Source organism: Brevibacterium ihuae (assembly GCF_900184225.1).
Classification (GTDB): Bacteria; Actinomycetota; Actinomycetes; order Actinomycetales; family Brevibacteriaceae; genus Brevibacterium; species Brevibacterium ihuae.
In genome coordinates this window covers 115,343-229,149 of sequence record NZ_FXWZ01000003.1, presented here as the reverse complement: position 1 = coordinate 229,149, position 113,807 = coordinate 115,343, and the positions used below count along the sequence as shown (strand labels likewise).

104 protein-coding genes, 2 tRNA genes and 1 pseudogene (2 of these 107 running past the window's edge) are annotated in these 113,807 nt (G+C 71.4%); 85 read left to right on the top strand and 22 right to left on the bottom strand.

From position 1 onward, the window contains the following. Positions 1-1,049, top strand: the 3' portion of a protein-coding gene (gatB, locus tag C1A17_RS06395) for an Asp-tRNA(Asn)/Glu-tRNA(Gln) amidotransferase subunit GatB (RefSeq protein WP_101651966.1). 433 nt of this gene lie to the left of the window's left edge; the window shows 1,049 of its 1,482 coding nt (coding positions 434-1,482); its start codon lies beyond the left edge, outside the window; its stop codon occupies positions 1,047-1,049. 240 nt (positions 1,050-1,289) lie between these two features. After that, positions 1,290-2,465, top strand: coding sequence for a hypothetical protein (locus tag C1A17_RS06390; RefSeq protein ID WP_180953237.1), 1,176 nt, complete (start codon positions 1,290-1,292; stop codon positions 2,463-2,465). A 68-nt stretch (positions 2,466-2,533) separates the two neighbouring features. Here C1A17_RS06390 and def read toward each other — a convergent pair whose 3' ends face one another. Next, entirely contained in the window at positions 2,534-3,109 is a 576-nt protein-coding gene (gene def / locus C1A17_RS06385; RefSeq protein ID WP_101651964.1) for a peptide deformylase, read from the bottom strand. A gap of 329 nt (positions 3,110-3,438) precedes the next feature. On the opposite strand from def, the gene cysK reads away from it, so the two are divergent. The 7 genes from cysK to C1A17_RS06350 all read left to right on the top strand — a co-directional run bounded on the left by cysK (position 3,439) and on the right by C1A17_RS06350 (position 9,476). Further along, positions 3,439-4,368: a cysteine synthase A gene (cysK, locus tag C1A17_RS06380; RefSeq protein ID WP_101651962.1), complete on the top strand. Its 930-nt coding sequence runs from the start codon at positions 3,439-3,441 to the stop codon at positions 4,366-4,368. Between the two features lie 5 nt (positions 4,369-4,373). Beyond that, positions 4,374-5,030, top strand: coding sequence for a serine O-acetyltransferase EpsC (gene epsC, locus C1A17_RS06375; protein WP_101651959.1), 657 nt, complete (start codon positions 4,374-4,376; stop codon positions 5,028-5,030). Positions 5,031-5,067: 37 nt separating this feature from the next. Next, positions 5,068-5,841 (top strand): class I SAM-dependent methyltransferase, encoded by a 774-nt coding sequence (locus tag C1A17_RS06370; protein WP_101651957.1) that lies wholly within the window; start codon positions 5,068-5,070, stop codon positions 5,839-5,841. 355 nt (positions 5,842-6,196) lie between these two features. Continuing rightward, positions 6,197-7,381 (top strand): CE1758 family FMN-dependent luciferase-like monooxygenase, encoded by a 1,185-nt coding sequence (locus C1A17_RS06365; RefSeq protein WP_101651955.1) that lies wholly within the window; start codon positions 6,197-6,199, stop codon positions 7,379-7,381. Then, positions 7,378-7,998, top strand: a complete 621-nt coding sequence (locus tag C1A17_RS06360) for a CE1759 family FMN reductase (RefSeq protein WP_101651953.1) — start codon at positions 7,378-7,380, stop codon at positions 7,996-7,998. Before C1A17_RS06365 ends, C1A17_RS06360 begins: the two co-directional genes overlap by 4 nt. Next, entirely contained in the window at positions 7,976-8,455 is a 480-nt protein-coding gene (locus C1A17_RS06355; RefSeq protein WP_101651950.1) for a MarR family winged helix-turn-helix transcriptional regulator, read from the top strand. The genes C1A17_RS06360 and C1A17_RS06355 overlap by 23 nt, the downstream gene beginning before the upstream one ends. Positions 8,456-8,522: 67 nt before the next feature. Continuing rightward, a complete protein-coding gene (locus C1A17_RS06350; protein ID WP_101651948.1) occupies positions 8,523-9,476 on the top strand; it encodes a 2-hydroxyacid dehydrogenase in 954 nt (317 codons plus the stop codon). 83 nt (positions 9,477-9,559) lie between these two features. On the opposite strand, the gene C1A17_RS06345 is transcribed toward C1A17_RS06350, so the two are convergent. Continuing rightward, positions 9,560-10,609, bottom strand: coding sequence for a hemolysin family protein (locus C1A17_RS06345; protein WP_101651946.1), 1,050 nt, complete (start codon positions 10,607-10,609; stop codon positions 9,560-9,562). Continuing rightward, a complete protein-coding gene (locus tag C1A17_RS06340; RefSeq protein ID WP_101651944.1) occupies positions 10,606-12,093 on the bottom strand; it encodes a hemolysin family protein in 1,488 nt (495 codons plus the stop codon). Before C1A17_RS06340 ends, C1A17_RS06345 begins: the two co-directional genes overlap by 4 nt. A 161-nt stretch (positions 12,094-12,254) precedes the next feature. On the opposite strand from C1A17_RS06340, the gene ilvD reads away from it, so the two are divergent. Together ilvD and C1A17_RS06330 are read left to right on the top strand one after the other, a co-directional pair. Continuing rightward, on the top strand, positions 12,255-13,973 hold the full coding sequence (gene ilvD / locus C1A17_RS06335; RefSeq protein ID WP_101651942.1) for a dihydroxy-acid dehydratase: 1,719 nt from the start codon (positions 12,255-12,257) through the stop codon (positions 13,971-13,973). Positions 13,974-14,066: 93 nt separating this feature from the next. After that, the gene (locus C1A17_RS06330) at positions 14,067-15,458 is read left to right on the top strand and encodes a C39 family peptidase (RefSeq protein ID WP_101651941.1); all 1,392 of its coding nucleotides are present in this window, start codon (positions 14,067-14,069) and stop codon (positions 15,456-15,458) included. An 81-nt stretch (positions 15,459-15,539) separates the two neighbouring features. On the opposite strand, the gene C1A17_RS06325 is transcribed toward C1A17_RS06330, so the two are convergent. Together C1A17_RS06325 and C1A17_RS06320 are read right to left on the bottom strand one after the other, a co-directional pair. Then, entirely contained in the window at positions 15,540-16,088 is a 549-nt protein-coding gene (locus tag C1A17_RS06325) for a hypothetical protein (RefSeq protein ID WP_101651939.1), read from the bottom strand. A gap of 246 nt (positions 16,089-16,334) precedes the next feature. Beyond that, the gene (locus tag C1A17_RS06320) at positions 16,335-16,544 is read right to left on the bottom strand and encodes a helix-turn-helix transcriptional regulator (RefSeq protein WP_101651937.1); all 210 of its coding nucleotides are present in this window, start codon (positions 16,542-16,544) and stop codon (positions 16,335-16,337) included. Positions 16,545-16,967: 423 nt separating this feature from the next. Between C1A17_RS06320 and C1A17_RS14815 the strand changes: the two are divergent. Beyond that, a pseudogene (locus tag C1A17_RS14815) lies at positions 16,968-17,204 on the top strand (alpha/beta hydrolase family protein); the annotation flags it as partial. Between the two features lie 55 nt (positions 17,205-17,259). Then, the gene (locus tag C1A17_RS06315) at positions 17,260-18,165 is read left to right on the top strand and encodes a bifunctional alpha/beta hydrolase/OsmC family protein (RefSeq protein ID WP_219618255.1); all 906 of its coding nucleotides are present in this window, start codon (positions 17,260-17,262) and stop codon (positions 18,163-18,165) included. A gap of 19 nt (positions 18,166-18,184) precedes the next feature. On the opposite strand, the gene C1A17_RS06310 is transcribed toward C1A17_RS06315, so the two are convergent. Continuing rightward, positions 18,185-20,059, bottom strand: a complete 1,875-nt coding sequence (locus C1A17_RS06310; RefSeq protein WP_101651935.1) for an ABC transporter ATP-binding protein — start codon at positions 20,057-20,059, stop codon at positions 18,185-18,187. Continuing rightward, positions 20,056-21,804 carry an ABC transporter ATP-binding protein gene (locus tag C1A17_RS06305; protein ID WP_245873530.1) on the bottom strand — a complete coding sequence of 583 codons (1,749 nt, stop codon included), beginning with the start codon at positions 21,802-21,804 and terminating at the stop codon, positions 20,056-20,058. Before C1A17_RS06305 ends, C1A17_RS06310 begins: the two co-directional genes overlap by 4 nt. A gap of 315 nt (positions 21,805-22,119) precedes the next feature. Here C1A17_RS06305 and C1A17_RS06300 point away from each other — a divergent pair, with 315 nt between their 5' ends. The 7 genes from C1A17_RS06300 to serA all read left to right on the top strand — a co-directional run bounded on the left by C1A17_RS06300 (position 22,120) and on the right by serA (position 30,348). After that, positions 22,120-24,045, top strand: coding sequence for an acetolactate synthase large subunit (locus C1A17_RS06300; RefSeq protein ID WP_101651931.1), 1,926 nt, complete (start codon positions 22,120-22,122; stop codon positions 24,043-24,045). Beyond that, positions 24,045-24,557, top strand: coding sequence for an acetolactate synthase small subunit (ilvN, locus tag C1A17_RS06295; protein WP_101651929.1), 513 nt, complete (start codon positions 24,045-24,047; stop codon positions 24,555-24,557). Before C1A17_RS06300 ends, ilvN begins: the two co-directional genes overlap by 1 nt. 134 nt (positions 24,558-24,691) lie before the next feature. Next, positions 24,692-25,720, top strand: coding sequence for a ketol-acid reductoisomerase (gene ilvC / locus C1A17_RS06290; RefSeq protein ID WP_101651927.1), 1,029 nt, complete (start codon positions 24,692-24,694; stop codon positions 25,718-25,720). Between the two features lie 184 nt (positions 25,721-25,904). Beyond that, entirely contained in the window at positions 25,905-26,885 is a 981-nt protein-coding gene (locus tag C1A17_RS06285; RefSeq protein WP_101651925.1) for a hypothetical protein, read from the top strand. After that, positions 26,878-28,164: a GNAT family N-acetyltransferase gene (locus tag C1A17_RS06280; protein WP_101651923.1), complete on the top strand. Its 1,287-nt coding sequence runs from the start codon at positions 26,878-26,880 to the stop codon at positions 28,162-28,164. The genes C1A17_RS06285 and C1A17_RS06280 overlap by 8 nt, the downstream gene beginning before the upstream one ends. 20 nt (positions 28,165-28,184) lie before the next feature. Further along, on the top strand, positions 28,185-28,505 hold the full coding sequence (locus tag C1A17_RS14055) for a hypothetical protein (protein WP_146000588.1): 321 nt from the start codon (positions 28,185-28,187) through the stop codon (positions 28,503-28,505). Between the two features lie 250 nt (positions 28,506-28,755). Beyond that, positions 28,756-30,348, top strand: coding sequence for a phosphoglycerate dehydrogenase (serA, locus tag C1A17_RS06270; RefSeq protein ID WP_180953236.1), 1,593 nt, complete (start codon positions 28,756-28,758; stop codon positions 30,346-30,348). 166 nt (positions 30,349-30,514) lie between these two features. Here the strand turns inward: serA and C1A17_RS14050 are convergent, their stop codons facing one another. Together C1A17_RS14050 and C1A17_RS06260 are read right to left on the bottom strand one after the other, a co-directional pair. After that, positions 30,515-31,372, bottom strand: coding sequence for a hypothetical protein (locus tag C1A17_RS14050; RefSeq protein WP_146000587.1), 858 nt, complete (start codon positions 31,370-31,372; stop codon positions 30,515-30,517). A 1,387-nt stretch (positions 31,373-32,759) separates the two neighbouring features. Further along, positions 32,760-33,674 (bottom strand): HpcH/HpaI aldolase/citrate lyase family protein, encoded by a 915-nt coding sequence (locus C1A17_RS06260; RefSeq protein WP_101651914.1) that lies wholly within the window; start codon positions 33,672-33,674, stop codon positions 32,760-32,762. A gap of 288 nt (positions 33,675-33,962) precedes the next feature. Between C1A17_RS06260 and C1A17_RS06255 the strand changes: the two genes are divergently transcribed. The 6 genes from C1A17_RS06255 to C1A17_RS06230 all read left to right on the top strand — a co-directional run bounded on the left by C1A17_RS06255 (position 33,963) and on the right by C1A17_RS06230 (position 41,353). Then, positions 33,963-35,003: a 3-isopropylmalate dehydrogenase gene (locus C1A17_RS06255; protein WP_101651911.1), complete on the top strand. Its 1,041-nt coding sequence runs from the start codon at positions 33,963-33,965 to the stop codon at positions 35,001-35,003. Between the two features lie 708 nt (positions 35,004-35,711). Further along, complete coding sequence (locus C1A17_RS06250) at positions 35,712-36,803, top strand: branched-chain amino acid aminotransferase (protein ID WP_101651909.1); 1,092 nt, start codon at positions 35,712-35,714, stop codon at positions 36,801-36,803. A gap of 179 nt (positions 36,804-36,982) precedes the next feature. After that, entirely contained in the window at positions 36,983-38,455 is a 1,473-nt protein-coding gene (locus tag C1A17_RS06245) for an MFS transporter (RefSeq protein WP_101651907.1), read from the top strand. Between the two features lie 50 nt (positions 38,456-38,505). Continuing rightward, the gene (gene lplB, locus C1A17_RS06240; RefSeq protein WP_101651905.1) at positions 38,506-39,579 is read left to right on the top strand and encodes a lipoate-protein ligase small subunit; all 1,074 of its coding nucleotides are present in this window, start codon (positions 38,506-38,508) and stop codon (positions 39,577-39,579) included. A gap of 209 nt (positions 39,580-39,788) precedes the next feature. Beyond that, a complete protein-coding gene (gene thyX / locus C1A17_RS06235; RefSeq protein WP_101651904.1) occupies positions 39,789-40,574 on the top strand; it encodes an FAD-dependent thymidylate synthase in 786 nt (261 codons plus the stop codon). An 86-nt stretch (positions 40,575-40,660) separates the two neighbouring features. Next, complete coding sequence (locus C1A17_RS06230) at positions 40,661-41,353, top strand: maltokinase N-terminal cap-like domain-containing protein (RefSeq protein WP_101651903.1); 693 nt, start codon at positions 40,661-40,663, stop codon at positions 41,351-41,353. 93 nt (positions 41,354-41,446) lie between these two features. Here C1A17_RS06230 and C1A17_RS14150 read toward each other — a convergent pair whose 3' ends face one another. The 4 genes from C1A17_RS14150 to C1A17_RS06210 all read right to left on the bottom strand — a co-directional run bounded on the left by C1A17_RS14150 (position 41,447) and on the right by C1A17_RS06210 (position 45,466). Continuing rightward, positions 41,447-42,523 (bottom strand): hypothetical protein, encoded by a 1,077-nt coding sequence (locus C1A17_RS14150; protein WP_180953235.1) that lies wholly within the window; start codon positions 42,521-42,523, stop codon positions 41,447-41,449. Between the two features lie 212 nt (positions 42,524-42,735). Further along, complete coding sequence (locus C1A17_RS06220) at positions 42,736-43,710, bottom strand: zinc-binding dehydrogenase (protein WP_101651902.1); 975 nt, start codon at positions 43,708-43,710, stop codon at positions 42,736-42,738. Between the two features lie 42 nt (positions 43,711-43,752). Further along, positions 43,753-44,769, bottom strand: coding sequence for a 3-methyladenine DNA glycosylase (locus tag C1A17_RS06215; protein ID WP_245873528.1), 1,017 nt, complete (start codon positions 44,767-44,769; stop codon positions 43,753-43,755). A 127-nt stretch (positions 44,770-44,896) separates the two neighbouring features. Then, positions 44,897-45,466 (bottom strand): dihydrofolate reductase family protein, encoded by a 570-nt coding sequence (locus C1A17_RS06210; protein WP_101651900.1) that lies wholly within the window; start codon positions 45,464-45,466, stop codon positions 44,897-44,899. Between the two features lie 74 nt (positions 45,467-45,540). Between C1A17_RS06210 and C1A17_RS06205 the strand changes: the two genes are divergently transcribed. Then, positions 45,541-46,107 carry a TetR/AcrR family transcriptional regulator gene (locus C1A17_RS06205; RefSeq protein ID WP_101651899.1) on the top strand — a complete coding sequence of 189 codons (567 nt, stop codon included), beginning with the start codon at positions 45,541-45,543 and terminating at the stop codon, positions 46,105-46,107. Positions 46,108-46,120: 13 nt separating this feature from the next. On the opposite strand, the gene hrpB is transcribed toward C1A17_RS06205, so the two are convergent. Then, complete coding sequence (gene hrpB / locus C1A17_RS06200; RefSeq protein WP_245873526.1) at positions 46,121-48,766, bottom strand: ATP-dependent helicase HrpB; 2,646 nt, start codon at positions 48,764-48,766, stop codon at positions 46,121-46,123. Between the two features lie 73 nt (positions 48,767-48,839). Here hrpB and C1A17_RS06195 point away from each other — a divergent pair, with 73 nt between their 5' ends. From C1A17_RS06195 to C1A17_RS06180, 4 genes are all read left to right on the top strand, one after another. After that, entirely contained in the window at positions 48,840-49,649 is an 810-nt protein-coding gene (locus tag C1A17_RS06195) for a fumarylacetoacetate hydrolase family protein (RefSeq protein WP_101651897.1), read from the top strand. Positions 49,650-49,733: 84 nt separating this feature from the next. Beyond that, a complete protein-coding gene (gene gltX / locus C1A17_RS06190) occupies positions 49,734-51,206 on the top strand; it encodes a glutamate--tRNA ligase (RefSeq protein ID WP_101651895.1) in 1,473 nt (490 codons plus the stop codon). Further along, positions 51,203-52,531, top strand: coding sequence for an alpha/beta fold hydrolase (locus C1A17_RS06185; RefSeq protein WP_101651893.1), 1,329 nt, complete (start codon positions 51,203-51,205; stop codon positions 52,529-52,531). The genes gltX and C1A17_RS06185 overlap by 4 nt, the downstream gene beginning before the upstream one ends. Positions 52,532-52,695: 164 nt before the next feature. Continuing rightward, complete coding sequence (locus tag C1A17_RS06180; protein ID WP_101651892.1) at positions 52,696-54,072, top strand: NAD-dependent succinate-semialdehyde dehydrogenase; 1,377 nt, start codon at positions 52,696-52,698, stop codon at positions 54,070-54,072. 198 nt (positions 54,073-54,270) lie between these two features. Here the strand turns inward: C1A17_RS06180 and C1A17_RS06175 are convergent, their stop codons facing one another. Then, positions 54,271-54,999, bottom strand: coding sequence for an SDR family NAD(P)-dependent oxidoreductase (locus C1A17_RS06175; protein ID WP_101651890.1), 729 nt, complete (start codon positions 54,997-54,999; stop codon positions 54,271-54,273). 82 nt (positions 55,000-55,081) lie between these two features. Between C1A17_RS06175 and C1A17_RS06170 the strand changes: the two genes are divergently transcribed. Both C1A17_RS06170 and C1A17_RS06165 read left to right on the top strand, forming a co-directional pair. Next, positions 55,082-55,153, top strand: a tRNA-Gln gene (locus C1A17_RS06170). Between the two features lie 22 nt (positions 55,154-55,175). Continuing rightward, a tRNA-Glu gene (locus C1A17_RS06165) sits at positions 55,176-55,248 on the top strand. 599 nt (positions 55,249-55,847) lie between these two features. On the opposite strand, the gene C1A17_RS06160 is transcribed toward C1A17_RS06165, so the two are convergent. Continuing rightward, positions 55,848-56,567, bottom strand: a complete 720-nt coding sequence (locus tag C1A17_RS06160; protein ID WP_101651888.1) for an IclR family transcriptional regulator — start codon at positions 56,565-56,567, stop codon at positions 55,848-55,850. 94 nt (positions 56,568-56,661) lie between these two features. Between C1A17_RS06160 and leuC the strand changes: the two genes are divergently transcribed. From leuC to C1A17_RS06125, 7 genes are all read left to right on the top strand, one after another. Continuing rightward, positions 56,662-58,065, top strand: a complete 1,404-nt coding sequence (leuC, locus tag C1A17_RS06155; RefSeq protein WP_101651886.1) for a 3-isopropylmalate dehydratase large subunit — start codon at positions 56,662-56,664, stop codon at positions 58,063-58,065. Between the two features lie 30 nt (positions 58,066-58,095). Then, on the top strand, positions 58,096-58,695 hold the full coding sequence (gene leuD, locus C1A17_RS06150; protein ID WP_101651884.1) for a 3-isopropylmalate dehydratase small subunit: 600 nt from the start codon (positions 58,096-58,098) through the stop codon (positions 58,693-58,695). A 75-nt stretch (positions 58,696-58,770) separates the two neighbouring features. Further along, entirely contained in the window at positions 58,771-60,090 is a 1,320-nt protein-coding gene (murA, locus tag C1A17_RS06145; protein WP_101651882.1) for a UDP-N-acetylglucosamine 1-carboxyvinyltransferase, read from the top strand. Beyond that, positions 60,087-60,875 carry a lysophospholipid acyltransferase family protein gene (locus C1A17_RS06140; RefSeq protein ID WP_101651881.1) on the top strand — a complete coding sequence of 263 codons (789 nt, stop codon included), beginning with the start codon at positions 60,087-60,089 and terminating at the stop codon, positions 60,873-60,875. The genes murA and C1A17_RS06140 overlap by 4 nt, the downstream gene beginning before the upstream one ends. Continuing rightward, positions 60,872-61,879, top strand: coding sequence for an NAD(P)H-dependent glycerol-3-phosphate dehydrogenase (locus C1A17_RS06135; protein WP_101651863.1), 1,008 nt, complete (start codon positions 60,872-60,874; stop codon positions 61,877-61,879). The genes C1A17_RS06140 and C1A17_RS06135 overlap by 4 nt, the downstream gene beginning before the upstream one ends. A gap of 24 nt (positions 61,880-61,903) precedes the next feature. Further along, positions 61,904-62,443, top strand: coding sequence for a YbhB/YbcL family Raf kinase inhibitor-like protein (locus C1A17_RS06130; protein ID WP_101651861.1), 540 nt, complete (start codon positions 61,904-61,906; stop codon positions 62,441-62,443). A 9-nt stretch (positions 62,444-62,452) separates the two neighbouring features. After that, entirely contained in the window at positions 62,453-63,574 is a 1,122-nt protein-coding gene (locus tag C1A17_RS06125) for a D-alanine--D-alanine ligase family protein (protein WP_101651859.1), read from the top strand. Between the two features lie 33 nt (positions 63,575-63,607). Here C1A17_RS06125 and C1A17_RS06120 read toward each other — a convergent pair whose 3' ends face one another. After that, entirely contained in the window at positions 63,608-64,114 is a 507-nt protein-coding gene (locus tag C1A17_RS06120) for a DUF3515 family protein (RefSeq protein WP_101651857.1), read from the bottom strand. Positions 64,115-64,151: 37 nt separating this feature from the next. Here C1A17_RS06120 and thiL point away from each other — a divergent pair, with 37 nt between their 5' ends. From thiL to C1A17_RS14700, 30 genes are all read left to right on the top strand, one after another. Continuing rightward, positions 64,152-65,147 carry a thiamine-phosphate kinase gene (gene thiL / locus C1A17_RS06115; RefSeq protein WP_101651855.1) on the top strand — a complete coding sequence of 332 codons (996 nt, stop codon included), beginning with the start codon at positions 64,152-64,154 and terminating at the stop codon, positions 65,145-65,147. Continuing rightward, positions 65,144-66,730, top strand: a complete 1,587-nt coding sequence (locus C1A17_RS06110; RefSeq protein ID WP_180953234.1) for a DAK2 domain-containing protein — start codon at positions 65,144-65,146, stop codon at positions 66,728-66,730. The genes thiL and C1A17_RS06110 overlap by 4 nt, the downstream gene beginning before the upstream one ends. Before the next feature lie 23 nt (positions 66,731-66,753). Then, a complete protein-coding gene (locus C1A17_RS06105; RefSeq protein WP_245873524.1) occupies positions 66,754-68,973 on the top strand; it encodes an ATP-dependent DNA helicase RecG in 2,220 nt (739 codons plus the stop codon). Then, positions 68,973-69,533 carry a 16S rRNA (guanine(966)-N(2))-methyltransferase RsmD gene (gene rsmD / locus C1A17_RS06100; protein WP_101651851.1) on the top strand — a complete coding sequence of 187 codons (561 nt, stop codon included), beginning with the start codon at positions 68,973-68,975 and terminating at the stop codon, positions 69,531-69,533. The genes C1A17_RS06105 and rsmD overlap by 1 nt, the downstream gene beginning before the upstream one ends. 9 nt (positions 69,534-69,542) lie before the next feature. After that, on the top strand, positions 69,543-70,034 hold the full coding sequence (coaD, locus tag C1A17_RS06095) for a pantetheine-phosphate adenylyltransferase (protein ID WP_101651849.1): 492 nt from the start codon (positions 69,543-69,545) through the stop codon (positions 70,032-70,034). Continuing rightward, entirely contained in the window at positions 70,031-71,260 is a 1,230-nt protein-coding gene (locus C1A17_RS06090) for an MFS transporter (RefSeq protein ID WP_101651846.1), read from the top strand. Before coaD ends, C1A17_RS06090 begins: the two co-directional genes overlap by 4 nt. Before the next feature lie 64 nt (positions 71,261-71,324). After that, positions 71,325-71,846 carry a YceD family protein gene (locus tag C1A17_RS06085; RefSeq protein WP_101651843.1) on the top strand — a complete coding sequence of 174 codons (522 nt, stop codon included), beginning with the start codon at positions 71,325-71,327 and terminating at the stop codon, positions 71,844-71,846. A 2-nt stretch (positions 71,847-71,848) separates the two neighbouring features. Beyond that, complete coding sequence (gene rpmF, locus C1A17_RS06080; protein ID WP_101651830.1) at positions 71,849-72,052, top strand: 50S ribosomal protein L32; 204 nt, start codon at positions 71,849-71,851, stop codon at positions 72,050-72,052. Between the two features lie 31 nt (positions 72,053-72,083). Continuing rightward, positions 72,084-72,791 (top strand): ribonuclease III, encoded by a 708-nt coding sequence (gene rnc, locus C1A17_RS06075; RefSeq protein WP_101651828.1) that lies wholly within the window; start codon positions 72,084-72,086, stop codon positions 72,789-72,791. 51 nt (positions 72,792-72,842) lie between these two features. Then, complete coding sequence (gene mutM, locus C1A17_RS06070; protein ID WP_101651826.1) at positions 72,843-73,847, top strand: bifunctional DNA-formamidopyrimidine glycosylase/DNA-(apurinic or apyrimidinic site) lyase; 1,005 nt, start codon at positions 72,843-72,845, stop codon at positions 73,845-73,847. Between the two features lie 7 nt (positions 73,848-73,854). Further along, positions 73,855-77,394, top strand: coding sequence for a chromosome segregation protein SMC (gene smc / locus C1A17_RS06065; protein ID WP_101651824.1), 3,540 nt, complete (start codon positions 73,855-73,857; stop codon positions 77,392-77,394). Between the two features lie 127 nt (positions 77,395-77,521). Then, positions 77,522-77,914, top strand: a complete 393-nt coding sequence (locus C1A17_RS06060) for a hypothetical protein (protein WP_101651822.1) — start codon at positions 77,522-77,524, stop codon at positions 77,912-77,914. Positions 77,915-77,981: 67 nt separating this feature from the next. Beyond that, a complete protein-coding gene (gene ftsY, locus C1A17_RS06055) occupies positions 77,982-79,163 on the top strand; it encodes a signal recognition particle-docking protein FtsY (protein ID WP_101651820.1) in 1,182 nt (393 codons plus the stop codon). 42 nt (positions 79,164-79,205) lie between these two features. Continuing rightward, a complete protein-coding gene (locus tag C1A17_RS06050; protein ID WP_101651817.1) occupies positions 79,206-79,643 on the top strand; it encodes a protein-tyrosine phosphatase family protein in 438 nt (145 codons plus the stop codon). 182 nt (positions 79,644-79,825) lie between these two features. Then, on the top strand, positions 79,826-81,142 hold the full coding sequence (locus C1A17_RS06045; RefSeq protein WP_101651815.1) for an ammonium transporter: 1,317 nt from the start codon (positions 79,826-79,828) through the stop codon (positions 81,140-81,142). Beyond that, positions 81,139-81,477 carry a P-II family nitrogen regulator gene (locus C1A17_RS06040; RefSeq protein WP_101651813.1) on the top strand — a complete coding sequence of 113 codons (339 nt, stop codon included), beginning with the start codon at positions 81,139-81,141 and terminating at the stop codon, positions 81,475-81,477. The genes C1A17_RS06045 and C1A17_RS06040 overlap by 4 nt, the downstream gene beginning before the upstream one ends. Before the next feature lie 138 nt (positions 81,478-81,615). Next, positions 81,616-83,229, top strand: a complete 1,614-nt coding sequence (gene ffh / locus C1A17_RS06035) for a signal recognition particle protein (protein WP_101651811.1) — start codon at positions 81,616-81,618, stop codon at positions 83,227-83,229. A gap of 154 nt (positions 83,230-83,383) precedes the next feature. After that, complete coding sequence (gene rpsP, locus C1A17_RS06030; RefSeq protein ID WP_101651809.1) at positions 83,384-83,842, top strand: 30S ribosomal protein S16; 459 nt, start codon at positions 83,384-83,386, stop codon at positions 83,840-83,842. A gap of 2 nt (positions 83,843-83,844) precedes the next feature. Beyond that, a complete protein-coding gene (locus C1A17_RS06025) occupies positions 83,845-84,075 on the top strand; it encodes an RNA-binding protein (RefSeq protein WP_101651807.1) in 231 nt (76 codons plus the stop codon). Between the two features lie 166 nt (positions 84,076-84,241). Next, complete coding sequence (rimM, locus tag C1A17_RS06020; RefSeq protein ID WP_101651805.1) at positions 84,242-84,736, top strand: ribosome maturation factor RimM; 495 nt, start codon at positions 84,242-84,244, stop codon at positions 84,734-84,736. Continuing rightward, a complete protein-coding gene (gene trmD, locus C1A17_RS06015) occupies positions 84,736-85,635 on the top strand; it encodes a tRNA (guanosine(37)-N1)-methyltransferase TrmD (protein ID WP_101651803.1) in 900 nt (299 codons plus the stop codon). Before rimM ends, trmD begins: the two co-directional genes overlap by 1 nt. Before the next feature lie 177 nt (positions 85,636-85,812). Beyond that, on the top strand, positions 85,813-86,154 hold the full coding sequence (rplS, locus tag C1A17_RS06010) for a 50S ribosomal protein L19 (protein ID WP_101651801.1): 342 nt from the start codon (positions 85,813-85,815) through the stop codon (positions 86,152-86,154). Between the two features lie 130 nt (positions 86,155-86,284). Continuing rightward, positions 86,285-86,869: a signal peptidase I gene (lepB, locus tag C1A17_RS06005; protein WP_245873522.1), complete on the top strand. Its 585-nt coding sequence runs from the start codon at positions 86,285-86,287 to the stop codon at positions 86,867-86,869. A 24-nt stretch (positions 86,870-86,893) separates the two neighbouring features. Then, positions 86,894-87,574, top strand: a complete 681-nt coding sequence (lepB, locus tag C1A17_RS06000) for a signal peptidase I (RefSeq protein WP_101651797.1) — start codon at positions 86,894-86,896, stop codon at positions 87,572-87,574. Next, positions 87,571-88,254 carry a ribonuclease HII gene (locus tag C1A17_RS05995; protein ID WP_101651795.1) on the top strand — a complete coding sequence of 228 codons (684 nt, stop codon included), beginning with the start codon at positions 87,571-87,573 and terminating at the stop codon, positions 88,252-88,254. Before lepB (C1A17_RS06000) ends, C1A17_RS05995 begins: the two co-directional genes overlap by 4 nt. Before the next feature lie 25 nt (positions 88,255-88,279). Next, positions 88,280-88,597, top strand: a complete 318-nt coding sequence (locus C1A17_RS05990; RefSeq protein ID WP_101651793.1) for a DUF2469 domain-containing protein — start codon at positions 88,280-88,282, stop codon at positions 88,595-88,597. A 204-nt stretch (positions 88,598-88,801) separates the two neighbouring features. Beyond that, the gene (locus C1A17_RS05985; protein ID WP_101651791.1) at positions 88,802-89,152 is read left to right on the top strand and encodes a YraN family protein; all 351 of its coding nucleotides are present in this window, start codon (positions 88,802-88,804) and stop codon (positions 89,150-89,152) included. Further along, positions 89,149-90,696 carry a YifB family Mg chelatase-like AAA ATPase gene (locus C1A17_RS05980; protein ID WP_101651788.1) on the top strand — a complete coding sequence of 516 codons (1,548 nt, stop codon included), beginning with the start codon at positions 89,149-89,151 and terminating at the stop codon, positions 90,694-90,696. Before C1A17_RS05985 ends, C1A17_RS05980 begins: the two co-directional genes overlap by 4 nt. Further along, positions 90,693-91,955, top strand: coding sequence for a DNA-processing protein DprA (locus tag C1A17_RS05975; RefSeq protein WP_245873520.1), 1,263 nt, complete (start codon positions 90,693-90,695; stop codon positions 91,953-91,955). Before C1A17_RS05980 ends, C1A17_RS05975 begins: the two co-directional genes overlap by 4 nt. A gap of 41 nt (positions 91,956-91,996) precedes the next feature. Beyond that, positions 91,997-93,130, top strand: coding sequence for a tyrosine recombinase XerC (locus tag C1A17_RS14700; RefSeq protein WP_101651786.1), 1,134 nt, complete (start codon positions 91,997-91,999; stop codon positions 93,128-93,130). Positions 93,131-93,208: 78 nt separating this feature from the next. Here the strand turns inward: C1A17_RS14700 and C1A17_RS05965 are convergent, their stop codons facing one another. Next, positions 93,209-94,264, bottom strand: a complete 1,056-nt coding sequence (locus C1A17_RS05965; protein ID WP_245873519.1) for a D-alanyl-D-alanine carboxypeptidase family protein — start codon at positions 94,262-94,264, stop codon at positions 93,209-93,211. 534 nt (positions 94,265-94,798) lie between these two features. Here C1A17_RS05965 and rpsB point away from each other — a divergent pair. From rpsB to C1A17_RS05920, 9 genes are all read left to right on the top strand, one after another. Next, positions 94,799-95,713, top strand: a complete 915-nt coding sequence (rpsB, locus tag C1A17_RS05960; RefSeq protein WP_101651782.1) for a 30S ribosomal protein S2 — start codon at positions 94,799-94,801, stop codon at positions 95,711-95,713. Positions 95,714-95,784: 71 nt separating this feature from the next. After that, a complete protein-coding gene (gene tsf / locus C1A17_RS05955; RefSeq protein WP_101651780.1) occupies positions 95,785-96,612 on the top strand; it encodes a translation elongation factor Ts in 828 nt (275 codons plus the stop codon). A 210-nt stretch (positions 96,613-96,822) separates the two neighbouring features. Further along, positions 96,823-97,581 carry a UMP kinase gene (gene pyrH, locus C1A17_RS05950; RefSeq protein WP_101651777.1) on the top strand — a complete coding sequence of 253 codons (759 nt, stop codon included), beginning with the start codon at positions 96,823-96,825 and terminating at the stop codon, positions 97,579-97,581. 109 nt (positions 97,582-97,690) lie between these two features. Then, on the top strand, positions 97,691-98,248 hold the full coding sequence (gene frr, locus C1A17_RS05945; protein WP_101651775.1) for a ribosome recycling factor: 558 nt from the start codon (positions 97,691-97,693) through the stop codon (positions 98,246-98,248). Between the two features lie 4 nt (positions 98,249-98,252). Continuing rightward, positions 98,253-99,581 (top strand): phosphatidate cytidylyltransferase, encoded by a 1,329-nt coding sequence (locus C1A17_RS05940; RefSeq protein WP_245873516.1) that lies wholly within the window; start codon positions 98,253-98,255, stop codon positions 99,579-99,581. A gap of 17 nt (positions 99,582-99,598) precedes the next feature. Then, the gene (locus tag C1A17_RS05935; protein WP_219618254.1) at positions 99,599-100,984 is read left to right on the top strand and encodes an FAD-binding oxidoreductase; all 1,386 of its coding nucleotides are present in this window, start codon (positions 99,599-99,601) and stop codon (positions 100,982-100,984) included. 64 nt (positions 100,985-101,048) lie between these two features. Next, on the top strand, positions 101,049-102,350 hold the full coding sequence (rlmN, locus tag C1A17_RS05930; RefSeq protein ID WP_101651773.1) for a 23S rRNA (adenine(2503)-C(2))-methyltransferase RlmN: 1,302 nt from the start codon (positions 101,049-101,051) through the stop codon (positions 102,348-102,350). 17 nt (positions 102,351-102,367) lie between these two features. After that, positions 102,368-102,925, top strand: a complete 558-nt coding sequence (locus C1A17_RS05925) for a DivIVA domain-containing protein (protein ID WP_101651771.1) — start codon at positions 102,368-102,370, stop codon at positions 102,923-102,925. After that, positions 102,915-103,550 (top strand): hypothetical protein, encoded by a 636-nt coding sequence (locus C1A17_RS05920; protein ID WP_101651769.1) that lies wholly within the window; start codon positions 102,915-102,917, stop codon positions 103,548-103,550. The genes C1A17_RS05925 and C1A17_RS05920 overlap by 11 nt, the downstream gene beginning before the upstream one ends. 52 nt (positions 103,551-103,602) lie before the next feature. Here C1A17_RS05920 and C1A17_RS05915 read toward each other — a convergent pair whose 3' ends face one another. Together C1A17_RS05915 and C1A17_RS05910 are read right to left on the bottom strand one after the other, a co-directional pair. Then, entirely contained in the window at positions 103,603-104,103 is a 501-nt protein-coding gene (locus C1A17_RS05915) for a mycothiol transferase (RefSeq protein ID WP_101651767.1), read from the bottom strand. Between the two features lie 129 nt (positions 104,104-104,232). After that, positions 104,233-105,429 (bottom strand): acyl-CoA dehydrogenase family protein, encoded by a 1,197-nt coding sequence (locus C1A17_RS05910; RefSeq protein WP_101651765.1) that lies wholly within the window; start codon positions 105,427-105,429, stop codon positions 104,233-104,235. 109 nt (positions 105,430-105,538) lie between these two features. Here C1A17_RS05910 and dxr point away from each other — a divergent pair, with 109 nt between their 5' ends. The 6 genes from dxr to C1A17_RS05880 all read left to right on the top strand — a co-directional run bounded on the left by dxr (position 105,539) and on the right by C1A17_RS05880 (position 112,354). Continuing rightward, positions 105,539-106,777 (top strand): 1-deoxy-D-xylulose-5-phosphate reductoisomerase, encoded by a 1,239-nt coding sequence (gene dxr / locus C1A17_RS05905; protein WP_101651763.1) that lies wholly within the window; start codon positions 105,539-105,541, stop codon positions 106,775-106,777. After that, positions 106,774-108,237, top strand: a complete 1,464-nt coding sequence (locus C1A17_RS05900) for a M50 family metallopeptidase (RefSeq protein ID WP_101651760.1) — start codon at positions 106,774-106,776, stop codon at positions 108,235-108,237. Before dxr ends, C1A17_RS05900 begins: the two co-directional genes overlap by 4 nt. A 64-nt stretch (positions 108,238-108,301) precedes the next feature. After that, positions 108,302-109,363, top strand: a complete 1,062-nt coding sequence (locus C1A17_RS05895) for an ATP-binding cassette domain-containing protein (protein WP_425427278.1) — start codon at positions 108,302-108,304, stop codon at positions 109,361-109,363. After that, on the top strand, positions 109,360-110,181 hold the full coding sequence (locus tag C1A17_RS05890) for an ABC transporter permease (RefSeq protein WP_101651758.1): 822 nt from the start codon (positions 109,360-109,362) through the stop codon (positions 110,179-110,181). Before C1A17_RS05895 ends, C1A17_RS05890 begins: the two co-directional genes overlap by 4 nt. A gap of 149 nt (positions 110,182-110,330) precedes the next feature. Next, the gene (ispG, locus tag C1A17_RS05885) at positions 110,331-111,479 is read left to right on the top strand and encodes a flavodoxin-dependent (E)-4-hydroxy-3-methylbut-2-enyl-diphosphate synthase (RefSeq protein WP_101651756.1); all 1,149 of its coding nucleotides are present in this window, start codon (positions 110,331-110,333) and stop codon (positions 111,477-111,479) included. Continuing rightward, positions 111,479-112,354, top strand: coding sequence for a GNAT family N-acetyltransferase (locus tag C1A17_RS05880; protein ID WP_101651754.1), 876 nt, complete (start codon positions 111,479-111,481; stop codon positions 112,352-112,354). Before ispG ends, C1A17_RS05880 begins: the two co-directional genes overlap by 1 nt. Before the next feature lie 73 nt (positions 112,355-112,427). Here the strand turns inward: C1A17_RS05880 and C1A17_RS05875 are convergent, their stop codons facing one another. Together C1A17_RS05875 and C1A17_RS05870 are read right to left on the bottom strand one after the other, a co-directional pair. Next, the gene (locus C1A17_RS05875; RefSeq protein WP_101651752.1) at positions 112,428-112,865 is read right to left on the bottom strand and encodes an RNA-binding S4 domain-containing protein; all 438 of its coding nucleotides are present in this window, start codon (positions 112,863-112,865) and stop codon (positions 112,428-112,430) included. A gap of 228 nt (positions 112,866-113,093) precedes the next feature. After that, positions 113,094-113,807, bottom strand: the 3' portion of a protein-coding gene (locus C1A17_RS05870; RefSeq protein ID WP_101651750.1) for a carbon-nitrogen hydrolase family protein. Its footprint extends 210 nt past the window's final position; 714 of the gene's 924 nt are visible here — the last part of the coding sequence; its start codon lies off the right edge, out of view; it ends in the stop codon at positions 113,094-113,096.

The window sequence follows — 113,807 nt, the reverse complement described above, 5'->3', positions numbered from 1 at the left end:
CCGGCCGGATCCACGGCGCCCAGCACTCCCTCGTCGACTACAACCGGGCCGGGGTGCCGCTCGTCGAGATCGTCACCCACCCCATCACCGGCACCGGGGAGCGCGCTCCCGAGGTCGCCTCGGCCTACGTCCGCACCCTCCGCGACATCTTCAAGGCGCTCGGCGTGTCCGAGGCGCGGATGGAGCAGGGCAATGTGCGCGCCGACGTCAACGTGTCGCTGCGTCCCTCGCCCGATGCTCCGCTCGGCACCCGGACGGAGACGAAGAACGTCAACTCGTTCCGGTCGATCGAGCGGGCCGTCCGCTTCGAGATCACCCGGCAGGCCGAGATCCTCGAGGCCGGCGGGTCGGTTCTCCAGGAGACCCGGCACTTCCACGAGGACACCGGGGAGACCTCCTCGGGCCGCGTGAAGTCCGACGCCGATGACTACCGGTACTTCCCTGAGCCCGACCTCGTGCCCGTCGAGCCCGCGCGCGACTGGGTCGAGGAGATCCGCAGCACTCTGCCCGAGCTGCCCGCGCAGCGGCGCCGTCGGCTCTTGAGGGAGTGGGGCTTCTCCGAGCTCGAGATGCGCGATGTCATCAACGCCGGCCTGCTCGACCCGATCGAGGAGACGGTGGCCGCCGGCGCCTCCCCGGCCGCCGCGCGCAAGTGGTGGACCGGCGAGATCGCCCGCCTCGCCAAGCAGGACGACGTCGAGCCCACCCGGATCGCCACCCCGGTCCAGGTCGCCGAGCTCACCGGGCTCGTCGACGCCGGGAAGCTCAACGACAAGCTCGCCCGGAAGGTGCTCGGCGGGGTCGCCGCCGGCGAGGGTTCCCCGGCCGAGGTGATGTCCGCCCGCGGACTCGAGATCGTCGAGGACACCGGAGCGCTCGAAGCGGCGGTCGACCAGGCGATCGCGGACAACCCCGACGTCGTCGAGAAGATCAGGGGCGGCAAGATGCAGGCGATCGGCGCCCTCATGGGCCCGATCATGAAGGCCACCCGCGGCCAGGCCGATGCCGGGAAGGCGCGCGAGATGATCATGGCAAAGATCGGCGGCTGACGCGTCGGCCGGCGGCCCGCCCGCGGCCGACGCGTCGACCGGCCCGCGGCCGCGCGACTCCGCACGCGACCGGTCGCCGGCTCGCAGCGGCACGCCACGGCTCCCGAGGAGGGGTGGGGATATCCCCCGACTTCGCCTCGGGAGCCGTGCTGTCGCCCGAATACTCAGAGATGGTCCAGTTCATCGGCCTACACTGGATCCCACGGATCGGACAGTCGCTGCGAGGACGGAAGGTGGACCGTGACGAGAACCTGGAAGTCGCTGTGGCGCGAGGAGTGCGGAACGACCCCGCCGGTGTATCGGATCCTCGTGCCCGACAGCGTGTCCCCGAGCGTCATGGGCACGTGGAAGGCACGCGGCTATCGGACGTCGGCGGGCTCCCCGGCCCCGGTCTTCGTGTCACCGGCGATGAGCCGCAACATCATCCGCTCGAACTTCGTCTACCGCACCACCGCAGGGGCCGGCCTCACCGCGACCGGTCTCGCCGCAGTGCCCACCGCGATCTTCGCGCTCGCCGGTGACATCGTCGCCACCGGCATCGTCGCCACCGGTGTCTTCGGCGCGGTCACCGCGGTGACCGCGGGCTGGACCGGACTCAAGTACCGCCGGGATCCCCGCCGCCTGTCGCGCAAGGACAAGGAGTCGGCGGCCGCCGCGCGCTGGATCACCCCCTCGGACCTCGGCTGGATCCCGGGTCTGACCTCCGGCCAGGACACCGACGAGCAGCGCCTCTTCCACCTCGCGGTCGTCACCGCCCGGCGGATCGCGCAGACCCGGGCCTGGACCCATCCGATCCTGCAGGACCACGTGGCGCGCGTCGACCTCGATCATGCCGTCGCCTCGATCGGCACCCGGCTGCAGGAGCTCGTCGAGCTCCGCAGCGAGCTCGAGTCCGTGCGCGAACCGCAGACGAGCGCGCGGATCGACACCTATCTCTCCAAGCTCGCGACCGCGTTCCGCTCGATGGCCGACCGCGTCGTTGCGATGCACGAGTACTACGAGCACCTCCTCGATCTCGACCGGCAGCTCACCGTTCTCGCCCACACCGAGCAGTCCAAGGTGCTCGGCGACCGGGTGCTCGACGTGCTCTCCCGCACCGCCGACGACGAGTCCGCCGACTGGCGCTTCCGGGAGCTCAACATCGAGGCGGAATCGCACGCGGACGTCATCAAGGGGCTCCTCGCCGAGCTCGAGGAGACGGCGGAGGAGTTCGACGATCTCGACGACCTCGACCGCCGGCTCGCCCAGGCGCAGCGGGACGGCTCCGCTGCGGCCGGTACCCCGGCGGGGGAGTCCGGCGGATCGTCCGCACCGGAGGCGCGCGCCGCGCTCGAACCGGGCGGGGAACCGGTGTTCGATCTCGAAGCGGAGCTCCGCCGGCAGAGCCGCGACCTCCACGCGCACCGCCGCGACTGAGCGTCCGCGGGGCGGTGCGTCCTCGCCCGGAGCGCGCCGTGGGTCTCAGTGCCCGAACGGATCGGGGCTCAGTGGCCGAACGGATCCGGGTCGGTCCCCGGCAGCCAGGAGATCCCTTCCTCGTCGTACCCGTACTCCTTCCGGGCGCGCTTCCACTTCTTCGACCAGCGGGCATCGAGCCGGTCGACGTAGAGCGTTCCCTGGAGATGGTCGAACTCGTGCTGCATGATCCGGGCGAACCAGCCCTCGACGGCGAGGCTGATCGGCTCACCGGCCTCATCCCTTCCCGAGACCGTCACCCGGTGCGCCCGCTTGAGCGGGAAGTCGAGGCCCGGGACCGACAGGCACCCCTCGGAATCGGCGTCGGGGTCCGGACGGGAGTCCTCGATCTTCGAGGCGACGAGGACCGGGTTGACGAACACGCCGCGCCGCCGGATCCCGGCGGCCTCGTCGTCGGCGTCATAGACGAACACCTGTTTCCCGACGCCGATCTGCGGGGCTGCGAGGCCCACCCCCTTCGAGGCGGCGAGGGTCTCGAACATGTCGGCGATGAGCGTCTGCAGCTCCTCGCCGAAGTCGGTGACGGGCTCGGCCCGGCGGTGGAGCACGGGCTCGGTGTAGACGACGATGGGATGAATGGCCATGGTCCCGGATTCTAGCCGAGCCGGGCTCACCTCACCTCTGCGCTCCGCCCGCCCGTCGGCGGTCCGTCTTCGGGTGACCGCCGGGGTGCTGGTCCCGGGTGTCGGACCCGGTGGGCCCCCGGCCTGCGACGATGGAATAATGGCCTCACGACCGTCGTTGACGACGACGAAGATCACCGAGCCCGGCGTGCCCGCAGCGGCGCCGCCGGGATCCAGCAGCTGAAGCCATTGGCTGGTGTGTGGGCGAAGAGCACGGCCCTCCCATACCCAGGTCCGAGCTCCTCGCGCAGCGGTCACCCACCCCCTGTGTGCGAACGGAAGGACACGCCTTGAAGATCTACAACAACGTCTCCGAGCTCGTCGGACGGACCCCGCTGGTCAAGCTCGGCCGCGCGAGCGAGCGGACCGGTGCCGAGATCGTCGGCAAGCTCGAGTTCTACAACCCGGCGAACTCGGTCAAGGACCGGATCGGCGTCGCGATGATCGACGCCGCCGAGGCCTCGGGCGACCTCAAGCCCGGCGGCACCATCGTCGAGGCGACCTCGGGCAACACCGGCATCGCGCTCGCGATGATCGGCGCCTCCCGCGGCTACCGCGTCGTCCTCACCATGCCGGAGTCGATGTCGAAGGAGCGCCGCGCGCTGCTCCGCGCATTCGGCGCCGAGCTCGTCCTCACCCCCAAGGCCGAGGGCATGAAGGGCGCCGTCGCCAAGGCCGAGGAGATCGGCTCCGCCGACGAGGCCGTGCTCGTCCGCCAGTTCTCCAACGCCGCCAACCCGCAGGTCCACCGCGAGACCACCGGTGAGGAGATCCTCGCCGACACCGACGGCCAGGTCGACGTCTTCGTGTCCGGCATCGGCACCGGCGGCACCATCACCGGTGCGGGCCGCCTCCTCAAGGAGAGGAACCCGAACATCCACATCGTCGCCGTCGAGCCGGAGGCCTCCGCCCTGCTGAGCACCGGTCAGGCAGGTCCGCACATGATCCAGGGGATCGGCGCGAACTTCGTCCCCGACATCCTCGACACCGAGGTCTACGACGAGGTCATCGCGGTGTCGAACGACGACGCCTTCGCCAAGGCCCGCCAGGTCGCCACCGAGGAGGGCCTCCTCGTGGGCATCTCCTCCGGCGCCGCCGTCACCGCCGCGGAGAAGGTCGCCTCCCGTCCCGAGTTCCAGGGCAAGCGCGTCGTGGTGATCATCCCGAGCTTCGGCGAGCGCTACCTCACCACCCCGCTGTTCTCCGAGTACATGGACTGAGGACGATGTCTCTCCTGACCAGGATCGCCGTCGGCACCGTCGGCACCGCCGCCGTGGCCGCGGCCTTCGCCGCAACGCGCCCCGCGGTGCGGGCCACCGTGCGCGAGGATCTCGACAACGCCCGACGCCGTGACCCGGCGGTGCACAGCGATCTCGTCACCCTCATCAGCTATCCGGGTCTCCATGCGATCTGGGCGCACCGCGGTCTCCACAAGCTGTGGCAGCACCCCTCCGGCAAGGTCCCCGCACGTCTGCTCTCGCAGGTCGTGCGCACCCTCACCGGGGTGGAGATCCATCCGGGCGCGACGATCGGCCGCCGCTTCTTCATCGACCACGCCAACGGCATCGTCGTCGGCGAGACCGCGGAGATCGGCGACGACGTCATGCTCTACCAGCAGGTCACGCTCGGCGGGACCTCGATGGAGCAGGAGAAGCGCCATCCGACTCTCGGCAACGACGTGCTCGTCGGGGCCGGCGCCAAGGTCATCGGCCCGGTGACGGTGGGTGACGGCTCGTCCGTCGGTGCGAACGCGGTGGTCGTCAAGGACGTCCCGCCGAACTCGATCGCCGTCGGCGTGCCGGCGACGATCAAGCAGCCGGCCGGGGTGACCCGGCCCCACGGCGGCGAGTTCGAGCTCGTCGACCCGGCGATCTGGATCTGATCCGGATGCCGCAGCGGACGGGCCGGGTGGCCCGCTCATGACCCGGAACCGGTTCGAGGCCGGAGCCGAGCGCTACGCTCGGTTCCGGCCTTCGTACCCTCCGGAGCTCGCCGCCCACCTCGCGGAGGCGGCTCGCCGGTCTGTTGCCGCCTCCGGCTCTGCGGACGACGCGGAGCTCTGCGCTCTCGACGTCGGCTGCGGGACCGGACAGCTGACGCGCGGCCTCGCGGAGCACTTCACCCGTGTCATCGGCGCCGACCCGAGCGCCGATCAGCTGTCCCGCGCCACCGCGCACCCGCGCATCACCTATGTCCGAGCGCCCGCCGAGGCGCTGCCCGCCGCGGATGCCTCCGTCCACCTCGTCGCCGCCGCGCAGGCCGCTCACTGGTTCGATCTCGACGCCTTCTACTCCGAGGTCAGGCGGGTCGCGGCACCGCACGCCGTCCTCGCCCTCGTGAGCTACGGCGTGATCGAGACGCCGCCGGAGTTCGCTCCCATGTTCGATCGCTTCTACACGGAGGGGATCGGTCCGTTCTGGCCGCCGGAGCGCCGTCACGTCGACGCGGGCTACGCGACCCTCGCCTTCCCGTTCCCCGAGCTCCCGATGTCGGACCTCGCCATCGTCCGCGATCTCGCGCTCGACGACTTCCTCGGCTACGTGTCGACGTGGACGGCGGTGCACGCCGCCGCCGAGGCCGGCCGGGACGACGTGTTCGCCGCCTTCGCCGCCGACCTCCGTGCCCTCTGGGGCGACCCGGCCCGCAGGCACACGTTCCGCTGGCCGCTCCGCGGGCGCCTCGGCCGGGTGTGAGCCGGAGCCTCCGGGAGGCGAGGGTAGGCGCCCGAGGGGGAGAACCGGCGTCTCGGCCCTCGCCGGCGCCGTGCGTACTGCGCGGTATCTTTCGATCCACGCGCAATTGCGCGCAGATCGAAAGATGCCGCGCAGTCGGGTGAGGACATCCCGTTCCATGACGCTCGCTCACCGCACCGGCCCCACCCACGCCCACTCCGCCCATCCCACTTCAACCGTCCTGCTCTGACCGCTGTGCCTTCCCCCGCCGAACGCCGCCGGGAATACCTGCGCCGGTCAATGTGTTAAACTTTTAACCAAGTAGTTGAGAGTTCAACAAAAGAGCTCGGTGCGCAGTCGAGCACGAAGGAGCATCATGGAAATCGGCGTCTTCACGATCGGCGATGTCACCACCGATCCCACGACCGGAACCACCCCCACGGAGCACGAGCGGCTGCAGTCCACCCTGCGGATCGCCCAGAAGGCCGAGGAGGTCGGCTTCGACGTGTTCGCCACCGGCGAGCACCACAACCCGCCCTTCGTCGCCCCGGCCAACCCGGCGGTCCTGCTCGCCCACGTCGCCGCCACCACCTCGACGCTGCGCCTCTCGACGGCGACGACGCTCATCACGACGAACGACCCCGCCCGGCTCGCCGAGGACTACGGCTACCTCCAGCACCTGTCCGGGGGCCGCGTCTCGCTCACCATGGGCCGCGGCAACACCGGCCCGGTCTACCCGTGGTTCGGCAAGGACATCCGGCAGGGCATCCCGCTCGCGATCGAGAACTACAACCTCCTCTACCGCCTGTGGCGGGAGAAGAACGTCGACTGGGAGGGCAACCTCCGCACCCCGCTCAACGGGTTCACCGTGACGCCTTTCCCGCTCGACGAAGTGCCGCCCTTCGTGTGGCACGGCTCGATCCGCAGCCCCGAGATCGCCGAGCAGGCCGCCTACTACGGCGACGGGTTCTTCCACAACAACATCTTCTGGCCGGCCTCGCACACCGCGCGCATGGTCAAGCTCTATCGCCAGCGGTACGAGTACTACGGCCACGGTCGCGCCGACCAGGCCTTCGTCGGCCTCGGCGGGCAGGTGTTCATGGCGAAGAACTCGCAGGACGCCGTCACGCAGTTCCGCCCGTACTTCGACAACGCCCCGGTCTACGGCCACGGTCCGAGCCTCGAGGACTTCACCGCGCAGACCCCGCTCACCGTCGGCAGCCCCCAGCAGGTCATCGAGCGCTACCTCTCGATGCGCGACTGGGCCGGCGACTACCAGCGCCTGATGTTCCTCATCGACCACGCCGGTCTGCCGACCGACACCGTGCTCGAGCAGATGGACATCTTCGGCGCCGAGGTGCTCCCGGTGCTCCGCAGGGAGATGGACGCCGCACGCCCGGCCGACGTCCCCGACGCCCCGACCCACGCATGGCTCGTCGAGCGCCACCGGGCGGGCGAGGACCCGGTGGCCGGCGGCGGTCCCGAATCGCAGGCCTACCGCGACCGGGCCGCGCGCGCCGAGCGCGAGACCGAATCCGCGACCGCAGGGGGTGCGCGATGACGTACCGCATCGTCGCCGTCTCCGGCGGCACGGGTGACCCGTCGAACTCGACCGCGCTCGCCGAGCGCATCCTCGCCGCGGTCCGCGAGCAGCTGCGGCCGGTCGGCGCCGAGGCGGAGATCGAGATCATCGAGCTCCGTCCGCTCGCGCACGACCTCGTCGACATGACGCTCACCGGCATCGCCTCCGAGGCGCTCGAATCCGCGTTCGAGCGGATCCGCACCGCGCACGGCCTCGTCATCGTCACCCCGGTCTACAACGCCGCCCCGCTCGGCCTCGTGTCCCTGTTCTGGCAGCTGTTCCCCGACGCGGGACTGCGCGGCATCCCCGTCGCGCTCGCCGCCACCGGAGGCACCTCCCGGCACTCGCTCGTCATCGACGCGCAGCTCCGGCCGCTCGTCGCCTACCTCAAGGGGCTCGCGGTCCCGACCTCGGTGTTCGCCGCGACCGACGACTGGGGAGCGCCCGAGGCGGTGTCCGGGATGGGCGGCCGGGTCCGCGCCGTCGCCGAGGAGCTCGCCGAGCTCGTCGCCGCCCAGCCGGCGGAGACCCGGAGCGTGTTCGACGACCTCGACCCCGAGGCGGTGACCCCCTTTGACCAGCTCCTCGGCACCTGAGGCCACCCGGCCGAACCTGCTCGCGGAGGCGAGCGTGCTCGACGCCTGGCGGAGCCACTTCGAGACGTCCCAGCGGCTCGTCGGTCTGCTCGACGCCGAGCTCCGCCGGGAGGTGGGCTTCGGCCTGAGCGACTACAACCTCCTGCTCCTCCTCGTCGAGGCGCCCGCCCGCACCCTGCGGATGAGCGTGCTCGCCGAGCGCCTCGTGTTCTCCGCCCCCCGGCTCACGTACCGGATCGGGCTCCTCGAGAAGAAGGGCTGGGTCGTCAAGAGCGCGTGCCCGCAGGACGGCCGCGCTCACCTCATCACGCTCACCGACGCCGGCTGGGACGAGTTCCGCGCGGCCGGCCGGATCCACCGCGCCCACATCGCCGAGCACTTCGAGAAGGCGCTTGCACCCGGCGACGCCGAGCACCTCCTGCGGATCAGCCGCTCGATCGCCGCGCGGCTGCCGTGAACCGGCGGCCGCGGCCAGGCGTCGCGACGGCCCGTCCGGTTGCGGTGCGGTCTGCCACAATGAGGGCATGACGACTCACGACATCCGCACCATCGCCTTTCCGGACGCCGAGCTGCGCGATCACGTGGACGCGCGGATCCCCGATCATCAGCATGCCGATCTCAAGCTCGTCGTGTGGTCCGCGGAGCACCGGGACCCCGGAGTGAGCAGGGACTCGATCGACGCGATCGTCCTGCCCTATCTCGATGCGAGTCCCACTGCCGCGCTCCTCGACGAGCTGCCCAACCTCGAGCTCATCCAGCTCCAGACCACCGGCTACGACATCGTCGCCGACCGGCTGGGCGGCCGCGCGCGGATCGCCACCGCCTCGGGCGTGCACGCCGCGGCGACCGCGGAGATGGCGGTCGCGCTCACCCTCGGCAGCCTGCGCGGCATCGACGACGCCGCGCGCGACATGGTGTCGCGGACGTGGAACCACCGGCGGCGTCGCTCGCTCGCCGACCGCCGCGTGCTCATCGTCGGGGTGGGCGGCATCGGCACCGAGATCTGCCGGCGGCTCGAGCCGTTCGAGGTCGAGATCACCCGGGTCGGGTCCCGCGCCCGGACCGACGACCACGGACGGGTGCACGGCGCCGACGAGCTGCCGAAGCTCCTCCCGCACGCCGAGGTCGTCATCCTCATCACACCGCTCACCGATTCCACGCATCACCTCGTCGATGCGGAGTTCCTCGCCCAGCTGCCCGACAACGCGCTCGTCGTCAATGTCGCGCGCGGCCCGGTGATCGACACCGACGCCCTCGTCGAGGAGCTCCGGTCCGGCCGTCTGCACGCCGCACTCGACGTCGTCGACCCCGAGCCGCTGCCGGAGAACCACCCGCTGTGGGGGACGCCCAACACCCTCCTCACCCCGCACGTCGGCGGCGACACGACGGCGTTCGTCCCGCGCATCGAGGCCCTGCTCGCCGAGCAGCTCCTCCGCATCCAGTCCGGTCAGGATCTCCTCAACATCGTCGAGGAGTGATCGGCGGGGAGACCTGCTGAAGGGGGCCGGGTGCAGCTGCACCCGGCCCCCTTGAGCGTCGGAACCGTGCTCGAGCCCCGGTCTCAGACCGGGCTGGTGGCGTCCCGCACCTCGCCGACGAGCTTCTCGAGGACGTCCTCGAGGGCGATGACCGAGACCTCGTCGGCCGAGCGGGGACCGCCGTCGATGATCGCCATGTGGGAGTTCGTCCGCTGCATCGTCATCATCACCCGCCGGAGCTTCGCGTCCGCGGGGACCGAGGCGAGCTCGCGGACGGCCTCGGCGGGGATCGGCTCCCCGCGCTTCTCGGCGGGCAGGCCGAGCAGGTCCTTGGCATGGACGTAGCCGGCGAGTCCGCCGGCGTCGTCGGTGACGGGGAACCGTGAGAACCCGGTGTCGGCGCACAGCTCCTCGACCTCGGCGACGGTCGCGGTCCGTGCGATCGTGCGCACCGTGCCGGGTCGGAGCGCGACGTCGGAGGCGGTGAGCTCCTCGAACTTGAGCGCACCGGTGAGCAGCCGGATCTCCTCGCTGTCCAACAGGCCCTCGCGCCCGGACTCGGTGACGAACTCGAGCACTTCGGCCGAGGTGAAGGAGGAGGACACCTCGTCCTTCGGCTCCGCGCGGAGCACGTGCTTGACGACGAGGTTCGCGGCGGTGTTCATGAGCCAGATGAAGGGGCGGAACACGACGACGAACACCCGCAGGACCGGGCCGAGCAGGAGGGCGGATGCCGCGGGCTTCGCGATCGCCATGTTCTTCGGCACCATCTCGCCGAGCACCATGTGGAGGAAGGTGACGATGAGGAGCGCGATGACGAGCGCGATCGGATGGACGAGCCCGCCGGGCACGCCCCACGACTCGAGCGGACCCTCGATGAGGTGGGCGATCGCCGGTTCGCCGACCGCGCCGATGAGCAGCGAGCACGCGGTGATGCCGAGCTGGGTGGCTGCGAGCGAGACCGAGACGTCCGTGATGCCGCGCAGCGTCCAGCGCGCGGCGGTGCCGCCCTCGGTGGCCCGCGGCTCGATCTGATCGCGGCGCGCGGACACCATGGCGAACTCGGCGCCGACGAAGAAGGCGTTGCCAGCGAGCAGCAGGACGAGGACGAGGATCGCGACGCCGTCGCTCATGAGCGTTCTCCTTCCGTGGCGGCGGTGGATCCGGTGTGCTCACCGGGGGAGGCCGTCACCCGATCGTCGCCCGCACGGCCCTCCGGCGGTTCCGGGGTGTCGGCACGGTCACTGTCCGGCTCGGCATCGTCCTCCGGGTTGAGGGCGATGCGGTGGACGATGATGCGACCGACCCGCTGGCCGTCCATGGTCTCCACGGCGAGGGCGATGCGGGCCGGCGTCGGCAGGTCGTCCTCATCGGTGTCCGAGAGGTCCTTCCCGTCGAGCTCGATCCGGTCACCGGGCTCGGGCATCTGGTTGAGGATCTCCGCGATGAGTCCGCCGAGGGTGTCCGACTCCTCGCCCTCGGGCAGCCGGAGGTCGAGGATCTCGCCGAGCTCGTCGGGTCGGAGCAGCCCGGACACGGCGATCCCGCCGTCGGCGAGGCGCTCGTGCTTGTCCTCGCCGGGGTCCTGTTCGTCGTCGATCTCGCCGACGATCTCCTCGAGCAGGTCCTCGAGCGTGACGATGCCCGCCGTGCCGCCGTACTCGTCGACGACGATCGCGAGCTGGAGGCCGGGCTCCCGGAGCTCGGCGAGGAGCGGGTCGAGGGTCATCGATTCGACGACGTGGGGGACGTCGACGACGAGATCGCGCACCGGGGTGGTGACGCGCTGCTCGTGGGGGACGGCGAGGGCGTGCTTGAAGTGGACGACCCCGACGATGTCGTCGACGCCGTCCCCGGTGACCGGGAAGCGGGAGTGGCCGGTGGCGGCGACGAGATCGAGGAGGTCCTGCGCGGAGTGCTCGTCGAGGAAGGTCACCTGGGGCCGGGGCTGCATGACGTCGGCGGCGGTGCGCTGGCCGAACTCGATGGAGCGGGCGGCGAGCTCGGCGGTGGTGCGGTCGAGGGTGCCCTGCTGGCCCGACTGCGACACGACCGCGCGGAGCTCCTGAGCGGTGCGCGCGCTCGCGACCTCCTCCTCGGGGGTGAAGCCGAGGAGCCGGAGCACGACGTTGGCCGCGGAGTTGAGGACCCACACGAGCCAACCGAAGATCGCCATGAAGACCTTCTGCGGGAACACGACGAGGCGGGACACGAGGGCGGGTTCGGCGATCGCCCAGTTCTTCGGGACGAGCTCACCGAACACCATCTGGCTGAAGGTCGCGATGACGAAGGCCGCGGTGGTCGCGATACCGGTCGCGGCGGCGGGGGACATGCCCGTCCAGCCGAGCCCCTCGGCGAGGAGGACGCCGAGCGAGGGTCCGGTGAGGAAGCCGACGACGAGGCTCGTCACCGTGATGCCGAGCTGGGCCCCGGAGAGGTTGCTCGAAGTCTTCGACAGCGAATCGGACACCGCCTGCATCGTCCGGTCGCCGTCGGACGCGGCGCGCCGGACCTCGTTCTTGTTGACGGTGAGGAATGCGAACTCGACCGCGACGAAGAGGGCGTTGGCGAGGATGAGTGCGACGACGGCGAGGAGCAGCAGCCAGGCGGCCGTCATGAAGGGATCACCATGGGGAGAATCCTATCCAACCCGCCCTGTCGAGGACGATTCGGCAAGGGAGGCCCGGGCAGCGCGGGGAGGCCTCGGCGGGCGCTGTCCGGGCGTCCAGGATGTGACGGACCGGCGACAAACCCGACCCCCGGATCTAGACTGCGAGCATGAGCGAACAAACGGATGTCAAGCCCGGTGTCGATATCAAACCCCGGTCCCGCGATGTGACCGACGGACTCGAGAAGGCGGCCGCGCGCGGAATGCTCCGCGCGGTCGGCATGGACGACGGCGACTGGGTCAAGCCGCAGATCGGCGTCGCCTCGTCGTGGAACGAGATCACGCCGTGCAACCTCACGCTCGAGAAGCTCGCCGGCTTCGCCAAGGAGGGCGTGCACAACGCCGGCGGCTACCCCCTCGAGTTCGGGACGATCTCGGTGTCCGACGGCATCTCGATGGGACACGAGGGCATGCACTACTCGCTCGTCTCGCGCGAGATCATCACCGACTCCGTGGAGACCGTGATGAACGCCGAGCGGCTCGACGGCTCCGTGCTCCTCGCCGGCTGCGACAAGTCGATCCCCGGCATGCTCATGGCCGCCGCGCGCCTCGGCCTGTCGAGCGTGTTCCTCTACAACGGCTCGATCATGCCCGGCACCGCGAAGCTCTCCGACGGCACGGAGAAGGAGGTCACGCTCATCGACGCCTTCGAGGCGGTCGGCGCCTGCCGCGCCGGCAAGATGACCGAGGCCGACGTCGACGCGATCGAGCGCGCTGTGTGCCCGGGCGAGGGCGCCTGCGGCGGCATGTACACCGCGAACACCATGGCCTCGGCCGCCGAGGCGATGGGCATGTCCCTGCCGGGCTCGGCCGCGCCCCCGGCGATCCACCGCAACCGCACGCTCTTCGCCCGCCAGTCCGGCGAGGCCGTGGTCAACCTCCTCAAGCAGGGCATCACCGCCCGCGACATCATCACCCGCGACTCGCTCCTCAACGCGATCGCCGTCGTCATGGCGTTCGGCGGCTCGACGAACGCCGTCCTCCACCTCATGGCGATCGCCCACGAGGCCGAGGTTGAGCTCACCCTCGAGGACTTCAACCGGGTGGGCGACCGGGTCCCGCACCTCGGCAACGTCAAGCCGTTCGGCGACTACGTGATGAACGACGTGTTCAAGATCGGCGGCGTGCCGGTGGTGATGAAGGCGCTCCTCGACGCCGGTCTGCTCAACGGCGACTGCCTCACCGTGACGGGCAAGACCGTCGCGGAGAACCTCGCGTCGATCAACCCGCCGGACCCCGATGGCAAGATCCTCCGCGCGCTCGACAACCCGATCCACGCCACCGGCGGGCTCACCGTGCTCCACGGCTCGCTCGCCCCGGAGGGTGCGGTCGTCAAGTCCGCCGGCTTCGACGCCGATGTCTTCGAGGGCACGGCGCGGGTGTTCGACCAGGAGCAGCCGGCGATGGACGCGGTGCTCGGCGGGGAGCTCAAGCCCGGCGACGTCGTCGTCATCCGCTACGAAGGTCCCAAGGGCGGCCCCGGCATGCGCGAGATGCTCGCGATCACCGGCGCGATCAAGGGCGCCGGCATCGGCAAGGACGTCCTCCTCATCACCGACGGCCGGTTCTCCGGCGGCTCCACGGGTCTGTGCATCGGCCACGTCGCCCCCGAGGCGGTCGACGGCGGGCCGATCGCTCTCGTCGAGGACGGCGACCGGATCCGGGTCGACATCGCCGCCCGGACGATCGAGCTCGACGTCGCGGAGGACGTGCTCGCCGAGCGGCGGAAGTCGTGGACCGTGCCGGAGAACCACCGCCTCACCGGCACCCTCGGCAAGTACGCGAAGCTCGTCGGCTCGGCGTCCTCCGGCGCGGTGACGACGGACTGAGACTCTCCCAGGACACCCTCGAGTGGTCATGTTCGGTCGAATACTCCCGAGTATCCGACCGAACATGACCACTCGAGTGGTGTGACGGCCGGGATGACGGTGACGCACGTGCGCGGACGGATCCGCGCAGAGGACCACGGCGTGCATCGGTGGGAGGCCCCATCGGTGCACGTCGCCGCATTCAGCGAGGCGATCCCCACGTGGACCGCCCGCACCCCGGCCGGGACCTCGATCGAGGTGCGGATCCGGGTCGGCCGGAGCAGCGGTACCGGTCGCGCCGGCGGTGTCGCTGCCCCGGGAAGCTCCGGCGCTGCACCGACGGGGGAGAAGGAGTCCGACACCCCTGCGACCGGGCAGAAGAACTCCGAAACCCTTCCGGCTGGGCAGGAAGGTTCCGGCATCTCTTCGTCCGGGCCCGCCGTGGACGACGGTGCGACCCCGAGCGCAGATGCGGGCAGGGGTACCGGCGGCGCGTCGGCCGCAGGATGGTCGGACCGGGCGGTGGTCGCCCGCTGGTCGACCGATCCGGAATTCCGGTCGACCACAGTGCCCGGGCAGGCGGTGCACGGGATCACGGTCGAGGCGGACACCGTGCGGGTCGACGCCTCGGCGCTCGGCGGAGCGGCGGACGTGTTCGAGGTCGAAGCGCTCCTCCATCCCGGGCCATCGGGGGAGCTCCCCGTGCTCGAACGGATCTCCGTCCTCACCCGAGGTCCGGCGCCCCGACGGGCGGACATCGTCCCCTCGGCTCCGGGTGGCATCGACATCGAGCTGCTCCTGCCGCCGATCTCCCAACGCCGGCAGGGCGAGCTGCCCGGCTACGGCGGGGGAGACGTGTGGTGTTCGCCGACCTCGCTCACGATGCTCCTCGACTTCCTCGACCATCGTGGTGGACGCGCGGATCCGGTGGTGCCGGGGACTCCGGCGACGGTCGACGCCCCGTCGAGAGGTGCGGACGGGACGGGGTGTGCGGGCACCTCGGGCACGGCTCGATCCGGTGACCGGGGCTGCCCGGGTGACGACGCGGCGTCCTCCGTCGCTGGGCGGGTCGAGGACGACGGCCCGCTCACCGAGGGCGCCTCGCCCGCGGTTCGCACCGCCCTGCGCGGGGTCTGGGACGCGGCCTATGACGGCGCCGGGAACTGGGCCTTCAACACCGCGTGGGCGGCCGCCCTCGGATTCGATGCCTTCCTCGACACGCTTCCGGACCTCCGCGCGGGGGAGGAGCTCCTCGCCGCCGGGGAGCCGTTCATCGCCTCGGTGATGTTCGACGCGGAGGAACTGCCCGAGGCCGGCTACGAGACGGGAGGCCACCTCCTCGTCGTCTCCGGCCTCACCGCCGACGGCGACGTCCGCGTCCACGACCCCGCGGCCAGGACTCCGGAGGACGTCCGCCGGATCTACCCGCGCGCCGCCTTCGAGCGAGCCTGGCTGTCCCACGAGGGCAGCGGCGGGCTGATCTACCGGGTCCGCTGGCCACGCTGACGTATCGAGTGGTCGTGTTCGGTCGAATACTCGCGAGTATTCGACCGAACACGACCACTCGATGGTGGTAGGGATGCGGGGTCAGGCCTCGTCGGGGGCATCGTCGTCGCGGCTCGCCCTGCGGCTCAGCAGCTTGAGCGCGAGGACCACGGCCCCGACCCCCACGGCACCGCCGACGAGGGCGCCCAGTGCCGTCGCGATGCCGTCGCCGCCGCCCGGGAAGCCGAGTTCGACCGGGATGAGCGGGGAGCCGGTGATCGCGTGGAACAGGAACGCGGCGAGCCAGATCGCAATGAGCACGGTGATCGATCCATAGGTCAGCGCCTTCCGCCGCGCTCCTGCGTGCTCGGTCATGGCGGCGAGGTCGATGCCGTGCTGCGCGCAGTACCACAGGACCGCCCACCCGGAGACTCCAGCGGTGACGACGACGAGTGCCGACCACGCGCCGACGCCGATGAGGGCGAGGACGATTCCGACGGCGAACGCGGCGTACGTCGCCACGATGGTGCCGAAGGTGTAGGCGCGGAGGATGATGATCTGCTCGCGCTCATCGCCCATCGAGGGGTCGTCGACGCCGCTGATCGAGTCGGCGAATCCGGCGAAGCGGGAGGAGTCGTGCGGGGCAGTCATGGCGAGTCCTTTCGTGATGTGCTGTGGAGGAGGTGAGTCGTCCGACGCGGGACCTCCGAGGTGGCGCCGGAACTGCTCGTCGTGCGGGGCCGGGGCGGCCCGTGGTGTGCGACCGGACTGCTTGCGGTTCGGCTCCGGTCCCGAGGTGGTCAGCTCGTGCGGGGCCGGTCCCGAGGCGGTGGCCCGGTGCGGAGTCGACGCCGTCTGCAGTTCGAGTGCGACGGCGGCCCGGCAGGACCGCAGGGATCAGTCGAGGGGGAACAGCTCCTCGACGGTGGTATCGAGGCTGCGGGCGATCCGCAGGGCCAGGTAGACGCTCGGTGAGTAATCGCCGCGCTCGATCGCGATGATCGTCTGGCGGGAAACCTCGACGAGCCCGGCGAGCTGTGCCTGGGTGAGTCCGGCGTGCTTGCGGCGGTCCTTGAGGGTGACCTCGCCGACGTCGAGCTCGGGCATCCGTCCTCCGTTCCGGTGATCGCTGTCGATGTGAAGTATTCTTGACACCTCGAGTCAAACATCCTTGACTTCCAATGTCAAGCATCTTTGACACATTGTGTGACGTCCGCGTCCACGACCCCGCGCCCCGGACTCCGGAGGGCGTCCGCTGGCCACGCTGACGCATCGAGTGGTCGTGTTCGGTCGAATACTCGCGAGTATCCGACCGAACACGACCACTCGATGGAGGTGGGGGAGGGGGCGGGGGACGTCAGGCCTCGTCGGGACCACCAGCACGGCGTGCGGGCGGAGCGGGTACCGTTCTCCTCGGGCGCGCGATGGACCGGTGCCATGCCTCGACCGCGTCGGGCAACGACCGATCCCGGTGAGCGCGTCCATCCGACCGGCGCCGCGCGTCGAACGACATCGAGGTGAGAGGGATCCATGACGACCGAAGAGATCAGCATCACGTCCTCCCGCGGGACGGAGCTCCGCGGCTTCCTCGACCTGCCCGAGGGCACCCCGCTCGCCTATGCGGTGTTCGCCCACTGCTTCACGTGCTCGGCGAAGTCGCCCGCAGCCTCGCGCGTCTCGCGCGCGCTCACCGACGAGGGCTACGCGGTGCTCCGGTTCGACTTCGCCGGCCTCGGCGGCTCGGAGGGGGACTTCGCGGACTCGACGTTCTCCTCCGACCGTGAGGATCTCCGCGAGGTCATCGACTGGCTCGGCGAGAACCATGCGTCCCCGCCTGCTCATCGGCCATTCCCTCGGCGGGGCCGCGGTGCTGTCCGTCGCTCCGGAGATCGACGGGCTCGCCGCCGTCGCGACGATCGCCGCCCCCTTCGACCCCGGCCACGTCACAGGCCTCTTCGAATCCGCGATCGACGACATCCGGCGGGAGGGCTCGGCCGAGGTGATGATCGGCGGCCGTCCGGTGGTCATCGGGGAGGCGCTCCTCGACGACATCTGCAGCGTCGAGCAGACGAAGCGGATCGAGGCGCTGCGCACGCCGCTGCTCCTCCTCCACTCGCCGAGCGACGAGATCGTCGACGTCTACAACGCGCAGGCGATCTACCGCGCGGCCCACCAGCCCAAGAGCTTCATCGCCCTCGACGGGGCGGATCACCTGCTCACCGGCCCCGGACAGGGCGCCTATGCCGCCGGCGTCATCGCGGCCTGGGCGGCACGCTACATCGACGCCCCGGACGATGCCCGGGCGCCCCATGCCGACCTCGCCCCCGGCCGGGTGCTCGCCCGGCCCGACGGCCGCACCGACTTCGGCACCGTGCTCGAGACGCATTCGCACACCTGGATCGCCGACGAGCCGGATTCGGTGGCCGGGGGAGAGGATGCCGGCCCCAACCCCTTCGACCTGCTGCTCTCCGCGCTCGGCGCCTGCACTTCGATGACGATGGGGATATACGCCCGGCGCAAGGGGTACGCTCTCGGCGACACGCGCGTCGACCTCACCTTCCGGCAGATCGAGCGCGACGGCGACCGGATCACCCGGATCGCCCGGACGGTCGACTTCGACGCGGCGCTGAGCGCGGACCAGCGCCGCTCCCTGCTCCGCATCGCGGACCGGTGCCCGGTGCATCTCGCCCTCGAGGGACGGTTCGAGATCTCCACCGCAGAGGCCTGAAGCGGCAACGGCGGCGACCTCAGACGAGCGAGTCCCGCCAGGCCCGGTGGAGCTCTGCGAAACGGCCGGTCCCGGCGATGAGCGCGGCCGGCTCCCCGTCCTCGATGATCCGGCCGGCGTCCATGACGAGCACCCGGTCGGCGATCTCCACCGTCGACAGCCGGTGGGCGATGATGATCGCGGTCCGACCGGCGAGCACGGTCTCGAGCGCACGCTGCACGAGGCGCTCCGAGGGGATGTCGAGGTGCGCGGTGGCCTCGTCGAGCACGACGACGTCGGGGTCGGCGAGGAAGACCCGGGCGAAGGACACGAGCTGCCGCTGGCCCGAGCTCAGCCGCCCGCCGCGGGTGCGCACGTCCGTGTCGTAGCCGTCGGGGAGGCGGGACACGTAGGTGTCGAGACCGACCGCCCGGCCCGCGGCGGCGACCTCGGCATCGGAGGCGTCCGGGCGCCCGATCCGGATGTTGTCCGCGATCGTGCCGCTCATGAGGAAGGACTCCTGGGTCACCATGACGACGGATCGCCGGAGGTCCCCATCGGCCAGTGCGCGCAGGTCGATCCCGTCGAGCCGGATGGACCCCGCGCTCGGATCGTAGAACCGGGTGACGAGCTTGACGAGCGTCGACTTGCCCGCGCCCGTCGCGCCGACGAGCGCGACGATCCGGCCCGCATCGAGGGTGAGATCGAAGGTCGGGAGGATGTCGGGTCCGCCGGGGTAGGCGAACCGCACGCCGTCGAACACCACCTCCCGGCCGGTCGCCGCGCGCGCTGCAGGCTGTGAAACGGGCTGTGCACCGGACTGCGCGCCGGCCGGTGCGTCGTCGCGGTGCGCCGGCAGCTCGGCGGGCGCGCGCGGCTCGACGACGGCGGGCTCGGTGTCGAGGACCGCGGCGATCTTCTCGAGCGCGGCCGACGCCGACTGGTAGAGGTTGAACGTCTGGACGAGCTCGTCGAGAGGACCGTAGAACCGGCGCAGGTAGAGCACGAACGCGGCGAGGACGCCGATCTGCGTCCAGTCCTCGATGACGAACCATGCGCCGACCGCCATCACCGCCGCCTGCGTGACGTTGCCGATGAGGCGGGTCGACCCGGCGAACCAGGCGACGCCGCGCAGGGCCCGGGTGTTGGCGTCGCGGTACCGCTCGTCCTCGCTCTCGAGCCGCCGCCGGCCGTGGGGCTGGCGGCGGAAGGCCTGCACTGCGCGGATGCCGCCCATGGTCTCGACGAAATGGACGATGACCTTGGCGATCGAGGTCCGGGTGCGGCGGAAGGCCGCGCGCTGGGAGCGCTGGGCGGCGCGTGTGGTGAACACGAGCGGGATGAACCCGGCGAACACGACGAGCGCGAGCTGCCAGTCGAGCACGAGGAGGATGAGCGCGATGAGGGACATCTGCCCGAGCGCGGACAGCGCGTCCATGAGCGAGTTGCCGAGGAACTGCTGGACCGATTCCATGTCCGAGGTCTGGCGCGACACGAGCCGCCCCGTGGTCGACTTCTCGTGGTAGCCGAGGTCGAGGCGCTGGGTGTGGACGAAGAGGCGGGTGCGCAGGTCGAACATGATCCGCTGCGCGAGGACGCCGATGAGCCGGTTGGCCGCCCACATCCCGATGCCGCCGACGAGCGTGACGCCGATGAAGCCGAGGATCGCCCCGAGCAGGGCGCCCGGGTCGCCGTCGACCGCCTGCGGCAGACCGGAGTCGAGGGCGAGTGCGACGAACACCGGGTCGAGCACCGAGGCGAGGATCGTCACCGACACGATGACGGCGAAGGCGATGATCCCGCCGCGGTAGGGGCGGGCGAGGGAGGCGAGCAGACGGCGGGCGCGCCGGGCGATGTCCGGCGGCAGCTCCTCGACCTCGGCGTCCTCGGGCCGGCCGGCGTGACGGGGGCTCATCGCTCCGCCTCCTGCGCGGCCGAGGCGCCCATGAGGTCGCGGTAGAGCGCACTCGTCCGCAGGAGCTCGTCGTGCGGGCCGAGGGCGGCGATCCGTCCTCCGTCGAGGACCGCGACGCGGTCGGCGAGCGCGGTGGTCGAGGGCCGGTGGGCGATGATCAGGGTCGTCGAGGCGTCGAGCACCGTGCGCAGGGTGCGCTGCACCCGCTCCTCGGTGTCGACGTCGACGGCGGACAGCGGATCGTCGAGGACGAGGATCCGCGGCCGGCCGATGACCGCGCGGGCGAGCGCGAGGCGCTGGCGCTGGCCGCCGGACAGGGACAGCCCCTGCTCGCCCACCTCGGTGTCGAGGCCGGCCGGCAGGGCGCGGACGAAATCGGCGGCCTGCGCGATCCCGAGGGCCTCCCGGACCTCGGCGTCGGTCGCGCCGGGCGATCCCATCCGGACGTTCTCGGCGACGGAGGCGGAGAACAGGATCGGCTCCTCGAAGCTCACCGACACGAGCCGGCGGAGCTCGTTGAGCGGGATCCCGCGGACATCGGTGCCGTCGACCCGGATCGCCCCGCCGGTGACGTCGTAGAGCCGGGGGACGAGGGAGGCGAGCGCGGTCTTGCCCGAGCCCGTGGCGCCGACGAGGGCGACGGTCTCACCCGGTTCGATCCGCAGCGACACCGCACGCAGCAGGTCGTGGGATGCATCGGGGAACCGGAAGTCGACCGCGTCGAACTCGAGCACCCCGGCGCGCTCCTCGGTGCGGGGCGCGTCGTCGATCCCGCCGTCGGCGTCGGTGATGTCGAGAGCGGTGTCCATGACCTCCCAGTACCGGGCGGCGGCCGTGACGGACATGATCGCGTCGGACAGGAGGAAGCCGAGCATCTCCACCGGGATGCGGAGCACCATCATCAGGGTCACCCCGGCCACCACGGTGCCCACCGTGGTCCAGCCGGCGAGCACGCCCCAGGCGCCGACCGCGACCACCGCGGCCATCGCGAGGCGCGGCAGCGTCATCGTGCCCGCCCACATCCACGAATCGAGGAACGCCTTGCGGACCTCGATCGTGCGGAGGTGCTCGGAGATCGCCTCGAACCGCTCGGTGACCCACGGCGCGCGGCCGAAGGCCTTGATCACCCGGATGCCCTGGACGGACTCCTCGACCTGGGTGGAGATCACGCCCATGGTGTCCTGCGCCTCGCGGGAGGCGAGCTGGTAGCGCGCGTTGAAGGCGATGACGCCGAGCAGCATGGGGATCGCCATGAGCACCGCGATGAGCCCGAACGCGGGCTCCATGACCGTGAGGACGATGATGCCGACGGCGATGACGAACGGGGTGGAGACGATGAACGGCGCGCCGAAGGCGAAGAAGCGGCGCAGCTGGGTCATGTCGTTGATGGCCCGGGACAGCAGCTGGCCGGACTCCCACGACCCGTGGACACCGATCGACAGGTACTGGAGCCGGTCGTAGATCCGGGCGCGCCACGTGATCTCCCACTGCGAGACGACCTTCGCGGCGATCATCCGGCGTCCCCACAGCGCCACCGCCTCGATGACGCCGATCGCGAGCACGCCGGCGATCGGGAGCCACAGCGCGGAAAGGTCGCGGTCGGCGATCGGACCGTCGACGATGCGCCCCATGAGCGCGGGCACCAGCAGCGAGATCGCGTTCGCGGCGAAGGTCAGCCCGATGATCGTGAGGTAGACGTGGAGCTTCCGCCGGATGTCCGGCCAGAAGCGGAGGAGGGGGCGCACGGCAGACCAGCCTACTCCGGGACCCGGGGGCCTGTCGCGCGGCGCGGAGGGGCAGAAGCCGGCCGCCCTGCCCGCATCGCCCGGCGGCCCGACGCGCGGGACAGCCGTCTCGATGATCGAGATGCGGGCGCCGCCATTTGACACGGGGGACCGGTGCGCGGGTACTGTGGGCACATGCAGAACCTTGTCGTCGTCATTACACAGCGCGCGGTGAACCCGTAGCTGTCGCTCAGACGACGTCCCGCGCGCCCCTCCCGGAAACCGGACAGGGGCGTTTCTCATGCGGGGGCCAGTTGAGAACACGATGAAGGAGTCATGTTGGCAGCCTCAGCATCGTCCGGCGGACCGGGAGGGCCCGGGACTCCGGGCCGCGCCGCGCATTCCCGCCGGACAGCCAAGCCGACCGCACCCGCGCCCGCAGGCGCACCCGTCCCCACCGCACCCGCACCGGCCCACCGGCAGGACCGTTCGACCGCCGAGGTCCTCACCGGCGCGCAGGCGATCATCCGCAGCCTCGAGCTGCTCGGCGTCGATACTGTCTTCGGCCTGCCCGGCGGCACGATCCTGCCGACCTACGATCCGCTGCTCGACTCCGAGAAGATCAACCACATCCTCGTGAGGCACGAGCAGGGAGCCGGCCATGCCGCCGAGGGCTTCGCCGCGGCCACCGGACGGGTGGGCGTGTGCATGGCCACTTCGGGCCCGGGCGCGACGAACCTCGTCACCGCGATCGCCGATGCGCACATGGACTCCGTCCCGCTCCTCGCGATCACCGGTCAGCAGTCGTCGACCCTGCTCGGCACCGATGCCTTCCAGGAGGCCGACATCGTCGGCATGACGATGCCGATCACCAAGCACTCGTTCCTCGTCACCCGGGCGGAGGACATCCCGCAGGCCCTGATGAGCGCGTACTCGATCGCCTCGACCGGCCGCCCGGGTCCGGTGCTCGTCGACGTCACCAAGGACGCGCAGCAGGCCGAGGCGCCCTTCGTGTGGCCCGACGAGCCGCACCTGCCCGGCTACCGGCCCGTGCTCAAGCCGCACGCCAAGCAGATCCGCGAGGCCGCGGCCCTCATCGCGGCGGCGCGCCGACCGGTGTTCTACATCGGCGGCGGCGTCATCCGGTCAGGCGCGGAGGAGGAGCTGCTCGCGCTCGCGGAGGCGACGAACATCCCCGTCGCCACCACCCTCATGGCGCGCGGCGCGTTCCCCGATTCGCACCGCCAGCACCTCGGGATGCCCGGGATGCACGGTTCGGTTCCGGCAGTCGCGGCGTTCCAGAAGTCCGACCTCCTCATCGCGATCGGCGCCCGCTTCGACGACCGCGTGACCGGTGACCTCGACTCCTTCGCCCCGCGCGCGAAGGTCGTCCACGCCGACATCGACCCCGCGGAGATCGGGAAGAACCGCACGGCGGACGTGCCGATCGTCGGCGACGCCGCCGAGGTGATGAACGAGCTGCTCAGCGAGCTGCGGGCGCGCCACGAATCCGTGCTCGCCGACGAGCGCGAGGCGTGGTGGCGGTCGCTCGATTCGCTCAAGGAGACCTTCCCGCTGGGCTATGAGAGGAACGAGGACGGGCTGTGCGATCCGCAGTACGTCATCTCCCGGATCTCCGACCTCACCGGGCCGGAGGGCGTCTACGCCGCGGGCGTGGGCCAGCACCAGATGTGGGCCGCCCAGTTCGTCGCCTACGAGCGTCCGAAGTCGTGGCTCAACTCCGGAGGGCTCGGCACCATGGGCTACTCGGTGCCGGCCGCGATGGGCGCGAAGGTCGGGCAGCCCGACCGCGTGGTGTGGGCGATCGACGGCGACGGCTGCTTCCAGATGACCAATCAGGAGCTCGCCACCTGCGTCATCAACAACATCCCGATCAAGGTCGCGATCATCAACAACTCCTCGCTCGGCATGGTGCGCCAGTGGCAGACGCTGTTCTACGACGGCCGCTACTCGCACTCCGACCTCAACACCGGGCACAACTCGGTGCGGGTGCCCGATTTCGTCAAGCTCGCCGAGGCCTACGGCTGCGTGGGCATCCGCGTGGACCGGAACGAGGACGTCGACGCCGCCGTGCAGCGCGCACTCGAGATCGACGACCGGCCGGTCGTCATCGACTTCACCGTGCCCGCCGACGCCATGGTGTGGCCGATGGTCGCCGCCGGTGTGAGCAACGACGAGATCCAGTACGCACGCGACATCCGTCCGGACTTCGGCGGAGAGGAATTGGAGGAGGGCGTCTGATGAGTCGTCACACACTGTCCGTCCTGGTGGAGAACAAGCCGGGCGTGCTTGCCCGGCTCACCGGCCTCATCGCCCGCCGCGGATTCAACATCCACTCGCTCGCCGTGGGCACCACGGAGATCGAGGCGTTCTCGCGGATCACCGTGGTCGTCGACGTCGCCGACGTCCCGCTCGAGCAGGTGACCAAGCAGCTCAACAAGCTCGTCAACGTCATCAAGATCGTCGAGCTCGAGCCCGAGGTGTCGGTGCGGCGCGCGCACATGATCTTCAAGGTCCGGGCGGACGCGGCGACGCGGGCGCAGATCGCGGCGGCCGTCGACATGTTCCGGGCGCACATCATCGACGTCGCCCCCGACGCGGTGTCGATCGAGGCGACCGGCGAGCAGTCGAAGCTCGACGCCCTCCGCCTCGTCCTCGAGCCCTTCGGCATCAAGGAGATCGTGCAGTCGGGCACCGTGGCGATCGCCCGCGGCCCGAAGTCGATCACCGACAAGGCCCCGCGGGTGGGCTGAGCCGCGCAGCCGGCACCCTCCGGTGCCGGCGCCTCGGCCGGATCCCCCGCGGAGGCGGACACAATGCGGACACCGCCATCGGCGTCTCGCATCCCATATCTAGTATTGAGACAACCCAACGAAGGAGAACCCCCATGGCAGAGCGCTACTACGACGACGACGCCGACCTCTCGATCATCCAGGGCAAGAAGGTCGCGGTCGTCGGCTTCGGCAGCCAGGGCCACGCACACGCCCTGAGCCTGCGCGATTCCGGCGTCGAGGTCCGGATCGGCCTGGCCGAGGGATCGAAGAGCCGTGACAAGGCCGAGGCCCAGGGCCTGCAGGTCGGCACCCCCGCCGAAGTCGCCGAGTGGGCCGACCTCATCGTCATCCTCGCCCCCGACCAGGTCCAGGCCGAGATCTACAACGAGCAGATCAAGCCCGCCCTCGGCGAGGGCGACACCCTCCTGTTCGCCCACGGATTCAACATCCGCTTCGACTACATCCAGGCTCCCGAAGGCGTCGACGTCATCATGGTCGCCCCCAAGGGCCCCGGCCACGTCGTCCGTCGCGAGTACGTCGACGGCCGCGGCGTCCCGGTGCTCGTCGCCGTGGAGAAGGACGCCTCCGGCAAGGCCTGGGACACCGTCCTGTCCTATGCCAAGGCGATCGGCGGCCTGCGTGCAGGCGGCATCAGGACGACCTTCACCGAGGAGACCGAGACCGACCTATTCGGCGAGCAGACCGTGCTCTGCGGTGGAGTGTCGCACCTCGTCCAGTACGGCTTCGAGACCCTCACCGAGGCCGGCTACCAGCCGGAGATCGCGTACTTCGAGGTGCTCCACGAGCTCAAGCTCATCGTCGACCTCATGGTCGAGGGCGGCATCGCCAAGCAGCGCTGGTCGATCTCGGACACCGCCGAGTACGGCGACTACGTCTCCGGCCCGCGGGTCATCGGCCCGGAGGTCAAGGAGCACATGAAGGAGGTGCTCGCCGACATCCAGAACGGGAAGTTCGCGCAGCGCTTCATGGACGACCAGAAGAACGGCGCGGCCGAGTTCAAGGAGCTCCGCGCCAAGGAGGAGACCCACCCGATCGAGACCACCGGTCGCGAGCTGCGGCAGATGTTCTCGTGGCTCAAGGACTCCGACGACGACTACACCGAGGGCACTGCCGCACGCTGATGCGCTCCGGGCGGCGACCCCGCCCGCGCGCACGCGCAGTCCTCGGCAGGGGTCATGTTCCCTCCCAGCGCCCGCCCCTGTGCCGTGACCCGGGGATGCGCGGTGTCAGGACCGCCACCGGCGGACGCGACATCGAATCCCCGGCCGCCGGTGAGCGCGGGCCGCGGCTCGGTACGCTCGGAGCATGAGCCATCCGCACCCGCGACCCCACCTCCTCGTCCCGCTCGACGCAACCCGGGACGGTGCCCGCTTCGCCGTGCCGGCGCGGATCTTCCCGTGGACCGGATTCGGGTTCGGCCTCCTCGCCGTCGTCGCGGTGCCCGTGCTCCTCATCGTCTCCTGGGCGCTGCCGCTCGGTGACACCACCGGGGAGGGGGAGGGCGTCGCCTGGGCCACCGCCGGTCTCAGCGGAATCCTGCTCGTGTGGCTCGGCGTCCACCTCGGTCGGCTCGGCGCCCTCCGGCACCGCCTGGGAACGGTCGACCGCGGTGTCGCGGCGCCCCCGCCGCAGGTCGTCGCCGACTGCCTGCGGCGTGATCGCGCGCTCCACGACCGGGACGACCGGCTGCCGCCGATCCGGGTGCTCAGCCGCATCCAGATGATCGCGGCCTTCCTCGGCCATTGGATCCTCGACCTCTGGTCCGCGCTCACACCGCCGTTCTCGGGCGGCGGATCCGGGACGTCCCTGAGCGACCTCGATGCGGGTCCGCGGCGGACGTTCACCACCACGATGAGCATCGCGAGCTTCTGGACGGCGATCGGGTTCGGGTTCATGCTCATCGGCACGACCGCCGAGAACGGCCTGCGCGGCGTCCCGGCGGCGCACTGGTGCGCACTCGCCGGGGCGGTCCTCCTTGTACTCCGGACTGTGGGTCAAGGCCGGTCTCATGCGCGGACTCGACACCGGGCTCGCCCGCCGGATCGACCGGATCGCCCGGCTCGGTGCGCGACCCGAGGATGCCGAGCGGTGGATGCACCCGCCCACCCGGGAGCGCTGAGGCGGCTCGCGTCCGGGCAGCCGCAGGGCTCCTCGGCGCTCCGGGACCGGACCCGACCGGCGATCGGACACCCGCACCGGGGGCGGGGACAGCGTCTGCAGGGCGCCGCGTCGTGCGGGGTCCATCACCGCGCCGGCGCCCATCGGATAGTGTGGGCGCGTGACTGAGTATCGTTTCGAGACATTCTCCCCGGCCCTGACCGACGGCGCTCCCGACCGGGCCACCGACCAGTACATGCAGGCGGTGATCGCCGGCTTCCACGGCAAGCGCCCCACCGACGACGGGCTCGTCCGGCGGGTGGAGAACTCCATCGCCGACGGGCGGACGCTCACCGCGGTCTACGCCGACAAGGCTCCGGCCCATGCGCTCAGCGCCGAGATCCCGGTCGCGACCTTCGCGCACTTCGAGAAGCGGGTCAACGTCGGCGGCGGCCGCCTCGTCCCCGCCCACCTCATCACCTGGATCACGGTCCGGCCGACGCACCGGCGCCGCGGACTCCTGCGGTCCCTCATGACCGCCGACCTCACCCAGGCGAAGGCCGACGGCTACCCCTTCGCCGCGCTCACCGCCACCGAGGGCGGCATCTACACGCGCTTCGGCTTCGGCACGGCGACCTGGTTCACCGAGGTCGAGGTCGACACGTCTCCCGGCTTCGCGCTCGCCGCCGAGGCCGACCGTCGCGTCGAGATGTGCGAGGCCTCCGCCCTCGCCGAGCTGGCGCCGGCGATCTACGACCGCTTCCTCCGGTCCTCGCCCGGGGCGATCGAGCGCCAGCAGCTCTACACCGATGTCGCCGCCGGGTCGGTCGATCCGCGCACCGGCGACGAGGACCGAGCGGTGCGCGCCGCCCTCCACTACGACGAGCACGGCGAGCCCGACGGCTACGTGAGCTACCGCTTCCACGGGGAGGAGTACTCGACCGGGACGATCGAGCTCCGCGATTTCGTCGCAGTGTCCGACGCGGCGTACTCCGCACTGTGGGCCTTCCTCGGTGCGGTCGATCTCGTGACGACGGTGAAGTTCGGCTACGCGGCCCAGAACTCCCCGCTGCCGTGGCTGCTCACCGATCCGCGCCGCGCGAAGACCGTCGGTCAGCACGACGGCGTGTGGCTGCGGATGCTCGACGTCGTGGCCGCGCTCGAGGCCCGCCCGTGGGAGGTGCCCGGTCAGCTCGTCATCTCGGTCGTCGACCCCATGCACCTCGCCGAGGGCACCTACCGGATCACGGCCGACGGCGCGGATGCCGAGGTCGAGCGCGTGAGCGCCTCGGTCCCGGTCGACCTCGAGCTCGGCGTGTCGGAGCTCGGGTCGATCTACCTCGGCGGTGCGGACCCGGTGATCCTCGCCCGGGCGGGCCGGATCACGCAGCACACCGAGGGAGCGGCGCTGCGGGCGCGGTCGATGTTCGCCCTCGAGCGGGCACCGTACTCGCCCAACGACTTCTGAGCGGGTCGGAGGAGCGGAGCATGGCTCATCGGAACATCAGCGAGGATCCTGCGCAGCGAGGCAGAGGTACCGACGGCCGTGAGGCTCCGGGCGGCCGTGTTGCGTCCGACGGCCGTGTCGCGTCCGACGGCTGGCAGCGGCTACTCGTCATGGGCGTCCTGCAGATCGTGTTCGGCATCGGAGTCGCGGTCATCCCGCTGCTCGTGCTCCGGGATCTCCCGGGCATCTTCGCATTCCTGCCCTATGCATCCGCAGCCGTCGGCATCGTGGCCGCGCTGCACGGTGGGGCAGTCCTCGTGCCGAGGGCGCTGCGTCTCCGGCGCGAGGAGTCGCGGAGCTGAGTTCCGCTGCTGTCGCGGCGCTCGCCGGGGTATCGACGGTCGGGCCGGATGTGATGCGGCGGCCGGTCGCGGGAAGCGTGCTGTTCACGATGTGACCCCCTTGTGAAAGGCTTCACAAGCGGTCGATACGATGGTGCCGATCCCGTCATCGGGCGGCTGCCCAGCAGCCGCCGAACCGCGCCGTGCACCCGTGCCATGGCCCGACACCCACCGTCGCCGCACCCGTGCGCGCATCCGTAGGAGGAACCCTGTGAGCAAGCCCGTCGTGCTCATCGCCGAGAACCTGTCACCGGCCACCATCGAGGCGCTCGGCCCCGAATTCGAGATCCGGAAGTGCAGCGGAGCGGATCGCTCCGAGCTGCTCCCCGCGATCGCCGACGTCGACGCGATCCTCATCCGCTCGGCCACCCAGGTCGATGCCGAGGCCATCGCCGCGGCCCGGAACCTCAAGGTCATCGCGCGCGCCGGAGTGGGCCTCGACAACGTCGACGTGCCCGCCGCCACCCAGGCCGGGGTCATGGTGGTCAACGCGCCGACCTCGAACATCATCTCCGCCGCCGAGCTCACTCTCACCCACCTGCTCGCCTCGGCGCGGTACTTCGGCGCCGGCAACACCTCGCTCAAGGCGGGGGAGTGGAACCGCTCCAAGCTCACCGGCGTCGAGCTCTACGAGAAGACCCTCGGCATCGTCGGCCTCGGCCGGATCGGCGGGCTCGTCGCCGAGCGCGCGAAGTCGTTCGGGATGAGGATCGTCGGCTACGACCCTTACATCTCCCAGTCGCGCGCCGCCCAGATGGGCGTCGAGGTGATGAGCCTCGACGAGCTCCTCGCGGCGTCGGACTTCATCACCGTCCACATGCCCAAGACCCCGGAGACCGTGGGGATGATCGGGCGCGCCGCGTTCGAGAAGGTCAAGCCCGGCGTCCGCATCGTCAACGTCGCGCGCGGCGGCATCATCGACGAGGAGGCGCTCGCCGAGGCGGTCGACGCCGGCCGCGTGGGCGGAGCCGGGATCGACGTGTGGAGCCAGGAGCCGCCGGAGCACTCCCGGCTCATGGAGCAGGACGCCGTCAACGTCACCCCGCACCTCGGCGCCTCGACCGACGAGGCCCAGGAGAAGGCCGGCGTGGCGGTCGCGAAGTCCGTGCGCCTCGCGCTGGCCGGCGAGCTCGTGCCCGACGCCGTCAACGTCACCGGTGGTGCGATCCACGCCGATGTCCGGCCCGGCATCCCGCTCGCGGAGAAGCTCGGCCGCGTCGTCGCCGCGCTCGCCGAGGAGCCGATCAGCCACTTCCGCTTCGAGGTGCGCGGCGAGATCGCCGACAAGGACGTGTCCGTCCTCCAGCTGTCCGCCCTCAAGGGCCTGTTCCGCGACTACGTGTCGCGCCCGGTGTCCTACGTCAACGCCCCGGTGCTCGCCGAGGAGCGGGGGATGACCCTCGAGCTCGTCACCGACCCCTACGCCGAGTCGTTCCGGAACGTCACGACGATCGTGGCGACGACCGCCTCGGGCCGCCAGGTGTCGGTGTCCGGCACCGTCACCGGCCCCAAGCTCGTGCAGAAGCTCACCGGGGTCGACGGCTACGAGCTCGAGATCTCGCTCACCGACCACCTGCTGATCTTCAAGTACGAGGACCGCCCCGGGGTTATCGGCCAGCTCGGCCAGGCGCTCGGGCGCAATGAGGTCAACATCGCCGGCATGCAGGTGTCCCCGGCCGAGGACGACGGCGAGGCGCTGTCGGTGATGTCGGTGGATTCCGCAGTCACGCCCGAGGTCGTCTCCGCCCTCGCCGGCGCCGTCGGCGCCTCGCAGTTCACCGCGGTGACCCTGACCGAGGACTGAGCCCCCGGGTACCCGGCGCTGCCCCTGCGGTGTCGGTCGTTCACCTGCGGCAGATGTCCCCTGGGCCGTTCACTTGCGGAAGATGTCCCGGATCCACGCTGGATCCGGGACATCTTCCGCACGTGAAGCCGTGGACCGGGCGTCCACCGAGGGTGAGAGGCCCGGCTCAGGTGGCGGACGCCGTCGCGAGATGCACGCGCAGCCGCTCGAGGAAGCGCGGCATCGAGGTGCGGGCGGTCACGCGGAGTACGATCCAGCCGAGCTGCTGCAGGATCTCGTAGCGCTCGATGTCCTGCGCCCACCGTTGGGGATCGGTCCGGTGCTCGTCGCCCTCGTACTCGATCGCGATGCGCAGGTCCGGATATCCGAGGTCCGGATGCACCGCGTACCCGCCGACCGGGATCGTCGGGTGCACTTCGGGTTCCGGAAGGCCCGCGGCGACGATGCTCAGGCGCAGCCGCGTCTCCCGGGGTGAGTCGACGTCCTCCCGCGCCGCGGTGAGGGCCGCCCGCATCCGAGGCGCGCCGACGAAGCGACCGACCGCGCCCATCACCGTCCGCAGGGTATCGAGGTCGGTCTCGGGAGGACCGTGCCAGGTTCCCACGATGGTATCGACGACGGCGGTGAGCTCGGCGACACCGAGGTCGCGTGCGAGTTCGGCGAGGATCCAGTGCCGTGAGTTCACCGTCACGCCGTAGTACTGCCGTGTGGTACATCGTTCGGAGACGCGCGTCCGGACGCCGGGGCGCTCGACCCGGGCGGTGGCGGGCTCGGTCGTGACGGTGAGAACCTCATTTCCGCGGTCCCGCGGAACCGGCCAGCCGAGGAGGCGGGCTGCACTTGTCCCGGAGATCACCGCATCGGGTCGGATCAGCTGCAGTGCTCGAGCCCGGGTGTAGAGGTCGATCCACGCTTCATCTGCCCAGCCGGGGGCCCACAGCGTCTCCCCGTCACCGGTGGGCCCATAGACCCCGTGGTGGATTCTGGAGACGCGCTTCTGCTCGTCGAGGGTACGGTGACTCACTCCGGTGCCGCGGAGTGCACGGGTCGAACCGAGGTGAGGGACGCGGATGAGCCGGTCCGGTACCGGATGGTGCCGTCGGTCATTCCTCTTGAGCCTGGAACTCGTGGTGTCCTCGGATGCCGTGGAGACGTCACCGTTCCCAGCTGTCGTGGAGATCCCGTTCGGCCCGATGGTTGTGGCACTCCCCGTGGTTCCGGTCGTCATGGTGGCCACACTTCTCGAGGTGCTCCTGGGAATCCCTCCGCTGTTCGCACTCCTGGCAGTCATGGACTCATCCCTCCTGCGGGGCGGTCGTCGGTCGTGTGCGTCCCATGTGGGCCGGATCGGCCCATCGGAACCGGCCGACAGCTCGCGAACGGTGGGACGACCGGTGACGGTGGGCTGACACGGGACGGTGGTATGACAGGGGACAGCAAGCCCGTGGGGTGCGCCGTTCGAGGAGACGGGCTGCTGAGTTCTCGATGATTCGTGTCACCTGTGGCGGACGGCGGCAGCGCGCTCGAAGGGGAGGGGCGGCAGCCCCGCGCTCGAACAGTTCGGGTCCCTCGGCGGGTTGTGAGAGCACTCGCGAAGAGATGCGCGTGAGCGGTTCGAGGAGCGTGAGGCAGATGGGACGACAGCGGTGACGACACGTGCTGCGGCTGGATGGTTGCCGACGATGCGGGGGAGCGTGGGGAGCCGTCGAGGCCGGGGCGCGGTGCGGGGCGTCAGGGACATGAGACCAGTCGACCGTCTCCGAGGGACGATGAGTACGAGCTCGAGGCGGCATGGGGAGGATCCGCCGACGATCCACAGAGTGGGACCGCAGGGGACGGGACGCTCGTCCACGGAGCGGGATCGCGGAGGAAGGCGCCGTTACTCAGCGAGCGGGACAGCGGAGGACGGAGCGCGCATCCACCGGGCGGGCAGTGGGAGATGGTGCGCTCATCCACCCAGCGGGAAGCGGGGGATGGTGCGGTCGCCCGCCGAACGGGATAGCGAAAGACGATGCGGTCAGTCGGCCAGCGGACCGCGGAGGACGGGCGGCGATCCGGCGAGAGGTGCACGCTGGCGCAGCGTGCGAGCCGCCAGGAACCGGATGGGCGGTCGGAGACATGCATGCACACTGTTCACCTGCGACAGATGTCCCGGAATCACGCGGAAACCGGGACCTTGTCGCAGGTGAGCAAGTGGGGTGGGACGTTTCTCGCTGGTGATCAGGACCTGGACCGCGGAGTGATCGCCGGTTCGGGGTCGGGTTCGGGTGCGAGAGGGAGTGCCAGCTCTGGCGGTGGGAGCGTCCGCCCTGGCGGGAGGCGGGTGGGGAGCGCCCGCCCGGACGAACGATGGGTGGGAGTGCCCGGCCCGGTGGAAAGCGGGTGGGTACTCCCGCCGAGGTGACGGTGACTCAGGCGTTCCAGAGGCCGTACGAGTCGGAGAGCTGCGCGATCTTCTTCGCCCGAGCGAGCCGCGGCAGGTACGAGCCATCGGTCATCGACGCGCCGTCCTCGGCCTTGTCGAGCATGTCGCGGGCCCAGCGGCGGTCGTCCTCGCTCGGGGAGAGCTCGGTGTTGAGGATGTCGATCTGCTCGGTGTCGAGCACGAGCTTGCCTGCCATGCCCATCTTCATCGTCCAGCTGCAGTCCTCGATGACCCGCTCCGGCGGCGCCCCGGCCGCCGACGGCCCGTCGATCGCTCCCGGCAGCCCGCCCACGCGGGTGGCCACGACGAGGCGCGACCGCGCGTAGGCAAGCGCCACCGGGTCATCGGCCACCCCGGTGTCCTTGCGGAAGTCGTTGGTGCCGAGCGCCAGGCGGAAGGTGCCGGGGGCCTCGGCGATCCGGGTGGCGTTCTCGATGCCGCGGGCGGTCTCGAGGAGTGCGAGCACCGGCAGACCGGCACCGGCGCGCATCGAGGTGTAGGTGACCTGTTCGGGGTGCTCGGTGTTCGGCAGCATGATGCCGCGCAGCCCCGGCAGCGCCTTGACGGCGTCGAGGTCGTCGGCCCAGTGATCGGTGGTGATGCCGTTGACGCGCACCCACGCCGACATCCCGGCCTCGAGCGCTCGGACGACGTTGTCCCGCGCCGCACCCTTGCCGTCCTCGGGCACCGGGGCCTCGAGGTCGAAGATCACGGAGTCGGCCTCGGAGGCCTGGCCGTCCTCGAAGGTCTCCGGCCGGTCGGCGTTGACGAGCAGCCACGAGCGCGAGAGCTTCGCCGGCAGTGCGGCGGCGCGCTCGTTGCGGATTGATCGGGCGTGCGATTCCGCGGAGCGGGAGGGGTCGGCAGGGTGTCCGGAGTCGGCGGAGGGTGTGGGCTGCATGATCTCCAGTCTACGGTCGGTCCGGGACCTCCGGACGACTCCTGCCGCGCCGCCCCGGTGTCGCTCGGCGGCCGCCGGTACCGGGCCCGACCGAACCGCGCGGGCCCGACCGAACCGCACGCGGCCGCATCTGCCCCTTCTCCCTCCGCACCGACCGGGACCCGCCCGTGCCGCCGCATGCCATTCGGCGAAGGGCAGTCCGCGAGCCGGCCGGGCGCACCTCCCGCTTCGGCATTCCAGAATCCAAGACGATCCCCCGAATGGTGAGACGACTCGTAGACTGCTCCCATGACCACTTTCAAGATCGCCGTGATGCCCGGCGACGGCATCGGAACCGAAGTCATCCCCGAGGGCCTCAAGGTCCTCCAGCGCGCGATCGACGCGAGCGGGGATCCGGTCGAGCTTGACACCACGACCTTCGAGGCCTCCGCGCAGCGCTGGCACGCGACCGGGGAGACCCTCACCGACGCCGAGCTCGAGGATCTCCGGACCCATGACGCGATCTACTTCGGCGCGTGCGGCGATCCGAGCGTGCCCTCGGGCGTGCTCGAGCGCGGGATCATCCTCAAGATGCGCTTCGGCCTCGAGCATGCGGTGAACATGCGCCCCTCGAAGTTCTTCGCCGGCGCCACCTCGCCGCTGGCGAACCCCGGAGAGATCGACTTCGTCGTCGTCCGTGAGGGCACCGAGGGCTCCTACACCGGGCAGGGCGGCAGCCTGCGGACGGACACCCCGTACGAGGTCGCCACCGAGGTCTCGGTGAACACGTGGCACGGCATCGAGCGCACCGTGCGATTCGCTTTCGAGAAGGCGCAGAGCCGGCGGCAGAAGCTCACCTACGTCCACAAGCACAACGTCATGGTCCACGCCGGCCACCTGTGGCGTCGCGTTGTCGAGCACGTCGCGGCGGACTACCCCGATGTCGCGGTGAACTACGAGCACACCGACGCCTGCACGATCTACATGGTCACGGACCCGAGCCGGTACGACGTCATCGTCACCGACAACCTGTTCGGCGACATCCTCACCGACCTCGCCGCGGCGGTCACCGGCGGTATCGGGCTCGCCGCCTCGGCGAACCTCAACGTCGACGGCACCGCGCCCAGCCTGTTCGAGCCGATCCACGGCTCCGCCCCCGACATCGCAGGCCAGGGCATCGCTGACCCGACGGCCACCATCCTCTCCGCGGCGCTCATGGCCGACTCGCTCGGCCTCGACGTCGTCGCGAAGACCATCCAGGCCGCGGTCGAGGCGGACCTCGCCGAGCGCGGGCACGCGAAGCGCACGACTGCCGAGGTGGGCGACGCCATCGCTGCCCGCATCGGCTGACCCGACGTCGCCGATCGATCCGCCGAGCGCGAGGGGTGCGAGTCGCTCGCCCGCCGAGGTCGGCGGCGCGATCGGCACCGGGCCCGTCGGAACCTCGGCGCCGGCGGGCCGGTCTGCTCGACCGCGCGGTGCAGCTCCGGCGGTCCGCCTCGCACCGAGGGATCGATCGCATGCTGATGTTCCGATCGTCCGCTGATGTCCCGAACGAGTGCGGATCGCGATCCGAAACCGCACCGCATCGAAACGTCAGCACCGAATCGGAACGTCGGCTCCGGTTCGGAATGGCGGCTCCGGTTCGGAACGGCGGCATCGAACCGGATTGCGGGTGGTGCACCGCTACAGCGGGGCCGTGCCTGACGAGGTCGCTGTCCGCCCGAGAGGTGTCCCGACCGGCACCCGATGCTCGAGGATGCCACCGGCAGCTCGACCTCGGCGGACCCGCCACGAGCTCGACCCACGGCCGTCGCCACCTCGAGCTCGACCCCGACCCGAGGGCACCGCTAGCCCGGCCGTCGCCACCTCGAGCTCGACCCGAGGCCGTCGCGAACCCGCCTCCCGCAGAGGTGACCCCGCGGCAGACTGTCCGTATCGTGGGCAGTCGACTAACGTGTGGCACACGACACGCTGCCGGGCGCTCACCGTACTGCCGGTGCTCGAGCGCGCGGCACCCGAACACCGATCCGACCCAGAGAAGAGAAGCCTGTTCCCATGACCGATTTCCAGCTCCTCAAGAATGCGCAGCCCACCGCTGAGAGCGTCCGCGAGGCGATCAAGGCCGATCCCGGATTCGGCAACCACTTCACCGATCACATGGCGCATGTGCGCTTCACCCGTGAGCAGGGCTGGCACGCCCGCAGCGTCAAGCCCTACGGCCCGCTCGTCCTCGACCCGGCGGCGGCGGTCTTCCACTACGGGCAGGAGATCTTCGAGGGGCTCAAGGCCTACCGGCACGCCGACGGCTCGATCTGGACCTTCCGTCCGGAGAAGAACGCCGCCCGCATCAACATCTCCGCCGAGCGCCTCGCACTGCCGCAGATCGACGAGGAGGCCTTCGTCGGCTCCATCAAGGCTCTCGTCGAGCAGGACGCCGCGTGGGTCCCGACCCCGAAGAACGAGCTCGATGAGTGCAGCCTCTACCTGCGCCCGTTCATGATCGCCTCGGAGACCTTCCTCGGGGTCCGCTCGAGCCACGAGGTCGACTACTACGTCATCGCCAGCCCCGCCGGCGCCTACTTCCCAGGCGGCGTGAAGCCGGTGTCGATCTGGCTCTCCCCGAACCTCAAGCGCGCCAGCCACGGCGGCACCGGCTTCGCCAAGTGCGGCGGCAACTACGCCGCCTCGCTCGCCGCCGGCGACCAGGCCGCGGAGAACGGCTGCGCGCAGGTGCTGTTCACCGACGCGGCCGAGGGGAAGTACCTCGAGGAGCTCGGCGGCATGAACCTCATGCTCGTGACGAAGGATGGGAAGCTCCTCACCCCGAACCTCGGCGACTCGATCCTCGACGGTGTCACCCGCCGTTCGCTCATCGAGCTCGCTCCGCAGGTCGGGCTCACCCCCGAGGAGCGACCGATCACCGTCGACGAATGGCGCGAGGGCGCGGCGTCCGGAGAGATCGTCGAGGCGTTCGCGTGCGGCACCGCGGCCGTCATCACCCCCATCGGCCGGCTCAAGAGCGAGGGCTTCACGATCGAGCAGAGCGAGGAGCCCGGCGAGAAGTCGATGCAGCTCCGCGAGACGCTCCTCGGCATCCAGTACGGCCGGGTCGAGGACACCAACAACTGGATGGTCCGGCTCGCCTGAGCGGTTCCCCGGCCCGCGCGTGACGCGCGTCCGATCCCCCGGATCCCGCACCTGCGGGGCCGGGGGATCGGCGCGTCCGTGGCTGTCGCCCGCGCTGCGGAGCGGGCGATCCCGCACGTCCCGCGCCCGACCCGCGAGCCTATTGCGCATTTCTGCTAAAAAGGGAGTACGCTACCCCCATGCCTCAGACCAATGCACCCGCGCGCCAGGCCGCGCTGCGCGCCGACGAAGTCGTCGCCGTCCTGCCCTGGAAGTGGAACACCCAGGGCGCGATCTTCCTCATCGGCGGCCTCGGCTTCATGTTCGATGCCTGGGACGTCGCCCTCAACGGCTTCCTCATCCCGCTGCTGAGCGACCACTGGGACCTCACGCTCGGCCAGGCCGCCTGGATCGCCACCGCGAACCTCATCGGTATGGCCACCGGCGCCGTCGTATGGGGCGGGATGTCGGACCGGGTCGGCCGCAAGACCGCCTTCACCCTCACCCTCCTCGTGTTCTCCCTGTTCACCGTGCTCGGCGCCTTCGCCCCGAACATCCTGCTGTTCTGCATCTTCCGGTTCTTCGCCGGCTTCGGCCTCGGCGGCTGCATCCCCGTCGACTACGCCCTCGTCGGCGAGTTCACCCCCGCCAAGCACCGCGGCCGCGTGCTCACCGCGATGGACGGGTGGTGGCCGATCGGCGTCACCCTGTGCGCCTTCGTCTCCGCCTGGCTGCTCGACTTCGGCGACTGGCGACTCATCATGCTCGTCATGGTGCTGCCCGCCCTGCTCATCGTGTTCGTGCGGATCTTCATCCCCGAATCGCCGATGTACCTCATCTCAGCGGGGCAGTACGACAAGGCCGATGCGATCCTCCGCCGCCTCGTCGCCCGCACCGGCGCCGACATCACCGAATGGCACTACGAGGGCCTCGGACCGGCGGCCGCCGCTGCGGGGTCCGGCGCGAGTGCGACGTCCTCCGGAACCCCCGGCACCACCGCGGTCGAGGCGGGGGTCGGTGTCCGCCGGCGAGGATTCCTCGGCCGCGTGTCCGCCCTGACCGGGCAGATCGCTGAGCTGTGGCGCTACTCCGTCCGCATCACCTTCACCGCCTGGCTGCTCTTCGTCGCGGTGCTCGTCCTCTACTACGCCGCGCTCACCTGGCTGCCGAAGATCCTCCGCGAGCAGGGCCTCGGCGACCAGGCGGCGTTCATCGTCACCGGGCAGATGACGGCGATCGGGATCGCGGGCGTCGTGCTGTGCGCGCTCCTCGTCGAGCTCACCGGCCGCAAGTGGATGCTCGGCACGACCTCGGCCATCGCGGCGGTCGCCCTCGTCGGCTTCGCAATCGCGCTCGACTCCTCCGGCGCCGAGCTCAACGCTGCGGCGAAGTTCTCCATCCTCGCCTTCGGATTCTTCATCCAGATGGCGATCCCGGCGCTCTACACCTACGTCTCCGAGCTCTACCCCACCCGTCTGCGCGGCTCCGGGTTCGGCTGGGCCTCGGCCGCCTCGCGTGTGGCGACCGGCGTGGCGCCGGTGGTCTTCGGCAGCCTCATGTGGCCCTACCTGGGCCTCACGTGGACCTTCGTCATCACCGGTGCGTTCGTGGTCCTCGCCGCCCTCGTCATGGCGTTCGCGACGCACGAGACCACCGGCCAGGAGCTCGAGTGACGTCCCGCACACCCGCGTCGGCGGTGCGCCGCAGGGAGTAGCGTGGAGGCATGACAGTCGAGCACCTCCATGCGGAGCACAAGGTCACCGGCGGCAAGCTCGTCGTCGCTGATGTCGAGACGGACGGGAGCACGATCACCGGGGTGACGATCTCCGGGGACTTCTTCCTCGAGCCCGAGGAGGCGTACTTCGACCTCGCCCCCTCCCTCGTCGGCGCCTCGGTGCGGGACGACTCCGCGAGCCTCGTCCGGCGCCTCGACGCCGCCCTCGAGCGCTACGGCAGCGGTCTCCACATGCACGGGTTCTCCACCGCCGACATCGCGACGGTCGTGCGGCGCGCGGTGACGAAGGCCACGAACTTCTCCGACTTCGACTGGGAGGTCGTCCACGGCCCGGTGCTGCCGAGCCGGATGAATGTCGCGCTCGACGAGGTCCTCCTCACCGAGGTCGACGCCGGCCGCCGGCGGCCCACGCTCCGGTTCTGGGAGTGGGAGGACCGGGCGACCGTCATCGGCTCGTTCCAGTCCTACGTCAACGAGCTGCGACCCGAGGGCGTGGCGGAGCACGCGGTCGACGTCATCCGCCGGATCTCCGGCGGCGGCGCGATGTTCATGGAGGGCGGCAACTGCGTCACCTACTCGATGTACGTCCCCGACTCGATCATCGCCGGTCTCGACTACGCCAAGTCCTACGCGTTCCTCGACCGCTGGGTCATCGCCGCGCTCGGCGACCTCGGGGTGAACGCGTGGTACGTCCCGATCAACGACATCACCTCGACCGACGGCAAGATCGGCGGGGCCGCTCAGCGCCGCCTCACCTCCGGCACCCTGCTCCATCACGCGACTCTGAGCTACGACATCGATGCGGACACGATGGTCGAGGTGCTCCGGATCGGCGAGGCGAAGATCTCCGACAAGGGCGTGCGGAGCGCCAAGAAGCGCGTCGATCCGCTGCGCCGGCAGACCGGGGCGAGCCGCCAGGAGATCATCAGCACGATGATCGACACGTTCACCGCCCGCTACGGGGCGGCGACCGGGGCGCTCACCGAGGAGGAGCTCGCACGGGCCGAGGAACTCGTCGCGACGAAGTTCGGCACCGAGGCCTGGACCCACCGCGTCCCCTGAGACCGCAATTTCCGAAGGTTCCTGAGAACGAAACCGCAGGAAATCGCAATCCGAACACCGTCCGAACCGCACCCGAACACCCTCCTGCACTTCGCCGGTCGACCGACTAGGCTGGATCCGATGCGGTGCCGCCGAGCGCCGTGCCGTCGAGGCGGCCCGCCGCCCTGGGACCCGTTCACCGGGCACCACACCTGAGAAAGAGGACCACCGTGCGCCACGTAGAACCGACCGTCGAACTTCTGGCCCGCCCGTCGATCGACTGGGACGCGATGAAGAAGTACCTCGGCGACGTCGGCGGCCTGTCCTGGGCCGAGCGCGTCGAGGCCGCCGACAGCCCCGACGGGGAGGACCTCCTCGAGTTCGCCGGTCGCATGTGCTACCGCTCGTGGGAGCCGGGACTCAACCCCAACGTGTCCCGGGTGCGCACCGATTCCGCGGCCTACCTCGGCAACGTCGTGTCCTCGCAGCACGGCTCCGTGCTCGAGCACGCGAACTACACCTTCGTCCTCCACAACGTGTCGCGCGTGCTCACCCACGAGCTCATCCGTCACCGCGCCGGCTGCGCCTACTCGCAGGAGTCCCTCCGCTACGTCCGCCTCACCGAGATCCCGTTCTGGTTCCCCGAGTGGGCGCGCGAGGACGAGGAGCTCATGGAGCGCAGCCTCGCGGTCCTCGACACCCTCGAGGAGCACCAGAAGTGGATGACCGAGCACTTCGGCCTCGACGAGGCGGGCACGGACTTCACCCACAAGAAGCACATGACGTCGTTCATGCGGCGCTTCGCCCCCGAGGGACTGGGCACCGGCATCGTCTACACCGCCAACCTCCGCTCACTGCGCCACGTCGTCGAGATGCGCACCGCGCCCGGTGCCGAGGAGGAGATCCGGCTCGTGTTCGGGAAGGTCGCCGAGATCATGAAGGCCGAGACGCCGGCGATCTTCGCCGACTACTCCGTCGATGACGGCGCCTGGCAGCCGGGCACCCGCAAGGCCTGAATCACCCGCCGGTCGCGGCCATGGCCGATCCGTTCGGCCCGAACACGGACGGCGGGCACAGCTGATCCGCAATCGAAAGGGATGACATGGCACACCTGTACGATGCAGAGCTCTCACCCGGCAAGCTCGAGGCGATCGCCGCCTGGCTGCCCGGCCAGGCCTGGTCCGGCGTGGCCACCGGGGCCGAGGTCGAGCGCGTGACGAGCTACCGGTTCGACGCCCCCGCCGGCGAGGTGGGGATCGAGATCCACCTCGTCCGTGTGCCCGGCACGGAGGAGATCCTCCAGGTTCCGGTGACCTATCGCGGGGAGCCGCTCGAGAACGCCGGCCCCCACCTCATCACCGAGATGGATCATTCCGTGCTCGGCACCCGCTGGGTGTACGACGGCGCCGCCGACCCGGTGTTCCTCGGTGAGCTCGAGCGCGCGATCCGCGCCGGAGGGACGAACGCCCGCGAGTTCATGTCCACCGACGACGGCGAGGTCGAGCGGACGGACATCGCCTCCGTGCGCGGGATCAACGACCGCGACGAATCCGACGATCTCAGCGCCGAGGCCGCACATCCGCTCGCCGAGACCCTGAGCTTCGACCCCAACCCGAGCCCGACGACCCTGGCCGGCACGACGATGGTGCGCGCCGGCGACGCCGATCTCGAGATCCTCCGCTTCCCGTCGGCGATGGATGCCGATGCGCCGAGCGGCACCGTGCTCGGACGGCTCGTCGGGACCTGGGAGGGGCAGGACGCGCCGGTGCTGCTCGCCCGCCTCGTCGATCACTGAGGATCCGGCGGAGGTCGATCCTCGACCACCACCGCACGACGAAGCCCCGGGGGAGCCGATCCCCCGGGGCTTCGTCGTGGTCGCCGTCAGAGATCAGCGGCGCGGGTCGACCCCTCCGTCGTGGCGGGGGTCGATCGGTCGGCCGTGCTCGTCGAAGGCCTGCTGCTGATCGAAGCCCTGCTGCTGGCGGGGATCGACCTGCTGGTCGTAGTCCTGCTGGTCATAGCCCTGACCCTGTCGGCCGTCGTCGTGGCGGCGCTCATCGAACTGCCCGCCATCGCGGCCGCGCTCGTCGTAGCCGCGTCGGTCATGGTCGGCGTGGTGCGGATCCGCACCGGTGCCGCGGCCCTGATCGACGAGATCCTGCTGCTGCGGACCACCGGCGTCGAAGCGCGGATCGTTGTCGCGCACCGGTCCGCGATCATGGGATCCGGCGGCCGTCGCACCTGCGCCCGCCGCACCGGCACCGGCAGCGGTTCCGGCACCGCGGTCGTCGTACTGACCGCCGATCCGGTCGTCCCGGTGTCCGTCGTGGTCCCTGTCGCGGTGGTCGCCGTCGCGATAGCCGTCCCGGTCATCGCGCACGCCGTCGCGGTCGTGATCGCGGTGCCCGTCATGGTGCCGATCACGATGTCCGTCGTGGTCGCGGTCACGGAAGCCGTCCCGATCGTCGCGCACGCCGTCGTGGTCGCGATCGTCATGGCGGCGATCCCCGCCGTGCGCTGCGGCGGCACCTGCTGCTCCGGCCGCACCTGCGCCCGCAGCCGCTCCGGCACCTCGGCCGTGGTTCCGGCCGTCGGTGTCGACGTCGGGATCGAGGCGGTCGGCCTCGGCCTGACGCTCACGCAGCTGGTCGCGCTCGGCCTGGATCTTCTGCTGCTCGCGGGCGATCTCCTGATCCTTGCGCTCGGCGTCGACGCGGGCGCGCTCGGCCTCGAGCTTGCGGTTCTCCGCCTCGAGCTCGCGCTGCCGGACGTCGAGGTCGGCCTGCTTGTTCTCCTGCCGGAGCTCGGCCGCGCGCTGACGGTTCTCCTCGTCGCGCCGCTGCTGCTCGATCCGCTCGCGCTCCTTCTTCTTCTTCGAGGAATTCACCGCGAACAGGATGATGCCGATGATCGCCAGGAGCACGACGATGGCCACGACGATCCAGATGATCGCTTGAGAGTTCATGGTCCTTCTCCTTGTAGTCAGGGAACCGTTGCGTTCCCTCTCACAAGGCACGTTACCGTCATACCGGACGCGGGTGAAGGATTCTGGGCCATCGGACCTACCCGCGGGTCGGAATCCGGCGGGACACGGCCGGCACCGGACCGATCGAGGATCCCGGACACGGATGAGCGGCGACCGTGCGGCACGACCCACCCGGGACCCCCCGGCGCAGGTCAGGGGCGGATGATCGTCATCCCGGGCCGGGTCCCGCGATCCATCTCGAGGAGCGCGGCCGGAGTCTCCTCGAGACCGATCGTCCGGGTGACGAGATCCTGCGGACGGAGAGCACCGCTGCGAACGAGTTTGAGGAGCTCCGGATAGTCCGCCGCCGCCATCCCGTGGCTCCCGAGGAGGCTGAGCTCGTGCGAGATGACGCGGCCGATCACCGAAGCCGGCGGCTCGGCGAACAGGCCGATCTGGACATGGCGGCCGAGCGGCGCGAGCGAGAGCAGCGCCGCGTTCATCGTCTCCGCCCGGCCCAGTGCCTCGAGGGTGACCTGCGGCGGTGCGCCGGCGGCCCGGACCACCTCGGCGGCGACCTCTGCGGGCGACATCCCGCGGGAGTCCACGCGCACCTCGGCCCCGTGCTCGGCTGCGAGATCGAGGGCTGTGGGGCTGATGTCGACGGCGATGACCCGCGCTCCGAGCGCCCGGGCGATCATCACGGCCGAGAGGCCGACACCGCCGCACCCGAACACCGCGAGGGTCTCGCCGGCGACGAGCCGGGCCCGGGCACGGAGGCCCCGGAATGAGGTCGCGAAGCGGCATCCGAGGCTGCAGGCGGCCTCGGCCGGGATCGCGTCGTCGACGGCGACGAGATTGAGGTCGGCGTGCCGGATGACGACCTGCTCGGCCCACGAGCCGAAGTGCGTGAAGCCCGGCTGGGTCTGGTCCGGGCACACCTGGGCGTTCCCGCCCGTACACCACTCGCACGTCCCGCAGCCGCCCACGAACGGCGTGGTCACCCGCTGGCCGACCCGCCAGCTGCGCACTGCGGAGCCGACGGCTGCGATCCGTCCGACGAGCTCGTGCCCGGGGACGTGGGGGAGGGAGACGGTGTCGTCGTGACCCGCCCAGGCGTGCCAGTCGCTGCGGCACAGGCCGGTGGCCTCGACGGTGCCGAAGGCCTCGAAGTGGACTGCGCGCATGGATTCATCGTAGGGCGGCGGCCCGGGGGAGGGGACGTCGTCTCAGACGGTGATCCCCGCAGCGGCGAGGTCGTCGAGGAGCGTGCGGCGGATCGCCTGGGCGCGGAGGCTGAACTCCTCCTGCCTGCGCATGTACTCCGCCTTGCCCGCCGCCGTCTCGATGCGCACCGGTGAGTATCCCCAGGCGCCGAGGTCGTAGGGCGAGGCCTCCATGTCGAGGCGGCGGATCCCGCAGGCGAGGTCGAAGGCGGTGAGCACGGTCTCCGAGGGGACGATCGGCTCGAGTTTCATCGCCCACTTGTAGAGGTCCATGCCGGCGTGGAGGCACCCCGGCTGCTCGTTCGCGCGCATGCCCGCCCGGGTGGGCTGCAGGGTGTTGAGCGGTGCGGCGGCCGGGGTGAAGAACCGGAACGCGTCGAAGTGGCTGCATCGGATGCGGTGGGATTCGACGACCGCGTTCGTGTCGGCCTGCGACAGGCGGAGCGGCACCTGCCGGTGGCGGTGGTCCTCTGCGGACTGGCGGTACACCATCGCCCATTCGTGGAGGCCGAAGCAGCCGAGCGTCGCTTCGCGCTCGAGGGTCGAGGCGAGGAGGCCGGCGATGAAGCGGGCGCCGTCCCCGCGCTCGGCGCGCCAGGCCGGGAGGTCGACCCGCGCGCAGGTCCCGGTGTGCGCGTCGTCTGCGGAGCGGGTGCCGGGGCCGGAGGGCGCGCCGGACGAAGCCGCGCCCGAGGCTCCCGGTGCCGGCGTCTCGAACCGGAACCAGCGCCGGTCGAAGGAGGCGCGGTCGTCCGCGGTCGCGATCTCGACCGCACGCCGGGCGCCCGGCTGCCAGCGCGCGAGCTTACCGGGCTTGAAGGGGTAGTAGGTGAAGAGGAAGTCCTCGACCGGGTGGGTCTCCCCGCGGGAGCGCCGGGCGAGGTGCGCCGCGGTGCGCTCGCCGACCGTCGCCTCGTGCGCGGCGCGCAGTGCCTGCCAGTCCGCCGCAGCGAGCACCGGGATGCCATCGGCGGTCTCCGCGGTGCGGACTGCCGGTGCGGGTGCGGTGGGCGCGGTCATGGCCACCATTGTCCCGCGCGGGGCCGGTCCCGGGCCAATCCGGTGCCCGCCGGCCGGAGCAGGGCCGATCCGAGGTGCCCCGGCGCCCTGCCTCCTGCTCTTCTTCGTCCCCCGCGCCGCCGGGCGATCATCGTCGTCGCACGTACTCGGCGATGATCACACCGGAGTCGAACGCCGTGGACTCCTCGAGCTCGAAGAGCGCAGGGAGGTAGGAGGAGTCCTCGAGGATCGGGACCCCGGCGCCGAGCACGAGGGGGTTGATCTTGAGGACGATGCGGTCGATCCGGTCGAGGAGCTGCGCCGCGAGCGAGCCGCCGCCGCACAGCCAGATCCCGGTGCCCTGCTCTCCGCGGAAGCGGTCGACCACGGCTCGAGGATCGTCGTCCGTGACGGTGAGGTTCTCCGCACCGGGATGCGCGCGATGGGAGAACACGATCTGCTCGAGATGCCGGTACGGACTCACCTCGTCCGGCAGGCCGACGGCATAGGTGTTCCACCCCATGAGGACGGTGCTGAAACGGGTGCGCGCCTGCTCGATGCCGAGATGCGCGGCCGCCGAGGTCGGGAGCGCGTCGGCGTAGCGTCCGAGAACGTGCTCCATGTGGTCCCCTTCGAGGGGGAAGGCGTCGAACTCCCCCTGCGGTCCGGCGATCCTGCCGTCGAGCGACGTGGCGATGTAGTAGACGAGTTCACGCATGCGGGTCTCCTATCACTGCAGGTGTAGTGGATTCATGGTACAACATGTGTAGTGGAAGCGATAGAGTCGTCGACATGACGCGGAACGAGGAACGGCGACGAGCGCTCGCCGACGCGGGTGTGCGGATCCTGGCGCGCGAGGGCGCGCGCGGTCTCACCCACCGCGCGGTCGACAGGGACGCCGCGGTGCCGGTCGGCACCGCATCGAACTACTTCCGCACCCGTGCAGAGCTCATCCGCGCACTGGTGCTGCGCATCGGGGAGCGTCTGCAGCCGAGTGCCGACGACCTCCGCCTGCGAGCCGAGCAGCCGGCGGGTCCTGCGCTGTTCGCCGACTACATGCGCGACCTCGTTCGTCGGCTCACGCAGGATCGCGATGTGGCGATGGCGCTGTTCGAGCTGCGCCTGGAGAGCGCGCGCAGGCCCGAGGTGGCGGGACTGATCGCCGAATGGCGGAGCGAGTCGTTCGAGCAGGACGTCGCCTTCAACGAGGCGGCGGGTCTGCCCGGCGGATCCCGACACATCGCACTCTTCCACTACGCGATCGAGGGTCTTGTCCTCGACCGACTGACGACTCCGCTCATGCCTGCGACGTCGACGGACGACATCATCGATGATCTCGTCGCCGGACTGCTGCCCTGAACGTCGTCGTCTCCTACCTCCCGCTCTTCTTCGTCCCCCGCGCCGGCAGGGCGTTCCACGGGTCCTCCGGCCACGGGTGCTTGGCGTAGCGGTTCCGGTTCTCCGCCCGGACCTGCGCGTACGCGCCGTCCCAGAACGAGGCGAGGTCGCTCGTCACCGCGAGCGGCCGCCCGGCCGGCGACAGCAGGTGGAGGACGACGGGCACGCCGGCCACCTCCGGGCCGGTCGCCCAGCCGAAGCACTCCTGAAGCTTGACCGCGAGCACCGGGGGCACGACCCCGGTCCCGTCACCGGTGTCCCCATCGCGGTCGTGCGCCTCCGGCTCCGGGTAGTCGAGGAGCACGGCGCGTCCGCTCGGCACCGTCAGCCGCTCGGGTGCGAGCGCGTCGAGCCGGGCCGCCTCCGGCCAGGGGAGGACCTCCTGCAGCCATCCCACCGGCGCACGCTCGCGCAGCCGCCCCGCGAACCGGACGAGCAGAGCCTCCCACCGCACGTCCGGCCACGGATCGCCGAGAGTTGCGTGGAGGAGCCCGAGGCGCCGGCGCAGTGTCTCGAACGCCGCTCCCGGAGCGAGCAGGGCGGGCCCCTCTTCGGCGACCGCTGCGGCGAGGGCGAGCTCTTCGGATTCTGCGGTGGCGGCGACGGGGGTCGACGACAGCACGATCGCCCCGAGCCGGTCGATCCGGCGCGCGCGGACGCGACCGCCCTCGAAACGCGCGTCTTCGGACGTGCTCCGTAGTCCGGAGGCGGCGAACTCCGCGATCTCCCGGGTGATCGGTGCGGCCGCCCGGATGAGGGCACGATCCCCGGCGAGCCCGACGTCGGCGACGGCGAGCCACGAGCTTCCGGCCAGCTGCGAATCGCGGGGTAGCACCGCTCCCGTGCCCGAGGTGAACAGGTACTCGCCGGGGGCGTCGGACCGTTCCCGGGCGATCCGGTCGGGACGGGCGAGAGCCGCGACGAGGCCCACGGCTGCGTCCGCCGTCGCCGCCGCCGATCCCAGCGGGGACGCGGCCCCCTCGTACAGATCGCGCAGTGCCATCCGCTCGAACCGGTCGACCTCGGCGGACCAGGCGCGGTCGCGGTCGCGGCGCAGGGAGCGGAGGAGGGCCGGCAGATCGCCCCCGGGCGCCCGCAGCTCGAGGCCGAGGGCGGCGACGACCTCGGCGGCCCGTCGCGCACCGACGACTGCGGCCCCGGCGAGCAGCCCGCGCGCGAGCCGGGGATCGGCCGGGATCCGCGCGAGTCGCCGTCCGAGATCCGTCGCCCGCCCGGCGCTGTCGAGGGCGCCGAGACCGCGCAGCGTGGCCTCCGCGCTCTCCCGCGCTCGCTCCGGCAGCGGGTCGGGCAGCCGCAGGCCGTCCCCGCCCGGTGCGCCCCAGCACGCGAGGTCGAGGACGGCGGAGGTGAGGTCGGCGGTTCGGACCTCCGGCGGGGTGTCCGCGGGCAGGCCCGCCCAATCGGATTCCGCCATACAGCGGATGACGCGGCCGGGGCCTTCGCGGGCGGCGCGGCCGGCCCGCTGCGTGCCCGCCGCCTTCGACTCCCGCACCGTGACGAGTCCGCTCATCCCGCGCACGGTGTCGAAGCGCGGCTGCCGGGAAAGTCCGGCGTCGACGACGGTGCGCACCCCGGGGACGGTGAGGGACGATTCCGCAACCGCGGTCGCGACGACGACGCGCGTGCCGGATCCGGTCCCCGCGGATCCGGGTCCGCCGACCCCGCCCGCCGCAGCAGGGGACAGGATGCGATCCTGCTCGGCCGGCGGGGTCCCGCCGGTGAGCGCGAGCACCTCGGAGCCGGCGGGCAGCGCGCTCCGGAGGAGCCCGCTCACGCGGTCGATCTCGCGCATCCCCGGGAGGAACACGAGGACGTCCCCGGAATCGGGCTCCGCCGCGGCCGCGGCGGTCTGCCGGGCGACATGGGCGAGGAAATCCGGGTGGACGCCGCGCGCATCGAGCGGTCGGCGGGGCGCCGGCGCCCACCGCACCTCGAGCGGGTGGATGTCGGCACGGGCGGTGAGCACCGGGGCCGGCGCGGCGTCCTCCCCGTGGGTGCCGCCGTCCTCGTCGAGGAGCGCCGCCCAGTGCGCCGCTTCGAGCGTCGCGGACATGACGACGAGGGAGAGGTCGTCGCGGAGCTCGATGAGCTCGCGGAGCATCCCGAAGGCGAGGTCGGCATCGAGATGCCGCTCGTGGATCTCGTCGAGCACGACCGCCGCGGTGCCGGCGAGCTCGGGATCGCCGAGGAGCCGGCGGACGAGGACGCCGTAGGTGACGAACTCCACCGATGTCCGCCGGCAGACCTTCCGGTCCCCGCGGACGGTGAAGCCGATGTCCTCGCCGAGGCGCGTGCCGGTGAGCGATGCGAGGCGCCGGGCGGCGGAGCGGGCGGCCATCCGCCGCGGCTGGGCGACGACGACGCGGCCGGCGCCCTGCGCGCCCCCGGTCCCGGACCCGGCGCGCTGCTCGGACCCGAACCCGGCGGTGTCAGCGAGCGCTGCGGCGAGGGCCGGCGGCACGAGCGTGGTCTTGCCGGTGCCCGGGGGCGCCTCGATCACCGCGCGCACCGGACCGGTCCGGGCGAGCGCGGCGAGCCCGGGCAGCACAGCGGCGGCCGGCAGTCCGGCGGACAGCGAATCGAGGTCGAAGAGCGGCACGGGACCAGTCTCCCACCCGGCGCGGACACGGCTGACCCGGCCCGCGTCCGTCCCCCTGCGTAGACTGGTCCCCATGCGCATCGCACGTTTCATCCATGAGGACGCACCCGCCTACGGCGTCGTCGAGGGCGACCTGCCCGGGGTCGCCGACGACGGGACGCTCGACACCTCGGGCCTGCAGATCGCGGTCCTCGACTCCGACCCGTTCTTCAGCCCCGCCCAGTCGACCGGCACCCGGCTCGCCTACGACGACGTCCGGCTGCTCGCCCCGATCATCCCGCGCTCCAAGGTCATCGGCGTCGGCCGCAACTTCGCCGACCACGCCAAGGAGCTCGGCAACGAGGTGCCCGTCTCCCCGCTGACGTTCTTCAAGCCCAACACCGCGGTCGTCGGCCCCGGCGATCCCATCCGGCTGCCGGCGATCAGCGAGCACGTGTCCTATGAGGCCGAACTCGCCGTCGTCATCAGCCGCGTCGCCAAGCAGGTCCCGGCGGAGAAGGCCTACGACCACGTGCTCGGCTACACCGCCGGCAACGACGTCACCCTGCGCGACATCCAGAAGACCGACAAGCAGTGGTCGCGGGCCAAGGGCTTCGACACCTCGGCCCCGCTCGGGCCATGGATCGAGACCGAGTTCGACCCCGAGGGCGTCCGCATCCGCTCGTGGGTCGACGGCGAGCTCAAGCAGGACGGGAACACCGACGACTTCATCTTCGACATCCCCACCCTCATCGAGCACCTGAGCGAGACGATCACCCTGCTGCCCGGCGACGTCATCCTCACCGGCACCCCGGCCGGTGTCGGACAGATCGTCAGCGGCAACCGGGTCGACATCGCGATCGACGGCCTCGGCCTGCTCACCAACCCCGTCATGGACGCCTGACCCGGACGTCCGCCACCCGGGCCGCGCCCGCCTCACCGGCGGCGCCCGACCCGTCTCAGCACGCCACCGCACCGAGGAGACCCCGTGAACGTCAGAGTTCGCTTCTGCCCATCGCCCACCGGCACCCCGCACGTCGGAATGGTGCGCACCGCCCTCTTCAACTGGGCGTACGCCCGGCACACCGGCGGCACCTTCGTCTTCCGCATCGAGGACACCGACGCCGCCCGCGACTCCGAGGAGAGCTACGGCCAGGTCGTCGAGGCGATGCGCTGGCTCGGTCTCGACTGGGACGAGGGCATCGACGTCGGCGGTCCGCACGGACCGTACCGCCAGTCGCAGCGCGGGGACATCTACACCGAGGTCATCGAGAAGCTCGTGGCCGGCGGCCACCTCTACGAGTCGTTCTCGACGAACGAGGAGGTCGAGGAGCGCCACCGGGCCGCCGGGCGCGACCCCAAGCTCGGCTACGACGGCTTCGACCGCGACCTCACCGAGGAGCAGAAGGCGGCCTTCCGCGCCGAGGGCCGGGAACCCGTGCTCCGCGTGCGGATGCCGGACGAGGACATCACGTGGACCGACCTCGTGCGCGGCGAGATCACCTTCAAGGCCGGCACGGTGCCGGACTTCGTCGTCGTGCGCGCCAACGGGCAGCCGCTGTACACCCTCGTCAACCCCGTCGACGATGCCCTCATGGGCATCACCCACGTGCTCCGCGGCGAGGACCTTCTCTCCTCGACCCCGCGCCAGATCGTCCTCTTCGAGGCGCTCAAGGCGGTCGGCGTGGCCGAGCGGACGCCGGAGTACGGCCACCTGCCCTACGTCATGGGCCAGGGGAACAAGAAGCTCTCGAAGCGCGACCCGGAGTCGAACCTCTTCCTCCACCGCGACAACGGCTTCATCCGCGAGGGGCTCATCAACTACCTCGCGCTGCTCGGCTGGTCGATCGGCCCGGACCGCGACGTCTTCTCCGTCGAGGAGTTCGTGTCCGCGTTCGACGTCCACGACGTCAACCCCAACCCGGCCCGCTTCGACGTCAAGAAGGCCACCGCGATTAACGCCGACCACATCCGGGCCCTCGACGAGGCGGACTTCACCGCCCGCCTCGTGCCCTACCTCAACTCCGCCGGCGTCATCGACGGCGAGCCGAACGCGCGCGAGCAGGAGATCCTCGAAGCCGCGGCGCCGCTCGTCCAGACCCGGATGAACCTCCTCGGCGAGGCCCCGGACCTGCTCGGCTTCCTCTTCACCGCCGACTCCGAGCTCGAACTCACCGAGGACGGGCTCAAGACGCTCAAGGACACCGCGCCGCAGGTGCTCGCCGCCTCCCTCGAGGTGCTCGAGCCGCTCGACTCCTGGACGACCCCGGCGATCCAGGACGCGCTCACCGCGAAGCTCGTCGACGAGCTGGGGATCAAGCCCCGCCTCGCGTTCGGACCGCTGCGCGTCGCGGTGTCGGGACGCCGGGTGTCCCCGCCGCTCTTCGAGTCGATGGAGATCCTCGGCAAGGGCTCCTCGCTCACCCGTCTGCGGGCGCTCGCCGCGCACCTCGGACAGTGACCGGCCCCGGGGACCACCGCACCCGCACCTACCGCCAGCCCGGTCTGCGCATCGAGGAGCACACGATCAGCGTGCGCCTCGACCGCACCGGGGTGATCCCGGGAAGGCTCGAGGTGTTCGCCCGGATCGTCGGTCGGCCGGATGCCTGGGAGCAGGGCTCGGCCAAGCCCTACCTCCTCTACCTCCAGGGCGGCCCCGGAGCCGAGGCATTCCGCCCCACCCGCTCCGACCCCGCCTGGCTGCCCCGGGCACTCGAGGACTACCGCGTCGTCCTCCTCGACCAGCGCGGAACCGGGCGGTCGACCCCGATCGGGATCGTCGACGGGCGGGTCACCGGTGTGCCCGAACCGCTCACGGCTCCGCCGCGGACGGATCGCGAGGCCGAGGCGCTCGCCGACCATCTCGCCCACTACCGCGCCGACGCGATCGTCGAGGACGCCGAGGCGCTGCGGGAGGTGCTCGGAGTCGATACGTGGAGCGTGCTCGGCCAGTCCTTCGGCGGCTTCTGCACCCTGCGCTACCTCGCGGCGCACCCGGGATCCGTGGCGCAGGCGCTCTTCACCGGAGGCCTGCCCGCCGTCGGCGCACCGGGGGAGCCGCAGCCCGCTCCCGCCGACGTCTACGCCCGGACCTGGGAGACCATGACGGCGCGGTCCCGGGCCTTCACCGACCGGTACCCGCACGCCGGGCCGCGTCTGCAGGAGCTCGCCGCGCGGGCCGCCGACACCGGCATCGCGCTGTCCGACGGCACGCTCGCCGGGCCCGCTCACGTGCGCTCGATCGGGCACCTGCTCGGCGCCTCGGGCGGGGCCGAACGACTGCTGGCCCTGCTCGACAACGACATCGACTCCGCGGCGTTCCGTGCCGATCTCCTCTCCGCGCTCCCGTTCGGTGCCCGCAACCCGCTCTACGCTGTCCTCCACGAGAGCTGCTGGGCGAACGGCCACCGGACCGACTGGGCCGCGCGGCGCACCATGCCGGGCGCGGTCGCCGAGGATCCCGCACTCCTGTCCGCAGAGCATGTCCTGCCGGAGATGTTCACGACCGGACCGCTGCGGGAGTGGGCGGCGGCCACCCACGCGCTCGCGGCCCGCGACTGGCCGGAGCTGTGGGACCCCGCAGCGCTCGCCCGCGCGCAGGTTCCTGCCGCGGCGGCGGTGTACTTCGACGACGTCTTCGTGCCCCGCGATCTCTCGCTCGCCACCGCCGGCCTCGTGCCGGGACTGCGCACCTGGGTGACGAACGAGTACGAGCACAACGGGCTGCGCGCCTCGGGCCCGGTGGTCCTCGACCGGCTCCTCGGGCTCGTCCGCGACGAGGAGTGAGACGGGGAGCGGGCGGCCATGAGATCTTCACGCCGCTCCCATGTGCTCTTCAGCCGTGAATCGTACGGTGGAATCGGTACCGCACGCGGCGGATGATCCGCCGCACACGCCGAACGGGGCAGCTCCCGCCTTCGGGAGGTCGCCCCACAGAAGGGGAGAGTGACATGAGCACCGGTTACCGCGTAGAGAATCCAGCCACCGGCGACGTCGTCGAGACGTTCGACACCGCCACCGACGCCCAGCTCGAGGACGTGCTGAGCGCTGCGGTCGAGGCACAGAGGGAATGGGCGAAGCGCCCGATCGGCGAGCGCGCCGAGATCGTCGGCAAGGTCGCCGCACTGTTCGACGAGCGCAAGGACGAGCTCGGCCGGATCATCGGTGAGGAGATGGGCAAACGTCTCACGGAGGGCGTCGAGGAGGCCGAGTACTGCAACGAGATCTTCCAGTACTTCGCGGACAACGGCGAGAAGTTCTCGCAGGAGACCGCACTCGACGTCGACGGGGCCTCCGCCGTCCTCGAGCGGCTCCCGGTGGGCGTGCTGCTCGGCATCATGCCGTGGAACTTCCCGTACTACCAGGTGGCGCGCTTCGCCGCGCCGAACCTCATGCTCGGCAACGGCGTCATCCTCAAGCATGCTGAGATCTGCCCGCGCTCCGCAGGAGCGATCCAGCAGATCATGGACGACGCGGGAGTGCCCGCAGGGGTGTACACCAATGTGTACGCCGACCATGACCAGATCGCCACGCTCATCGGCGACCCGCGCGTGGCCGGCGTCTCGCTCACCGGATCGGAGCGGGCCGGCGCCGTCGTCGGGGCTCTCGCCGGCCAGCACCTCAAGAAGGCCGTCCTCGAGCTCGGCGGCTCCGACCCGTACATCGTGCTCGACACCGACGACGTCAAGGCCGCGGCCGAGACGGCCTGGGGTCTGCGGATGTACAACACCGGCCAGGCCTGCGACTCGAACAAGCGGATGATCGTCATGGACGACATCTACGACGAGTTCGTCGCGGAGCTCGAGACGCTCGCGAAGGCCGCGAGCCCCGGTGAGTTCACGGCTGAGGACGCGACCGTCTACCAGCCGCTGTCTTCGCGCGGTGCCGCCGAGCGGCTCGCCGACCAGCTGGCGCGTGCGAAGGACGCGGGCGCCTCGATCCGGGTGGGCGGAGAGCTGTCGGACTCCGGCGCCTACGTCTCGCCCGCCGTGGTCACCGACATCCCGCGCGGCTCCGACGTCTTCTACGAGGAGTTCTTCGGTCCCGTCGCGACGGTCTACAAGGTGTCGAGCGACGAAGAGGCGCTCGAGCTCGCGAACGACTCGCAGTTCGGACTCGGCGGCACGGTCTTCAGCCGTGATCCGGAGCGGGCCAAGAAGGTCGGTGCGGGCCTCGAGGTCGGCATGGCGAAGGTCAACACCACTGCTGCGGAGGGCGCGAACGTGCCCTTCGGCGGGGTCAAGCGCTCGGGCTTCGGCCGTGAGCTCGGACCCGTCGGCATGGACGAGTTCGTCAACAAGCGCCTGTACTGGGTCGGCGACGAGTGAGATCCGTCCCATCCGAGCGGTGATCCGCTCCGTCCTCTCGGTGACGAAGCGATCGCACAGCAGCACGCCAGCGGCGGTGCCGGGTCAACCGGCACCGCCGCCGTGCGTTCCCCGCGAGAGTGCAATTTCCGAAGGTTCCTGTGAGCCGATCCGCCGTTCTCTGCAATCTCAAACCCTGCAATCTCAGAATCTGCGATTTCAGAGCGCCCGGATCATCCCGCCGTCGACGGGGATCACGCTGCCGCTGACGTAGCCGGCCGCCGGGGAGAGGAGGAACGCGGCGACGCGACCGAACTCCTCCGGGGTGCCGAGCCGGCGCAGCGGGATGTGGTCGGTGGGCACTTCGGCGTTGCCCACCCGCGGGGTGCGGATGATGCCGGGGGCGATGCCGACGACCCGGATATCGCGCGGGCCGAGCTCGTCGGACAGCGTCTTGACCATCATGCCGAGCCCGGGGCGCAGCCCGTTGGAGATCGCGATGTCCGGCACCGGCGTCCACACCGAGGACGACAGCACCATGCCGATCGCCGACCCGGGCCCGAGGTGCTCGCCGGCATAGCGCGCCAAGCGCAGGGTGCCGAGGAGCACGGAGTCGATGGCGTCGCGCCAGTCGTCCTCCGTCGTCTCGTAGAAGCGGCCCTTCTTCGGTCCGCCGACGGAGATCAGCACGCCGCCCACGGGCGAGTCGGGGAAGACCTCGGCGACGGTCCGGAACAGCTCCGCGGGCGCCTCGGGGGAGGCATTGTCGAGCACGATCCCGTGACTTCCATCACCGAGTTCGGCGACCGCCGCATCGACCCGGGAGCGGTCGCGGGAGGACACGAGGACCCGCGCGCCCTCGGAATTCAAGGCCCGGGCGCTCGCCAGACCCAGTCCGGAGGTGCCGCCGGTGACGATGAATGCCGTGTTGTGCAGGGAGAGATCCATGCGCTCAGTTTTGCACGCGGGTGGCGACGTGTGTAGAGTAATCTCTCGTTGCCGATGAGATCGCAAGGCGGTCGAATCGCAGTGGGATATGGTGTAATTGGCAGCACGAGTGATTCTGGTTCACTTAGTCTAGGTTCGAGTCCTGGTATCCCAGCGCTCCGAACTCGGAGTATCAGGCCCCCGTCGTCTAGTGGCCTAGGACGCCGCCCTCTCAAGGCGGAAACGGCAGTTCGAACCTGCTCGGGGGTACAGCGGAAGGCCCGGAGGATCGCGAGATCCTCCGGGCCTTCGTCGTTCCCGTAGAGAGTGCAATTTCCGAAGGTTCCTGAGAGCCGGGACGCAGATTTTCGCAATGTCGACTTCGGAAAGCCCCCGCGGGCTCCGGAGGGCGAGGTCGGGCTCTCGCGGTCGAGCTCGAACGGCCGCCCGGATTCCGGCGAGCCACGTCGGACGGCCGCCTCAGACCCCGGCAGGTGAGCTCGGAGCTGCGGTCGCGGCACCTGTCAGCGTGACCGGCACCTCGGCTGTCAACCTGGCTGGCACCTCACCTCACGGCGCAACCGGCACGTCGCCTGTCAGTGTGGTGGCCACTCAGTGCGACCGACACCCCGCCACTCAGCGCGACCGGTACGTCGATTCACAGCGCCACCAGCACCTCGCCCCTCGGCGTGGCCGTCCCCTCGGCGTCCGCTCCGCTCATCCGCGACGAGAGAGCTGCGTCGCGCGAGCCGCGTCGTATCCTGCGCCCCCGCGAACCGACGGGCGACACCTTGCGCAGACCGGTAAGAGCCTCGTGAAACAGCAATTTCCGGCGGTTCCGTTCACAGAAACCGCCGGAAATTGAGGTCTCAGGAGCGGTTGAGGGCGTCGGTGAGGGACTTCGCGGCCTCGAGCACGGCCTGCGCATGGAGGCGGCCGGGCTGCCGGGTGAGGCGGTCGACGGGACCCGAGATCGACACCGCGGCGACGACGAGATTGCTCGGCCCGCGCACGGGCGCCGACACCGAGGCCACCCCGCGCTCGCGCTCGGCGATGCTCTGCGCCCAGCCGCGGCGGCGGACCCCGGAGAGGATCGTCGCGGAGAAGCGCGCCCCGCGCAGTCCGGTGTGGAGCCGGTCGGGCTCCTCCCACGCGAGCAGCACCTGGGCGGCGGAGCCCGCGCGCATGCTCAGCGTGGCACCGATCGGCACCGAGTCGCGCAGTCCCACGGGACGCTCGGCAGCGGCCACGCACAGGCGCAGGTCGCCCTGCCGGCGGAACAGCTGTGCGCTCTCCCCGGTACGGTCCCGGAGCTGGTTGAGCACGGGCCCGGCGGCGGCGAGGAGGCGGTCCTCCCCGGCGGCCGAGGAGAGCTCGGACAGCCGCGGGCCGAGCGTGAAGCGACCCTGGAGGTCGCGGCCGACGAAGCGGTGGAACTCGAGCGCCACGGCGAGCCGGTGGGCGGTCGGCCGGGCGAGTCCGGTGAGCGTGACGAGCTCGGCGAGCGAAGCCGGCCCGGCTTCCAGGGCGGAGAGGACGAGGGCGGTCTTGTCGATGACACCGACGCCGCTGCCGTTCTGAGTGGTCATGCGTGTCATTCTGTCGTCTCACTCATCGAGATGCAAGTCCGCCATGCAGAACGCAGGTCTACGCTTTCGAGGAAGCATTCACAAGGAGGCAGTCATGGGCAGGACTCTGGCCGAGAAGGTCTGGGGCGACCACGTGGTCAAGGCCGGCGAGAACGGCGCACCCGACCTCATCTACATCGATCTGCACCTCGTCCACGAGGTCACGAGCCCGCAGGCGTTCGAAGGCCTGCGCCTGGCCGGACGCCCGGTGCGCCGTCCGGATCTCACGATCGCGACCGAGGACCACAACACCCCGACCATCGACATCGACAAGCCGATCGCCGACCTCACCTCGCGCACCCAGATCGAGACCCTGCGGAGGAACGCCGAGGAGTTCGGCATCCGGCTCCACCCGCTCGGCGACGCCGAGCAGGGCATCGTCCACGTCGTCGGCCCGCAGCTCGGCCTCACCCAGCCGGGCATGACCGTGGTGTGCGGCGACTCCCACACCTCGACCCACGGCGCCTTCGGCTCGATCGCGATGGGCATCGGCACCTCCGAGGTCGAGCACGTGCTCGCCACCCAGACGCTCAGCCTCAAGCCCTTCAAGACGATGTCGATCACGGTGAACGGCGAGCTGCCCGAGGGCTCGACCTCGAAGGACATCATCCTCGCGATCATCGCGAAGATCGGCACCGGCGGCGGACAGGGCTACGTCCTCGAATACCGCGGCGAGGCCATCGAGAAGCTCTCGATGGAGGCCCGCATGACGATCTGCAACATGTCGATCGAGGCGGGCGCCCGAGCCGGTCTCATCGCCCCGGACCAGACGACCTTCGACTATCTCGAGGGCCGCCCGCACGCCCCGCAGGGGGCGGACTGGGACGCCGCCGTCGAGTACTGGAAGACGCTGCACACCGACGAGGACGCCGAGTTCGACGCCGAGGTCGTCCTCGAGGCCGCCGACATCGAGCCCTACGTCACGTGGGGGACGAACCCGGGCCAGGGACTGCCGCTCAGCGCCTCAGTGCCGGACCCCGAGGCGATGGGCGACGAGAACGAGAAGGCCGCGGCGCAGAACGCGCTCGCCTACATGGGGCTCACCCCCGGGACCCCGCTGCGGGACATCGCGGTCGACACCGTGTTCCTCGGCTCGTGCACGAACAGCCGCATCGAAGACCTCCGCGGCGCGGCCGAGGTGATCCGGGGTCGGCAGAAGAACCCGAACATCCGGATGATGGTCGTCCCCGGCTCCGCGCGGGTCCGCCTCCAGGCCGAGGCCGAGGGGCTCGACCGGGTGTTCACCGACTTCGGCGCCGAATGGCGCTTCGCCGGGTGCTCGATGTGCCTGGGCATGAACCCCGATCAGCTGTCGGAGGGGGAGCGCTGCGCCTCGACCTCCAACCGCAACTTCGAGGGTCGCCAAGGCAAGGGCGGGCGCACGCACCTCGTCAGCCCGCTCGTCGCCGCGGCGACCGCCGTGCGCGGCACCCTGTCCTCGCCCGCCGACCTCGACTGACGCACCCGCACGATCCGAAAGGGGCCACCCATGGAGAAGTTCTCCACCCACACCGGCGTCGGCGTGCCGCTGCGCCGCTCGAACGTCGACACCGACCAGATCATCCCCGCCGTCTACCTCAAGCGGGTCACCCGCACCGGCTTCGAGGACGCGCTCTTCGCGCAGTGGCGCAAGCAGGACGACTTCGTCCTCAACCACGACGTGTACCGCAACGGCTCCGTGCTCGTCGCCGGACCGGACTTCGGCACCGGCTCGTCGCGCGAGCACGCGGTGTGGGCGCTCCAGGACTACGGCTTCGCCGCAGTGCTGTCCGCCCGCTTCGCCGACATCTTCCGCGGCAACGCCGGGAAGGGCGGGCTCGTCGCCGCGCAGCTCGAGCAGTCCGACATCGAGCTCATCTGGAAGATCCTCGAGAACCAGCCCGGCGCTGAGGTCACCGTCGACCTCGAGGCGCGGACGGTCAGCTGCGACACGCTCACCGTGCCGTTCCAGATCGACGACTACACCCGGTGGCGCCTGCTCGAGGGCCTCGACGACATCGGCCTCACCCTGCAGAACGAGGCCGACATCACCGCCTTCGAGTCCGGGCGGCCCGCCTTCAAGCCCACGACGCTGCCCGCGCGCACTTGAGCCGCGCACACCGGGGGCCGGCCCCGGGTCGGCTAGCATGCGTAGGTGCACCCCACCGCACGCGCTAGGAGGAACATGCTCGAGGTCCACGGAGGACAGCCGCTGACCGGACGCGTCCGGGTCCGCGGGGCCAAGAACCTCGTGTCCAAGGCGATGGTCGCCGCGCTGCTCGGCGACACCCCCTCGGTGCTCCGCGGGGTGCCGCGGATCCGCGACGTCGAGGTCGTCACCGGCCTTCTCGACGTCCATGGCGTGTCGGTGGCGAGTGGGCCGGACGCCGGCTTCCCCGACGGCGAGCTCACCCTCGACCCGGCCCAGGTGTCGCAGGGCTCGATCGTCGACATCGACGCCCACGCCGGGGCCTCGCGGATCCCGATCCTGTTCTGCGGCCCGCTTCTCCACCGCCTCGGCCAGGCGTTCATCCCCGATCTCGGCGGCTGCCGGATCGGCGACCGGCCGATCGACTTCCACCTCGAGGTGCTCCGGCAGTTCGGCGCGACCGTCGACAAGACCCCCGGCGGCATCCGGCTCACCGCCCCCGAGCGCCTGCGCGGCACGAAGCTCGAGCTGCCCTACCCGTCCGTCGGCGCCACCGAGCAGGTGCTCCTCACCGCGGTGCGCGCCGAGGGCATCACCGAGCTCAAGAACGCCGCGATCGAATCGGAGATCATGGATCTCGTCGCCGTCCTCCAGAAGATGGGCGCGATCATCTCCGTCGACACCGACCGGGTCCTCCGGATCGAGGGCGTCGACTCCATGCGCGGGTACGTCCACCGCGCCCTGCCCGACCGCATCGAGGCCGGTTCGTGGGCCGCGGCCGCGCTCGCCACCGGCGGCGACATCGTCGTGGAGGGCGCGCACCAGCCGGACATGATCACTTTCCTCAACGTGTTCCGGAAGATCGGCGGGGCGTTCGAGGTCGCCGAGGACGGCATCCGCTTCAGCCACCCCGGCGGCGCGCTCCACTCGATCGTCCTCGAGACCGGCGTCCACCCCGGATTCATGACCGACTGGCAGCAGCCGCTCGTCGTCGCGCTCACCCAGGCTGGCGGCCTGTCGATCATCCACGAGACGGTGTACGAGAACCGTTTCGGGTTCACCGACGCGCTCGGCAGGATGGGGGCGACGATCCAGCTCTACCGGGAGTGCCTGGGCGGCACTCCGTGCCGGTTCGGCCGCCGGAACTTCCGCCACTCCGCGGTGATCTCCGGCCCGACCCCGCTCACCGGCGCCGACATCGAGGTGCCGGACCTGCGCGGCGGGTTCTCCCACCTCATCGCCGCCCTCGCCGCCGAAGGGACCTCGCGGGTGCGCGGCATCGAGCTCATCAACCGCGGCTATGAGGACTTCCTCGACAAGCTCGCCGGCCTCGGAGCCCGGGTGAGCGCCGCATGAGCGCCCCGGAGAAGGACCCCGCGCAGACCCCGGAGCGCCCGACGCCCGCCCACGTCTCGAAGTACCACGTCGAGTTCGACACCGAGGCGCTGCGGAGCCAGTACCGCACTGCTCCCTGGGTCGCGGGACCGGTGGGCGCGGTGTTCCCGCTGTTCGGCCGCGTGCGCACGATCGACATGGACAAGATCCCGGAGGGTCCGGCGATCATCGTCGCCTACCACGCGAGCTACCTCGACCCCGTGCTCATCGGCCTGGCGCTGTGGCGCCACGGGAACCTGCCGCACTACCTCGCGAAGTCGGGCCTGTTCTCCGGTGCCATCGGCACCGTCCTCAAGCGGATCGGCCAGATCCCGGTGCTGCGCGGCTCCGCCCAGGCCGGGGACTCCCTCCAGTACGCGCGCGCCGCGCTCGACGCCGGGGAGAAGGTCGTCATCTACCCGCAGGGGACCCTGACGAAGGACCCGGATCTGTGGCCCGAGCCCTCGAAGAACGGCGCGGCCCGGCTCGCGCTGCAGACCCGCGCGCCGGTGATCCCGCTCGCCCACTGGGGCCTCGACCGCCCCATGCCGGTCAGGCGGAAGATCCCGCGACCGACCCCGCGCAACGTCACCACGCTGCTCATCGGCGATCCGATCCCGTACGACGACCTCGCCTACGACCACGAGGGCATCCGCGCCCTCACCGACCGGATCACCTCCCACATCGCCGCCGGGGTCGCCCGCCTGCGCGAGGAGGAGCTCCCCGAGAGGTTCCGCGCCGCGCTCCACCCGGGGGAGGAGCGATGACCCGCGTGGCCGTCCTCGGTGCCGGGTCCTGGGGCACGACCTTCGCCGCGGTCATCGCCGACGCCGGCACCGACGTCGTGCTGTGGGCCCGCCGCGAGGAGGTCGCCCGGGAGATCCGCACCGCGCACACCAACCGCGCCTACCTCGGGGACCTCGAGCTCAATCCGCGCATCACCGCGACCGCGGATCCCGCCGAGGCGCTCGCCGGGGCCGAGGTCGTCGTCGTCGCCGTGCCCGCGCAGTCCCTGCGGGCCAACCTCGGCGCGTGGATGCCGCTCATCGCCGACGACGCGATCCTCGTCAGCCTGATGAAGGGCATCGAGGTCGACACCGGTCTGCGGATGAGCGAGGTCATCGCCGAGGTGTCCGGCCGCGGGCGCGAGCACATCGCGATCGTCTCCGGGCCGAACCTCGCCAAGGAGATCGCCGCCCGCCAGCCCACCGCCACCGTCGTCGCCTCGGCGTGCGCCGGCACCGCGGAGCGGATCGCGGCCCTCACCGCGAACTCCTACTTCCGGCCGTACACGAACACCGATGTCGTCGGCGTCGAGCTCGGCGGGGCGATCAAGAACGTCATCGCGCTCGCCGTCGGGATGTGCGACGGGCAGGGCCTGGGCGACAACTCGAAGGCCTCGGTCATCACCCGCGGGCTCGCCGAGACCTCGCGCCTCGCGGTCGACATGGGCGCCGAGCTCCACACGCTGTCCGGGCTCGCCGGCCTCGGCGATCTCGTCGCCACGTGCGCCTCGCCGCTGTCGCGCAACCGCTCCTTCGGCCGGCTGCTCGGCGAGGGCCTCACCCTCGAGGAGGCCGCCGCCCGGACGAAGCAGACCGCCGAAGGCGTGAAGTCCGCGTCCGCGGTGCTCGAGCTCGGCCGTTCGCGCGGCGTCGATCTGCCGATCACCCAGGCCGTCGTCGCCGTCCTCGCCGGGCACCTGCGTGTTGACGAACTCGCCGGTTTGCTATTGGCTCGGAAGAGGAAGACCGAAGGACCCGCCCAGTAGTCGATCGACCTACGAGGAGTCGCCATGACCGAATTCCAGAACTCGCCGTTCGCCAACCTCAAGGACGTCCCCCGGTTCGAGCTCACCAGCACGGACATCTCCGAGGGAACCGAGCTCGCCGAGGCCCAGCGCTCGGGGATCATGGGCGTGCCCGGCGGCCAGGACGTGTCCCCGCAGCTCTCGTGGTCCGGCTTCCCGGCCGAGACCCAGGCCTTCGCCGTGACGTGCTACGACCCGGAGGCCCCCACCGGATCCGGCTTCTGGCACTGGGCCGTGACCGACCTCCCCGGCGACGTCACCTCGCTGCAGACCGACGCCGGCAACCCCGAGGCCGGCCTGCTGCCGGATTCGGCCGTGACGATGCGCAACGACGCCGGCGAGCCCCGCTTCGTCGGAGCCGCCCCGCCGGAGGGCCACGGACCGCACCGCTACTTCTTCATCGTGCACGCGCTCTCGGAGCCGCTCGGCCTCGACGACTCCGCCTCGCCGGCCTTCGTCGGCTTCAACCTGTTCTTCAAGTCCATCGGGCGCGCCTGGATCGAAACCACTTTCGAGGCGAAGTAATCTGAGGGGATGACTCCCGCAGACACCCGCCCCCTCGTCGCCGTGCTCTTCGGCGGCAGGACCCCCGAGCACTCCGTCAGCTGCGTCACGGCTGCCGGGGTGCTCGCGGCCGTCGACCCGCAGAAGTACCGGGTGCTGCCCATCGGTATCACCCGGCAGGGGACGTGGCGGCTCGTCGAGGACTGGCAGGACATGCGCTTCGACCCCGATGCGATGCCCGAGGTGGTCGACGACGGCACGGAGATCCTCCCGCCCGTCGCCGCGACCGGCTCCCCGCTGCTCCAGCGCGGTGCCGACGGCGCGTTCACCGAGCTCGGGACGGTCGACGTCTACTTCCCGATGCTCCACGGCCCGTTCGGCGAGGACGGGACCATCCAGGGCTTCTTCGAGATCTCGGACACCCCCTACGTGGGCTCCGGGGTGTTCGCCTCGGCGGCGAGCATGGACAAGCACTTCATGAAGATCGTGCTCCGCGCAGCGGGCCTCCCCGTGTGCCCGTGGGAAAAGGTGACCGATCGCGAGTGGCGGGAGGACGCGGCGGTCGCGACCGAGCGGATCTCCGCCCTCGGGTACCCGGTCTTCGTCAAGCCCGCGCGGGCGGGATCGAGCGTGGGCGTGTCCAAGGTCGCGGATCCCGCCGGCCTCGATGCGGCCTTCGCGGAGGCGTTCGCGCACGATCACAAGGTCATCGTCGAACCCATGGTCACCGGCCGCGAGATCGAGTGCGGCGTGCTCGGCTCGCTCCACCGGGACGCCCCGCGGGCGAGCGAGCTCGGGGAGATCACCGTGGTCGGCGATCACGAGTTCTACGACTTCGAGGCGAAGTACCTCGACGGCGACTCCGTCGTCCTCACCTGCCCCGCCGAGCTCGACGCCGCGGTCGGGGACAGGGTCCGCGAGGCCGCCGTGCGGGCCTTCGAGGCCTTCGACTGCACGGGGCTGGCCCGCGTCGACACCTTCGTCACGCCCGACGGCGAGGTCGTCATCAACGAGATCAACACGCTGCCCGGCATGACCCCGAGCTCGATGTTCCCCCGCATGTGGCGCGCGAGCGGCATGGAGTACCCGGCAGTCGTCGACGAGCTCATCCGGACCGCCCTCGAGGACGTTCCGGCGGCACCGGCCGGCTGAGCCCCGTCCTGCGGTCGCGCCCCGGACCCGCGCTCACTCCTCGGGGAGCTCGGGCACCTGCTCGGCATCGTGGGCGCCCACGCACGCGCTCGTCTCCTCGAGCAGCGCCACGGCCGGGGACACCGACGACAGCACCGTCGCCCCCGACACCTTCTGCGGGTCGAGGATGACCTCGACCGCCGGGGTCCGCCCGTAGGTGACGAAGGTCCACGAGTCCGCGGCCTCCTCCGTCGAGATCCAGTCCACGCCGTCGACGGTGACGCACCGGTCGGTGGTCGGGGCGGGCGGCTCCATCCCGCAGCGCGCTATCGCGATCGCCGGATCGCCCCACGCCTCGGTCCCCTGCGAGGAGGTGTCCCGGTCCGGGGTCCCGTCGATCTCATCGGGCATCCGGAGCATGACGTCGGCGCACGCGGGATCGTGGGCGTTCGGCGCCGGATCGACGATGAGCGCCGGGGTGCATGCGGCGAGCACGGGCGCGAGCAGGGCGAGCGGGACGACGCGCCGGAGCGCGCGGCGGGAAGGACGATCACGGAGCATGCCTCCCAGGGTAGTCCGCTTGGCATACTGGAGGACTATGAGCCCGTCCGCCGACCCCGTGCCCACCCTCGCCGATCTCGGCGAGGACGGCGTGCTCGCACGCCTCCTCGCCCGGCTCCCCGCTCCGGACGCGCAGCCTGCCGGCGTCGAGGTCCTCGTCGGCCCGGGGGACGATGCCGCGGTCTCGCAGCCGGACGGCCGGCTCGTCACCACCACCGACATGCTCGTCGAGGGGGAGGACTTCCTCGCCGACTGGTGCGATCCGGTGAGCCTGGGGATCAAGGCCGCCGCGCAGAACCTCGCCGACGTCCATGCGATGGGGGCCGCCCCCCATGGCCTCGTCATCGCCCTCGCCGCCCCCGGCACCACCGCGGTCGACGTGCTCGAGGGGATCATGGAGGGCTTCGCCGCCGAGGCCGCCCGGGCGGGAGCCGCAGTGCTCGGCGGCGACCTGTCGGGCGGGCCGTGCCTCGTCGTCTCCGTCACCGCGCTCGGTGCGCTCACCGGCGCCCCCGTGCTGCGCTCCGGCGCCCGACCCGGGGACGCGATCGTCCTCGGCGGCACCATGGGCCGGGCGGCCGCCGGCCTCGATCTGCTCCTCGCCGGGTTCCGACCCGGAGCGCCCGGACCCGAGGCCGCGGTGCGCGACGCGCTCATCGCAGCGGCCGCCCGCGCCCTCGCCCCGGTGGCGCACGCGCTCATCGACGCCTCGGACGGCCCGGCCGGCGACCTCGGCCGGATCTCCCGCGCCTCGGGCACGGCGATCGCGCTCGACGGCGCCGCGCTCACCGCCCTCGCCCGCCCCCTCGAACCGGCCGCCGCCGCGCTCGGCGATCCCGACCCCGCCGCCCGTGCGCTCCACTGGGTGCTCACCGGGGGAGAGGACCACGGGTTCCTCGCCGCCGTGCCGCCTGAGAGCGTTCCGGTAGGCTTGACCCGCATCGGCACGTGCCGGTCGGGCGACAGCGGACTCACCCTCGACGGGGAGCCGGTCACCGACCCGGCGTTCACACACTTCACGGGGGACAGGTGAGCACGGAGGAGGATCCGGTCCGGCTCAACGGCCGACTCGCCGCCCGCTGGGCGCGCCGCACGGTCGAGCGGCTGCGGCGCGAGCGCAACGACATCAACGCCCTCAACGTCTTCCCGGTGCCCGACGGCGACACCGGCTCGAACCTCTACCACACCGTGCGCAGCGCCTACCGCGCGGTGGAGAACCTCTCCGGGTCCGTCACCCTGCCCGAGGTCGTCGGCGCGATGGCCACCGGCGCGCTGCGCGGCGCCCGCGGGAACTCCGGACTCATCCTCTCCGTCGCACTGCGCGGGGTGGCCGATGCGCTCGAGGGCGTCACCGTGCTCGACGCCCCGACCTTCGCCGGCGCCCTCGAACTCGCCTCCGCGCGCGCCCGGGACGCGGTCGCCGACCCCGTCGACGGCACCATGCTCACCGTGCTCGAATCGATGGCCGCCGAGGCGCGCCGGAGCGCCGAGGCCGGGGACTCGCTCATCGAGCTCATCGAGGCCGTGCGCTCCCGATCCCGGGAGGCCCTCTGTGAGACGACGGGCCAGCTCGACGTGCTGTTCGAGGCGAACATCGTCGATGCCGGCTCGACAGGGATCGTCGAGCTCTTCGACCTCCTCTACCTCACCGTCACCGGCCGCGCGCCCACCTCGGACCGGAGCATCGCCCGCGACGCCGCCGCCGGCGCGGAGCTGCCGACGCTCCGCGGCTCCGGGCACGGCGCAGGCGAGGATGCGCTCGAGCTCGTGTTCCACCTCGCCGAGGAGAAGGACCGGACCCGTCCGGTCAAGCGCCTCCTCGCGAAGGCCCGCGGCAGCTCGGTCGTCGTGTCCTGGCCGATGGTCCACGTCCACGTCCCCGACGAGGAGCACGCGCTCGCCGTGCTCAGCGGGTGCGCCCGCTACGGGATCGCCGACCTGCGCGTGGAGGACCTCTCGGTGACCGGCGGACGCGACGCCCGCACCTCGGTCATCGCCCTCGTCAGCGGGATCGGCCTGCTGTTCGCCTGCGGGCTCCAGGACGCCGTCGCGCTCGACTCCGACAGCCCGTTCGTCCACTCCCGGCTCGCGGAGGTCGTCGCCGACGCCACCTCCCCGGTGATCGTCGTGCCCGACAGCGCCGCGGCGCTGCGGACGGTGCAGGAGACCTATGCGGAGACCGACGGCGTCGAGGTCGTCCGCTCCCGCTCGGTCGCCGCCGTGCTGTCCGCGCTCGCCGTCCACGACGCCGGCGAGGACCCGCGGATCATCTTCGCCGACATGTCCGAGGCGGCCTCGGCCACGCGCGTCGGGGCGGTCGTCGAGGCGCACACCGGTTCGGCCGGGCCGCTGATGTTCGAGCGCGGGGACCTGCTCACCGTCATCGACGGCCGCATCCGCGCCGTCGAGACCGACCCCGTCGAGGCCGTCGTCGCGCTCGCCGAGCGCCTGCTCGGCGCCGGCGGGGAGCTGCTCACCGTCGTCACCGGGGCGCGCCTGCCGGACACCGTCGGAGAGGCACTGTCGACGCATCTCGCCGCCGCCCATCCGGAGGTGTCGGTCGAGACGCTCCACAGCCTCCACCCGACCGGCTACGCCGTGCTCGGCGTCGAATAGGGGCCGCGGATGCGAGGACCGCGGTGACCGCCGACATCCCGCTGTCGCGGCTGATCTCCCGCAAGCGCGACCTCACCGATCTCGCGACGGTCGGCATCACGACGATCGAGGAGGCGCTGCGCCACTTCCCGCGGACCTACGTCGTGCCGGGAGAGGTCACCCCGCTCGACGCGCTCGTCCCCGACACCGTCGCGGTGGTGAGCGCCCGGGTGGTGCGGGTGACCGCCAAGCAGCTCTCCGGCCGCAAGTCGCTCACCGCCGTCGTGCTCTCCGACGGCCGGTCCGAGGTCGAGGCGCCGTTCTTCAACCAGCCGTGGATCGCGAACACGCTCACCACCGGCCGTCACGTGGCGCTCACCGGCAAGGTCACCCTCTACCGCGGAACCGTGCAGATCGCCTCGCCCCGCTGGCTCAACCCCACCGGCACCGAATCCCTCGACGAGGAGGACCTCGCGGTGCCGATCCCGATCTACCGGGCGACGGGCACGATCGCCACCACGCGGATCCAGCGCCTCATCCGCGTGCTCCTCGACACCGCCCCGCCCGAGGTGTTCGCGGATCCGGTCGCCGGCGACATCCGCGCCGCGCACGGCCTGCCCGATTACCGCACCGCCCTCGAATGGGTGCACCGGCCGACCGACGCGGCGCAGCCGCGCGCCGCGCTGCAGCGGTGGAGGTTCGAGGAGGCCTACGCGCTCCAGGCCGAGCTGCTCTCGCGCAAGGCGCTCGCCGCCGACGACCGCGCGGTCGCCCTGCCCGGGGCGGAGGGCGAGGCGGGTCTGCTCGCGGCGTTCGACCGGGGCCTGCCGTTCGCGCTCACCGGCTCCCAGGCCGCGGTGGGCGCGGACATCGCGCGCGACCTCGCCGCCGAGGAGCCGATGAACCGCCTGCTCCACGGCGACGTCGGGTCCGGCAAGACCCTCGTCGCGCTGCGCGCGATGCTCCAGGCCGTCGACTCCGGCGCGCAGGCCGCGCTGCTCGCCCCCACCGAGGTGCTCGCCACGCAGCACCACCGCTCGCTCGTGCGCTACCTCGGCGGTCTCGCCGAGGTCGACGGCCTGTTCGACGCCGAGCGCACCACCGAGGGCGGTCCCGCCGTGTGGGCAGGCGGCGCCGACCGCGCCGGCGGCCGGCAGGTGCGCGTCGCGCTGCTCACCGGCTCGCTGCCGGCCGCCGAGCGCAAGCGGCTGCTCCTCGACCTCGTCTCCGGCCGGATCGACATCCTCGTCGGCACCCATGCGCTGCTGTCGGACACGACGATGTTCCACCGCCTCGGCCTCGTCGTCGTCGACGAGCAGCACCGGTTCGGGGTGCGGCAGCGCGAGAGCCTCCGGGCGAAGGGCGGGGACCGGATCCCGCACACCCTCGTCATGACCGCCACCCCGATCCCGCGGACGGTCGCGATGACGGTGTTCGGGGACCTCGACGTGTCCGTCCTCGCCGACATGCCCGGCGGGTCGCGCTCGATCACCACCCACGCGGTGTCCCTCGACGCCCACCCGCGCTGGCTCGGGCGGATCCTCGAGCTCGTGGGGGAGAGCGGGACGCGCGGCGAGCAGACCTTCATCGTCGCCTCCCGCATCGAGACCGAGCCGCCGTCGGTGGACGAGGCGGGCGCACCCGTGCCCGAGCTCCTCGGCGTCGAGGACCTCACCGCGCGCATCGAGGCGCACCCGGCGCTCGCCGGGCTGCGGATCGCGAGCCTCCACGGGCGCATGGAACCCGGGCGCAAGGACACGGTGATGCGGCTGTTCGCGGCGGCGGAGATCGACGTCCTCGTCGCCACCACGGTGATCGAGGTGGGGATCGACGTGCCCAACGCCCGCACCATGGTCGTCTACGACGCCGACCGCTTCGGCGTCGCCCAGCTCCATCAGCTCCGCGGCCGCGTGGGGCGCGACGGGTCGGCGGCGACGTGCTTCCTCGTCAGTCGGCAGCCGGCCGGCTCGGATGCGATGGAGCGGCTCGAGACCGTCGCCGCCACCCTCGACGGGTTCGCGCTCGCCGAGTACGACGTCGAGCAGCGGCGGGAGGGGGACGTGCTCGGCCGCGCCCAGTCCGGCCGGGGCACCTCGCTGCGCTACCTGTCGGTGATCCGGGACGTCGGGATCATCGAGGCGGCGCGCGAGGCCGCGGCGCAGACCGTGCTCGCCGACCCCGGGCTCACCGGCAGCCCGGTGCTGCGGGCGTACGTCGACCGGCTGCTCGGGGACCCCGACGAGGACTGGATCGAGGCGGGTTGATGCGGATCATCTCCGGCGCCCACCGCGGCCACCCGCTGCGGACCCCGGCGGGCGACGCCACCCGGCCCACCTCGGACCGGGTGCGCGAATCGCTGTTCTCGAGCCTCGCGTCCCTCGGCGTGCTCGACGGGGCGGCGGTCCTCGACGTGTTCGCCGGCTCCGGGGCCCTCGGACTCGAGGCGCTGAGCCGGGGAGCGGCGAGTGCGGTGTTCATCGAGCGCGCCCAGCCGGTGAGCCGGATCATCACCGCCAACGTCCGCGCCCTCGGGGTCGGGGACCGCGCGGAGGTCATCACCCGCGCAGCGGCCGCCGCGCTCGCCGAGCGGCCGCCCGCCTCCGCCGACCTCGTCCTCGTCGATCCGCCCTATCCGCTCGGCGAGGCCGAGGTCACCGGGATCCTCGCGCTGCTCGTCCCCGTGCTCCGCGACGCCGAGGCCGTCGTCGTCCTCGAGCGCTCGTCCCGCTCCCCGGAGCCGACCCTGCCCGAAGGCCTCGAGATCTTCCGCGACCGGACGATGGGGGAGACCCGGCTGTGGTTCCTCCAGCTCACCGCCGACTAGGATGGCGGGATGAAGGTCGTACTCCCCGGCTCCTATGATCCCGTCACCGTCGGCCACATCGATGTCGCCGCCCGGGCGGCGAAGCTGTTCGACGAGGTCGTCATCGCCGTCGTCCACAATCCGTCGAAGACCGGCAACTTCCCGCTCGCCCAGCGCATCGAACTCATCACCGCGGGGCTCGACGAGGACCCGCGCACCGCGGGCGCGGAGAACATCGCCATCGACGACGTGCCGGGCGGGCTGCTCGTCGACTACTGCCGGGACATCGGGGCCGGTGCGGTGATCAAGGGCCTGCGCTCGGGCACCGATTTCGCCTACGAGCTGCCGATGGCGCTGATGAACCGGCACCTCACCGAGCTCGAGACGATCTTCGTCCCCGGCGACCCGCGCTACGAGCACGTGTCCTCCTCCCTCATCCGCGAGGTCCACGCGCTCGGCGGCGACGTCTCCGGCCTCGTGCCCGATGCCGTGCTCCGGGCGATGGACGCGAAGCGGGGATGACGGCGGGCTCCGGACCCGCACCCGCCCGGGAGCGCGGTCCCGGCTGGTTCACCGCGCTCATCCTCTTCACGCTCGTCGTCCACGCAGCCTACAACGGGATCCGCGTCCTCATCTCCTACCGCACGCTCGAGCTCGGCGGGGGCGCGGCCGTGCTCGGCCTCGTCACCGCGACCTTCTCGCTCGCGCCGCTGCTCGCCGCGATCCCGATCGGCCGCTGGGTCGACCGCGGGTACGCGATGCCGGTGATGTGGCTCGGCACCGCGCTGACGATCCTCCCCGCGGCCGGCGCGGCCTGGGCGCCGAGCATCCCGCTGCTCATCGCGGCGAACATGGCGCTCGGCATGGGGCAGGTCCTCACCACGGTGTCGGGACAGGCGCTCATCCCGCAGAGCTTCCCGGTGTCCGACCTCAACCGGCGGTTCGGCACGCTCACCATCGGGGTGTCGACCGGGCAGGCGATCGGCGTCCCGCTCGCCGGGCTCATCGCCGGCACCGGTGCGGATGCGCACATCCAGCCGGCGATGTGGGCGATGGCCGGGGTGGCGGCGCTCGCGGTGCCGGCGATGATCGGCGTCGCGCGCCGGCCCGCCGTCCGGCACGTCCCGCGGGCCGAGGCGCGCGCGAGCGTGCAGTCCCCGCTCACCATCCTCCGCACGCAGGGCATGAAGCCGGCGATCTTCGCCTCGATGGCGACCCTCGCCGCCGTCGACATCATGACCGCCTATCTGCCGCTCATCGGTCAGCGCCACGGGCTCGGGGTGCAGACGGTGACCCTGCTCCTCACCGTGCGCACCCTCGCCTCGATCGTGTCGCGGATGTTCATCGGCCGGCTCACCCCCCGCGTACCCTTCGTCGCGCTGCTCGCGCTCGCGAGCCTGACCGGCGGCATCGCGCTCCTCCTCGTGCCGGTGGTGCCCGGCTTCTGGGGGCTCGCGGTCCTCATGGCCTGCGCCGGCTTCGCGTTCGGCCTCACCCAGCCGCTGACGATGACCTGGGTGTCCACGCTCGCCGACCCCGCCAACCGCGCCGCGGTGCTCTCCATCCGGCTCGCCGGCAACCGGCTGAGCCAGGTCGCGATCCCCAGCCTCGCGGCCGGCGTCGCGGTCCTCGGGACCACCGGATCGGTGTTCGGCCTGTCCGGCGCGATCCTCGTCACGGCCGCGGCGTCGACCGCGCTGCGCGGCTCCCCGCCGACTGGAACTTCCCGGCGCAAGCACCTAGACTAGTGTCTCGCGTGTCATCCGCGGGGTCCGTCCCCGTCGTGTGCAGCGTCGACCGGGAGGTGTGCAGATGCGGAACAGATCCGAGCTCGTGCTCGACCTCCGGAAACTGGGTCTCATCGACAGACCCGGCGAATGGTCGCGGCTGGACACCACGGTTCCGGCCCCCGAGGACCTGCGAATCGAAATGATCGGCGTGCCCGAGGGCGCACCGATGGAGCTCGCGCTCCAGCTCGAGAGCGTTGTCGAGGGGATCTATGTCTCCGGCAGCGTCCGTGCTGTGGCGCACGGGCAGGATGCCCGGACGCTCGAGGACCTGGAGCTGCCGCTCGATGTGGCGATCACGGAACTCTTCGTCTACGAGCTCGAGCCCGGGGACGAGGAGTCGTACACGGTCGATCGCGACCGGCTCGACCTCGAACCGGCGATTCGGGACGCAGTCGTGATGGCTTTGCCGTTCCGTCCTGTGAAGGACGACGACGGGGAGGACTTCCGGTACACGCTGGGCGAGGATCTGCCCGAGAGCGTGCCGGAGACGGACCCCCGCTGGGCGGCTCTAAAGACCGTGTTGGACGAGAAGAAAGAGAGCTAGACGTGGCTGTTCCGAAGCGCAAGATGTCGCGCAGCAACACCCGCCACCGTCGTTCGCAGTGGAAGGCCCAGGTTCCGACCCTGGTCAAGACTGTGGAGAACGGTCGCGTTGTGTACTCGCGCCCCCACCAGGCCAAGGTCGTCGAGGATTCGGCCGGCACCCCGCTGTTCCTTGAGTACAAGGGACGCAAGGTCGCCGACATCTGATCACGCCGCACGGCTGATCAGGAACCGATCCGTGGAGTCCCGACCGGACTTCGGTGATCTCACCGAGCGTCTCGGGGTCGATATCGACCCCGAGACGCTTCGCTGTGCTCTCACGCATCGGAGCTACGCGTTCGAGAACGGCGGCATCCCGACGAACGAGCGGCTCGAGTTCCTCGGCGACGCGGTGCTCCAGCTCGTCGCCACCGAATCGCTGTTCTTCGACAACCCCGACCTCCCCGAAGGGAGGCTGGCGAAGATGCGCTCGGCCGTCGTCAACACCCGCGCGCTCGCCGCGATCGGCCGCCGCCTGGGGATCGGGGAGTTCGTGCTCCTCGGCAAGGGCGAGGAGCTCACCGGGGGACGCGACAAGGACTCGATCCTCGCCGACACCGTCGAATCGCTCATCGGTGCGGCCTATGTGGGCTGCGGCCCGGACGACGCCTTCGCGCTCGTCCACCGCCTCATCGACACCATGCTCCACGACGCGGTCCGCCTGGGTGCCGGGATGGACTACAAGACCACGCTCCAGGAGGCCGCGGCGGACCTCAAGCTCGGCCCGGTGACCTACACGATCACCTCCGAGGGGCCCGACCACGCGCGCGTGTTCACCGCGGTCGCCGTGCTCGGCGAGGCCGCGTGGGGCAGCGGCGAAGGGAGCTCGAAGAAGGCGGCCGAGGCCCGGGCCGCCGAGGCCGCGGTCCGCACCATCGTCGAGCAGCACCCGGGCGCCCGCCGCTGATGGCGGCGTCCGCCCGGATCCGGACGGTCGCAGGCCTGCGGGAGACCGGACGTGCCTGAGCTCCCCGAGGTCGAGAGCGTCCGCCGAGGACTTGAGACGTGGGCGCGGGGCCGCCGCGTTGCCCGAGTGCGGGTCCTCGAACCGCGGATCCTCGGCACGACCTCGCAGCGGGTCATCGCCCCCGGTGCCGCAGCCGACTTCGCCGAACTGCTCGCCGGGCACGTCCTCGCCTCCGTCGAGCGCCGCGGCAAGTTCCTCTGGCTGCCGCTCGACACGCACGCCGCGACTCCCTGGCAGCCCTGGGCGAGGACTGCCGATGACCGCGATCTGCGCACTCCACCGCTCGCGCTGTCCGTCCATCTGGGGATGAGCGGCCAATTCCGCGTCCACACGGCTGCGGACCCGCTCCACCGCCACACCCGGGCGATCCTCGACCTCGACCCGGCGGACGTCGACTCCGACCCGGCGGACGTCGACGGTCGGCCCGCGGCATCCGAGCTCCGGTTCGTCGACCAGCGCATCTTCGGGCACCTCGGCGTCGAGCCGCTCGTCCCCGACCGGTGGACCGCGGGGGACCGGTACGTGCCCGCCTCGGCCGCGCACATCGCCGCCGACCCCCTCGAACCGGGGTTCGACGCCGAGGCTGTCGCCCGGCGGATCCAGCGGAAGCGGACCGTGCTCAAGGCCGCTCTCCTCGACCAGACGACGGTGAGCGGGATCGGGAACATCTATGCCGACGAGGCGCTCTTCGCCGCCGGCGTCCATCCGCTCGCGCCCACCCGCACGACGCGGATCTCGCGCATCCGGGCGGTGCTGGCCGAATCCGCGGCGGTCATGCGCGCCGCCCTCGCCCAGGGCGGCACGAGCTTCGACTCCCTCTACGTCCACGTCAACGGGGAGTCGGGGTACTTCGCGCGGAGCCTCCAGGTCTACGGCCGCACCGGGGAGCCCTGCCGGCGCTGCGGCACCCCGATCACCCGGCTCGTCGTCGGCGGCCGGTCCTCGCACGTGTGCCCCGCATGCCAGCGGACGCCGCGGCCGTCCCGGATAAGCTGAGCCCACCATGTACCTCAAGTCCCTGTCCCTGCGCGGCTTCAAGTCGTTCGCGTCCGCCACGCGCATCGACCTCGAGCCGGGGATCACCTGCGTCGTCGGACCGAACGGGTCGGGGAAGTCCAATGTCGTCGACGCGCTCGCGTGGGTCATGGGGGAGCAGGGGGCGAAGAACCTGCGCGGCGGCAAGATGGACGACGTGATCTTCGCCGGCACCGCCCAGCGACAGGCGCTCGGCCGCGCCGAGGTCAGCCTGACGATCGACAACACCGACGGCGCGATCCCCATCGAGTACACGGAGGTGACGATCTCCCGCACGCTCTTCCGCACCGGCGGCAGCGAGTACGCGGTCAACGGCGCACCGGCGCGCCTCCTCGACATCCAGGAGCTCCTCAACGACTCGGGGCTCGGCAAGGAGATGCACGTCATCGTCGGCCAGGGCAGGCTCGACCAGATCCTCCACGCCGACCCGCTCGAGCGGCGCGGCTTCATCGAGGAGGCGGCGGGGGTCCTCAAGCACCGCCGCCGCAAGGACAAGGCGCTGCGGAAGCTCACCGGGCTGCAGACCAACCTCGACCGGCTCTCCGACCTCCGCGCCGAGCTCGCCCGCCAGCTCGGGCCGCTCGGCCGACAGGCGAAGGCCGCCAAGCGCGCCGCCGTCGTCCAGGCGACCCTCCGCGACACCGCCGCCCGCCTGCTCGCCGACGATATCGTCCAGGCGCAGGCCCGCCTCGCCTCCGCGGCCGGCCCCGCGGACGCCGCGGCGCGCACCGCCGAGCTCGAAGCCGAGGTCGCCGCGCTCGACGCCCGGATCGGCGAGCTCGAGGCGGAGCTCACCGGCCACGAGGCCGGGACGGAGGAGATCCGCCGCCGGCTCCGCACCGCCGGCACCCAGGCGGCCCGCGCCACCGCGCTCGCCCAGCGCGCCGGCGACCGCGTCCACTACCTGCAGCAGGCCCCGCCCGAGCGCACCGGCGAGACCCCGGCCGCGCTGCGCGAGCGCGCCGAGCGCTACGCCTCCGACCTCAGCAAGGTCCGCAGCGAGGTCACGGACGCCGCCGAGACCCTCACCGCGCTCACCGAGCGCCGCGAGGAGAGCCAGGCCCGTCTCACCGCGGCCGAAGCCGCCCTCACGGCCGAGCGCGCCCGCATCTCCGCCCAGCTGCGCTCGCGGGCCGACCTGCAGAGCGCGCGCGAGGTCGCCCACAAGACGCTCACCGACGCGCAGACCGGTCTCACCGCACTCGACACGACGGAGGCCGATCTCACCGAAAGGCTCACCGCGGCCCGCACCCGGCTCACCGAGGCGCAGTCCGCGGCGGAGGCTTCGGAGTCGGGGGAGACCGAGCTCGACGCCGCCCACGAAGCCGCGCTCGCCGAGCAGACGGCGCTCACCCAGCGCACGGACGCGCTCCGCGCCGAGCTGCGGGAGGTCGACACCGACATCGGACAGGCCGAGGCGCGCGCGGAGGCGCTGCGGATCGGCACCCGGCTCGCCGCCGCGACCGCGGAGATCCTCGAGGCGGACATCCCCGGCGTCCGCGCAGCCGTCGGCGACCTGCTCACCATCGAGGCCGGGTACGAGACCGCGGTCACCGCCGTCCTCGACCACGCCGCGGAGGCCATCCTCGTCGACGCCCCGGACGCGGCGCTCGCCGTTCTCGAGCACGTCGGACCCGACACCCTCGTCGACGTCGTCATCGCCGATCCCGCCGCAGCGTCAGCCCCCGCGGGCGAGGGAGCGGACGCACCGGTGCCGACCGGCGCCTCGGCGTCGGGTCCACGCCCATTACGCGCACTCGTCACCACCCCGGACGCCGGCCTCGCGTCCCTCCTCGACAGCCTGCTCGCCGGCGTCATGACCGCCCCCGACCTCGCGCACGCCCTCGCCGCCCTCCGCGCGGACCCGCGGGCCGTGTCCGTGACCCCGACCGGCGAGGTCGTCAGTGCCCGCGGCATCCGCCGCGCCGGTTCCGCAGAGGCCGCGCGGATCGCCACCCGGGCGGCGCTCGCGGAGACCGAGGAGGTCCTGGACGGGCTCCGCATCCGCCGCACCGAGCTCGCCGCCGCCGCGGCCGAGCTCGCCCCCGAGCAGGAGCGGGTCCGCGCCGCCGTCGACGCGGCGCTCACTGCCCTCCACGAATCCGATGCCCGGATCGTCACCGCCGGCGAGGAGCTGTCTCGCGCCGCCGCCGCGGTCGACGCGCTCGACTCCCGGCTGCGCGAGCTCGCGGCCTCCCGCGAGCGCCTCACCGCCGACGCCGGGGCCGCCCGCACCGCACTCGCCGACGCCGACACCGCGCTCGCGGAGAACTCCGAGACCGTCGACGCGGAACCGGACACCGGGGAGCGCGACGCCCTCGCAGCCGCCGTCCGACAGCTCGGCGAGGAGGCCATGGAGGCCCGGATCGCACTGCGCTCGGTCGAGGACCGCGCCGGCTTCCTCACCGACCGGGTCGCGGCACTGCGCCGCCAGGCCGAGGCCGAGGAGGCCGCCCGCGAACAGGCCGCCCGCGCCGCCGCCCGGCGCCGCGCCCAGGCCGCGAGCGCCGGGGAGCTCGCCCGCATCGCGGCGTCGCTCGCCGCTCACCTCACGGACCTCGAATCCGGTGCCGAGGAGGAGCTCGCCGCCTCGCGGGAGCGCCGGGCCGGGCTCGAGTCCGCGCTCGCCGAAGCGCGCACCCGGCGCCGGGAGCGGGCCGACGGCCTCGCCGAGCTCACCCGGGTCGAGCACGAGGCGCAGCTCGCCCGGGAGCGCCACGTCATCCACCTCGACGAGCTCACCCGCCGCGCGCAGGCGGAGATCGGGCTCTCCGTCGACCACCTCGTCGAGCAGTTCGGGCCCCACCTGCCGGTGCCCGGTGCCGCGGCGGACGACCCGGAGACCCCGTTCGTCCGCGCCGCGGTGGAAAAGGCGCACGCGGCGGCCGAGCGGAGCCTCAGGTCGATCGGCGCGGTCAACCCGCTCGCGCTCGAGGAGTACGCCGCGCTCACCGAGCGGCACGACTTCCTCGAGAAGCAGATCACCGACATCGAGGTGAGCCGGCGCGACCTCATGGGACTCGTGCGCGAGGTCGACGACCACGTCAAGGAGGTCTTCGCCGCAGCCTTCGCCGACACCCAGCGCGAGTTCGCCGACATCTTCACCCGGCTGTTCCCCGGCGGCGAGGGCGCGCTCACCCTCACCGAGCCCGACGACATGCTCACCACCGGCGTCGAGGTCCACGCGCGCCCGGCCGGCAAGAAGGTCAAGCGGCTCTCGCTGCTGTCCGGCGGGGAGCGCTCGCTCGTCGCCGTCGCGATGCTCGTCGCGATCTTCAAGGCCCGGCCGAGCCCTTTCTACGTCATGGACGAGGTCGAGGCCGCGCTCGACGACGTCAACCTCTCGCGCCTACTCACCGTGTTCCGCGAGCTTCGGGAGTCCTCGCAGCTCATCGTCATCACCCACCAGAAGCGCACGATGGAGATCGCCGACGCGCTCTACGGCGTGACGATGGCCGGCAGCGGCATCTCCGAGGTCATCTCTCAGCGAATTCACCCGCCGGCCTGACGCGCGGCGGACCGGCTGCGTCCGTCGGTGCGGATACACTGGCCGGTGACCCCTCATCCCCCTGCACGACGAACCTCAGAAGGAGCGACCGGCCGATGTCCTCACCTACCGCCACGCGGGGCACCCGATGGATGTAGGCGCCGGCATCGTCATCCTCATCGGTCTCGGCATCTCGTTCGGGATCGGCCTCGTCATCGTCCTCCTCGTCGCCCTGCCCGGTCTGCGGGCCGAGGGCAGGATCAAGCCCGGCGGCCGCCAGCGGTTCCGCCTGCCGACGGAATGGACCGGCTTCGACGACGACGTCCACGGGTTCTTCGGCCACGACGGGGACACCTCGCACCTCGCGACCCGTGAACAGGCCGCCGTCACCGCGATGCAGGAGCATTCCTACGCCCTGCGCCCGCAGCCCCGTCGTCACGCCTCGCCGCCGCTGCTGACCTTCCGGCCCCGCACCCGTCACTGGAAGGTGCCGGAGACCGGCACCGGCTTCCGCACCGCCGTCGTCCTGCTCTTCGGCTGAGCGGCGCCGCGGCCCCATCCGCCTCACACCGTCCCGGACCCGCTGCAACCCCACTTAGGAGCTGATCGTGGATCCCATCAGTCTCATCGCCCTCCTCGGCGCCCTCGTCCTCGTGCTCGTCGTGTCGGGCATCGCGCTCTACGGACCGCCGCGCACCAAGCGTCCGCCGCGCGACCTGCCGGCCACGACCCCCGACCTCACGTCCCCGCCGGACACCGCAGAGGCGCCGCCGGAGGTCGAGGAGGTGCCCGAGGACGTCGTCGTCGAGCCGCTCCCGGAGGAGCCCGCGCGCGAGCTCGAGACCCCCACCGAGCCGCGCACCCGCCTCGCCCGGCTCCGCGCGCGCCTCGCGAAGTCGAACTCCTCCCTGGGCCGCGGGTTGCTCTCGCTGCTCTCCCGCGACACCCTCGACGAGTCGACGTGGGAGGAGATCGAGGACACGCTCATCATGGCCGACCTCGGGGTGGACCCCGCCACCGAGCTCGTCGACCGGCTCCGCGAGCGGGTGCGGGTGCTCGGCACCCGCGATCCGCAGACCGTCCGCGACCTCCTGCGTGAGGAGCTCATCGCAGTCGTCGACCCGACGATGGACCGCGGCCTCAACGTCCGCCGCGACGATTCCGACCCCGCCGTCGTCCTCGTCGTCGGCGTCAACGGCGCCGGCAAGACGACGACCGTCGGCAAGATCGCCCGCGTCCTCGTCGCCGAGGACCGCTCGGTGCTGCTCGGCGCCGCCGACACCTTCCGCGCCGCCGCCGCCGAACAGCTCACCACGTGGGGCGAGCGCGTGGGCGTCGAGACCGTGCGCGGCCTCGAGGGCGCCGACCCGGCCTCGGTCGCGTACACCGCGGTCGAGCGGGGGATGCAGGAGGGCACCGACGTCGTCCTCATCGATACCGCCGGCCGCCTGCAGAACAAGAAGGGCCTCATGGACGAGCTCGGCAAGGTCAAGCGCGTCGCCGCGCGGCCGCTGTCGGACGGACACGATTCCGTCGACGAGGTCCTCCTCGTGCTCGACGCGACCACCGGTCAGAACGGAATGCAGCAGGCCAAGGTCTTCTCCGAGGCCGTGGACATCACCGGCATCGTGCTCACCAAGCTCGACGGCACCGCGAAGGGCGGCATCGTCGTCGCGGTGCAGCGCGCGCTCGGCGTGCCGGTCAAGCTCATCGGGCTCGGCGAGGGGGCCGACGACCTCGCGCCCTTCGACGCCGCCGGCTTCGTCGACGCGCTGCTCGCCGAGCAGTGATGCGAGCCGCGCGGTGATCCCGTCGCCGGGCTCCCCGGTGCGATGATCGTCGATCTGCCGGGCGGCGGCCGGGTCGAGGCGCGGTCCTGGAGACGCGCCCGCGCGGATTGGGTCCCGCCGGATCTCGGCGTCTACCTCGGCGGCGGGATCCGACCGCCCTGGCCGCATGTCGCACTCGCCTGGCCGGACTTCGGCCTGCCTGAGGATCGGCGCGCATGCCTCGCGACGCTGCGCGACGCCCATCGGCGGATCCTGCGCGGTGAGCGGATGGAGATCGCCTGCCGGGGTGGACTCGGTCGGACCGGCACCGCGCTCGCGGTCCTCGCAGGCCTCGGGGGAGAGCCGAGCACGAGTGCGGTGGACTGGGTGCGCGCCCACTACCACCGGCGAGCGGTGGAGACGCCGTGGCAGCGGGCCTGGGCGGCGCGGGCCGTGCGGCTGCTCCGCGAGACCGACCCTGATCCCCGCATCGGGATGTGACCCGAAACACCGAGGAAACACGAGCGGCGCACCTGTAACACAGCCGAAACTCGGGACGATCCGTCTCGAAACACCGAGATTCGAGAATGTTCATCAGCGGAGCCACGGATCTCCGCGGACCGGGATCGCCGACCTCGCGGCCCGATCACCGGTCCTGAATATCTCACGGCTGGAACACAGACATGGAAATCACTGCAGTAGATGTATGGGTGATGGTGAGCGCCGCACTCGTGCTGCTCATGACCCCGGGCGTCGCCTTCCTGTACGGCGGCATGACCCGCGCGAAGTCCGTCCTCAACATGCTCATGATGAGCTTCTCCTCGATGGCTCTCGTCGGCGTCGTGTGGGTCCTCTGGGGCTACTCGATGAGCGGTTCGACCGGAGTCGCGCAGCTGTTCGGCAATCCGTTCGAGGCCTTCGGCCTCAGCGGGCTCGTCGGCACCTCCGACCTCATCGGCGCCGGATTCGGCGCGACCTTCGCGATCATCACCGTCGCCCTGATCTCCGGCGGCATCGCCGACCGGACGAAGTTCTCCGCCTGGATGGTCTTCGTGCCCGTCTGGGTCACCCTCGTCTACTGCCCGATGGCCTTCATGGTGTGGGGCGGCGGCCTGCTGTCGGCCGACGGCGTCATCGGCCAGACCTTCGGCGAGGCCATCGACTACGCCGGTGGCACCGTCGTCCACATCAACGCCGGCGTGGCCGCCCTCGTCCTCGCCCTCATCATCGGCAAGCGCAACGGCTTCGGTACCGACCCGGCGCAGCGCCCGCACAACATCCCGTTCGTCATGCTCGGCGCCACCCTCCTGTGGTTCGGCTGGTTCGGGTTCAACGGCGGCGCCGCGACGGATCCCGCCGAGGCCGGCCTCATCTGGGTCAACACCATGGCCGCTCCGGCCGCGGCGTTCATCGCCTGGATCCTCGTCGAGTGGATGCGCGACGGCAAGCCCACGAGCCTCGGCGGAGCCTCGGGCATCGTCGCCGGCCTCGTCGCCATCACCCCCGCCTGCGCGAGCGTCTCGCCGCTCGGTGCGATCGCCATCGGCATCCTCGCCGGCGTGTGCTCGGCGCTGGCCGTCGGCCTCAAGTACCGCCTCGGCTACGACGACTCGCTCGACGTCGTCGGACTCCACCTCGTGTCCGGCCTCATCGGCACCCTGGCGCTCGGCTTCTTCGCGATCCCGGTCGACGGCGAGGGCGGCGGACTGTTCTACGGCGGCGGCATCGGCCAGCTCGTCGCGCAGACGGTGGCCGCGATCTTCGCGATCGTCTTCACCGCGATCGTCACCTTCGTCATCGGCATCGTGATCCACAAGACCATCGGCATGCGGGCCAGCGAAGAGGACGAGGTCACCGGCATCGATCTCACCGAGCACGCCGAGACCGCCTACGAGTACGGTGGACTGGGAACCGGCGGCGCGTTCCGCCCGCACCCCTCGTCGCCGGCCGCGCACCGCAGGATGACCACTGAGACCGACACCGAAAGCGTGAACGCATGAAGCTCATCACCGCCATCGTCCGACCCGACAAGCTCGCGGACGTCCGCGACGGCCTGGAGGAGTTCGGAGTCCAGGGTCTGACCGTCTCCGAAGCCAGCGGCTACGGACGGCAGAAGGGCCACAAGCAGTTCTACCGAGGTGCCGCGTACACGCAGGACCTCGTCCCCAAGCTGCGGATCGAGGTGCTCGCCACCTCGGAGGCCGCACCGCTGATCTGCGACGTGCTCCTCGCGCGGGCCGCCACCGGGCAGCCCGGTGACGGCAAGATCTGGATCACCGCCGTCGAGCAGGTCATCCGGGTCTCCGACAAGAGCGAGGGAGAGGCTGCCCTGTAGACCCAGCCGGCTGCAGCGCAGGAAAGTCCCGGGGCGGGTGCCGATCACGGCGCCCGCCCCGGGATCATTCATGCACCCGGACTTGGTACCCTGGGAGGTCGAACTGCTCGGCATCCCTGACGAAAGCTGCGAAACCTCGTGTTCAATTCTCTCTCCGATCGGCTGACTTCGACCTTCAAGAACCTGCGCGGCAAGGGCAGGCTGTCCGAGGCCGACGTCGACGCCACGATCCGGGAGATCCGGCGCGCCCTGCTCGACGCCGACGTCGCGCTCCCGGTGGTCCGCACGTTCACCGGGAAGGTCCGTGAGCGCGCGCTGTCGGCCGAGGTGTCCCAGGCGCTCAACCCGGGTCAGCAGGTCGTCAAGATCGTCAACGACGAACTCGTCGGGATCCTCGGCGGCCAGACCCGGCGCCTGCGCTTCGCCAAGCGCCCGCCGACGGTGATCATGCTCGCCGGCCTCCAGGGCGCGGGCAAGACGACGCTCGCCGGCAAGCTCGCCCACTGGCTCAAGTCCGAAGGCCACCGCCCGATGCTCGTCGCCGCCGACCTCCAGCGGCCCAACGCGGTGAACCAGCTCGAGATCGTCGGCGAGCGCGCCGGCGCCTTCGTCTACGCCCCCGAGCCCGGGAACGGGGTGGGAGACCCGGTGCGGGTCGCCACCGATGCGATGGACGTCGCCCGCGCCAAGCTCTACGACGTCGTCATCGTCGACACCGCCGGTCGCCTCGGCATCGACGAGGTGCTCATGCAGCAGGCCGCGGACATCCGCGTCGCGGTCGACCCCGACGAGGTCCTCTTCGTCATCGACGCGATGATCGGTCAGGACGCCGTCACCACCGCCGAGGCGTTCCTCGCCGGCGTCGACTTCACCGGCGTGGTGCTGTCCAAGCTCGACGGCGACTCCCGCGGCGGCGCCGCGCTGTCCGTCGCGCAGGTCACCGGCCGGCCGATCATGTTCGCCTCCACCGGTGAGGGCCTCACCGACTTCGAGCAGTTCCACCCCGACCGGATGGCCGACCGCATCCTCGACATGGGCGACATCCTCACGCTCATCGAGCAGGCGGAGAAGACCTTCGACGAGAAGGAGACCGAGAAGCTCGCGAAGAAGGTCGAGTCCGGCGAGGACTTCGACCTCGACGACTTCCTCACCCAGATGGCCGCCATCAAGAAGATGGGGTCGCTCAAGAAGATGCTCGGCATGATGCCCGGCATGTCCCAGTACAAGGAGCAGCTCGAGGCGTTCGACGAGCGCGAGATCGACCGCGTCGAGGCGATCGTGCGCTCCATGACCCCCTACGAGCGGGCGAACCCGCGGATCCTCAACGGATCGCGCCGGCAGCGCATCGCCAAGGGCTCCGGCACCACGGTCACCGCGGTCAACCAGCTCATGGAGCGCTTCGTCCAGGCGCAGAAGATGATGCGCCAGATGAGCCGGGGCGGCGGGCGCGGCGCCGGCGGCGGGATGCCCGGGATGCCGCAGATGCCGGGGATGCCCCAGATGCCCGGCGGCGGTGCCGGGGGAGGCGGGAACCGGAAGAAGAAGGGGAAGAAGAAGGCCGCCGGGAAGTCCGGCAACCCGGCCAAGCGCGCCGAGCAGGCGAAGCAGGCCGAGCTCCGCAGGCAGGGCAAGGCGCCCGAGCCCACCGGTTCCGCGTTCGGCGGCATCGACCTCGGCGGGGACGAGGAGTTCGACCTCAGCAAGCTGCCCAAGGGCTTCGGCGGGATGTTCGGCTCGGGTGGCAGCAAGTAGCGGTTTCTGGCACAATTGACCCTTGTACTCGACCCGCGGCGGACCCTCTCAACCGCCGCGTCGGTTGTGTCCACGCGATGACGCCCGCCCGCTCCAGCCCCACGGAACGGCGAGCGGCAAGCGCACCCTATCTTCCAAAGGAGACACCACTACAGTGGCAGTCAAGATTCGCCTCACCCGCATGGGCAAGGTCCATGCACCCTTCTACCGCGTCGTCGTCGCCGACTCGCGGACCCGCCGCGATGGCAAGACCATCGAGGACATCGGCAAGTACCACCCGCTCGAGGAGCCCTCGCTCGTCGAGATCGACTCCGAGCGCGCGCTCTACTGGCTGTCCGTCGGCGCCCAGCCGACCGACCAGGTCAAGGCCCTCCTCAAGCTCACCGGCGACTGGCAGAAGCACACCGGCGAGGGCGAGGCCGTGAACTCCGTCAAGCCGCAGCAGGAGAAGGCCGCCTTCGAGGCGCCCGCCACCGGCTCCGTCATCAAGGAGGCCACGACGCCCAAGGGCGGCAAGGCCGAGTCCGCTGACGAGTCGGCCGAGGAGGCTCCCGCCGAGGACGCCGCGACCGACGAGTCGGCCGACGGTGCCGAGGAGAAGGCGGAAGCCTGATCATGCTCGCCAACGCTCTCGAACACCTCGTCCGCGGCATCGTCGACAACCCGGAGGACGTCTCGGTGCGCAGCCGCAGCGGCCACCGCGGGACCTCGCTCGAGGTGCGCGTGCACCCCGACGACCTCGGCCGTGTGATCGGCCGGTCCGGGCGCACCGCGAAGGCCCTGCGGGCCGTGATCGGAGCGCTGGCCGGACGGCAGAGCGTCCGTATCGACCTCGTCGAGGCCTGACACCCCCTCTCCTGACAATGCAATTTCCCAAGGTTTCTGTGAACAGAACCTTGGGAAATTGCATTGTCGGCCCGGATTCGCCGCCGCTGATCGCGGTCCGGCGGGGACCGACATCCTGCGCACCGGTGTGCGCGTCCCGAGCAGTACCCCGATCAAGGAGTGAAGCGTGAGCACAGTGGTCGCCCGCCTCGGCAAGCCGCACGGCATCCGCGGGGAGTTCACCGTGGAGGTGCGCACCGACGTGCCCGATGACCGCTTCGTCCCCGGTGCGGTGTTCACCACCGAGCCCGACATCGGCACCCTCACCCTGACCCGTGCCCGCTGGCACCGCGACCGCCTGCTGCTGACCTTCGGCGAGGTCGCCGACCGGACCCGGGCCGAGGAGATCCGCAACACCCTGATCTCCGTCGAGGAGACCCTCGACGACGACGATGCCTGGTACATCGACGATCTCGTCGGCGCCGCCGCGTTCGTCGGGGAGTTGCGCATCGGCACCGTGAGCGCCGTGACCCCGGGTGCGGCGCAGGACCTCCTCCACATCACGCTCGGGTCCGGCGCCGAGGTGCTCGTCCCGTTCGTCGAGCAGATCGTGCCCGAGGTCGACCTCGAGGCCGGACGGATCGTCCTCGACCCGCCGCCCGGACTCATCGAGGACGCCTGATGCGCCTCGACGTCGTCTCTATCTTCCCCGAGTACCTCTCGCCCCTGCGGCTCTCGCTCATCGGGCGCGCGGTGGAGAAGGGGATCATCGACCTCGGCGTCCACGATCTGCGCGACTGGACGCACGACCGCCATCGCACCGTCGACGACACCCCGTACGGCGGGGGAGCGGGCATGGTGATGAAGCCCGAGCCCTGGGCCGAGGCGCTCACCGCGATCCTCGGCGTCGGGTCCGAGGTGCCCGACGGCCCCGAGGGCTCGCCGACCGCAGCCCCCGCCTCCGCGGAATCCGGGCCCGTCGGCCCCGAGCCGGCCGCTCCCGCCGGCCGCCAGGACCGCCCCGCGGGCGACCGTCCGCTCCTCATCGTCCCGAGCCCCGCGGGCACCCCGTTCACCCAGGCCCACGCCGCCGAGCTCGCCGGCCGCGAGCACCTCGTGTTCGCGTGCGGCCGCTACGAGGGCATCGACCAGCGCGTCGTCGAGTGGGCCCGCGACCACGCCGAGGTGCGGCTCCACTCGATCGGGGACTACGTGCTCAACGGCGGCGAGGTCGCCGCGCTCGTCATGACCGAGGCGATCGCCCGCCTCGTCCCCGGCATCATCGGCAATCCCGAATCGCTCACCGAGGAGTCCCTCGAGGACGGGCTCCTCGAGTACCCCGTCTACACGAAGCCGGCCGCCTGGCGCGGCCGCGCGGTGCCGGACATCCTGCTCAGCGGCAACCACGCCGCGATCGCACGGTGGCGCCGAGACGAGCGCCTGCGCCGCACCGCCGAGGTCCGGCCCGACCTCATCGCCGCGCTCGACCCGGCCGCGCTCGACCGGCGCGATCGCGCGGTGCTCGACGAGATCGCGAACGCCGACCCGTCCGGATTGGCGTGGGGGGACCGGCCCGACTAGACTGGGCTCTTGCGTTTGCTGGCATCGTCCTGCCTCGGGGGGATCGATGCCGCCAGGACCACCCGCCGGCCCACCGCCGCGGGAGCGTTCCGGCAGACGACCCCACCTCATCCGGCTCCGGCCGGTCCGAGCAATGTCGTGCCGACCCGAGGCGCGCACACAGGAGAATGACGAATCATGCAGAAGCTTGATGCACTCGACGCACAGTCGCTCAAGTCCGATGTCCCGGAGTTCCGCTCCGGCGACACCCTCAACGTCCACGTCCGCGTGGTCGAGGGCAACCGCACGCGTACCCAGGTGTTCAAGGGCATCGTCATCCGTCGCCACGGCGGCGGCATCGGCGAGACCTTCACCGTCCGCAAGATCAGCTTCGGCGTCGGTGTGGAGCGCACCTTCCCGGTCCACTCCCCGGTGATCGAGAAGATCGAGGTCCTCACCCGCGGCGACGTCCGCCGGGCGAAGCTCTACTACCTCCGCAAGCTGCGCGGCAAGGCTGCTCGTATCCGCGAGAAGCGCTGAGCACAGTCGTGCGTCGGTCACCCCGGTGCCCGGACCACGACGTGCGGACGACGCGCACCCGGTCATGACCGACGGATCGAGGACAGGCGCGGCCCCCGGCGGGCCGCGCTTTCTTCGTGCCCGGAGGTTCGTGCGTCCGCTCGCGCTCGTGCTCGTCGGCGCGCTCCTCGCCGCCGGCCTCATCCGTGCGGTCGGCGTGCAGACCTTCGGCATCCCGTCCGCCTCGATGGAGCCCACGCTCGCCGTCGACGACACCGTCACAGTGTGGCGGCCCGACGCGCTGGCGGATTCCGTGCACCGCGGCGACGTCGTCGTGTTCGACGGCCGCGGGTCCTTCATCGCCACCGCGCCTCCGAGCGGCGCCGCCCAGGTGGGCTCGTGGTTCGGGATCGGCCCGCGCACCGTCTTCTACGTCAAGCGCGTCGTCGCGCTCGGCGGGGACACCCTCGAATGCTGCGACGACGAGGGCCGGCTGCTCCTCAACGGCGAACCGCTCGAGGAGTCCTACGTCCCGGAGGGCATGCCGGCCTCGGACACCGATTTCGTCGTCGAGGTCCCGGCCGGCCGGATGTGGGTCATGGGTGACAACCGCGCCGACTCCACGGACTCGCGCGCGCTGCTCGGCAGGCCCGGCGGCGGCATGATCCCGGTCGAGCGGGTCCTCGGGACGGTCATCGGCCACGGGTCCGCCGTCGACGAGGTGCTTCGCCGCTGAGGCGCGGGCGATAGACTGCCGGACGTGACGACGAACAGCCCAGAGACCCGGCGACCCGGCCGTATCCCGGCGTTCCTCAAAGAGGTCGCGATCATCATCGTCGTGGCCCTCGTGATCTCCACCGTCGTCCGCACCTGGGTGGTCCGCTCGTTCTACATCCCTTCGGCCTCGATGGAGCAGACGCTCCAGGTGGGCGACCGGATCCTCGTCAACCAGCTGCCGTGGCCGGCGGTCGAGCGCGGCGACATCATCGTGTTCGACGATCCCGGCGGCTGGCTCGACTCCTCCGTCACCCAGCAGTACTCGCCCAATCCGGTGCTCGAGTTCCTCGGCCTCGTGCCCGCCGATGCCGGCACCCAGCTCATCAAGCGCGTGATCGGTGTGGGCGGGGACACGATCGAGTGCTGCGATGCGGAGGGGCGCCTGCTCGTCAACGGCGAGCCCATCGACGAGACCTACCTCGATCCCGGGATCACCCCGTCGGACATCCCGTTCGAGGTCACCGTGCCGGACGGCCACTACTGGGTGATGGGCGACAATCGCTCGAACTCGCTCGACTCCCGGTTCAACACCGACTCCGCCGGCGGCGCCTTCGTCCCGGAGGACGCCGTGGTCGGCTCGGTGTTCCTCATCAATTGGCCGCTCGACCGGATCCGCGGGATCGGCACCCCGGACGAGGTCTTCGCCGCCGTCCCCGCCCCATGAGCCCGCGCCGGGCGACCACGGGGCTCACCGACCTCACCCTCGAGCGCGAGCTCCTCGCCGCCGGGGTGCGGTCGATCATCGGGATGGACGAGGTGGGCCGCGGCTGCCTCGCCGGTCCGGTGGCGGTGGGAGCGGTGCGCTTCGACCTCGCCTCCCTCCTCGCGGCCGAGGTGCCCGCCGGCATCCGCGACTCCAAGCAGCTCTCGATCGCCTCGCGCCGCCGCATCGCCGAGGTCATCGGCGCCTGGCAGGAGCACCGCGCCGTCGCGTACGCGAGCCCCGCGGAGATCGACGCGCTCGGCATGAGCTCGGCGCTGTGCCTCGCCGGTAGGCGAGCGCTCTCCGCGCTGCCCGCGGCCGACCTCGTGCTCCTCGACGGGTCCTTCGACTGGCTCTCGCGTCCGCTGACCTTCGACGCGCTCGAGCACTACGGGGAGGCAGCCGACGTCGTCGTCCCGGAGGTCCGCACCGTCGTCAAGGGGGACGGTACCCACGTCACCATCGCCGCCCCGAGCGTGCTCGCCAAGGTCGACCGGGACGCGCTCATGCGGGACCTCGCCGCCGAGTTCCCGGTCTACGGCTGGGAGCGCAACGCCGGCTATCCCGCGCCGCTGCACCGGGCCGCGATCGCCGAGCACGGGATCTCCGTGCACCACCGCCGGTCGTTCCGCCTGGCCTGAGTCCGGACTGCTCTAGGATGGATCTATGAGTGCCGAGGACCTCGAAGACTACGAAGCAGACCTGGAACTCCAGCTCTATCGGGAATACCGCGACGTGGTCGGACTCTTCACCTACGTTGTGGAGACCGAGCGCCGCTTCTATCTCGCCAACGCGGTCGACCTCAAGGCGCACCACGATTCCGGCGACGTGTACTTCGAGCTCACCCTGCGCGACGCCTGGGTGTGGGACACGTACCGCACAGCGCGCTTCGTCAAGCAGGTCCACGTGCTCACCTTCAAGGACGTCAACGTCGAGGAGATCGCGAAGTCCGATCTCGAACCGCCGTCCTCCCTCCCGCGCTGACGCACGCGGTGCGCAGCCCCGGGTTCGCGGCCGGGGTTCGCAGCCCCCGGTTCGCCTCGGGTCACCGGTGAGGTGTTCTCCGGTCCACCGCCCGCCCGAATCCGGTGCGCTCCGTGCGATGGGGACCTGTGGACCGCGGAGGCGCCGTCCACAGGCCATGACGGGCAGCTGACCGACCCCAGGGACCGCTGATCGACTGGGGCCATGGACACGATGACGCTGGGACGCCGCGGCGAGATGTGCGCCCGCCGGCACCTCGAGCACCGCGGGTGGGAGATCCTCGCGACGAACTGGCGCTGCAGCCGCGGGGAGATCGACATCGTCGCCCGCGACGGGGAGGCGGTCGTCTTCGTCGAGGTCAAGACCCGTGCGACCGCCCGTGCCGGACACCCGCTCGAAGCCGTCACGCCGCGCAAGCTCGCGGTCCTGCGCGGGCTCGCACTGCGGTGGCTGGCAGCGCAGGAGGAATGGTTCCCCGTCTTCCGCGTCGACGTCATCGGGATCCTGTGGAACCGGGGCGCACCCGAGCTCACCCATGTCCGGGACGCCCGATGAGCCCGACACCTGCGCGCAGTCTCGGCCGGGCGCTCGCCATCGCGCTCCACGGGATCTCCGGGGCGCCCGTGGCGATCGAGGCGAGCGTCAACGACGGCCTGCCCGGGATCGACATCGTCGGCCTGCCCGACGCCTCGGTGAGCGAATCGCGCAAGCGGATCCGGGCGGCGATCTCCAACCTCGGATTCACGCTCAGCGCCCGCCGGATCACCGTGAATCTGTCTCCGGGCGGTCTGAAGAAGGTCGGCACGGTGTTCGACCTCGGCATCGCGATCGCGATCCTCGAGGCGGAGGGAGCGGTTCCGGCGGATGCGGGCCGCGGGGTCGTGCACCTCGGGGAACTCGGTCTCGACGGGCGTCTCCACCCGGTCCGCGGCGTCCTGCCGAGCGTGCTCACCGGGCTCGCGGCGGGCCACACCCGGTTCGTCGTCCCCGAGGCGAACCTCGCCGAGGCCCGGCTCGTCGACGGCGCCGAGGTCCGCGGGGCGGCCAACCTCGCCGGCGTCGTGGCCCTGCTCGGCGGGACGATCAGCGACCCGGGCCTGCCGCCGATCCCGCTGCCGGAAACAGCCGCGCTGCCCGTGCCCGACACCCATGACCTCGCCGAGGTGCACGGACAGGACGACGCCCGGTACGCGCTCGAGGTCGCCGCCGCCGGCGGTCACCACCTGCTCATGACCGGCACGCCGGGGGCGGGGAAGACCCTGCTCGCCGGGTGCCTGCCCGGTCTCCTGCCGCGGCTGCCGATCGACGAGGCGTGCGAGGTCGTGGCGCTGCGCTCCCTCGACGGCACCCTCGACCCGGCCCACGGCCTCGACACCACGCCCCCGTTCGAGGCACCGCACCACCGGACGAGCGCCGCCGCGATGGTCGGCGGGTCCCGACCGGGGTCGATCGGCGTGTTCTCGCGGGCCCACCGCGGGGTGCTCTTCATGGACGAGGCCCCCGAGTTCCGGAGGGACGTCCTCGAGGCCCTGCGCCAGCCGCTGGAGAACGGGCGCTGCGACATCCACCGGGCCTGGGGATCGGTGGTGCTGCCGTCGCGGTTCCAGCTCGTCCTCGCATCGAACCCCTGCCCGTGCGGCGCCGGGGTCGGACAGGCGACGCAGTGCCGGTGCAGTCCGCTCGATCGGAGGCGCTACCGCGCCCGGCTGTCGGGCCCGCTGCTCGATCGGATCGACATCCAGCTCGAGATGATGCCGCTCGTCGCCGCCGACGTCCACGGACTCGAGCCGCGCGAGGACTCCGCGACGGTCGCCGCGCGCGTCGCCCGTGCCCGCGAGCTCCAGGCCGTCCGGTACGCAGACATGCCCTGGGCGCTCAACGCCCAGGCGCCCGGCGGATGGCTGCGGGAGACCTTCGCCTTCCGCCGGACGGAGACCGCGCCGCTCGACACCGCGCTCGAACGCGGGGCGATCACCATGCGCGGCTACGACCGGGTCGTGCGGATCGCCACCACGCTCGCCGACCTCGCCGGACGTTCGCGGCCCACCGGCGACGACCTCCTGTCCGCCCTCGTCCTCCGCATCCGGGAGACCGCATGACCACCATCGACCCCGGTCCCGACATGGCCGACCGCGGAACTGCTACGGCCGACCTCGATCCCTCCATGGCCGACCCGCGCGCGGTCGCCGACCTCCTGCGGATCTCCGAACCCGGCGACCGGCTGCTCCGAGCAGCCGTGGCCACGAGCGGGGCGGAACCGCTGCGCGGCCTGCTCGACGGTCCGCGTACCGGTCTCGCCGACGCCCTGCACGCGGCTGCGAGGGCGGTGGGCCTCGCCGTCCGTAGCGAGGACATCGACCGGGCGATCGACCGCTGGACGCTCCGGCTCCCGGACCTCGACGGCGCCCGCGACCTCCGGATCATGCGTACCCTCGGCGCCCGCGTGATCCAGCCCGGTGATCCGGACTGGCCGGCGGGCCTCCGCGACCTCGGCCTCGACGAACCGGCGGGTCTGTGGGTCCGCGGGCACGGCGACCTCACCGCTCTCACCGCCGGATCGATCGCGCTCGTCGGCTCGCGCGCCGCCGACTCCTACGGCCTCCACCTCGCGCGATCCTTCGCGTGGGATCTCGTCGCCGCCGGTCACAGCGTGGTCTCCGGGGGCGCCTACGGGATCGACGCCGCCGCGCACGCCGGCGCCCTCGCCGCCTCCGACCGGCCCGGGGTGGGGACGATCGCGTTCATGGCCGGGGGAGTGGACCGGTTCTACCCGCGCGGCAACGCCGACCTGCTCACGGCAGTGGCGCGCACCGGAGTCGTGATCTCCGAAGCCGCCCCGGGCAGCACGGCGATGCGGCATCGATTCCTCATGCGCAACCGGCTCATCGCCGCGACCGCGGCGGCGACCGTGGTCGTCCAGGCCGGGTGGAGATCGGGGGCGCTCAACACCGCCAACCGTGCGGCAGAACTCCTCCGGCCGGTCGGTGCCGTGCCGGGTCCGGTCACCGCGCACGATTCCGCCGGCTGCCACCGCCTCATCCGGGAGGGGGCGGCGGTCTGCGTCACCACGGCGGACGAGGTGCGCGAACTCGTCGAATCGCTCACCGAGCTGAGCGCGGAGGCCGCGGGAACGAGCGCAGGCGACCAGCAGGGCCGGCTGCGGATCACCGACGATCTCACCGACGAGCAGGCGCGGATCTACAGCGCGCTGCCCCCGCGGCGCGGTACCGAGGTCGCCGCTCTCGCCTCCCGGGCCGGTCTCGAGGTCCCGGCGGCGATGGGAGCCCTCGCGGTGCTCGAACTCGCCGGCCTCGCCGAACGCCGGGACCACGGGTGGGTCAAGCTGCGCAGGGGCTGAAGGTCCCGGGTGCGCCGCCTGCGGTGCTCTACAGTGGGAGCATGTCGGCTTCCCACCCGCACGCCGCGCCGTTGACGGCGGACCAGCTGTTGCCGGAGTATGCGGACGCGCTCGACGCCTTCGCCGAGGACCTCCGCATCCAGCGCAACGCCTCGGTGCACACCGTGCGCAACTACACCGCGGACGTCCGATCCCTCATGACCTTCCTCACCGAGGACGACGGCCAGGCCCTCGCGCTCGCCGACATCGAGCTCGGGAATCTCCGGCAGTGGCTCATGGACCAGTCGCGGCGCGGTGCCGCTCCCGGTACGCTCGCCCGCCGGATCGCCGCGATCCGCGCGTTCTCCCTCTTCTGCACCCGCACCGGTCGGATGGAGCGCAACCCCGCCGCCCGACTCGCGAGCCCGCGGCGCGGCTCCCGCCTCCCGGCCGTGCTCCAGCAGTCGCAGGCCGGCGCCGTCCTCGATCGCACGCGCACCGCCGAGCGGCCGACCGCCGGCACCATCGGCGATGACGAGCTGCCGCACACCGACGCCGGCGGCACGGACGAGCGGGGCGTGGACGACAGCGTGGACGAGCGAGGTACTGCCGGCAACGAGGATGAGCGGATTACGGACACCGGCACCGAGGACATCGATCCGCGCGCTCGTGCGGTCGCGCTCCGGGACGCGGCGATCGTCGAGGTCCTCTACGCCACCGGGGTCCGGGTCTCCGAGCTCGCCGCCCTCGACCTCGACGACATCGACCGCGAGCGGCGTCTCCTCACCGTGCTCGGCAAGGGGAACAAGGAGCGCCGGGTGCCCTACGGGGTGCCTGCGGCCGAGGCGCTCGCGCGCTGGATCTCCGACGGACGGCCCGTCCTCTCCGGCGCTGCGCCGCAGCCGTCGACCGATGCCCGGTCGGCGATATTCCTCGGGGTGCGCGGCGGTCGCATCAACGTCCGCCAGGTGCGTGACGTCGTGCACCGGGCCACCTCTGCCGTCGACGGCGTCGCCGACCTCTCCCCGCACGGGCTCCGGCATTCCGCAGCGACCCACATGGTCGAGAACGGCGCCGATCTCCGCCAGGTGCAGGAGTTCCTCGGCCACGCGACCCTGAGCTCCACGCAGATCTACACCCACGTCTCCCTCGGCAGGCTCTCCGAGAGCTACTTCCGGGCCCACCCCCGCGCCTGACCACAGCGCGCCTGAGCCGACCGCTCCTGACCGCACCGCACCGCGCCAGAGCACGCTGCGCCTGGCCGCACCGCCGGCTCAGCCCGCACGGAACTCCCAGTGCCAGGGTTCGGGCAGCGAGCCGCCGCTGCGCGCCCAGGACGGGTGGATCCAGCCGAACCGCGGACCGTTCGAGCGCATCCACTCGTGCTGCACCGTGCCGAAGGAGTTGATGCCGCCGCCGAGGTCCACCGCCAACCCCCAGCCGTGGTTGGACGTGCCCGGCGTCGCCGCCATCCGGCCCTTCCGCCGCTTGAGGACGACCTGGGTCTCGTAGTCCCGGTAGGAGTCGGTCACCGAGACCGGCCGGCCGAACTCGTCGGCGTACGCCGACGCGAGGGCGTCGAACGCCCGGGCCGCATCGCACCGCAGTCGGTGCCCCGGGGCAACCGCGAGCGGGCACATTGCGACCGCCGGGATGCGCCCGTTCTCGTGCCCGCCCCATCGCCCCGCACCGCTGCTCCCGTCGTCCCCGGCCGGTACGGCAGGCAGCTCCTCGGGCGCCTGCGCCTCGGGCAGCAGGATCGTCGCATCGGCGGCGAAGAACGATGCCGGGTTGAGGTAGTCCTTCTCCCGGCCCGTCTGCCACACCCCGACGTGGATGCAGCCGTCCTCGCAGTGCGAGGGGTCGGCGACCGTTCCCACCGGCTGCCCCGCGAACACCGGGTCGCCGGCCCGCAGTTCGCTCTCCACCGGCTCGAACGAGACGACGTGGCCCTCGATCTCGAGGCTGAGGACCGGGCGGCCGGCAACGGAGCCCGAGAATCGCACGGTGCCCGCCTGCGGCGCTCGGACCTCCTCGCCGGGGAGTGCTCCGACGTCGATGCCGCGATGCCCGGACTCCCAGTTCCGGTCCGGCTTGTCGAAGGGGCGGACGACGGTGAAGCCGGGCACCGGAGTGAACCAGTCGTCCGGGGCCGGGGCCGCGTGCGCACCGGGTGCGAGCGTCCCGAGGAACATGACCACCGCGAGGAGGACCCCGAACACCCGTGCGCCCGGCAGGGTCCGCGTCTCCGGGTTCCACATGCGGAGAGGCACCGGACGTCGAAGATCGGGGATCGTGCCGGGGGAGAGAGCGCGGGTTCGGGTCGACATGGATCCACCGTCGGGGCCGGGCGCGTTCCCCGCCGGATCCTGAACGGCCCTGGGGAGAGTGGAACGCTCATCCCCAATCCGGGACCGCAGGCGACCCGGAAACGTGCACAGCGGATCCTACCGAGGACGGGAGGCCTGCCTCGGCACCCGCACACCCTTCCCGCGCCGACACCGGCACGCGCCGCCCGGTTCGCTCCCGGCGCCCCGTGCTCACCCGCTTGCGCGGCCATGCCCGCAGTTTGGCGGCGTTGGGCCCGCGTCGTAGAATGTCACCAGCAGGAGTGTGACCACCCCTGACTACGCGTATCCGATGAACCGATCGAGTGCCACCGGTGCGAATCCACAGCAGCCAGCGCGCAGGAGCGTGCACGGCAGAGCGTGCGGTTCGTGGGCATTCGGCCGCGGATACCAGGAATCAACCGAATCGTCGCCCCGGACCAGGGATGCGCTGCCCGGCAGCCGCGCCCGCGTGCGGACCAGCGACCTGAAAGAGCGCGCGCCCGCGGGTGCGCGCCATGAAAGGAGGGCGTCGGCATGGCCGTCGTCACCATCCGCCAGCTGCTCGACAGCGGCGTCCACTTCGGACACCAGACCCGTCGCTGGAACCCGAAGATGAAGCGCTTCATCTTCACCGAGCGCAACGGCATCTACATCATCGACCTCCAGCAGACCCTGGGCTACATCGACTCGGCCTTCGAGTTCGTCAAGGAGACCGTGGCCCACGGCGGCTCGATCCTCTTCGTCGGCACGAAGAAGCAGGCCCAGGAGGCCATCCAGGAGCAGTCCAAGCGCGTCGGGCAGCCCTTCGTCAACCAGCGCTGGCTGGGCGGCATGCTCACGAACTTCCAGACGATCTCCGGTCGTCTGCGCCGCCTCAAGGAGCTCGAGGAGATCGACTTCGACGATGTCGCCGGTTCCGGCCACACGAAGAAGGAGCTCCTCATCCTCCGTCGTGAGAAGGACAAGCTCGAGCGCACCCTCGGCGGTATCCGCGACATGCAGCGGACCCCGTCCGCCGTGTGGATCGTCGACACCAAGAAGGAGCACCTCGCCGTCGACGAGGCGAAGAAGCTCGGGATCCCGATCATCGGCATCCTCGACACCAACTGCGACCCGGACGAGGTCGACTTCCCGATCCCGGGCAACGACGACTCGATCCGCTCGGTCGGACTTCTCACCCGCGTCATCGCCGATGCCGTGGCCGAGGGCCTGATCAAGCGCCACTCGTCCGGCGACGAGTCCGGTGAGAAGAACGTCTCGGCCGTCGACGTCGAGCCGATGCCGGAGTGGGAGCGCGAGCTCCTCGAGGGCAAGTCCGGCGACTCCGCGCAGGAGACCCCGGCAGCTGAGACCCCCGCCGTCGAGGCCCAGTCCGTAGAGGCACCGGCCGCCGAGGCCACCGAGGGCGAGTCCGCCGAGGCCGCTCCCGCCGAGTCCACCGAGGCCTGATCAGACCCCTCCCGGCCCGCACCACCGTGCGGGCCGGGACACCCCACGTCGCGTGATCTGAAGGAGATCCCATGGCAAACTACACCGCTGCTGACATCAAGGCGCTCCGCGAGAAGACCGGCGCCGGCATGATGGACGTCAAGAAGGCTCTCGAGGAGGCGCAGGGCGATCAGGCCAAGGCCATCGAGATCCTCCGCGTCAAGGGCCTCAAGGGCGCCACCAAGCGCGAGGGCCGCTCGACCTCCGACGGCCTCGTCGCCACCCGCGTCGAGAACGGCGTCGGCACGATGATCGAGTTCAACTCGGAGACCGACTTCGTCGCCAAGTCCGACAAGTTCGTCGCGCTCGCCGACGAGGTCCTCGCCCTCGCGGCGAAGAACGAGGCCGAGTCCGCCGAGGCGCTGCTCGAGGCCGAGGTCGACGGCAAGTCGGTCTCGCAGTTCATCACCGAGGGCGGAGCCGCGCTCGGCGAGAAGGTGGCCCTGCGCCGCGTCGGTCGCATCACCGGTGCGAACGTCGAGTCCTACCTCCACCGCACGAACAAGGACCTGCCCCCGCAGGTCGGCGTCCTCCTCGCCTACGAGGGCGACAACGCCGAGGTCGCCCACGACGTCGCCGTCCACATCGCCGCGATGTCGCCGAAGTACTTCTCGCGCGAGGACGTGCCGGCGGATCTCGTCGAGAAGGAGCGCGAGATCGCGCTCGAGACCGCGAAGAACGAGGGCAAGCCGGAGCAGGCCCTGCCGAAGATCGTCGAGGGCCGCGTGGGCGGGTTCTTCAAGGAGAACTGCCTGCTCGACCAGGGCTTCGCCAAGGAGCCCAAGAAGTCGGTGTCCTCGGTCCTCGAGGAGGCCGGCGTGAAGGCGACCGGATTCCTGCGCTTCCGCGTGGGCAGCTGATCACCGATCGACGCCGACCGCACCGGTCGGCGCGTCGCTGATCAGCGCAGACTGCTGATCCGCAGACGAAGGGCGGGGCCGTGTGCCCCGCCCTTCGCGCGTCCCCGGGGAGGACCCGGTGGCGCTAGACTGGTCGACGGCTCGTACGCCCACCTGCGCGTCGGCACCCCGACGGGCAGCAGTCGTTCACGCACCAGCAGGAAGGCAGCCATGTCGGACACCACCGCGCGCACCTCGCCCCTCCAGGACAACCCGCTGCGCACGCATCGCCGGCGCGTGCTCCTCAAGCTCTCCGGCGAGGTCTTCGGCGGCGGCGACGTGGGAGTCAACCCGGATGTCGTATCCGCCGTGGCGCGGCAGATCGCGCAGGCGGTCCCCGAGGTCGAGGTGAGCATCGTCGTCGGCGGCGGCAACTTCTTCCGCGGCGCCGAGCTCTCGCAGCGCGGCATGGACCGCACCCGCGCCGACTACATGGGCATGCTCGGCACGATGATGAACTGCCTCGCGCTCCAGGACTTCCTCGAGCAGGCCGGCGTCGACACCCGCGTGCAGTCGGCGATCCCCATGACCCAGGTCGCCGAGACCTACATCCCGCGCCGCGCCATCCGCCACATGGAGAAGGACCGGGTCGTGATCTTCGGCGCCGGGGCCGGGCTGCCGTTCTTCTCCACCGACACCGTCGCCGCCCAGCGCGCGCTCGAGATCCGCGCCGACGCGGTGCTCATCGCCAAGAACGGCGTCGACGGCGTGTACTCCGCGGACCCCAAGGTCGACCCGACGGCGACGAAGATCGACCGCATCACCTACCGCGACGCCCTGGCCCGCGGGCTCAAGGTCGTCGACGCCACCGCCTTCTCGCTCTGCATGGACAATCGGCTCCCCATGGTCGTGTTCGGCATGGAGGGCGACGAGACCCTCCGCCGGGCGATCGCCGGCGAGCGCATCGGCACCATCGTCACCGGGGACTGAGCTCCCGCACCGGGGATCGCGCGCCCGCCGCGGGTGCGCGCCCGCGCCCCGTCGCGCCTAGAATGGACAGCAGAGACCACAACCCCCAGACCCACCGAAAGGGTAAGCAGTGATCAAGGACACCCTGACCGAGGCCCGGCAGAAGATGGACAAGGCCATCGAGGTCACCAAGGACGACTTCGGCAATGTGCGCACCGGTCGGGCGAACCCCGCCCTGTTCGCCAACATCCTCGTCGACTACTACGGCGCCCCGACCCCCATGCAGCAGCTCGCCTCGTTCCAGGTGCCCGAGGCCCGCACCCTGCTCATCACCCCGTACGACCGGAGCGCCCTCGGTGAGATCGAGACCGCTCTGCGCAACTCCGACGTCGGCGCCAACCCGGCCAACGACGGCAACATCATCCGGGTCGTGCTCCCGGAGCTCACCGAGGAGCGCCGCCGCGAGTACGTCAAGATCGTCAAGGGCAATGCGGAGGAGGGCAAGGTCTCGATCCGCAACGTCCGCCGCCGGGCCAAGGAGACCCTCGAGAAGATCCAGAAGGACGGCGAGGCCGGCGAGGACGAGGTGCGCAGCGCCATCCACGAGCTCGAGGATCTGACGAAGAAGAAGGTCGACGAGATCGACGTGCTCCTCCATGCGAAGGAAGCCGAACTCCTCGAGGTCTGAGTCGATGGCCGAGGATCAGAGCAGCTGCCGGCCGGCGGGGGAGACCTCCCCCGCCGACTCCGGCGACTCTGCGGGCGCCTCGGACCCGGCTCCCTTCCCGCGGCGCCGCGACCTGCGACGCGGTCGGAGCGCCCCGCCGCCGGCAGCCGGACCGTCCGCGGACCGACCGGACGCCGAGGCGGCCGACACCGCTCCTGCGGACCGCCGCCGGTCGCGCGCGGACTCCCCGCGCCGACAGGCCGCCGCCGCCCGCCGGGAGGCGGCCGAGGCCGAGCGCGTGTCCGGCCCGATCCCGGTCGTCACCGCGAGCATGCTCGCAGCCGACTCCGCGGCCTCCGCCCCTCCCTCCACGAAGTCCGGCGAACCCGACGGGTCCTCCTGGCCGGACGCCGGCGGCGGCGTGGCGACGATCGAGGATGCGCAGGACGATCCGAACGGCTCTGCCTACGGGCACGGCTTCGTCACCCCCATCGCCCACCCGGAGGCTCCGCAGGACGCCCCGGACGGCGCCAAGGACTACGGCCGCGCCGGCCGCAACCTGCCCGCCGCGATCGGCGTCGGCGTGCTGCTCGGCGGGGGAGTGCTCGCCTCGCTCCTCTTCTATCCGCCGTCGTTCCTCGGCGTCGCGCTCGTCGGCATCGTCGCCGCGATGTGGGAGCTCGCCAACGCCCTCTCGCGCTCCGGCGCAGTCGTCGCGCGCGTTCCCACCATGGTCACCGCGGGCCTCATGCTGCTCGCGACGTACTTCGGCGGCCGCGAGGCGCTGTGGGTGACCTTCACCGCCGGCGCCGGCGCGATCCTCCTCTTCACGCTCTTCGAACGGCGTGCCAATGCGGTCAAGGACGTCTGCCTGAGCATCTTCGCTCTGACCTACGTGGGCCTCATGGCGTCGTTCATCGTCCACATGCTCACCTTCGAGCAGGGCAACCTCCTCGTCGTGTGCTTCCTCTCCCTCGTCGTCGCCTCCGACGTCGGCGGCTACGCGTTCGGCGTGCTCTGGGGCAAGCACCCCATCGCCCCGCGGATCTCACCCAAGAAGTCCTGGGAGGGCTATGCGGGCTCCGCGATCGTCGCCACCCTCGTCGGCACCGCGATGGCACTCTGGGTGTTCGACGCCCCGCTGTGGACCGGGATCGCGCTCGGCGTCGTCATCCCCGCCTTCGCCACCCTCGGCGACTTCTCCGAGTCGATGATCAAGCGCGACCTCGACCTCAAGGACATGGGCACCCTGCTGCCCGGCCACGGGGGCGTCATGGACCGGCTCGACTCGATCCTGCCGACCGCCCCGATCGCCCTCATCCTCTTCAGCTTCCTGCCCGGCTACATCACCTGATCGGAGTCCGCAGCACCGTGACCACCCTCGAATCGCTCGCCCGTGCCGTGCCCGCCGACATCATCATCAGCGACCCCGACGTCATGGACCGCTATCTCCACGACGACGCGGAGTGGGCGCCCTACGGCACCGCGCTCGCCGTCATCCGCCCGCGGGAGACCGCCGAGGTCGTCGCCGCCGTGAGCTGGTGCATCGAGAACCGCGTCGCCGTGGTGCCGCGCGGTTCGGGCACCGGGCTGTCCGGCGGGGCGAACGCGCTCGCCGGCTGCCTCGTCGTCTCGCTCGATGCGATGGACCAGGTGCTCGCGGTCGACCCCGTCGAGCGCACCGCCCGCGTCCAGCCTGGGGTCATCAACGACGACCTGCGGAAGCGCGTCGCCGAGAACGGTCTGTGGTACCCGCCCGACCCCGCCTCGGCCCCGTGGTCGTCGATCGGCGGCAACGTCGCCACCAACGCCGGCGGACTCTGCTGCGTCAAGTACGGGGTGACGAGCGAGTACGTGCTCGACCTCGAGGTCGTCACCGGGACCGGGAAGCTGGTGCGCATCGGCAAGCGCACCGCGAAGGACGTCGCCGGCTACGACCTCCGCGCGCTCCTCGTCGGCTCCGAGGGCACGCTCGGCATCATCACCGAGATCACCGTCCGGCTGCTCCCGCTGCCGCCCGCCGCCACGGCGATCGTCGGGTACTTCGACAGCCTCGTCGAAGCCGGCCAGGGGGTCGCGAACGTCACCGTGGCCGGCGTCATCCCGTCCGCTCTCGAACTCGTCGACTCGTACTGCCTGCGGGCGGTGGACGAGTGGAAGAACATGGGCCTGTCCGCCGAGGCCGAGGTCATCCTCCTCGCCGCCACCGACGTCCCCGGGGCCGCCGGGGAGGAGGAGGCCCGGACCATCGTGCACGCCTTCGAGGAGGCGGGCGCCACCTTCGCCGCGGTGAGCGAGAACGCCGAGGAGGCCGACGCCTTCTTCGCCGCCCGTCGCCTTGCCTACCCGGCCCTGGAGCGCCTCGGCCCGGTGCTCACCGAGGACATCTGCGTCGCCCGCTCGAAGGTCCCCGAGGTGCTCGCCGCGATCCAGGAGATCGGGGAGAGGCACGATACCGTGCTCGCGCAGATCGCCCACGCCGGCGACGGCAACCTCCACCCGCTGCTCGTCACCCCGGTGGGGGACGAGGACGCGCGCCGCCGGGCGCAGGCCGCGTTCGAGGACATCATCGCCGTCGCACTCGCCGCCGGCGGCACGGTGAGCGGGGAGCACGGCATCGGTCTGCTCAAGCGCGAGGGCCTGGCCGCCGAGCTGTCGACGGACGTCATCGACATGCACGTCGCGATCAAGCGGGCGCTCGACCCCCACGGGATCATGAATCCGGGCAAGGTCTTCGAGATGCCCGCAGCGGGATGACCCGGCTCCCGCGCTGCGGCCGAGCGGGCCGGATCCCGGGCGTCCGTGCGATACTGGTGGCCACATGACTGAGCAGAGACCCCGCAGACAGGTCCGTCCCGTCGTCGAGAATCCCGACGGGACGACCTCGCGCACGCCCACCCGCGACGGCCGACCGCTGCTGAACTTCCGGTCCCCGCGTGTGACCCAGCCGCCCCAGCACCTCGCGGACATGACCATGGACGAGCGGATCACGGCGGTCAAGGAGATGGGCCTGCCGGGCTTCCGCGCCAAGCAGCTCTCGACGCACTACTTCGTCCATCACACGACCGACCCCGAGGCGATGACCGATCTGCCGAAGGACCGGCGGGCCGAGCTCGTCGAACGGTTCTTCCCGCCGCTGCTCACCGAGGTCCACCGCCTGCGCACGGAGAACGGCGACACGATCAAGTTCCTGTGGCGGCTCTTCGACGGCGCGCTCGTCGAATCCGTCCTCATGCGCTACCGCAACCGGATCACGCTGTGCGTGTCCTCGCAGTGCGGCTGCGGCATGAATTGCCCGTTCTGTGCCACCGGCCAGCAGGGCCTCACCCGGAACATGTCGAGCGCCGAGATCGTCGAGCAAGTTATCCGGGCGAACCAGGTTATCGCCGCCGGCGAGCTCGCCGAGGTGTCCGGAGTCGACGCGGACATGCTCGGCAACCCGGCGGCCGCCGTCGGCTCCGAGGCCGACGAGGAGCAGGGCCGTGAACCCGCGGGTGCCGGTTCGGGGACCGGTTCGTCAGGTGCCGAGCGGGTGACGAACATCGTCTTCATGGGCATGGGCGAGCCGCTGGCCAACTACAAGCGCGTCATGGGAGCGGTGCGCCGCTTCGTCGACCCCGCTCCGGCAGGCCTCGGCATGGGCGCGCGGCGGATCACGATCTCCACGGTCGGCCTCGTCCCCGGCATCGACAAGCTCGCCGCGGAGGAGATCCCGGTGACCTTCGCGCTCAGCCTCCACGCGCCCGACGACGGCCTGCGCGACGAGATGATCCCGGTGAATACCCGGTGGAAGGCTGACGAGGCGATCGATGCGGCCTACAACTACTACCGCACCACCGGGCGCCGCGTGAGCATCGAGTACGCGCTCATCAAGGACATGAACGACCATGCGTGGCGGGCGGAGCTGCTCGCGAAGAAGCTCAATGCGCGCGGCCGGGGCTGGGTCCACGTCAACCCGATCCCGCTCAACCCGACCCCCGGCTCGGTGTGGACCGCATCGGAGCCGGAGGTGGCGCGGGAGTTCGTCCGGCGGCTGCAGAACGCCGGGGTGCCGACGACGATCCGCGACACGCGCGGCAAGGACATCGACGGGGCGTGCGGTCAGCTGGCCGCCGCGGAATGACCGAGGAGAGGACGACGGTGGAGACGAACTTCCCCAGGATGTCGGGCTGGAAGAACGGGTACGACCCGATGCAGGTCGACAGCTTCTTCAAGCGGGCGCGCGAATCGTTCGAGCGCGAGCACCCGCAGCCCGGCGACCTCGATGCGCGCGCCGTCCGCACCGTCGGGTTCGACCTCGTGCGCAAGGGCTACCACGTGGGCGTCGTCGATGCCGCCCTCGACCGCCTCGAGGACGCCTTCGCCAAGCGCTCCCGCGACCGCCTCGTCGAGAAGTCCGGCCAGGACTCGTGGGTCCAGGAGCTCACCCGGGCCGCCGCCTCGCTGCGCGGTCGCCTCACCCGTCCTGCGGGCGAGCGCTTCAAGCATCCGGAGAAGGGCGTCGTCGGCTACGACGTCATCGAGGTCGACGAGCTGTGCGACCGGATCAACGGCTACTTCACCCAGGGCCAGGCGATGAGCGTCGACGAGGTCCGGCGTGTGCTCTTCCGCGTCCGCAAGGGCGAGAGGGCCTACGACGAGGACCAGGTCGATGCGTTCATCGACCGCGTCGTCGAGGTCATGGCCAGTGTCGACTGAGATCCACTGGTTCCGCCGCCCTGGTGCGATCGGACCGGACCATCCGGGCACGCTCAACCCCGTCTACGAGCTGCTCGACCACCCCATCGTGCTCGGCCGCGCCGACGATCCCGTCATCACGTCCGCCGACCGCGCAGGCCGGCCCGTCGAGCTCACCCACGAGGTCGCGCTCGACCGGGTCGCCAAGCTCGCCGGGGTGCTGCGCCTGCTCGAGGTGGGCCCCGGGGTGCGGGTGCGGGTCGCCGCCGAGGTGCCCCCGGTCGGTGCTGTGCTCTCCCGCCTCGCGGTGCTCCGCCTGGGCGGGCTGCTCGTCGAGGACGAGGTCGGGCGGATCGAGTTCGTCCCCGCCGCGGCCGAGGCGCCGCGCGATGTCCATCAGGCGTTCGACAAGCCCGTCCGGCGCCTGCCGAGCTGGTTCGTGGGGGTCGCGGTCGTCGACCATGACGGCGAGGACACTCCCGTCGACCTCGACCCGGTGATGCGCGACGCGCGCATCGAGCCGGCCGCGGCCGCAGCCCTCCCCGCCGATCTCGTCGTCCTGCAGCGCGCCGACGGCACCGAGGCGACCGCCCGGGAGCTGGCTGGGTCACCTGCGATCGTGGCGACGATGCTCGGGGACGACTGAGGCGCCGCCGCATCGCGGCAGCGCCCCATGATTGTGACCACGCGGCACGCCCTCAGTCGACGAGCGCACCCCGGATGAATGCCGCCTGCCCCGTGTGCTGGGCCGCGTCGTCGATGATCGAGACGAGCCTGACCCCGCGGGTCACCGGCGGGTCGAAGTTGTCGTCGATGACCTCGTCGAGCTCGGCCTCGGTCACCGTGCCGAGGTACTCGACGGCGGCCTCGCGCACTGCGGTGAGGTACCCGAGGAGCACCTCGGGCCCGTCGACGCGGAAGGCGGCCACCTGCTCCGGGGAGTCCCCGAGGCCGAAGTCGGCCGGACCCCGATCGAACCTCTCCACCCAGCCCTGCTCGGTCCACACCTGCTCGCGGCCGGCCGCGTGGGCGATCTGGAGGTCCTGCTCCCGCGCGATGTGCCACACGAGCCATGCGATCGAATTGCTGCTCCCGGTGAGCCGCGCGTGGAGGGTGTCGTCATCGATCTCGTTCAGGATCGTTCGGCATCCATCCACGGAGCGGTCGTAGGCGTCTATGAGCAGGGCGTTGAGATCCATCGGGGCTGTCTCCTTCGTTGCGGCGGGCGGGAATCGGACCGGGGCGCCGACCCGGAGGTCGACGCCCCGGTCGAGTGCGGTGCGGGTGCGGATCAGCGTTGGGCGGATCCGCGCGGTGCGGTCTGCGGATCAGTTCGCGAAGGCGTTGATCCCGGTCATCGCGCGTCCCAGCGTGAGCTGGTGGACCTCGTGGGTGCCCTCGTAGGTGAGGACCGTCTCGAGGTTGATCGCGTGGCGCAGCGGCGAGTACTCGCTCGTGATGCCGGAGCCGCCGAACAGCGCGCGGAGGTCGCGGCAGATGTTCATCGCGGTGTCCACGGTGACCATCTTGCCGAGGCTGATCTGCTCCGGCCGGGCGCCCTTCTCGTCCTTGATCCGACCGATGTGGGCGGCGAGCAGGGTGATCTGCGAGTACTGCCCGAGGGCCTTCGCGAGCTTCTGCTGCGTGATCTGGAACGAGGACAGCGGCCGCTGGAACTGGATCCGGGTGCTCGTGTAGTCGATCGCCGACTCGAGGGCGTCGCGGGCGGCGCCGGTGACGCCGAACACGATGCCGAAGCGGGCCTCGGAGAGGCACGACAGCGGTCCGCGCAGACCCTTGGCCTTCGGCAGCATCGCCGACTCCGGCAGGCGCACGTTGTCGAGGACGATCTCACCGGTGATCGAGGCGCGCAGCGAAAGCTTGCGCTGGACCTTGGGCACCTCGACGCCGGCGGTCTTCGTCGGCACGACGAAGCCGCGCACGATGTTCGCGCCCTTGTCGTCGAGCTCCTCGGTCTTCGCCCACACGACCATCACGTCGGACACCGGGGAGTTGGTGATCCACATCTTGGCGCCGTTGAGCACCCAGTCGTTGCCGTCCTTACGCGCCGTCGTCTTCATCCCGGCGGGATCGGAGCCGACGTCGGGCTCGGTGAGGCCGAAGCAGCCGATCGCCTTGCCGGCGGCCATCTGCGGCAGCCACTCGTTCTTCTGGTCCTCGGAGCCCCAGTGGTGGATCGCGAACATCGCGAGCGAGCCCTGCACGCTGACGAGCGAGCGGAGGCCGGAGTCGATGGCCTCGAGCTCACGGCACGCGAGGCCGTACTGGGTGGCGGTGGCGCCGCCGCAGCCGTAGCCCTCGAGGTGCATGCCGAGGACGCCGAGCTCGCCGAGGCCCTCCGCGAGCTCGCGCGCCGGGATCGTCCCCTCGAGGTAGTAGTCGCCGATCTTCTCGCGGACGTTCTCGTCGAGCCACTTGCGGACGATCCCCGCCCAATCGCGGTCCTCCTTCGAGAAGACGGAGTCGATGCCGAGGATCTGGTCGGGGGTCTGAACTGTGCTCATCACGGTCTCTTTCTGGTGGTCGATCGTGGTCGGAACGCGTATCTGACCCCGGATGATGATGCAGGGGACCTCACTGTCCTCTAAGGATTCAGTGACATCATCGGTCAGCGTGAACGTTCGTCATATCAGTCTAATCGGGTCGACCGGTTCCGTGGGCACCCAGGCCGTCGATGTCGCGCTCGCCGAACCCGATCGCTTCGCCGTGACCTCACTCGCCGCCGGATCGAACATCGGACTGCTCGTCGAGCAGGCCGTGCGGCTGGGCGCCCGCCGGATCGGCGCCGCCGCCCCCGGGGACGCCGATGCCGCGGAGATCCGCCGCCTCCTCGACGCCGAGGCCGCCCGCACCGGACTGCCGAACCGGGTCGAGGACATCGAGCTCGGTCCCGCCGCGAGCGAGCGGATCGCCGCCGGCGACGCCGACGTCGTGCTCAACGCGGTGACCGGTGCGATCGGTTTGCGGAGCACGCTCGCCGCGCTCGAGGCCGGCACGGACGTCGCGCTCGCGAACAAGGAGTCGCTCATCGTCGGCGGCCCCGTCGTGCTCGCCGCCGCCGCGCGCACCGGCGCGCGCCTCATCCCGGTCGACAGCGAGCACTCCGCCATCGCGCAGGCGCTGCGCGCCGGCCGGGCGGATGAGGTCCGCCGCCTCGTCATCACCGCCTCGGGCGGGCCGTTCCGGGGGATGAGCCGGGCCGAGCTCGACTCCGTCACCCCGGCCCAGGCGCTCGTCCACCCGACGTGGAACATGGGCACCGTCATCACGACGAACTCCGCAACGCTCGTCAACAAAGGTCTCGAGGTCATCGAGGCACACCTCCTGTTCGACATCGACTACGACCGGATCGACGTCGTCGTCCACCCCCAGTCCCAGATCCATTCGATGGTCGAGTACGTCGACGGCTCGACGCTCGCCCAGGTGTCGCCCCCGGACATGCGGCTGCCGATCGCCTACGCGCTCGGCACCGATCGCTCCGGCGCGACCCGGCGCGTGCCCGGCGCCGCCGCGCCCAACGACTGGACCTCGCCGACGACGTGGACCTTCGAGCCGGTGGACCGGGAGGCGTTCCCCGCCCTCGACCTCGCGTACCGGGCCGGTCGCCACGGCGGCACCGCGCCGGCGGTGTACAACGCCGCGAACGAAGTCCTCGTCGACGCCTTCCACGCCGGCCGGATCACGTTCGGGCAGATCGGCGACGGGATCGCCGCCGCGCTCGACTCTCTCACCGGCGACGGCGCGCAGTCCGTGCCCGGCGCCGACCGGGCCGAATCCGAGCTCACCCTCGAGACCGTGCTCGCCGCGGACGCCGCCGCCCGCGCCCATGCCCGAGAGCTCGTCGACCGGTGACGCCGCTGCTCTACGCCGTCGGCGTCGTCCTCTTCCTCGTCGGGATCAGCCTCTCGATCGCGCTCCACGAGCTCGGCCACCTCGTCCCCGCCAAGAGGTTCGGGGTCAAGGTCACTCACTACATGGTCGGCTTCGGCCCCACCCTGTTCTCCCGCCGCCGCGGCGAGACCGAGTACGGGATCAAGGCCCTCCCGCTCGGCGGGTTCATCGCGATGCCCGGCATGTACCCGCCGGTCGAGGCGACGCGGGCGCGCGCCGAGGAGCTGCGCGGCGCCGACGACGCCGAGGAGATCGTCACCGCCGACGCCCGCCGCCGGAAGTCGGCGCGGGCCGCGGCAGAGGTCGAGGGCCGAGGCGGCACCCGGGCCCGCCCGCGTCGCGGCCGGTTGTTCGAGCGGAGCATGTCCGACGCCCGCGCGTTCTCCAACCAGGAGATCGCCCCCGGCGAGGAGCACCGCACCTTCTACGCCCTGTCGGTGCCGCGCCGGCTCGTCGTGATGTTCGGCGGGCCGTTCGTCAACCTCGTGCTCGGCATCATCATCATGGCCGTCGTCATGCTCGGCTTCGGCGTCGTCCAGCCGACGACCACGGTCGCGACCGTCGTCGAGTGCGCGGTACCGGCCTCGGAGGCCGCCGAGCGACCGGCGGAGGAGCGCAACAGCTGCCGCGAGGGCGACCCGCTCACCCCCGCGTGGGAGGTCGGGATCGAGCCCGGTGACGTCATCGTCGCCATCGACGGGCAGGCGACGCAGTCGTGGGACGAGCTCTCACAGGCGGTCCGCGACTCGGCGGGCGACACCGTGCCGGTGCGCATCATGCGCGACGGCCACCAGTCCGACATCGAGGTGCCGATCATCGCCACCGAACGACCGGTGCTCGACGACTCCGGTGCCCCCGTCGTCGCCGAGGACGGCACCCCGGCCACGGAGACCACCGGCTTCCTCGGCGTGAGCCCCACGCAGGAGCGCCGGCCGATGGCCCTCGCCGAGTTCCCGGGCGAGATGGTCGGCATGATCGGCCAGACCTTCACCGCGCTCTTCACCCTGCCGGAGAAGCTCATCGAGATCGGCGGGGTCGCGTTCAGCGGTGCCGAACGCGATCCGGAGGGCCCGATCGGGATGGTCGGCGTCGGCCGCGTGGCGGGGGAGATCGTCAGCACCGAGCAGCTCGAGATCGTCGAGAAGGCCCAGGTGGGGCTCTCGCTGCTCGGTTCGCTCAACCTCTTCCTCTTCGCCTTCAACATGGTGCCGCTGCTCCCGCTCGACGGCGGGCACATCGCCGTCGCCCTGTACGAGGGGGCCCGGCGCCGGATCAACCTCGCGCGCGGGCGCGGGATCATCGGTCCGTTCGACACCGCGCGCCTGCTGCCGCTGACCTACGTCGTGGTCGGGGTGCTCCTGTGCATGACCGCGCTCCTGCTCTACGTCGACATCGTCGAGCCGGTCCGCCTGTTCGGCTGACGCGGCGGGTGCCCCGGGGTACGATCGTCCCCGATGGGCGCGACCGGGGGTACGATCGTCCCCGATGGGCGCGACCGGTCGCCCTGAGACCACCCGGAGCACGATGATCCCCTCACCCCCTCCCGCCCTCTCCGATCCCCGACCCGGACTCGCCGTCGAGGCCGTCGGCCTCCGCAAGGTGTTCGGCACCGCAGTGGCCGTCGACGACATCGATCTCGCCATCCCCCGCGGGGGCGTGTACGGCATCCTCGGCCCCAACGGCGCCGGCAAGACGACGACGATCCGGATGCTCACGACCCTCCTGCCGATCGACGGAGGACGGGCGAGCGTTCTCGGGCACGATGTCGCGACCCGGCCGCACGATGTCCGCAGGAGCGTCGCTCTCACCGGGCAGTTCGCGTCGCTCGACGAGGACCTCACGGGCCAGGAGAACCTCTTCCTGCTCTCCCGCCTGTTCGGCTTCTCCGGGGCGGCTGCCCGCGCCCGGGCACGGGAGCTCCTCGGCGCCTTCGACCTGCTCGAGGCCGCCGACCGGCAGGTCAAGCGCTACTCCGGGGGGATGCGCCGCCGTCTCGACATCGCGGCTTCCCTCGTCGTCAGCCCGGAGCTCCTGTTCCTCGACGAGCCGACGACGGGGCTCGATCCGCGCAGCCGCAACCACGTGTGGGACATCGTGCGCTCCCTCGTCGCCGCCGGGACGACGGTCGTTCTCACCACCCAGTACCTCGACGAGGCCGATCAGCTCGCCTCGCGGATCGCGGTCATCGACCACGGCAGGGTGGTGGCCGAAGGCACAAGCGATGAGCTCAAGGCGCTCGTCGGCCAGGGGACCGTCAAGGTCCGCCTCGCCGATCCTGCCGATGCCGAGCGGTCCTCCGCGGTGCTGCGCGACGTCCTCGGCGTCGAGCCGCTTCCGCAGACCGACCCGGCCGAGATCCTGTGCACCGTGGCACCGGGCACCTCGGTCGCGGCAGTGCTGCCGGCCCTCGAGGCCGCGGGGATCGCGATCTCCGCGTTCTCCCTCGGCCAGCCGAGCCTCGATGAGGTGTTCCTCACCCTCACCGGCGCCCCTGTCGCGGACGACCGGACCGACCACCGTCCCGCGACGGGGAAGGACGACCGATGACGACCACGTCCCGCCCGGAGGTCACCGCCGTCCTGCACGGCGCGGTCGACCGCCCGCGGCCCGCCGGGCCCGTCGCCGCGGCGCTCGTGTACGCCCAGCGCGCCCTCCTCAAGATCCGGCACGTCCCCGAGCAGCTCTTCGACGTCACGGTGTTCCCGGTGATGATGACCCTGATGTTCACCTTCCTGTTCGGCGGTGCGCTCGCCGGGTCGATCGACGCCTACGTCCAGTTCCTCGTCCCCGGCATCTTCGCCCAGACCATCATCATGATCACGATGTACACCGGTCTCACGCTCAACAAGGACATCGAGAAGGGGGTGTTCGACCGCTTCCGCTCGCTGCCGGTGTGGCGTCCGGCTCCGCTCGTCGGCGCCCTGCTCGGCGACCAGGTCCGCTATCTGCTCGCCGGGACGATCACCCTGGGCCTCGGGTTCCTCCTCGGGTTCCGGCCCGCCGGCGGGTTCCTCTCGGTCGTCGTCGCCACCGTCCTCCTCCTCGTGTTCGCCTTCGCGCTGTCGTGGCTGTGGACGATGATCGCGCTCCTCGTGCGGACCGAGCAGGCGCTCATGGGGATCTCGATGTTCATCCTCATGCCGCTCGTCTTCGCGAGCAACATCTTCGTCGACCCGGCGACGATGCCCCGGTGGCTCCAGGGATTCGTCGAGGTCAATCCGGTGAGCGTCGTCGTCACCGCGATGCGCGACGTCATGGCCGGGGACCCGTCGTTCGGCGGGATCGTCCTCGTCTTCGTGTGGTCCGGGGTCCTCGTCGCGATCTTCGGCCCGATCTCCATGGTCCTCTACAACCGGCGCACCTGAACGAGCGAGCTGATCAGCCCGGGGCGGGGGCCGGCGGCGGACCTGAACCGGTGCGCCCGCTCCCAGCGACCGGGCAGACACGGCGAGTACGATGGAAGGTGAGTCTCGCGCCCGCGCCCGGGCGCACTGCAGTCGTCGAAGGGAAGCACGTGACCTCGGTCAACCTCGGAATGCCCGCCGCCCCGCCTCCGGTCCTCGCCCCGCGTCGACGGACCCGCCAGATCCGGGTCGGCTCCGTGGGCGTCGGCTCGGATTCGCCGGTGAGCGTCCAGTCGATGACGACGACGAAGACCACCGACGTCAACGCCACCCTCCAGCAGATCGCGGAGCTCACTGCCGCCGGCTGCGACATCGTCCGCGTGGCCTGCCCGAGCGCCGACGACGCCGAGGCGCTGCCCGCGATCGCAGCGAAGAGCCAGATCCCGGTCATCGCCGACATCCACTTCCAGCCCAAGTACGTCTACGCCGCGATCGACGCCGGGTGCGCGGCGGTGCGCGTCAACCCGGGCAACATCCGCAAGTTCGACGACCAGGTCAAGGAGATCTCGCGGGCAGCCTCGGATGCCGGCGTGTCGATCCGGATCGGCGTCAACGCCGGCTCGCTCGACAAGCGGATCATGGAGAAGTACGGCAAGGCCACGCCCGAGGCGCTCGTCGAGTCCGCGGTGTGGGAGGCGTCGCTGTTCGAGGAGCACGACTTCCACGACTTCAAGATCTCCGTCAAGCACAACGACCCCGTCATCATGGTGCGCGCCTACGAGCTCCTCGCCGAGGCCGGCGACTGGCCGCTCCACCTCGGCGTCACCGAGGCCGGGCCGGCGTTCCAGGGGACGATCAAGTCCGCGACCGCGTTCGGCGCGCTGCTGAGCCAGGGGATCGGCGACACCATCCGCGTCTCCCTGTCGGCCCCGCCGGTCGAGGAGATCAAGGTCGGCAACCAGATCCTCGAATCCCTCAATCTCCGCCCCCGCAAGCTCGAGATCGTGTCGTGCCCGTCGTGCGGTCGCGCCCAGGTCGACGTGTACACGCTCGCCGACAAGGTCACCGCCGGGCTCGAGGGGATGGAGGTCCCGCTCCGCGTGGCCGTCATGGGCTGCGTGGTCAACGGACCCGGCGAGGCGCGCGAAGCCGACCTCGGCGTGGCCAGCGGCAACGGCAAGGGACAGATCTTCGTCAAGGGCGAGGTCATCAAGACCGTTCCGGAGAGCGAGATCGTCGAGACCCTCATCGAGGAGGCCATGCGCATCGCCGAGGAGATGGACGCTCCCTCCGGCCCTGCCGAGGTGGTCGTCGGCTGATGCGCCTGGCCCGGCTCGGCCACGAGCACACCGACTGGCTGCGCCGGCTCACCGAGGCCGACCCGGCCCAGCACGTCTTCCTCGCGAGCCTGCTCGAGCTCACCGGGAGCGCGCAGGTGTCCTCGCCGGCGGGGACGCTGTGGGGTGTGTTCGACGGCGAGTCCCCGGTGGCCGCCTATTGGATCGGCGGCAGCATCATCTCGATCGCCGCGACCCCGCGCACGAACGTCGAGGTCGCGCACATGCTCAACTCGCGCGGACGGCCCGCCTGCTCGCTCATCGGCGATCACCGCGCCGTCATCGACCTCCACCGGCGCCTGCGCTGGGGCCCGGCGCGCAGCGTACGGGCGGATCAGCCCTTCATGGTCGCCGACCGCAGTCCGCGGGTGGCGCCCGCCCCCGCCGTGCGGGTGGGGGACCTCGGGGACGTGAGCGAGGCCTACGCCGCAGCGGTCGAGATGTTCACCGAGGAGGTCGGGTTCTCGCCGGTCGAGCACGGTTCGGCGGCGTACGTCGGAAAGGTGCGTGCGAACCTCTCGAGCGGCAGCACGCTGCTCTACACCGCCGAGTGCGGCCCCGACGGCGCGCCGCTGCCCCGGTGGCCGGCGCCGAACTCCGCGCGGCAGGTCGTCTTCAAGGCCGACATCGGGATCCGGTCGCGGTCCGCGGTGCAGATCCAGGGCGTCTGGGTGCACCCGGTGTTCCGCGGCACGGGCCTCGCCGCCCCGGGAATGGTCGCGGTGACCGACCACATCCGGCGCACCGTGGCGCCGATCGCCAGCCTCTACGTCAACGCCTTCAACGCCCCGGCGCTGCGGACCTATCGGAGCGCCGGATACTCCCAGACCGGCCGCTTCGCCACCATCATCTACTGAGACCTCAATTTCCGAAGGTTTCTGAGAACGATTCCGCAGTTCTTCGCAATGTCACCCGTCCCGATGAGCCGGGTCAGCCATCGCGGGGATCGAACCGGAGCTCGCCCGCCGGGATGTCGGTGCCCGGCCCTCGTCCTCGGAGCGCCTCGAGCGCACGTCGGTCCTTCTTCGTCGGTCGTCCCGTGCCCTTGTCCCGCCGGGGCACCCATCCGCGCAGCGTCGGATCCGGCGGCGGCGTGAGGTCCTCGTAGCACCGCTGTGCGATCGGGGCGCCGCCCCGGGTGTCGAGCAGCGCGGTGATGCGGAGGATCTTCTCGAAACCCGTGCGCCGGATCCGCACCTCCTGGCCGATCCGCACCTTCTGCGAGGCCTTGACCCGCTGGCCCTCGAGCTGGACATGGCCGCCCCGGCATGCCGCCGTCGCCGCCGAGCGCGTCTTGAACATGCGCACCGCCCACAGCCAGACGTCGATGCGCTGGGATTCGCTGGAGTCGAAACGGGGCTCGGGCATGGGACGAGTGTAGTCGGGTACCGGTCCGGCGGCCGAGGTGCGGGCCGGGACACGGGTAGTCACAGCCTCCCGGACCGGGTCCGCCGGGACGCCGAGGTAGCCGACACCATTCGCCCCGCGCTCGCCGGAACGCGGAGGCGGTCGAGACCGCTCACCGGGTGCGCGGGGGAGCACCGAGGCGGTCGAAGCAACCCGGTACCGCGCCCGCGCGCATGTGGTGTTGCCGGGTCAGTCGGTGAACTCGACGCTCGGCTTGGGTCGCGTGTCGACGCTGAGCCGGAAGACGTCGGGGCGCGAGTAGTGCCCCACCGCGTCGAAGTCGAAGGTCGTGCGGGACCGGGCGGAGACGTCGATGTCCGCGGTGAGGATCGCCTCCTCGTCGTAGACCGGTCCGGCGAGCAGTTCACCCGAGGGGCCGTAGATCGCTGAGCCGCCGCGGATCAGCCACCCCGCGTCGTTCGGCTCGAGCGTGCTCGCGTAGTCGTCGCCGTAGTCCTCGGCGCGGATCGCCTGGCAGGCGGCGAGCACGAAGCACCGGCCCTCCATCGCGATGTGCGCCATGGTGTGCTGCCAGGTGTCCCGGTCGTCGACGGTGGGCGCGCAGTAGACCTCGACACCCTGGGCGTACATCGCCTGCCGCAGCAGCGGCATGTAGTTCTCCCAGCAGATCACCGAGCCCACGCGGCCGGCGGGGGAGTCGTGGACCGGCAGGGTGGATCCGTCCCCGAATCCCCAGATCAGGCGCTCCGAACCGGTCGGCATGAGCTTGCGGTGGTGCCCGACGATGCCGCGCTCGGCGTCGATGTGGACCGCCGTGCAGTAGAGCGTCTGCCCGAGGCGCTCGATGATGCCGAGCACCGTGAATACACCCGTGCGGCGCGCGGCCTCTGCGACCTGTTCGAGCTCGGGCCCGTCGAGGGCGACGGCGCCGTCGAAGTACCG

What these genes read in the sequence shown, in the direction of transcription:
- def (WP_101651964.1), bottom strand. Translation starts at nt 3,109, where the DNA reads ATGGCCATTCATCCCATCGTCGTCTACACCGAGCCCGTGCTCCACCGC.
- epsC (WP_101651959.1), top strand. Translation starts at nt 4,374, where the DNA reads ATGTCTCTCCTGACCAGGATCGCCGTCGGCACCGTCGGCACCGCCGCC.
- C1A17_RS06370 (WP_101651957.1), top strand. Translation starts at nt 5,068, where the DNA reads ATGACCCGGAACCGGTTCGAGGCCGGAGCCGAGCGCTACGCTCGGTTC.
- C1A17_RS06365 (WP_101651955.1), top strand. Translation starts at nt 6,197, where the DNA reads ATGGAAATCGGCGTCTTCACGATCGGCGATGTCACCACCGATCCCACG.
- C1A17_RS06360 (WP_101651953.1), top strand. Translation starts at nt 7,378, where the DNA reads ATGACGTACCGCATCGTCGCCGTCTCCGGCGGCACGGGTGACCCGTCG.
- C1A17_RS06350 (WP_101651948.1), top strand. Translation starts at nt 8,523, where the DNA reads ATGACGACTCACGACATCCGCACCATCGCCTTTCCGGACGCCGAGCTG.
- C1A17_RS06345 (WP_101651946.1), bottom strand. Translation starts at nt 10,609, where the DNA reads ATGAGCGACGGCGTCGCGATCCTCGTCCTCGTCCTGCTGCTCGCTGGC.
- C1A17_RS06340 (WP_101651944.1), bottom strand. Translation starts at nt 12,093, where the DNA reads ATGACGGCCGCCTGGCTGCTGCTCCTCGCCGTCGTCGCACTCATCCTC.
- ilvD (WP_101651942.1), top strand. Translation starts at nt 12,255, where the DNA reads ATGAGCGAACAAACGGATGTCAAGCCCGGTGTCGATATCAAACCCCGG.
- C1A17_RS06330 (WP_101651941.1), top strand. Translation starts at nt 14,067, where the DNA reads ATGACGGTGACGCACGTGCGCGGACGGATCCGCGCAGAGGACCACGGC.
- C1A17_RS06325 (WP_101651939.1), bottom strand. Translation starts at nt 16,088, where the DNA reads ATGACTGCCCCGCACGACTCCTCCCGCTTCGCCGGATTCGCCGACTCG.
- C1A17_RS06320 (WP_101651937.1), bottom strand. Translation starts at nt 16,544, where the DNA reads ATGCCCGAGCTCGACGTCGGCGAGGTCACCCTCAAGGACCGCCGCAAG.
- C1A17_RS06315 (WP_219618255.1), top strand. Translation starts at nt 17,260, where the DNA reads ATGCGTCCCCGCCTGCTCATCGGCCATTCCCTCGGCGGGGCCGCGGTG.
- C1A17_RS06310 (WP_101651935.1), bottom strand. Translation starts at nt 20,059, where the DNA reads ATGAGCCCCCGTCACGCCGGCCGGCCCGAGGACGCCGAGGTCGAGGAG.
- C1A17_RS06300 (WP_101651931.1), top strand. Translation starts at nt 22,120, where the DNA reads ATGTTGGCAGCCTCAGCATCGTCCGGCGGACCGGGAGGGCCCGGGACT.
- ilvN (WP_101651929.1), top strand. Translation starts at nt 24,045, where the DNA reads ATGAGTCGTCACACACTGTCCGTCCTGGTGGAGAACAAGCCGGGCGTG.
- ilvC (WP_101651927.1), top strand. Translation starts at nt 24,692, where the DNA reads ATGGCAGAGCGCTACTACGACGACGACGCCGACCTCTCGATCATCCAG.
- C1A17_RS06285 (WP_101651925.1), top strand. Translation starts at nt 25,905, where the DNA reads ATGAGCCATCCGCACCCGCGACCCCACCTCCTCGTCCCGCTCGACGCA.
- C1A17_RS14055 (WP_146000588.1), top strand. Translation starts at nt 28,185, where the DNA reads ATGGCTCATCGGAACATCAGCGAGGATCCTGCGCAGCGAGGCAGAGGT.
- C1A17_RS06260 (WP_101651914.1), bottom strand. Translation starts at nt 33,674, where the DNA reads ATGCAGCCCACACCCTCCGCCGACTCCGGACACCCTGCCGACCCCTCC.
- C1A17_RS06255 (WP_101651911.1), top strand. Translation starts at nt 33,963, where the DNA reads ATGACCACTTTCAAGATCGCCGTGATGCCCGGCGACGGCATCGGAACC.
- C1A17_RS06250 (WP_101651909.1), top strand. Translation starts at nt 35,712, where the DNA reads ATGACCGATTTCCAGCTCCTCAAGAATGCGCAGCCCACCGCTGAGAGC.
- C1A17_RS06245 (WP_101651907.1), top strand. Translation starts at nt 36,983, where the DNA reads ATGCCTCAGACCAATGCACCCGCGCGCCAGGCCGCGCTGCGCGCCGAC.
- lplB (WP_101651905.1), top strand. Translation starts at nt 38,506, where the DNA reads ATGACAGTCGAGCACCTCCATGCGGAGCACAAGGTCACCGGCGGCAAG.
- C1A17_RS06230 (WP_101651903.1), top strand. Translation starts at nt 40,661, where the DNA reads ATGGCACACCTGTACGATGCAGAGCTCTCACCCGGCAAGCTCGAGGCG.
- C1A17_RS14150 (WP_180953235.1), bottom strand. Translation starts at nt 42,523, where the DNA reads ATGAACTCTCAAGCGATCATCTGGATCGTCGTGGCCATCGTCGTGCTC.
- C1A17_RS06220 (WP_101651902.1), bottom strand. Translation starts at nt 43,710, where the DNA reads ATGCGCGCAGTCCACTTCGAGGCCTTCGGCACCGTCGAGGCCACCGGC.
- C1A17_RS06215 (WP_245873528.1), bottom strand. Translation starts at nt 44,769, where the DNA reads ATGACCGCGCCCACCGCACCCGCACCGGCAGTCCGCACCGCGGAGACC.
- C1A17_RS06210 (WP_101651900.1), bottom strand. Translation starts at nt 45,466, where the DNA reads ATGCGTGAACTCGTCTACTACATCGCCACGTCGCTCGACGGCAGGATC.
- C1A17_RS06205 (WP_101651899.1), top strand. Translation starts at nt 45,541, where the DNA reads ATGACGCGGAACGAGGAACGGCGACGAGCGCTCGCCGACGCGGGTGTG.
- C1A17_RS06195 (WP_101651897.1), top strand. Translation starts at nt 48,840, where the DNA reads ATGCGCATCGCACGTTTCATCCATGAGGACGCACCCGCCTACGGCGTC.
- C1A17_RS06180 (WP_101651892.1), top strand. Translation starts at nt 52,696, where the DNA reads ATGAGCACCGGTTACCGCGTAGAGAATCCAGCCACCGGCGACGTCGTC.
- C1A17_RS06175 (WP_101651890.1), bottom strand. Translation starts at nt 54,999, where the DNA reads ATGGATCTCTCCCTGCACAACACGGCATTCATCGTCACCGGCGGCACC.
- C1A17_RS06160 (WP_101651888.1), bottom strand. Translation starts at nt 56,567, where the DNA reads ATGACCACTCAGAACGGCAGCGGCGTCGGTGTCATCGACAAGACCGCC.
- leuC (WP_101651886.1), top strand. Translation starts at nt 56,662, where the DNA reads ATGGGCAGGACTCTGGCCGAGAAGGTCTGGGGCGACCACGTGGTCAAG.
- leuD (WP_101651884.1), top strand. Translation starts at nt 58,096, where the DNA reads ATGGAGAAGTTCTCCACCCACACCGGCGTCGGCGTGCCGCTGCGCCGC.
- murA (WP_101651882.1), top strand. Translation starts at nt 58,771, where the DNA reads ATGCTCGAGGTCCACGGAGGACAGCCGCTGACCGGACGCGTCCGGGTC.
- C1A17_RS06140 (WP_101651881.1), top strand. Translation starts at nt 60,087, where the DNA reads ATGAGCGCCCCGGAGAAGGACCCCGCGCAGACCCCGGAGCGCCCGACG.
- C1A17_RS06135 (WP_101651863.1), top strand. Translation starts at nt 60,872, where the DNA reads ATGACCCGCGTGGCCGTCCTCGGTGCCGGGTCCTGGGGCACGACCTTC.
- C1A17_RS06130 (WP_101651861.1), top strand. Translation starts at nt 61,904, where the DNA reads ATGACCGAATTCCAGAACTCGCCGTTCGCCAACCTCAAGGACGTCCCC.
- C1A17_RS06125 (WP_101651859.1), top strand. Translation starts at nt 62,453, where the DNA reads ATGACTCCCGCAGACACCCGCCCCCTCGTCGCCGTGCTCTTCGGCGGC.
- C1A17_RS06120 (WP_101651857.1), bottom strand. Translation starts at nt 64,114, where the DNA reads ATGCTCCGTGATCGTCCTTCCCGCCGCGCGCTCCGGCGCGTCGTCCCG.
- thiL (WP_101651855.1), top strand. Translation starts at nt 64,152, where the DNA reads ATGAGCCCGTCCGCCGACCCCGTGCCCACCCTCGCCGATCTCGGCGAG.
- rsmD (WP_101651851.1), top strand. Translation starts at nt 68,973, where the DNA reads ATGCGGATCATCTCCGGCGCCCACCGCGGCCACCCGCTGCGGACCCCG.
- coaD (WP_101651849.1), top strand. Translation starts at nt 69,543, where the DNA reads ATGAAGGTCGTACTCCCCGGCTCCTATGATCCCGTCACCGTCGGCCAC.
- C1A17_RS06090 (WP_101651846.1), top strand. Translation starts at nt 70,031, where the DNA reads ATGACGGCGGGCTCCGGACCCGCACCCGCCCGGGAGCGCGGTCCCGGC.
- C1A17_RS06085 (WP_101651843.1), top strand. Translation starts at nt 71,325, where the DNA reads ATGCGGAACAGATCCGAGCTCGTGCTCGACCTCCGGAAACTGGGTCTC.
- smc (WP_101651824.1), top strand. Translation starts at nt 73,855, where the DNA reads ATGTACCTCAAGTCCCTGTCCCTGCGCGGCTTCAAGTCGTTCGCGTCC.
- C1A17_RS06060 (WP_101651822.1), top strand. Translation starts at nt 77,522, where the DNA reads ATGGATGTAGGCGCCGGCATCGTCATCCTCATCGGTCTCGGCATCTCG.
- C1A17_RS06050 (WP_101651817.1), top strand. Translation starts at nt 79,206, where the DNA reads ATGATCGTCGATCTGCCGGGCGGCGGCCGGGTCGAGGCGCGGTCCTGG.
- C1A17_RS06045 (WP_101651815.1), top strand. Translation starts at nt 79,826, where the DNA reads ATGGAAATCACTGCAGTAGATGTATGGGTGATGGTGAGCGCCGCACTC.
- C1A17_RS06040 (WP_101651813.1), top strand. Translation starts at nt 81,139, where the DNA reads ATGAAGCTCATCACCGCCATCGTCCGACCCGACAAGCTCGCGGACGTC.
- C1A17_RS06025 (WP_101651807.1), top strand. Translation starts at nt 83,845, where the DNA reads ATGCTCGCCAACGCTCTCGAACACCTCGTCCGCGGCATCGTCGACAAC.
- trmD (WP_101651803.1), top strand. Translation starts at nt 84,736, where the DNA reads ATGCGCCTCGACGTCGTCTCTATCTTCCCCGAGTACCTCTCGCCCCTG.
- rplS (WP_101651801.1), top strand. Translation starts at nt 85,813, where the DNA reads ATGCAGAAGCTTGATGCACTCGACGCACAGTCGCTCAAGTCCGATGTC.
- C1A17_RS05995 (WP_101651795.1), top strand. Translation starts at nt 87,571, where the DNA reads ATGAGCCCGCGCCGGGCGACCACGGGGCTCACCGACCTCACCCTCGAG.
- C1A17_RS05990 (WP_101651793.1), top strand. Translation starts at nt 88,280, where the DNA reads ATGAGTGCCGAGGACCTCGAAGACTACGAAGCAGACCTGGAACTCCAG.
- C1A17_RS05985 (WP_101651791.1), top strand. Translation starts at nt 88,802, where the DNA reads ATGGACACGATGACGCTGGGACGCCGCGGCGAGATGTGCGCCCGCCGG.
- C1A17_RS05980 (WP_101651788.1), top strand. Translation starts at nt 89,149, where the DNA reads ATGAGCCCGACACCTGCGCGCAGTCTCGGCCGGGCGCTCGCCATCGCG.
- C1A17_RS05975 (WP_245873520.1), top strand. Translation starts at nt 90,693, where the DNA reads ATGACCACCATCGACCCCGGTCCCGACATGGCCGACCGCGGAACTGCT.
- C1A17_RS14700 (WP_101651786.1), top strand. Translation starts at nt 91,997, where the DNA reads ATGTCGGCTTCCCACCCGCACGCCGCGCCGTTGACGGCGGACCAGCTG.
- C1A17_RS05965 (WP_245873519.1), bottom strand. Translation starts at nt 94,264, where the DNA reads ATGTCGACCCGAACCCGCGCTCTCTCCCCCGGCACGATCCCCGATCTT.
- rpsB (WP_101651782.1), top strand. Translation starts at nt 94,799, where the DNA reads ATGGCCGTCGTCACCATCCGCCAGCTGCTCGACAGCGGCGTCCACTTC.
- tsf (WP_101651780.1), top strand. Translation starts at nt 95,785, where the DNA reads ATGGCAAACTACACCGCTGCTGACATCAAGGCGCTCCGCGAGAAGACC.
- pyrH (WP_101651777.1), top strand. Translation starts at nt 96,823, where the DNA reads ATGTCGGACACCACCGCGCGCACCTCGCCCCTCCAGGACAACCCGCTG.
- C1A17_RS05940 (WP_245873516.1), top strand. Translation starts at nt 98,253, where the DNA reads ATGGCCGAGGATCAGAGCAGCTGCCGGCCGGCGGGGGAGACCTCCCCC.
- rlmN (WP_101651773.1), top strand. Translation starts at nt 101,049, where the DNA reads ATGACTGAGCAGAGACCCCGCAGACAGGTCCGTCCCGTCGTCGAGAAT.
- C1A17_RS05915 (WP_101651767.1), bottom strand. Translation starts at nt 104,103, where the DNA reads ATGGATCTCAACGCCCTGCTCATAGACGCCTACGACCGCTCCGTGGAT.
- C1A17_RS05910 (WP_101651765.1), bottom strand. Translation starts at nt 105,429, where the DNA reads ATGAGCACAGTTCAGACCCCCGACCAGATCCTCGGCATCGACTCCGTC.
- C1A17_RS05895 (WP_425427278.1), top strand. Translation starts at nt 108,302, where the DNA reads ATGGGCGCGACCGGTCGCCCTGAGACCACCCGGAGCACGATGATCCCC.
- C1A17_RS05890 (WP_101651758.1), top strand. Translation starts at nt 109,360, where the DNA reads ATGACGACCACGTCCCGCCCGGAGGTCACCGCCGTCCTGCACGGCGCG.
- C1A17_RS05880 (WP_101651754.1), top strand. Translation starts at nt 111,479, where the DNA reads ATGCGCCTGGCCCGGCTCGGCCACGAGCACACCGACTGGCTGCGCCGG.
- C1A17_RS05875 (WP_101651752.1), bottom strand. Translation starts at nt 112,865, where the DNA reads ATGCCCGAGCCCCGTTTCGACTCCAGCGAATCCCAGCGCATCGACGTC.